The sequence below is a fragment of the Mycobacterium sp. Aquia_213 genome (assembly GCF_026625985.1).
Taxonomy (GTDB): Bacteria; Actinomycetota; Actinomycetes; order Mycobacteriales; family Mycobacteriaceae; genus Mycobacterium.
The window spans coordinates 3,197,083-3,312,425 of sequence record NZ_CP113116.1; the positions used below are offsets into that span (position 1 = coordinate 3,197,083).

The following is a 115,343-nucleotide window of genomic DNA, read 5'->3' on the forward strand; positions in this document are numbered from 1 at the left end:
GCCTCCGACGCTTCGCCGATGCCGTGTGTGAGCCGCGAACTCAACGCGACGCCGCTGTCGGTGTGCTCCTCGGGCTGATCGGCCATCAGGTCGATACCCGACGGCTTGTCACCACCGGCGGAGAGCCATTCGATCCACGCGGCGACGACGGGCCAACCGTGTTCTGCCGCTTTGGATCCGACGACCAGGCCGAAATGGCCAGTGCGGATGCGGGCCTCGTAGACCTCGGCGTTGGGCGCCGCCCGCCGGATGCCGCGCACCGACGCGGGCTGGCCGATGTCGTCGACCTCGCCGACGAACGCCAGCACCGGGCAGGTGATGTCGGTCAGCGTGACCATCTGCCCGTTGACGGCGAAACCGCCGGTCATCATCCGATTGTGGGCGATGAACTGCTTGAGCAGCTCGGAGATCGCCGGGCCGGACCAGGCGATCCACCCCTCGCGCTCGAGGAACCTGCGCTGCTGTTCGCGGGGCAGCAGCGCCTCGCGGTCGTGCAGCTGACGCACGAAGTCGACCCGTGCCTTGGCGGTCTTGAGCGGGTCGAGCATCTGGAAGCCGGCCCGCGCCATCCAGCCCGGGATGGCCAGCCGGCTGAAGACGTGGTCGGCCATGAAGTTGGCGACCGGCGGGGCAAAGTTTGCCGGGATGCCCATCGGCAAGGCGGCCAAGGTGTCCACCGGTGAACCGAAGGTGACGATGCTGGCCAGCGCTTTCGAACGCCGGTAGGCGGCGACCTGATAACACCACATTCCGCCCTGCGAATACCCGACCAGGTGCACGTCGGCGCCGGTGGCATCGCGGACCGTGTCGATGGCTTGGCTGAGCGCGACGATGTGGTCGGCCAGGTTGCGGCGCATGCCGCCCTCGACCTTGTCGGGTGAACCGAAGTCGATGACCCAGCAGTCCAGCCCGTGCGAGTGCAGGATGCCGACCGCGCCGTCGTCGCGGGTCACGTCCCACATATCCGCCGACATCATCATCGGATGCACCATCAGCACCGGCGGGCCGACGGGACGCTGGCCGGGGCGGCTGTCGGGCGGAAAGTAGCGCCGCAGCTTGTACATCGGCACGCTTTCGACAATCTGCGACGGCGACGCAACGGTGCCGGTCTCCAGGCCCCCCAGCCGTAAGACCTCCAGGCCGTTCTGGGCCGTCGCGACCAGTCGTTCCACCGGCCGCGTGATCATCGACAAGTTCAGATCCACCGCTGCTCCCCACTCTCGACAGCTGAGACATCATGGCACATCGGTACGCGCGGCGGTTCTGGTCAGGCTGTTTGCTCGCGCGGGGGTCAGCGAGAGCAGCATGGTTACGCCTGCACGCCCCCTAGACCAACGCCGGTGAAACAGGGCGGGCTGCGGCTCGGGTGACTGTTAGGCTGCCGACGGGTCGGCGTTGTGTCTGCGCGCTGTTGTGGGCCTGTTCGCGATCGTGGTGCATCAATGTAGTACTCCCGGGGGTATCGAATGCGCTCCTACGCACGGGATTTGGGCGATGCCTGAACCCTTGGTCGTTGATCCCTGGCAGCTCGAACTCGCCGGCTCCACCTTGCAAGACCAGGTCCTACCGGTGCCGCCGCCACCCATCGCCGCGACCGGACCGGATGCGGTGTCGACAGCGATCAACGTGACCATGCCGATGATCGAATCTCCGGTGACCGAGGGGTTGCCTGCCGCCCAGGCCGCCATCACGGCGACGGGAAACAAAATCGCCGCGGCGGCTCGCATGTACGCCGAGACCGACCAGAAACTGGGCGACCAACTGGCCCAGGCTCAATTCACCGGCAACAAAGAGAAGGCCGCAACGCCGGGGCTCAACGCCGCGCATTCGGCACCCCAGGCGCCGGCGCCGGGCGGCGGTCCGCAGCTCTCGTCGGCGCCACCCCCAACCCAGGAACAGCTACCGCACTCGACGGCGCCGGCTGCCGGCGGTCCCGGTACGCCGGACCCGAGCGTCGGCGGTGGCGGGCCGCCGGCGTCGCTGACTCCGAACGCATCAGAGGATGCCGTCAACCCCGCAGGGTGGTCAGGCCCGGCCGATCCGGAAGCGACGGCCGACCCCGGGGCTTCGGGGTGGAACGGCGATGCGGAGCCATCGGACGGCGCCGTGAAACCCGCGTCATATGACGGTGCGACGGATTCGGCGGACCCGTCGACGGATCAGGAAACGTCGGGCGACTCACCAGACCCCGCGGACCAGCAGAGCCCGGATGGTCCGGGAACGGCGGATGACCCCGGAACGACGGACGAGCCCCAAACAGCGGATGGTTCCCAACCAGGCACCCAGAACGGTCCGGGCCCGGCAACGCCGGATGGTTCGAAGGCGCCGGGCGATCCACGAAGCCCCACGGATCCGACGGCGCAAAAGGAGCGACCAGCGTCGGTTCCACCGCGAGGTACGGGAGCGGGCAGCCGAGGGCTGTTTTCGGCATCCCAACCTGGTGCGAGTGCAGGCGGGCGAGGAATCCCGCAGTCACTCGCGGGCTCGCCGAAGCCAACTGTCGCGCCCCACCGACCCGCGGCCGCGCACGCGGCGCCACCGTCGGGCCCCGGCCAGCCAGCTCGACCGATGCCGGTCGGGCCGGGCGGCGCGCACGCCCCACTGAGTCCGGCGGCGCCGGCAGCTCCGCTGAGTCCGTCGGCTCCGGCGCCCCCGCACGGTCCGATGGCGCCCGCGATGCCGCAGGCTCCGGCACCGTCCGCGGCTCCGGAAATCGGTGCGGGCGGGACAGGCCCGGCAGCCCCCGCTGCGCCGACGAGCATGCCGCTGCAGCCGGCGACGCCCGGCACCTCCCCGGTCGCTGCCGACCCGGCCGCGGACACCGGATCCAAGCCGGCGAGTGCGTCGCTCGCCCCGCCACCGCCGCCGCGCGGCCGCGACGCCGTGCTGGCATCGATCCCGGTGTCGGCGGCACGGGCCGAACGTGATGCCGTCGCCGAGGCCGCCACCGCGGACGCGTCGCGCCGCGACGGGGTCGATCCGCTGCTGCTGGCCCGGCGCATCGCCGCCGCGTTGAACGCGGGCGCCGGTGGTGACGACGACGAGGGGGACGATTTCGGGTTCTTCTGGGTGACCGCGGTGACGACCGAGGGCACGATCGTGGTGGCCAACAGTTATGGCATCGCGTACATCCCCGACGGGGTGCGATTGCCCGACGTCGTCTACCTGGCCAGCGCGGACGAGGAGATCCCGGCCGCTGACCGGGCGAGCTGGGCAACCTACCCGGTGATCGCCGTGCAGGGCTGGGCATCGCACCACGAGTACGAGCTGCGGGCGGTCATCGCCACCGAGGACCAGTTGGCCGATTCCGAACCCGGGGTGGAAAAGGTCGAGCTGCAGCCGGATGACATTCCGGATAGCGGGGAGATGATCGGGCGGACCCGTCTGGAAGTGGTCGACCCGCAGGCGGCCGAGTGGCTGGCGGCGGTCCCCGATGAGAGTTTGCGCGATCGGTTACCGCCCGCGCCCGCCGAAATCAGCCCGCCGGCCGAAGAAGAGGGCATGTTGTGGTTCGAGGTAATGGAGCCGATGTTCAGCACCGACACCGGCCGGGAGGACGCACACCTGCGCGCGTTCCTCAGTTATGCATCTCAGGCCGAACAGCTTGCCCTCAAGGCGGCACACCGTCGGGTCGACGCGGAAACCCGGCGCACGGCGATCGCCGACTGGCTGTACTGGAAACACCTTGCCGCGCTCTGCGACGCCGCACTGAGCGACCCGGCTTATCGCCGGCGAACGGCCGGCCTTTATGACGAATCCGCGACGGGTTCCTGATTAACTTCGTCTACACCGGTTGTTCATCCAATTAACAAGTGTGACTCCGGGTTTGACCGGCTCACCGAAAGTGCGGTGATCACGCGCCGAAAAGCCGAATGTCGTTTAGGCTCCCAGACGTCGGGTTTGTCTCGGGCAGACAAGCTGTGCCAACTCTCCCCACGCAATACCAGTGACGCAATCTCCGAACCATTAGCGACGATGGTTGCCGCCCTCCGTCGTGGGGCCTTTGTGGCAGCCGGACAGGCAAGGCCGCAGACGATGAATAACTTGAATGTGGAGCCACGGGAGCTCCTCATGCGAGCTCAAGAGCTGGGCGGTGCGATGCCGCGGTGGCCAATCCTGCAGCCGACAGCGCCGGGCCAGCTGGCAATGACCAGGAACGCGGTCACGGTTCTTCAACGGTCCGCCGACAACATGCGGGTGGCGCTGAAGGCCGGCGAAGAACGATGGGTGCGCCTGGCGCAATTGCTGGTCCAAGCGGCCAAGGCCTACAAAGACGTCGACCAGAGTGCGGCGAGCAGCCTGACATTCGGCGCGTCCTCGTCACCACTCGGCCGGAAACCCACGACGTACCAGCTGGTGCCCGACTCCAGCCCCGCCTATGTACCGCCTTCGCTACCGTCTGCGGGAGTCTACGAAGCAACCAGAGCATCAATTACGGCGCTGGACACCAAGTTTCTCAGCGTGCGGGAAGCGGCTAAACAAATTCACGCGGGTGACCCGAACGCCAGATCGTTGCTTGATTTTGCGGACGCGTGGACGGGATACGAGGGAGCGTTGCACGACGCCGCCCTCCGGTTCCGGCCCTTCGACTCCTGGCGCGGCAAGGCAGTGACTCAGGTCGAGGCCCAGTTCCAGCGGCACCGGGATTGGCTGACCCAGATGGCGAGCAGTTCGAGAACGCTTGGTCAACAGGCCCGCGACCTTGCCTTCGCGCATTACGCAGCCGCCAGCCAGCACCCTCGATCCGCGCAAGTGGACCCGCTCTACGCGAAGTTGACCGCCAAAAGAATCAGCAGCAGGGACTACGCGGCCTACCTGAAGATGCAGAAACTGTCGGAAGACGTGCGAACCGAATACCGGAAGAAGGCAGGTTTGCCGCTGTCGCCGCTGAACCTGTTGATGCCTCCCGAACGGGCCGACTCGGACCTGCTGACGACACCCGAAGAAAAGGCGCAGGAACTGGGGCGAAAATCCCAGGAAGAAAGACTCAAATCACAGCAAGAGGCGTACAAGCCGATGCAAGAGCTGCTGAAGCAGCAGCAAGAGCAAGCCCGCATCGCACAAGAAGAGATGCGAAAGGCACGGCAAGAGGCGCTCGAAGACGGGCGCAAGGCGCGAGAGGAAGCGCGGATCGCGCAACAAGAGGCGCAGGACGAAGCCGATGAACGGGCGCAGGAGGCGCAGAAGGCGATGAAGGAGAATCTCGCCAAGTCGCTGAACGCCCAACAAGCCCTTGCCAAGTCGATGGGCAAGTCCGGCATGCCGAAGCTGCCATCCCCGTCGAAGCTGATGGGCGCGGCGGGCCAGCTCGCGAATATGGCAAAAGGCATGGGCCCCAAGCCGACTCCGGCAGCCCATGTACCGGGTGCACCGTTGATACCGCCCCTTCCCCTCGGTGGGCACCCACCGCACGTTGCCCCGGCCGCCTCGGCAGGAGCCGGAGTGTCGTTGGGCGGCAGCGGGATCGGCGCGCCACCACGGTTGCAACCCCCGTTGCAACCGCCAACCCCCGCCCAGCCGACGCCAACCCCGTTGCAGACGCCAAGGGCGCAGATCCCGATGGATCCCGAGTCAGTGGCGCGGTCGGCGGCCGGCCCGGGGCCGCACGGTGCGGGCGGCGCGGGCGCGGCGCCATCCGGTGGCGGAATGGGAGGCGGGGCTGCGATGGGCGGGCCCGGAGCCGGTCAGGGCAAAGGCGGTGGCACCGCCAAGCGCGTGCAGCCGGACGACCCGGCCGTCTACACCGAGGAGCGGCCGTGGACCGAGGGGGTCATCGGTCGTCGCCCGCGCAAGGTCGATCCCGCTCCCCCTCCGGCCGACGGCGCGAAGTAACGGATCAGTCGGTGTTGGCGTAGCGGCTGGCGAACACCTCGGCCTGTGCCGCCTCGGCCTGTTGCGGCGTCGGCAGGTCCGTGGAGTTGGCGATGAGTTCTTGGGCGGCACCGCCGTCGTCAATCTCAACTCCCCGCACGAAATCGGCGACGAATGCCTGCTGTTTGGCCAGCCCCTTTTGCCGGGCCAGGTCGGCAATCACAAGTATCTCGTCAGCGAGCGCTGCTTCCGACATGCTGGTCACCGTCGGGCGCAGATCGATCTGCAGGACACTGCCATCTGGAAGCGCCGTGACCGCAACGGTTCCGGCCAGGTTGGTCACCTTGGCCTGATACTCGGACCCGTCGTCTTCTTGCGCGTCATCGGCGGCAACGTCGGTCGTCGAACGAAGGGCTTCGACATCGGTTGTGGTGTCTGGGGATTGATCCGACGCCCGCGCTCCCAGCGCATCGACCAATGTCTGCGAACCGCCGTCGTCGCCGGACTTATTGGTGTCGAAGAAGAGCAGGGCGGACACATCGTCCTGGCCATCGTCGTGTTGTGGCATCGCATTCTCTTTCTGCAATTCGTTGCGGCAACCCGACGCGATCAGTTGCCGGGTTTCAGCTGTTTGTCGAGGGCATCGTGGTGCGCCTGATCAGTCGCCCGATACGCCTTGCCGGCGTTCTCGAGCGCTTCATCGCATGCTTTCAGGCACTTGATCAATTGCTCATTAACCTGATTGCGGTTCGCTTGTATTGCCGCAATCATGTCGGTGGATCCCCCGCGGGATGTCAACCCGTGGGTCCGTAAGAGCTTGTCGTGGAAGTCCTCATTGTTGGACTTGGCGAAGCCGGATTTCAGGTATGCGCCGGCCTCCTTGAGGTAGCCCCTTAATGCGGCCAGGTACGTTGCGTCGGCGATTAAATCCGGCATGGGGTGGTCTCCCTAGGGTGTACGTCTATTGCGATGGGTCTTGGCCGGCTACGGCGTCGACCGCGTCGATGGCTGTTCCGGCCGCACCGCCGCGGCCTCGATCGGTGCACGCTCGGCCCCTTCGGCGCCCACGGCCGCCGCGGCACCGACGGCATCATCCCCGGGCGCGGACTCCTCGGTGGTGGCCTTCTTTTGGACCCCTCGACCGGCGCCTTGACTCCCTTGACCGGCGGGTTGCGCCATGGCCGACGCTGCGGGCGTCGCGGCTGGCGTGAATGGTGTGGCCGGTTGAGACGGTGTGGCTGGTGTATTCGGTTCGGGCCGCGGATCCGGTGTGGCCGGCGCGTGCACAGGCTCGTTGGTCGGGCCCGCCACGTAACTCCCCGTACGGCCAGCGACGGGGTACGGCTTGGAGCCGGCGACGGGGTACGGCCTCGAGGAGGTGGCCGGGAAATTTCCGCCGGCGCCTGACGGCGAGCCGAAGCTGCGAACGGTTGTCCCGGTCGATGTCGGAGCCGCTTGCAGGGGCGGGGCGGTCTCCGGGATAAACAACCTGCTGCGAGCGGCGTCATACTTGCCCGCCACCGCGTCGAATTGCGACATCGAACTCACGGTGATCATGTGGTCGCTCGCAAAGCCGATAAGAGTCCCGAGGGCTCCGACGCTAACCCCATATTGAAAGACCCGAGTGGCGGTTAGCGCACCGTTCAGAGCCATGGCAGCGGTAAACGGATTGGACGCCAATGAACTAAACGTATAGAGGTAGATGCCCCAGGCAACGGGAAGGCAAGCGACTAGTCCAGTTTTTGTATAGGAGAATGCGCGCCGCGTATACAAAACCTGCTCGGACTGCGCTTGCATCCAGACTTGAAGCTGCGCATCCGCCGCAATCACCTCTTGCACGCACGCTTGTATCTCTTTGTTTACGTGCCCGTAGCCCAGCGCCGCCTTTCCGGACCAGTGCTGTGGGTCCGGCATGGCCGTCTTCAATTTCTCAAGGGCCAACTGGAAATTCAGTTTTGAGGCGTCGTTCAGCACCGATCCCTTCTCGGGAACCGACCATCCGTTGACCAATTCCACCAGACCAGTCATGGCTATGGCGTTCTCCAGCACAAGCGTCGGTTTCACCTTGAGCATCGATTTGGCGGTCTCTGTTCCCCACGCCTTCACCAATTCCTGGAGGACATTCTGTGCTGCCGCGGTAAAGCTCGCGGCCGCGCCGACCCGATCGCCATCCCCCAAATTTTTGACACCGGTGGTGGCGTTGGCGATAGCCTTCGCCACCGCCAACATGGTTTCCGCATCCATTCCGACGTAGCCTTCCCGCACTCGCTGGATCTGCTTGTCGCGCAAGTTCTTTGCTTGGTGTACACGTGGTGTTAATCCCGTGAAAAACTATGTGCGCCATGCAGCGTAACAGCGGTCGCGCCAAGCCGGCGCGCCAAATTTTCTGGCTCACACGGCATCACGAGCCCTGTACATTAATGAGCGGCCACCGGCTGAGAACGCTATCGGCGTGCACCGGCAGCAGGCTTTTCCCGGCAGTGAGGACTTCAGATGAGTACCGAGAACGACCCGCAGGCGGTTGTGGCGCTGCAGCAAACGCAGCAGTTCATCTCGGTCCTGGAGGACCAGATGCATCGGGCGAAGACCGAAACCTTCACGGCCACAGACGAAACCGGAACCGTGACGGTGGTCGTCAACGGCGATCGCTGGCTCACCGGCCTGCAGATCGAACACGGCCTGCTGCGGTTGGGCGCCGAAACGGTTCGAGAGCGCATCAACGAGGCCCTGCGCAAGGCGCAGGCCGCCGCGCTCGCAGCCGCCGACGCCGAGGAAGGGCAGCTCGAGGACGCGCTCACAGCCATCGTCGGTGCGCTCCAACAGCAGCTCGGGGACCTTCGGACGCGCGTATAGCGCCGGCCCCTGCTAGGCCTGTCACCCGATCCGGCGATCGGGCCGGGGATGAACTCTTGCTAGCGTCGGCCCGGTGGCGCACCTACTGGGGGCCGAGGCCGTTCACCTGGAATACCCGACTCAAGTGGTATTCGACTCGATCTCACTCGGGGTCAACGACGGCGCACGCATCGGCATCGTCGGGCGCAACGGGGACGGCAAGTCCAGCCTGCTGCGCCTGCTGAGCGGTCAGCTGCGGCCCAACTCCGGCCGGGTCACCCAGCGCAGCGGATTGCGCGTCAGCGCGCTGAGCCAGGCCGACACCCTGGACCCGGCCCACACCGTCGGCTGGGCACTCGTTGGTGACCAGCCCGAGCATCAATGGGCCGGCGACCCGCGCATCCGCGACGTGGTCGGCGGGCTGGTATCCGATATCGCTTGGGATGCAACGATTTCCACCCTCAGTGGTGGCCAACGACGACGCGTGCAGCTGGCCGAACTGCTGATCGGCGAGTGGGACGTCATCGCCCTCGACGAGCCGACCAACCACTTGGACATCGAGGGCATCACCTGGCTGGCCGGCCACCTGCAACAGCGCTGGGCGCGCAACACCGGCGGGCTGCTGGTGGTGACGCACGATCGCTGGTTTCTCGACGAAGTCGCCGCCACGACGTGGGAGGTGCACGACGGGATCGTCGAACCGTTCGAGGGCGGCTACGCGGCCTATGTCCTGCAGCGCGTGGAGCGGGACCGCCAGTCCGCCGCGGTGGAGGCCAAGCGGCAGAACCTGATGCGCAAGGAGCTGGCCTGGCTGCGCCGCGGCCCGCCGGCGCGGACCTCCAAGCCGAAGTTCCGGATCGACGCCGCCAACCAGTTGATCGCCGATGTGCCGCCGCTGCGCAACACCGTCGAGCTGGCCAAGCTGGCGACCGCCCGGCTCGGCAAGGACGTGATCGATCTGCTCGACGTGTCGGTCTCGTTTGACGGTCGCCCGGTGCTGCGCGATGTCGAATGGCGGATCGGCCCGGGCGAACGGACCGGCATCGTGGGAGCCAATGGCGCGGGCAAGTCGACGCTGCTGGGATTGATCGCCGGCACCGTCGCGCCGGACACCGGCCGCGTCAAGCGCGGCAAGACCGTTCAGCTGGCGGTGCTCGATCAGCAGGGCGATCGGTTGGCCGACATTGCCGACGACCGGATCGCCGACGTGCTGGGCCGGCTGCGCGGTGGGTATGAGGTCGAAGGCCGCGAGGTCACCCCAGCCCAGCTGCTGGAGCGACTCGGCTTCACCGAGCTCTCCGCGCGCGTCGGCGAGCTGTCCGGCGGGCAGCGGCGTCGGTTGCAGCTGATGCTCACCTTGCTGTCCGAGCCGAACGTCCTGCTTCTCGACGAGCCCACCAACGACGTCGACACCGACATGCTGACGGCCACCGAGGATTTACTCGACTCCTGGCCGGGCACCCTGATCGTCGTCTCGCACGACCGCTATCTGCTGGAACGCATCACCGATCAGCAGTACGCGATTCTCGACGGCCGACTGCGCCACCTGCCCGGCGGCGTCGACGAGTACCTGCAGCTGGCCGCCCGGTCGACGGGTGCCGTGGAACCGCAACGGGCAACACCCGAGCCCGCGGCGATGTCCGGTGCGCAACGCCGGGCCGCCGAGAAGGAACTGGCCTCGGTCGACCGCCAGCTCGCCCGGCTGGCCGACCGGATTGCGGCCAAACACGTCGAACTCGCCGACCACGACCAGTCCGACCACGTCGGCATCACCCGGTTGACGGGCGAGTTGCGCGCCCTGGAAGACGACGTCGCAACGCTGGAAAGCCGTTGGCTGGAGCTCTCGGAAGTGGTCGAGTAGTCACCATGCGGAAGGAACCGGTTCGCTACCTGCCCGGCGAAGGGTTACTCGCCCTGTACCGGCTGCGGGGCCCGGTGATCAATTCCGGCGTCGGCCGGCACGGCTACACCTATCTGCTCGGACCCGAGGCGAACAAATTCGTCTTTGCCAATGCCGATGCGTTCAGCTGGGCGCAGACGTTCGAGAGCCTGGCCATCGTCGACGGGCCCACCGCGTTGATCGTCAGCGACGGGGACGACCACCGGCGCCGCCGCAGTGTGGTGGCCCCCGGGCTGCGCCACCGCCAGATCCAGGACTACGTGCAGACCATGGTGTCCAATATCGACGCGGTCATCGACGCCTGGCGGCCCGGGCAACGGCTGGACCTCTATCGGGAGTGCCGGTCCGCGGTCCGGCGCAGCACCGCGGAGAGCCTGTTCGGCTCGCGCCTGGCCGCGCACTCCGACTTTCTCGGCGAGCAGCTGCAGCCGCTGCTGGACCTGACCCACCAACTGCCCCAGCTGGCGGCGCTGCAGCAGCGCCTCAACTCTCCCGGATGGCGACGGGCGATGGCCGCCCGACAGCGCCTCAACGACTTCGTCGACGCGCTGATCGCCGATGCCCGCGCCGCGCCCAGGCCCGACGACCACCTGATGACCATGTTGATAAACGGTCGCGGTGACGAGGGATATGCGTTGAGCAACAACGAGATTCGTGACTCGATCATTTCGCTTATCACCGCCGGCTACGAGACCACGAGCGGCGCGCTGGCCTGGGCGCTCTATACCCTGCTGACGTTGCCCGGGGCGTGGGACAACGCCGCCGACGAAGTTCGCCGGGTACTGGGCGACGAGCCGCCCGCCGCGGCCGACCTGGATGCGCTGACCTACCTCAACGGCGTCGTGCACGAGACGCTGCGGCTGTACTCCCCCGGCGTGATCTCGGCCCGACGGGTGATGCGCGACCTCGAGTTCGACGGGCGCCGCATCCGAGCCGGCCGATTGTTGATCTTCAGCGCCTACGTCACTCACCGGCTGCCCGAGGTGTGGCCGGACCCGCGCGAGTTCCGGCCGCAGCGGTGGGATCCGGGCTCGGCGGACTACCGCAAGCCCGCTCCGCATCAGTTCATTCCGTTCAGCGGCGGATTGCACCGGTGCATCGGGGCGGCGATGGCCACGACCGAGATGACGGTCATGCTTGCCCGGCTGGTCGCCCGCACCAAGCTACGGCTGCCCGCTCAGCGAATCCGCGCCGCCAACCTCGCGGCGCTGACCCCCACGCCGGGCCTGGTCGTCGAAATCGCGGACTCAGTGCCAGCGCAGTAGTACGAGCTCGGACGAGAATCCGGGACCCATCGCGACGATCAGCCCTGGGCTGCCGCTGGCCGGCGGCTTGGCGATGGTGTCGCGCAGCACGTGCAACACCGAGGCCGACGAGAGGTTGGCGATCTCACCCAGCGAGCGCCAGGTCAACTCGAGCGCTTCCGGGGGCAGCTCGAGGCTCTTGCCAATCGCGTCGATCACCTTCGGACCGCCCGGATGGGCCACCCATGCTTCGATATCGCCCCTGGTCAACCCGTGTCCGCTGAGGAATCGGTCGACGTCGTCGGCCAGGTGCCCTTCGATGAGCGTGGCGAGCTCCGGGGAGAAAACGGGCTGCAGGCCGGCGGGGCCGACGTTCCACGCCATGACGTGCAGCGATTCGGGGTAGAGGCGGCTGCGCGAAGCGACGATATCGGGGCCGCTGGGCCGGAGCTGGGGGTCTTGTTCGGCGCGCCGATCGCCGACGGCGACCACCGCGGCCGCCCCATCGCCGAACATCGCGGTCGAGACCAGCCCCGATACGGTCGGCTTGACGGTGGGGAAGGTCAGCGAGCACAGCTCGACGGACACCAGCACCGCGACGCCGTCGGGCGCACCACGCAGATAGTTGTGCAGGGTAGCGACGCCCGCCGCGCCGGCCGCGCAGCCCAGTCCGAACAGCGGTACCCGGCGCACGTCGGGGCGCAGGCCGACTCGCCCGGCGATGCGGGCATCCAGCGACGGCACCGCAACGCCGGTGACGGTCGTGGTGGCGATCATGTCGACATCCTGGGGCTGCAGCCCCGCCTCCTCGAGAGCGCCCAGTAGCGCCTCGCAGCCGAGGTCGACGGCGTTTTCGATGAAAATTTCGTTCGTCTCGGTGAAGTCGGTCAGCGACAGGTATCGCTCGAGGGGCAGGACGAGGTGGCGGCTGTTGACCTTCGCGCCGCCGTGCAGACGCCGGACGATCGCTTCGTGTTCCTTCAAGACCGGGAACTCGACGAATTGGTCGGTAATCTCGCCCTGGCTGTACCGGTGCGGTGGCAATGCACCGAACACACCTGCGATGACGCTCATACCAGCCTCTACTCGGAGCCTCTACGTAAAACGATTCCCCCCATTGCACGAAAGTTTATGCGGTCTGGTTCAGGGCCGCAAAGCTACGGCTATTCAACATGTGTCGGATATCACTCAGAGTGAGGGGCGTGGAATCAGGCCTGCCAGCGCGGATTTCGTCACTCGACATCATCCGCTCTGTCGGATTCCAACGCCATAGCGATTAACGCATCGGGGCTCAACGAATCGATGACGTCGTCGTCGACCTCGGGTTCGGACCGTCGGATTTCGGACTCGCCGGCCAGCAGCAAGAGCTTGTCGAGCAGGCCGGTTCGCCGAAGTTCGCGCAGCGGAATTTTTTTCAGTGCCTGCCACGTCTTCTCGTCATCGGAATCTTCGCGGTCGTCGTGCAGCAGTTGATGACGCAGTTGTTCGGCCAGCGCCGACGGGGTGGGAAAGTCAAAGATCAGCGTGCGCGACAAGGCCAACCCGGTAGCGGCCTTGAGCCGGTTGCGAAGTTCGACGCCGGTCAGTGATTCAAAGCCGATGTCGGAAAAGGCGCGCTCGACATCGATGTCACGACTGTTCGAGTGCCCCAACACGGTTGCCGCATGCGCGCACACCAGTTCCACCAGCTGGCGGCGCTGGTCCTCGGGAGCCAGTGCTCGCAGCTGCCCGGCCAGATCCGCCGCCCGGTCGATCAACGGAGCCGGTGCGTCTGCCCGCGAATCCAGCCAAAACCGTTGCCGGGCAAAGCCGTACGTCGGCAACTCGACTCGGCGGCCACCCAGGCCGTTAAGTACCGACCGCCAATCGACCGCCACGCCGCTGACGAATAGTTGCCCGGCCGCGGTCAGTAGCGATTCGATTTCGGGCCGCTCGTCGACCAGCGTCGCCACCGCGGCGGCGTGCTCGGCGTTCAGCGACTGCTCCACCGCGGCGCTCAGGCCGGCCGCCGGGCCCACTTCGACAAAAACGGTGGCGCCCAGCGATTCCGCCAACCGCACCCCATCGACAAAGCGCACCGGGCAGCGCACATGCTCGGCCCAATACTGCGCCGATCCATAGTCAGCACCGGCCAACTGGCCAGTCACGTTGGATACCAAGCCAATCCGCGGCTCGTCGGATTTGATGTCTGCGATCAGCCGGGCAAATTCGTCGATCATGGGCTCGACCAACACCGAATGAAACGCGTGCGACACCGCCAGCCGATGCGCCCGCACCCCCCGCTGCGCCAACCGGTCGGCCACGGCACCCACCGGGACCTCGGCACCCGAAAGCACCACGGAGGAAGGCGCATTGACTGCCGCGATCGCCACACCGTCGGTGAGCAACGGCATCACGTCGTCCTCGCCGGCGGCGACCGCGATCATCACACCGCCGCCCGGCAAGCCCGCCATCAAGCGGCCCCGAGCCGCCACCAGCCGTGCGGCATCGTCAAGGGTGAGTACGCCCGCGACATGCGCTGCGGTGATCTCCCCCACCGAATGGCCCATCACCAGATCGGGTTCGGCTCCCCAGCTTTGCAACAGCGTCGCCAAGGCCACCTCGACGGCAAACAATGCCGGCTGCGCGAACTCGGTATTCGCCAACAGCTCGGGGTCCTGACCCCACATCACGTCGCGCAAACCCGAACGCAGCTGGGCGTCCAACGCGTCGACGGCCTCGTCGAAAGCCCGGGCGAATACCGGAAACCGGTCGTAGAGCTGCCGGCCCATCCCCAGCCATTGCGAGCCTTGGCCGGGAAACACGAACACCGTCTTGCCGGTTCCCCGGGCCCGGCCGGCGACCGCCCCCGACTCCCCGGCGGCCAACCGCGTCAAACCCGCGGTGAGGGCTTCACGATCGCTGCCCACCAGCACCGCCCGGTGTTCGAAAGCCGAACGCGTGGTGGCCAGCGACCACGCCACATCCGTGGTCGTCAATTCTCCGTCGGAGGCGACGTAGGCGGCCAACCGCGCGGCCTGGTTGATCAAGGCTCGCCCCGAACGTGCCGAGAGCATCCACGGCACCGGTGTGACCTGTTGCGCCTCGGCCACAACACTTTCCGGCTGCGCGGGCGCCTCCTCGAGGATCACATGCGCGTTCGTGCCGCCCATTCCGAACGACGACACCCCGGCCCGTCGCAGCCGGCCTTGGTTCGGCCAGGCTGCCAGTGCGGTATTAACCTGCAACCCATGGCTTTTCAGGTCGTTGCCCGGGGCGGTGCCGTCGTAGTGGAGACTTGGCGGGATCTCGGCGTTTTCGACGGCCAGTACCGCTTTGAGCAGGCCCGCGATTCCGGCGGCGCTGCCGGTGTGGCCGATATTGGTTTTCACCGATCCCACCCGAACCGGGCGCTGTTGGCGTGCGGCGAAGATCTCACCGAGTGCCCGCGCTTCGACCGGGTCGCCGACTTCGGTTCCGGTGCCGTGCGCCTCGACGTAATCGATATCGGCGGCGCCCAGCCCGGCGCGGGCGAGCGCCCGGCGGATCACGTCGGCTTGCCCCGGGACCGAGGGCACGGTCTGGCCGGCGGAGCTGTGTCCGGCGTTGCCGACCGCACTGCCCCGGATGACGGCGCGGATTCTGTTTCCGTCCCTGATGGCGGCGGTCAACGGCTTCAACAAGACCATGCCGGCACCCTGCGCCCGCACGTAGCCGTCCGCGCGTCCGTCGAAGGCGTAGGTATGCCCGGACGTCGACATTGCACCGAATTCCGTTTCGAGCATTGCGGTTTCGTCGGCCAGGTTGAGGTGGATCCCGCCGGCGATCGCCAGCGACGACTCGCCCGCGTGCAGGCTCTCGCAGGCGAGATGCACCGCGACCAGGGAAGACGACTGACCGGTATCGACGATCATGCTGGAGCCCTGCAAGCCGAGGGCGTAGGAGATCCGGTTGGCGATCATTGCGCGGCTGACGCCGCCGAACGAGTGATGATCGAGGTTGTCCGCGCCGTCGCGCAGGGTCAGGACCGCGTAGTCGTCGGTCATCGCGCCGAGGAAGATCGAAACCTGTTCGCCCCGCAGGGTTTCCGGCACCAGAAATGCGTCTTCGAAGAGTTCCCACGCCAACTCGAGTGCCATCCGCTGACGTGGGTCCATCGCCCGGGCCTCGCGGGGCGACAGGTTGAAGAAGTCGGCGTCGAACTCGGCGGTATCACCGGGTAGCCGGGTCTCCTCCAGCCCGTCGCGAACCAGATGCCAGAAGTCACGCGGGGTCGCGGCACCGGGCAACCTGCAGGCCAAGCCGATGATCGCGACGTCTGTCGGCGACATCAGGGGCCAAGATCGTCATCGAGGATCGCGAAGAGTTCGCGTTCGGTGGCGGTGGTGATGTCGTCGTCGATAGCGTGCGATTCGCTGGATGTCAGCGGCGGTGGGGTTTCCAGTTCGCTCGCGATGGCCTGGATGCGGGCGGCCAACCGGGTTCTGTCGTCCGGGCTCCAATTGGGTTGGTTGACCAGTGTTTGCAACTCGCGGGCGATGTCGTTGAAACGCGCCAGCTGGTCCGGTCCGCCCGCGGGTGCACTCGGTGTCACGGAGCTGAGCTGTTCGTCGATGTGTTCGGCCAGCGCCGCCGGCGTCGGGAAGTCGAAGATCAGGCTGGGTGAAAGGGTAAGCCCGGTAGCCATTTTGATGCGGTTACGCAGTTCCACCGCGGTCAACGAGTCGAACCCGAGGTCTTGGAACGGCAGCGCAGCCTCGATGTCGGCATTGGACCTGCCGAGAACGGTTGCGGCGTTGGTGCACACCAATTCCACCAACTGGTGGTGTCGCTGCTCGGGACTGAGTCCTTGCAGCCTGCTGGCCAAGCTCGACGTGGACACCGCCGCGTCGGCATCACTGATCAGTCGCCGCCCCGGCCGGGCGACCAGGTCACGCAGCACCGGCGGCACGGCGCCGCCCGCGCCCAGACCCGCCGAGTCGATGCGGGCCGCCACCAGCAGCGGGCGATCGGCAAGCATGGCCTCGTCGAACAGCTGTAGCGCATGCGGGGTGGACAGCGGCGCCAATCCGCCCCGGCTCATCCGGGCTTTGTCGCGATCGCTGAGGTGCTGAGTCAGGCTGCTGGCCTGTTCCCAGAGTCCCCATGCCACCGACAATCCCGCCAGACCGTGGGCTCGCCGGTAGGCGGCCAGGCCGTCGAGGAAACTGTTCGCCGCGGCATAGTTGCCCTGCCCCGGGGAACCCACGATCCCGGCCATCGACGAGAACAGCACGAACGCCGACAGGTCCGCATCCCGCGTGAGCTCGTGCAGGTTCCAGGCGCCGTCCGCCTTGCTCCGCAACACCGCGTCCACTCGATCCGGCGTCAACGACGCGATCAACCCGTCGTCGATCACTCCGGCGGCGTGGAACACGCCCTTGAGCGGGTACTGCGCGGGCAGCTGAGTAAGCACCCCCGCCAACGCATCTCGATCGGCAACATCGCAGGCCACCACCGACACCTCGGCCCCGGCCGCTTTGAGCTGATCCACCAACTCCGCGACGCCCTCGCCATTGGCGCCGCTGCGGCTGACCAACACCACATGGGCCACCCCATAGCGGGCCACCAGATGTGCGGCCACCGCGGAGCCGGCCATCCCGGTGCCCCCGGTGATCAGCACGCTGCCACCGGCCAGGCCGCCGCCCGAACTCGCCAGCACCGGATCGTCGGGGCCATCCGGCAGCGTCAGCACCACCTTGCCGATTTGACGGGCCTGACTGACGAACCGATACGCGGCCGACGCGCATCGCACGTCAAACGTTTTGACCGGCAACGGCTTCAACACGCCGGCGCCGAACAGTTCGAGCAGGTCGGCGAGCATCGATGCGATGTGGTCGGGGCCAGCCTCCATCAGGTCGAAGGCCCGGTACATCACGCCCGGAGCCATCGAGGCGGGGTCGCGAAGGTCGGTCTTGCCCATCTCGATGAACCGTCCGCCGCCGACCAGCAACCGCAGCGACGCGTCGAGAAAGTCTCCGGCCAGCGAGTTGAGCACCACGTCGACGCCGGCGCCGCCGGTGGCGGCGAGAAACTTCTCCTCGAAATCCAGCGTTCGGGTATCGCCGATGTGGTCGTCGTCAAACCCCATCGCGCGCAACGTGTCCCACTTGCCGCGGCTCGCGGTGGCGAACACCTCCGCGCCCCAGTGCCGGGCCAGCTGCACCGCGGCCATGCCCACCCCGCCGGTGGCGGCGTGCACCAGCACCCGCTCGCCGGCCTTCAGCCCGGCCAGCGCCGACAATCCGTACAAGGCGGTCAGGAACACCACCGGCACGCTCGCGGCTTGGGGCAGCGACCATCCCGCGGGCACCGTGGTCACCAGCCGCGCATCCACCACCGCCTCGGAACCAACAACCCCCACCAAGCCCAGCACCGCATCGCCGACGGCGAGGCCTTCAACGCCGGGGCCGACCTCGAGCACCACCCCCGCGCCCTCGGCGCCGAGTTCGCCGCCACCGGGATACATCCCCAACGCCACCAACACATCCCGGAAATTCACCCCGACCGCGGCCATCGCCACCCGCACCTGCCCGACCGCCAGCTCCGTCGGCCCGGCCGGAGCAACCACGACGTCTTCCAAGGTGCCGCCGCCACCCGCGGCCAATCGCCAGCCGCCGGCCGGCAACTCCAGCACCGCGCCGGCCCCGACGGCACCCAGCCGCGCCGCATGCGCGACGCCGGAACGCACCACCAATTGCGGTTCGCCACAGGCAATGACCTCGGCGACGTCCAACGACCCGTCCGAATCGACCAGCACCACCCGGCCCGGCTGCTCGGCCTGCGCCGAACGCACCAACCCCCATACCGCCGCACCCGCCAAATCCGTGACATCCTCACCGGACAGCCCGACCGCACCATGAGTCAGCACAACGAACGGCCCCGCATCGCTGCCGGCCAGCCACGACTGCAGCACACCCAACGCCTCATGAGTGGCCGCATAGACCGACCCGATCGCGTCACCGGAGCTCGGCTCCCACACCGTCAGACCCTCGGCGGCAACAGCGTTGGGCTCCAACGACACCGGGGACCAGGTGACTTCGTACAGTCCGCCACCGCCACCGGCTGCGGCCGCCAAGGCGGCCGATAGCGCGCCGATCGAGATCGGCCGAACCACCAACTCCCGCACCGACAACACCGGCAGGCCTGTCGCATCCGCCAAATCCACCGACACCGCCCCGGTACCCGCCGGCGCGATCCGCACCCGAACCCGGGATGCCCCGGCGGCATGCAAACACACTCCCTGCCAGGAGAACGGCAGCATCGTCGAATCGCCACCCTCGGCGATCCCCCAGGCATGCAACGCGGCGTCCAGCACGACGGGATGAATCCCGAAGCCGCTCATGGTCACACCGTCGCCGGCACTTACTTCGGCAAAGACCTCTTGCCCGCGCCGCCACAGGGTTCGAAGACCGCGGAATGCCGGCCCGTAGTCGTAGCCCCGCGCCGCCAACACGTCGTACACGTCGCCGGCCTCGACCACGGAAGCCCCGACCGGCGGCCACACCGACAAGTCCGCCGCGGGTTCGGGCGGCACGGCACTCAACGCGCCCTGCGCGTGCAGCACCCAGACCGAATCCATCGCCGCTCCACGCGAATACACCCACACGGCCCGAGACCCGGACTCCCCTGCGGCATCCACGACGACCTGCACGCGAGCCGCGCCGCCCGGCGGTAATACCAACGGCGCCAACAACGTCAGCTCATCCACCACCGAACAGCCGACCTCGTCGCCGGCCCGCAAAGCCAGCTCGACGAACCCGGCGCCGGGGAACAACACCACGCCGTCGACGACGTGATCGGCCAGCCATGGCGATCCGCTCACCGACAGCGAGCCCGTCAGCACCACGCCGCCGGAGTCGGGCCGCTCCACCACCGCGCCCAGCAACGGATGCGCGGCGCGGGTCAAACCGACGCTGCCCACATTGCCCGATCCCACCGAACCAAGGGGAAGCCAGAATCGTTGCCGGACAAACCCATACGTGGGTAGGTCGACCCGGCGCCCGTCGCCGACCGCGGCGGGCCAATCGGCTGTCACGCCGATCGTGAACAAATGCCCGAGCGCACAGAGCGCCGACTCCGCTTCTGAGCGGTCTTTGGCCAGCGTGACGACCGATGTCGCCTGCTCGGTGGTCAACGACTGCTCCACGGCAGCGGTGAGACCGCGACCGGGACCGACTTCCACGAAGACCCGGGCGCCCAACGACTCCGCGGCCCGCACCCCGTCAGCGAAACGGACCGGCTGGCGCACGTGTTCGACCCAGTATTGGGGCGATCCGTAGCCGGGCCCGGCCAGTTGTCCAGTCAGGTTGGACACCAAGCCTATTCGCGGCGGCGAGGCCGACACCCCGGCGACCAGTTGCGCGAATTCCTCGAGCATCGGCTCCATCAGCGCGGAATGAAACGCGTGCGATACCGCCAGCCGGTGCACCCGCCGGCCCTGCTGTGCGAGCCCGTCGGCCACTGCGGTGACCGCCGCATCGGGGCCCGAAATCACCACGCCGTTGGGCGCATTCACCGCCGCCAGATTCACGTCGGCGGTCAGCAGCGGCGCTACTTCGGCTTCGCTCGCGGCGACCGCGACCATCGCGCCTCCGGGCGGCAACGCCGCCATCAACCGACCGCGCCCCGCAACCACTTTGGCCGCATCGGCAAGCGACAACACGCCCGCCACGTGTGCCGCGGTGATCTCGCCCACGGAATGGCCGGTGACCACGTCAGGGAGCACGCCCCAATGCCGCAGCAACGCGGCCAACGCCACCTCGACGGCGAACAGCGCCGACTGTGCGAACTCCGTGCTCTGCAGCAGTTCGGCGTCCTCGCCCCAGATCACCTGCCGCAGCGGTAACCGCAGATGCGGATCCAGCGCGGCGAGCGCTTCGTCAAACGCCCGCGCATACACCGGGAAGCGGTCGTAGAGCTGCTGGCCCATCCCCAGCCACTGCGACCCTTGGCCGGGAAACACGAACACGGTCTTGCCCGCCGAGCGGACCCGGCCTACCGCCACACCCGCGCCCGGTTCACCCGCGGCCAGCTCGCTCAATCCGGCGATCAGACGGTCCCGGTCCGCGCCGACCACCACTGCCCGATGGTCAAACACCGCCCGCGTCGTCACCAGGGACCAGGCCACGTCCACCGGGTTGAGTTTCGCGTCACCGGACAGGCGCGCCAGCAACCGCTTGGCCTGATTGGCCAAGGCCTGATCGGAGCGAGCCGACAGCACCCACGCCGTCTGGATCGAATCCGGTTCGGCAGCAATGTCTTCGGCCTCCGGAGCGGGCGGCTGTTCGATGATCACATGGGCGTTGGTCCCGCTTATCCCGAACGACGACACCCCGGCGCGGCGCGGCCCGTCCCCGCTCGGCCACGGCCGCGACTCCGTCAGCAACGACACCGCACCCGCGGACCAATCCACGTGCGGGGACGGCACATCCACGTGCAGACTCTGCGGCAGCACCCCGTGTTGGATCGCCTCGATCATCTTGATGACCCCGGCCACGCCCGCGGCGGCCGAGGTGTGGCCGATGTTCGATTTGATCGACCCCAACCACAGCGGACGGTCCGCCGGCCGATCCTGGCCATAGGTCGCCAACAACGCTTGCGCCTCAATCGGATCACCCAGCACGGTTCCCGTGCCGTGGCCCTCCACCACGTCGACGTCCGCCGCGGTCAGTCCCCCGCTGGCCAGCGCCGTGCGGATCACGCGTTGCTGCGAGGGCCCGTTCGGAGCGGTCAGCCCGTTCGAGGCGCCATCCTGATTGACGGCGGTACCGCGCACGATCGCCAACACCGGGTGGCCGGCTCGGCGCGCGTCGGCCAGCCGCTCCACCACCAGGACGCCGGCGCCTTCCGACCAGGCGGTGCCGTCGGCGGCCCCGGCGTACACCTTGCAGCGGCCATCGGGGGCCAGCGCGCGCTGCCGGCTGAATTCGACGAAGGCGGCCGGCGTGGCCATCACCGTGACGCCGCCGACCAGGGCCAGGTCGCATTCACCCGATCGCAACGACTGCGCGGCCAGATGCAGCGCCACCAACGACGACGAACACGCCGTATCCACCGACACCGCCGGGCCTTCCAGACCCAGCACATACGACACCCGGCCCGAGGTCACACTCAACGTCGAGCCGGTGAGCCCGTAGCCCTCCAGCTCGCCTTCCACCTGCCCGCCGTAGCCGGCATGGATCACACCGGCGAACACACCCGTCGCCGAACCCCGCAATCCCAGCGGGTCAACTCCCGCGCGCTCCAAGGCTTCCCAGGACAACTCCAGCATCAACCGTTGCTGTGGGTCCATCGCCAGCGCTTCGCTGGGGCCGACGCCGAAGAACCCGGCATCGAAATCGCCCGCGTCGGCCAGAAATGACCCCTGCCGCACATACATCTTGCCCGGGGCATCGGGGTCGGCGTCGAACAGCCCCGCTACGTCCCAACCCCGATCCGGGGGAAAGTCCGACACCGCATCGCGGCCCTCAACCACCATGTCCCACAATGCTTCCGGCGAATCCACTCCGCCCGGATACCGGCATGCCATGCCGACCACCGCCACCGGCTCGGACAGCTTGCCTTCCAGCTCCGCCACCCGCCGCCGCGTGCGCCGCAGATCCGCGGTGAGCCGCTTCAGGTAATCAAGGTGTTTGTCGGTGTCCGACACGGGCGCTCCTTGGCGTCTTACGAGCCGAGTTCTTCGTCGAGGATGGCGAACAGTTCGCTCTCGCTGGCACTGTGGATGTCCTCGTCATCGGCTTCCTGCTGGTCGTATGGATCCAGTTGGGCGCTGAGCGTGGTCAGCAGCGTCTGGATGCGGGTGGTCAGGTGCGTCTTGTCCACGGGCTGCCACTCGGGTTGGTTCAGCAGCGTTTGCAGCTCCCGGGTGATGTCGTTGAAGCGGGCCATCAGGTTGGGCTGCTCGGCGGGAGTGGTCGCAACCACCAGCCGGGTGTCGAGGTGTTCGGCCAGCACGATCGGTGTCGGATAGTCGAAGATCAGCGTCGGCGAAAGGGTAAGCCCGCTAGCGGTTTTGAGCCGGTTGCGCAGTTCGACGGCGGTCAGTGAGTCGAACCCGAGGTCTTGGAAGACGCTTGCCGCGTTGATGTCCGCGGCGTTGGGACGGCCCAGCACGGTGGCGGCGTTGCGGCAGACCAGGTCCACCAGTTCGCTGTGTCGCTGTTCGGCCGACAGACTCTGCAGGCGGGCGACGAGGCTGGTCATCGACGCCGACGTGGTGTCGGACTCGTCGATGACGCGCCGGATGGGGCGGGCGACGAGCTGACTCAGCAGCGGAGGCAGCGTGGCGCCGTTGTCCGCCAGCGCGCCGGGGTCGATGCGCGCGGCGACCACCGCGGGACGGTCGGCCAGCATCGCGGTATCGAAAAGTCGCAGGGCCTGCTCGGTTGCCATGGGCGCGAGCCCGATTCGACTCATCCGCGCCTTGTCGCGTTCGTCGAGGTGTTGGGTCATGCCGCTGGCCTGTTCCCAGAGCCCCCAGGCCACCGACAACCCCGCCAGGCCCCGGGCACGCCGAGAGGCGGCCAACTCGTCGAGGAAGCTGTTTGCCGCCGCGTAGTTGCCCTGGCCCGGGGAACCCACGATCCCGGCCATCGAAGAGAACATCACGAACGCCGACAGATCCATGTCGCGGGTCAGCTCGTGCAGGTTCCAGGCGCCGTCGACCTTCGCCCGCAGCACCGTGTCCATTCGCTGCGGCGTCAAGGAGGCGATCAACCCGTCGTCGAGCACCCCAGCGGCGTGGAACACGCCCTTGAGCGGATACTGCGCGGGCAACTCAGCGATCAACGCCGCCAAGGCATCCCGATCGGCCACATCGCAGGCCGCCACCGACACCTGGGCACCGGCGTCGGTGAGCCGCTTCGTCAGCTCCGCAACCCCGGCTCCGTGGCCGCCGCTGCGGCTAGCCAACACCACATGGGCCACCCCATAGCGGGCCACCAGATGTGCGGCCACCGCGGAGCCGGCCATCCCGGTGCCCCCGGTGATCAGCACGCTGCCACCGGCCAGGCCGCCGCCCGAACCCGTGAGCACCGCGTCGCCGGGACCGTCGGGAATGGTCAGCACCACCTTGCCGGTGTGGCGGGCCTGGCTGACGAACCGATATGCCGACGAGGCATTTCGCACATCAAATGCCTTGACTGGCAATGGTTTCAACACGCCGGTGTCAAACAACGCCATCAGGTCGGAGAGCATGGTCGAGGTGAGATCTGGGCCGGCCTCGATCAGGTCGAAGGCCCGGTACATCACGCCCGGAGCCATCGAGGCGGGGTCGCGAAGGTCGGTCTTGCCCATCTCGATGAAACGTCCGTCGCCGACCAGCAACCGCAACGAGGCGTCGAGAAACTCCCCGGCCAGCGAATTGAGCACCACATCGACCCCGGCGCCGCCGGTGCTGGCCAGAAACTTCTCCTCGAAATCCACGCTCCGGGTATCGCCGATGTGGTCGTCGTCAAACCCCATCGCGCGCAACGTGTCCCACTTGCCGCGGCTCGCGGTGGCGAACACCTCGGCACCCCAGTGCCGGGCCAACTGCACGGCCGCCATCCCTACCCCGCCGGTGGCGGCGTGCACCAGTACCTTGTCCCCGGCCTTGACGCCGGCCAGCACCGACAATCCGTAGAGGGCGGTCAAGAACACCACCGGCACGCTCGCGGCTTGGGGCAGCGACCATCCCGCGGGCACCGTGGTCACCAGTCGCGCGTCCACGATTGCCTCGGAACCGACGACCCCCAACAAGCCCATCACGGCGTCGCCGACGCAAAGTCCTTGGACGCCGGGACCGACCTCGACGATCACGCCGGAGCCCTCGACGCCGAGCTCGCCGCCGCCGGGATACATCCTCAACGCCACCAACACATCCCGGAAATTCACCCCGACCGCGGCGACCGCCACCCGCACCTGCCCGGCCGCCACCTCCGCACGAGGGAGCGGACGTACCACCAGATCCTCCAGGGTGCCGCCGCCGCCGACGCTCATTCGCCACTGTCCGGCCGGCAGCGTCGCCACCGACCGCGACGGGGTCAGTCGCGCGCCGTGCGCGACGCCGGAGCGCACCACCAATTGCGGTTCGCCACAACCGGCGACGTCGGCGATGTCCAACGATCCGTCGGAATCGACCAGCACCACCCGGCCGGGCTGCTCGGCCTGCGCCGAACGCACCAACCCCCACACCGCGGCGCCCGCCAAATCCGCGACGTCTTCACCGGCCAGCCCTACCGCATCATGAGTCAGCACGACCAGCACCCGCGCGTCGTCCCCCGCCAGCCACGACTGCAGCACGCCCAACGCCTCATGCGTGGCCGTGTACACCGATTCGACCGTGTCACCGGAGCTCGGCGACCACACCGTCAGGTCGTCGCCGCCAATACCATTGGGCGGCAAGGAGACCGGCGACCAGGTCACCTCCAGCAGCCCACCGCCGGCCCGGGGCGCGGAGGCCACCGCCGTCAGCTGGGCCGCCGAGACGGGCCGAACCACCAACTCGCGCACCGACAGAATCGGCAGGCCGGCTCCGTCGGCCAGGTCGACCGACACCGCGCTCACGCCCACCGGTGCTATCCGCACCCGCGCCCGGGACGCCCCGGCGGCATGCAAACACACTCCCTGCCAGGAGAACGGCAGCATGGTCTCGGCCTGGTCGCCGACGACTCCCATCGCGTGCAGCGCGGCATCGACGAGAACCGGATGGATTCCGAAACCGTCGACCTTCACTCCGGCGACCTCGGGCACGGCGACTTCGGCGAAGACCTCGTTGCCCAGCCGCCACATGGCCTGCAGGCCTTGAAACGCCGGACCGTACTGGTAGCCCCGCCCGGTCAGTTGCTGGTACGCGTCGGCGACGTCCACCGCGACCGCGCCGACCGGGGGCCATACCGACAAGTCCGCAGCCCGATTGTCCGCGGCCGTGCTCAACGCGCCCTCGGCATGTAATGCCCATTCCGAATCAGGTTGCATGCCACGTGAATACACCGACACCGATCGGCGGCCCGAACTACCCGCGGCACCCACCACGACCTGCACCTGAACCCCGTCGGACGCCGGCAACAGCAGCGGCGCCGACAGCGTCAACTCGTCGACGACGGAACAGCCAACCTCGTCGCCGGCCCGCAACGCCAGTTCCACGAACCCGGCGCCGGGGAACAACACCACGCCGGCCACCGCGTGATCGGTCAGCCACGGCTGTGCCGCCAGCGACAGCCGGCCGGTCAGCACCACCGCACCGGAATCGGGCCGCTGCACCACCGCGCCCAGCAAGCCGTGTTCGGCCCCGGCCAAACCCAATCCGCCCAGGTCGCTGCCACCAATGCCCAACGGCGGCAACCAGAATCGACGGCCCTGGAATGCATACGTCGGCAACGCGACTTGGCGGGCGCCAGAAAACACCGAACGCCAATCCACCGCCACACCCGCGGCGTGGGCCTGACCCGCGGACAACCAGAACCTGTCCAGCCCGCCATCGTCACGGCCCAGCGACGGAATCACGATGGCATCGGCGAGATTCCGATCGGTGACGGTGTCTTCGATGCCGGCGACCAGCACCGGATGCGGGCTGGACTCGATGAACACCCGATAACCGGCATCGCTCGCGGTCCGCACGGCCTGCTCGAATTGCACGGTCTGCCGGATGCTGCGGAACCAGTAGTCGGCGTTCAGTCCCGCGGTGTCGACGGGTTCGCCGGTGACGGTGGAGAAGAAAGTGACGGACGACGATCTCGGCTCGATGCCGCTCAAGGCCTTCGCGAGCGGCTCGCGAATCGCGTCGATCTGCGCCGAGTGCGAGGCATAGTCCACGTCGATCCGGCGGGCACGCACGTCCGCACTCTCGCACCGGCGCATCAACTCCTCGAGGGCATCCACCTCACCGGAGACGACGATTGCCGAAACACCATTGACCGCAGCGATATTCAGGCGATCACCGGCGGGTGCCAACAGATCACGCGCCTGCGTCAGGCCGCACGCCAGCGAGACCATGCCCCCGGCCCCGGACAGCTGCACCAGCAGCCGGCTGCGCAGCGCCACCACCCGCGCGGCATCTTCCAACGACAGCGCACCGGCGACGTATGCCGCCGCGATCTCGCCCTGTGAGTGGCCGATGACCGCATCGGGATGCACACCCACCGAGCGCCACAGTTCGGCCAGCGACACCATCATCGCCCAGAGCACCGGCTGCACCACGTCAACCCGATCGAGTCCCGGGGCACCCGCCGCGCCTCGGATCACATCGATCAGCGACCACTCCACGTACTCACCGAGCGCCTTCTCGCACCGGTTCAGCTGCTCGGCGAATACCGGTGAGCTGTCCAGTAATTGAGCTCCCATGCCGATCCATTGCGAGCCCTGTCCGGGAAACACGAACACCGTCTTGCCGACGGCCTGCGCGCGACCCACCGCGACGTTGGCACCCGGCTCGCCGGCGGCCAGCCCGGCCAGCCCCGCGATCAGCTCGTCGCGGGCGCCGACGACCACCGCCCGATGCTCGAACACCGAGCGGGTCGACACCAGCGACCACCCGACGTCGGCCACACCGAGCTGCGGATCGGCCTGCACGTGCGCCAGCAGCCGCTGCGCTTGGCCCGCCAGTGCCTCGGCGGACCGGGCAGACAACACCCACGGAGCTATTGGCATGTCGCTATCGGGCGGCGCGCCAACGTTTTCCGCCGGCAAATCCTGCATGGGGGCTTGTTCCACGATCACATGCGCGTTGGTCCCGCTGATCCCGAACGACGACACCCCGGCCCGGCGGGGCCGATCCACCGGCGGCCACGACCGCTGATCGGTCAGCAGCGACACCGCTCCCGCCGACCAATCCACGTGCGGCGTAGGCACATCCACGTGCAGCGTCTTTGGCATCACGCCGTGTTGCATCGCCTGCACCATCTTGATCACACCGGCGACGCCCGCCGCCGCCGACGTGTGGCCCATGTTCGACTTGATCGAGCCCAGCCACAGCGGCTGCTCGGCCGGGCGGTCCTGCCCGTAGGTCGCCAAGATCGCCTGGGCTTCGATCGGGTCGCCCAGCGTGGTGCCGGTCCCGTGCCCCTCGACCAGATCCACGTCCGCCGTACCCAGCCGCGCACTCTCCAGTGCGGCCCGGATCACCCGCTGCTGCGCCGGCCCGTTGGGCGTCGCCAACCCGTTGGAGGCGCCGTCCTGATTGACCGCGGAACCCCGCACCACCGCCAAGACCCGATGCCCCAACCGCCGCGCATCGGCCAGCCGCTCCACCACCAGCGCGCCGACGCCCTCGGAGAAACCGGTTCCGTCGGCGGCACCGGCATACGCCTTGCATCGACCATCGGTGGACAGCGCCCGCTGCCGGCTGAACTCGACGAACATCGCCGGGGTGGCCATCACGGTCACGCCGCCGACCAGGGCGACATCGCACTCGCCGGAACGCAGCGACCGCGCGGCCAGGTGCAAGGCCACCAGCGACGACGAGCACGCCGTGTCCACGGACACCGCCGGGCCCTCCAGCCCCAGTGAGTACGCGACCCGCCCCGACGCGACACTCAGCGTCGAACCGCGCAGCCCGTACCGCTCCAGGTCACCGGGGACGCGGCCCTGGCCCCCATACGAGCCGTGGAAGATGCCGACAAACACACCCGTGGGCGAACCTCGCAGCGTGACCGGGTCGATCCCGGCCCGCTCCAACGCCTCCCACGACACTTCCAGCAACAGGCGCTGCTGTGGGTCCATCGCCAGCGCCTCGCTGGGGGCGATTCCGAAGAACGCGGCATCGAAATCGGCGACATCCGAGAGGAATCCGCCGCAGCGGTTGTACGACTTGCCGGTCGCGTCGGGATCGGGATCGAACAGGTCGGCCAGATCCCACCCGCGGTCGGCCGGAAAGTCGGTCACGACGTCGCGGCCCTCAACGACCATCTCCCACAAGGCCTCCGGGGAGTCCACTCCGCCCGGATACCGGCAGGCCATTCCCACCACGGCCACCGGCTCGGTCGCTTCCTTGGTTAGCAAAGCCAGGTACTCGCGGTTCTCTCGCTTCAGCCGCTCGTTTTCCTTGAGCGACGCGCGGAGGGCCTTGACCAGCTCTTCAGGAGTGCTATTCATGCAACCTGGCCTTCCGTGCTGCCCGACCGAACGGGCAAAGCTGCGTAATCGCGCTTATCTGCAAGATATCGGCATCCCGGAAACGCGAACTCAACGGTTCGGCTGACCGCCTTCATTCGCTCCGCCGATCATCAATGCCAGCGCAGCAATACGAGCTCCGAGCAGAAGCCGGGCCCCATCGCGAGCATCAGGCCCGGGCTTCCGCTGGGCGGCTTCTTGGCGATGGTGTCGCGCAGGACATGCAGCACCGACGCCGACGAGAGGTTGCCGATCTCGCCGAGCGATCGCCACGTCAGTTCCAGGGCGTCCGGGGGCAGGCTCAGTGCCGCGGTGATCGCCTCGATCACCTTGGGACCGCCGGGGTGGCTGACAAAGGCGCCGATGTCCGTCGCGGTCAGGCCGTGCGCCCCGAGAAACTCGGTGACGTCGTCTTCGATGTATTGCTCGACGACCGCCGCGACGTCCTTCGACAGCACCAGCTCGAAGCCCTCGGTGCCGACGTCGTAGCCCATCGTGCGCAACGAATCCGGGTACAGATGGCTGCGCGAATCCAGCACGTCGGGGCCGCCGGCGCCGATCTGCGCGGCGCGATTCTCGCCGACGGCAACAACCGACGCGGCGCCGTCAGCAAACAGCGCGCTGCCGACCAGACCGGCCAGCGAGGGCTTGTATCCCGGGTAGGTCAGCGAGCAGAGCTCGACGGAGATCAGCGCGGCCACGCCATCCGGGTCGCCGCGCAGATAGTCGTTCAGCCGGGCCACACCGGCCGCCCCGGCCACGCAACCCAGGCCGAACAGCGGCACCCGCCGCACATCGTCGCGCAGCCCGAGCCGCCCGGCGATCCGGGCGTCGATGGACGGGACCGCCAACCCGGTGACCGTCGTCGTGATCAGCACGTCGAGGTCGCTCGGTTTGAGGCCCGCGTCGTCCAGCGCGCCGGACAGCGCCTCGCAGCCCAGCTCAACGGCGTTGTCGATGTAGATCTGGTTGGCCATACCGAAGTCGGTCAGCCGGGGATAGCGCTCCAGCGGGATGACCAGATGGCGGCTGTTGACCTTGGCGCTGGTGTGCAGCTGCCGGACGATGTCCTCGTAGTCCTCAAACCCCGGAATGCTGAGGAAAAAGTCGGTGAGTTCGCGCTGGGAATAGCGATACGGCGGCAACGCGCCGGATACGCCTGCGATGACGCTCATTGGTCCCACCCCTTGGTGACGAACATGCAGGTCGACGGGTTCAACCCAGTGGCTACGAGCTGCTAGTTTATTCCTCCTTCGCCAGCGGCGCCGCAATAAGCCGCTGACCTGAGAGAATGGCCACAGCAAAGTGTGGTTCCGCGGCGCGAGTCAGCCTTCGAACTGTTCGGCCAGCCGCAACCGCAGCTGAGCAGAGCTGTCCAGGACGCCGCGCAATTGGACGGCGACCTGCCCGGGCGAGGTGCCGCCGCGGGCGTCGCGGGACGACACCGACCCCTCGACGGTCAGCACCTCACGGACCTGGGGCGTCAGCTCGGGGCTGATGGCCGCCAGCTCGTCGTCGGTCAGCTCCTCAAGCCCGACACTGCGGCCCTCGGCGGCGCGCACGGCGGCACCCGCGGCCTCGTGGGCCGACCGAAATGGCACTCCCTGGCGGACCAGCCACTCGGCGATGTCGGTGGCCAGCGTGTAGCCGGCCGGCGCCAGCTCCGCCATGCGCTCGACGTGGAACGTCAGGCTGCCCACCAGCCCGGCCATCGCCGGCAACAACAGCTCCAGCTGGGCCACCGAATCGAACACCGGCTCCTTGTCTTCCTGCAGGTCACGGTTGTAGGCCAGCGGCAGCGCCTTCAGCGTCGCCAGCAGGCCGGCCAGGTTCCCGATCAGCCGCCCCGACTTACCGCGGGCCAGTTCGGCGATGTCCGGGTTCTTCTTCTGCGGCATGATCGAGCTGCCGGTCGACCAGGAATCGTGCAGCGTGACGTAGCCGAACTCCGTCGAGCTCCAGATGATGATGTCCTCGGCCAGCCGGGACAGGTCCACGCCGATCATGGCCAACACGAACGCCGCCTCGGCAGCAAAGTCCCGGGCGGCGGTGGCGTCGACGGAATTGGCGGCGGCGGCCGTGAAACCCAGGTCCGCGGCGATCGCGTCGGGATCCAGGCCCAGCGACGACCCGGCCAGCGCTCCGGAGCCGTAGGGCGAGATCGCCGCGCGCTTGTCGAAGTCGGCGATGCGGTCCACGTCGCGCAGCAACGGGTGGGCGTGCGCGAGCAGGTGATGGGCCAGCAGGATCGGCTGGGCGGACTGCATGTGCGTCTTGCCGGGCATGACCGCCGTCGGATGGGCTTCGGCCTGGGCGGCCAGCGCAGCCACGACGTCCAGCGCCCCGGCGGCGACCCGGCGCACCGCGTCGCGCAGCCACATCCGGAACAGCGTGGCCACCTGGTCGTTGCGGGACCGGCCGGCCCGCAGCCGGCCACCCAAGTCGGGCCCGACCCGGTCGATCAGCCCCCGCTCCAGCGCGCCGTGCACGTCCTCGTCGGTCACCAGCGGGCCGAAACTGCCGTCGGCGATGTCCTCGGCGAGGCTGTCCAGCCCGACCAGCAGGCCGTCGCGCTGTTCCTCGGTGAGCAGGCCGGCCCGGAACAGCACGATGGTGTGCGCGCGCGACGCGATGATGTCGTAGGGCGCCAGCACCCAGTCGAAGTGGGTGGACTTGCTCAGCGCGGCCAGCGCGTCAGACGGACCGTCGGCGAACCGCCCGCCCCACAGCGAACCCTCGCGAGTGCTCACTGTTCTTCGGCGGCTTTTTCACCGGAAACCAAGTCCCGGCGGGCGGCGAGCTTGGAGGACAGGCCGTGCACGTAGACGAAACCCTTCGCCTTCGACTGGTCGAAGGTGTCGCCCTCGTCGTAGGTGGCCAGGTTGAAGTCGTACAGCGATTCCGCGCTGCGCCGACCATTGACCGCAATGTGCCCGCCGTGCAACACCAATCGGATTTCGCCGGACACGTGTTCCTGCGTCTTGGCGACGAACGACTCCAGCGCGATCTTCAGCGGCGAGTACCACAGTCCGTCGTACACCAGCTCGCCCCAACGCTGGTCGGTCTGCCGTTTGAACCGGGCCAGCTCGCGCTCCAGCGTGACGTGTTCGAGTTCGGTGTGGGCGGTGATCAGCACCATCGCGCCGGGCGCCTCGTAGATTTCGCGGCTCTTGATGCCCACCAGCCGGTCCTCGACGACGTCGAGGCGCCCGACGCCCTGGGCGCCGGCGCGCGCGTTGAGTTCCTCGATGGCTCCCAGCACCGTCACCGGCTTGCCGTCGATCGAGACCGGCACACCGCGCTCGAATCCGATGATCACCTCGTCGGGCGTGCTCCAGTTGAGCGTGGGGTCTTCGGTGTAGGAGTAGACGTCCTTGGTGGGCGCGTTCCAAAGGTGTTCCAGGAAGCCGGTTTCCACCGCGCGGCCCCACACGTTCTGGTCGATCGAGAACGGCGAACGCTTGCTGACGTTGATCGGGATGTCGTTCTCTTCGGCGAACGCGATCGCCTTCTCCCGTGTCCACGCGTAGTCGCGGACCGGCGCCAGCACCTCCAAATCCGGTGCCAGCGAAGCGAATCCGACCTCGAACCGGACCTGGTCGTTGCCCTTGCCGGTACAGCCGTGCGCCACGATGCCGCCACCGTGCTCGCGGGCGGCGGCGACCAGGTGCTTGACGATCAGTGGCCGGCTGATCGCCGACACCAGCGGGTAGCGATCCATGTAGAGCGCGTTGTTCAGGATGGTGGGCAGGCAGTACCCGTCCGCGAACTCGTCGCGGGCATCGACGACGACCGCCTCGACCGCGCCGCAGTCCAGCGCGCGCTGCCGAATGACGTCCATGTCCTCGCCGCCCTGGCCGAGGTCGATCGCGACCGCCACGACCTCACGGCCGGTCTCCTTGCCTATCCAGCTGATCGCCACCGAGGTGTCCAGACCGCCGGAATACGCCAGGATGACGCGCTCTGACATGAATCAATCTCCAAACTATTTGAGGTTTTCCAGAGTTCGGGCCAGCTCGGCGCCGGTCATCGGCTCCCGAGCGGCCACGAAGAGAGTGTCATCACCGGCGATGGTGCCGACGACGTACGGTAGCGCCGCACGATCGATTGCGCTGGCTAAATAGTCAGCTGCGCCCGGCGGAGTTCGCAGCACGGCCAGGTTCGCGCTGGCATCCGTGGACACCAGCAGCTCGCTCAGCAGCCGCGACAGCCGCGCGGTGCCCCCGGACACGCCGCGCACCGGGCTGCCGTCCTCCGGGACAATGTAGACCCCGACGCCGCCGTCGGCGCCGCGCAGCTTCACCGCGCCGAGCTCTTCGAGATCGCGCGACAGGGTGGCCTGGGTGACGTCGATGCCCTCGTCGGCCAGCCGTACCGCCAGCTCGCTCTGGCTGCTGATCGACGACGACGACAGGATCGCCACGATGCGGGCCTGCCGCCCTGCCCGGGTGGTCTCGGCGGTGGCCTTGCTCCGCGTCATTGCGCCGCTCCTCCGCATCGCTGCGTCCCCCGCAAGCGGGAGGTGCCCCCACTGCATCGTCGACGGCGCGGCGTCATCGGGACCGCTCCAGCAGCCACACCAGCAGCGCCTTCTGGGCGTGCAGCCGGTTTTCGGCCTCGTCCCACACCGCGCTGGCCAGCCCGTCCATCACCTCGTCGGTGATCTCGTCGCCGCGGTGCGCCGGAAGGCAGTGCAGCACAATGGCTTCCGCGTTCGCCAGGCCCAGCAACCGGGTGTTGACCTGGAACGGCCGAAACGGTTCGACCCGGTCCAGCCCGTCGGCTTCTTGTCCCATCGACGTCCAGGTGTCGGTCACCAACACGTCGGCACCCGCGGCGGCGCCGTCGGCGTCGGCGGTCACGGTGACCGAGGCGCCGGTGTCCGCGGCGCGCCGCTCGGCGGCGGCCACCACGGCCTGGTCCGGCGTGAAACCGTCCGGGGCCGCGATAGTGACGTGCATCCCGGCGGTGACCGCGCCGAGCATCAACGAATGCGCCATGTTGTTGGCGCCGTCGCCGAAGTAGGACAGCGCTAGGCCCGGCAGCGATCCCTTGTGCTCGGCGATGGTCTGCAGATCGGCCAGCACCTGGCAGGGGTGGAACTCGTTGGACAGCGCGTTGACCACCGGCACCGTCGCGGTCGAGGCCATGGCCTCTAACCGGTCCTGCCCGAAGGTCCGCCACACGATCGCGTCGACGTAGCGGGACAGCACCTGCGCGGTGTCCTGCAACGTCTCGTCGCGGCCCAGCTGGGTGCTGCTGCTGTCGACGACGACGGGGTGGCCACCCAGCTGCGCGATGCCCACCTCGAAGGAGAACCGGGTGCGGGTGGAGTTCTTGTCGAACAGCACCGCGACGCCGCGCGGCCCGTCGAGCGGACGCCGGCTGAACGGGTTCTTCTTCAGCTCCGCGGCCAGCTCGAGGACCTCGGCCTGTTCGGCCGGCGACAGGTCGTCGTCGCGCAGGAAGTGTCTAGGCACCTGCGCCCACCGCCTCGAGAATGCCCGGCAGCGCGGTGAGGAAGCTGTCGATCTGGGCTTCGGTGATCACCAGCGGCGGCGCCAACCGGATCACGTCGGGTCCGGTGGCGTTGACCAGGAAGCCGGCGTCGCGCGCGGCGGCCTCGACGGCCTTGGCGCGCGGGGCGGTCAGCACCACGCCGCACAACAGGCCACGGCCGCGGGTGTGGTCGATCAGCGGGTGGCCCAGGGATTCGATCCCCTGGCGCAGCGACTTGCCCAACACCTCGGCACGCCGGATCAGGTCGTCGTCGACCAGCACCCGCAGCACCGCACGGGCGGCGGCCGTGCACACCGGGTTGCCGCCGAAGGTGCTGCCGTGCAGGCCGGGTGTCAACAGTTCGGCCGCGGGCCCGACGGCCAGCACCGCTCCGATCGGCAGTCCGCCGCCGAGCCCCTTGGCCAGGGTCACCACATCGGGGGTGATGCCGTCGTGCTGATGTGCGAAAAAGGCTCCGGTGCGCCCGATTCCGGTCTGCACCTCGTCGAGCACCAGCAGGGCGCCGTGCCGGGCGGTGATCTCGCGCGCCGCCGCCAGGTAGCCCTCGGGCGGGACGACGACACCGCTCTCCCCCATGATCGGCTCCAGGAATACCGCCGCGGTGTCGTCGCCGACGGCGGCCGCCAGCGCGTCGGCGTCGCCGTAGGGCACATGCGTGATGTCGCCGGGCAACGGCTCGAACGGCGCCTGCTTGGCCGGCTGGCCGGTCAGCGCGAGCGAGCCCATCGTGCGACCGTGGAAACCCTCTTGCGCGGCAACCAATTTCGTGCGACCGGTGAGCCGGGACAACTTGAACGCCATCTCGTTGGCTTCGGTGCCCGAATTGCAGAAGAACACCCGGGTCGGGGTGTCGGTGCCGAGCGCGGCCACCAATTCCTCGGCCAGCGCGACACCGGGTTCGGTGGCGTACAGGTTCGAGGTGTGCCCCAGCGTCGAGAGCTGCTGCGTGACGGCCTCGACCAGGGCCGGGTGACCATGGCCGAGCACGTTGACCGCGATGCCGGCAAGCAGGTCGAGGTAGCTCTTGCCGTCCACATCGGTGACCACGGCGCCCGCGCCACTGGCCAATGCCACCGGCGGGGTGCCGTAGTTGTTCATCATCACGGCTTCCCACCGCTGCCGCATGGTGTCGGTGTTCGTCTTAGTCAATGGTGCCGCTCCTCAGCATCGCTGCGCTCTGCATCGTCGTCGTCACGCGGGCACCACCTTGGTGCCGGTGCCTTCCGGGGTGAAGAGTTCCACCAGCACGCAGTGCTGGACCCGGCCGTCGATGACGTGGGCGCTGGGCACACCCCCCGCGACGGCACGAAGGCAGGCCTCGACTTTCGGGATCATGCCGGACTCGAAGGTGGGCAGCAGTTGGGTCAAGCTCGCCGTATCGATCTCGCTGACCAACGAGTCGCGATCCGGCCAGTCGGTGTATATGCCCTCTACATCGGTGAGCATCAACAGTTTTTCGGCTCCCAGCGCTTCGGCCAGCGCCGCCGCGGCGGTGTCGGCGTTGATATTGTGCACCACACCCTCGGCATCCGGCGCGAGCGTCGATACCACCGGAATACGCCGTGCCGCAATCAGATCCAGCACTGCGGCGGTGTTGACCCGATCGACGTCGCCGACCAGGCCGATGTCGGTGACCACGCCGTCGAGGGTGACGCTGCGCCGCACCGCGGTGAACAGCTGAGCGTCCTCGCCGGTGATGCCCACGGCGTACGGCCCGTGAGCGTTGATCAAGTTGACCAGTTCGCGTCCCACCTGTCCGAACAGCACCATCCGCGCGACATCGAGGACTTCCGGTGTGGTGACCCGGAATCCGCCCTTGAAGTCACCCTTGTCGATGCCGAGCCGGCGCAGCATGGCGGTGATCTGCGGCCCACCGCCGTGCACGACCACGGGGTGGATTCCGCAGTTGCGCAGGAACGCCATGTCGGCGGCGAACGCCTGGCGCAGCGACTCGTCGATCATCGCGTTGCCGCCGTACTTGACCACGACGATTTTGCCGTGCAACTGCTTGAGCCAGGGCAACGCCTCGGCCAGTACCTGCGCCTTGGCCTGGGTGGGTAAGTCGTCGACGTTCGTCGTCATGTGCTGTAGGCCGAATTCTCTTCGACGTAGGCGTGCGACAGATCGGTGGTGCGGATCGCGGCGTAGCCGTCGCCGAGGCCGAGGTCGACGATGACGTCGATGTCGGTCCCGGACAGGTCCACGTCGCGCGAACCCGGAGCGCCGGTACCATTGACGCAGACGGTAAACCCGTTGAACGACACGGTGATTCGATCAGGGTCAATGGTGACTCCGGGCGCCAGGCCGACGGCCGCCACCACCCGGCCCCAGTTGGGATCCGACCCGAACATCGCGGTCTTGACCAGGCTGTCGCGGGCGACCGCGCGCGCGGCCAAGAAGGCGTCGTCCTCCGAGCGGGCGCCGATCACCGTCACGATGACGCGCTTGGTCACGCCCTCGGCGTCGGCTTGCAGCTGCGCGCACAGGTCATCGCAGACCTGCCGCACCGCCTCGTCGAGCTCGGCCTGCGACGGCGCGACCCCGCTGGCGCCGGAGGCCAGCAGCAGCACGGTGTCGTTGGTCGAACAGCAGCCGTCGATGTCGAGCCGATCGAAGGTGCGCAGGCTCGCCCGGCGCAGCGCCTGGTCAAGCGCCGTGGCGTCGGCGACGGCGTCGGTGGTCAGCACGCACAGCATCGTGGCCAGCGATGGCGCCATCATGCCCGCACCCTTGGCCATGCCGCCGACCGTCCAGTTGTTTTGATGATGCAGCGCAACCTTTTTGGGCACCGTGTCGGTGGTCATGATGGCCTGCGCAGCCTCGTCGCCGCCGCTGAGCCCACCATGCATTTCGTGCACGATGTGTGTGACGCCCTCGAGCACCTTATCCATCGGCAACCGGTCGCCGATGATCCCGGTGGAGCACACGGCGACCTCGACCGCGCCGGTCTCGGTGCCCCAGTCCGACAATGCGGTCGCGACCGCTTCGGCGGTCGCGTGGCTGTCCTGGAAGCCGCCCGGCCCGGTGCAGGCGTTGGCGCCCCCGGAGTTGAGGATCACCGCGCGCAGCGCTCCGGTGGTGAGCACCTGCTGGGTCCAGAGCACCGGCGCGGCCTTGACCTGGTTGCGGGTGAACACCCCGGCGGCCGCATAGTCGGGTCCTTCGTTGAAGACCAGTGCCAGGTCGGGTGCCCCGGAAGCCTTGATTCCGGCCGCGATTCCGGCCGCGCGAAAGCCGGCGGCCGCGGTGACACCTTGGGTGCGCACCAGCCGCGTCGCGCCCTCGTCGGTCACGGCGCCACTCCGACGACCGAAAGTCCTTCTGCCTCTGGCCAACCCAGCGCCAGGTTCATCGACTGCACTGCCGCGCCGCCGGTGCCCTTGACCAGATTGTCGATCGCGGCGATCGCGACGAACGTCTCGGCGTCCTCGTCGACCGCGACGGCGACGTGCGCGGCGTTGCTGCCGATCACCGAGCCGGTGCGGGGCAGCTGGCCTTCGGGCATCAGGTAGATGAAATGCTCTGCATCGTAAGCCTTTTCGTATGCAGCACGCAGCTGCGAGAGCGGCGCCCGAGTGCGCGCGGTGCAGGTGGCCAGGATGCCGCGGGAGGTCGGGATGAGCACCGGGGTGAACGACACCGTGACGTCGCGATTGGTGACCGCCCGCAGCCCCTGCGCGATCTCGGGTGTGTGCCGGTGGGCTCCCGCGATGTTGTAAGCCCGCGCCGATCCGATGACCTCGGAGCCGAGCAGGTCGGCCTTGGCGGCGCGACCGGCCCCCGAGGTGCCACTGACGGCGACCACGGTGACGGCGGGTTCGACCAGATCCTCGGCGACCGCGGGCAGCAATGCCAGCAGCGCCGCGGTCGGATAGCAGCCCGGCACCGCGATGCGGCGGGCGCCGCGCAGCCGCTCCCGGGCCCCGGGCAATTCCGGCAGGCCGTAGGGCCAGCTGCCGGCATGCGGGGATCCGTAGAACCGTTCCCACGCCGCGGGATCGGTGAGCCGGAAGTCCGCGCCGCAGTCGATGACCAGGGTTTCGGGGCCGAGCTGCTCGGCCAGCGCCGCCGAATGTCCGTGCGGCAAGCCCAGAAAGACCACGTCGTGGCCGCGCAGCACGTCTAGTTCGGTGGGCTCGACCACGCGCTGGGCCAGCGGCGTGAGATGTGGGTGATGCTCGCCGAGCGTGCTGCCGGCACTGGCGGCGGCGGTCACCGAACCGATCGTGAGCCGGCCGTCGGCGTAGGCCGGGTGCCCGAGCAGCAGGCGCAGGATCTCCCCGCCCGCGTAGCCGCTGGCACCGGCAACCGCGACCCTTATTACGTCGGCCATTTAGCCGATTCTGCATGGTTATGCGATTGATTGCAAATTCATGCCGCGGCGTCCTCGTGGGCGAACTCAACCCTGCGTTTTCGCTTGTCGTGAACGTCCGCGTTACTCGGTGAGGGTATGTGGGATGGGTGCACCTTCATGCCCCCGAGTCGGTGTCGCGGAACATCAAGCTGCAACGGCTCGTGGTGGGGCGCCTGCTGGCGACCGTTGCGGAATGGATGTGGTACACGGTCACAATGGTTTACGCGTTCACCCTTGCCGGGGTGGGCGCGGTCGGAGCCATCAGCGTCGCCGCGGTGTTGCCGGCGGCGCTGCTGTCGCCCGCGCTGGGCTACATCATCGACAGGTACGCCCGCGAACGCATCCTCACCGCGGTGTTTGCCATCCGCTTCGTGGCGATTGTGGTCACGGCGGTCTCGGCGGTGTTCATCCCGACGGTATCCATCCTGGTCGCGGTCATAGCCGTCGAGGGCATCTCCGCGATGTTCGTCCGACCGACGACCGCCGCGCTGCTCCCCTCGATCACCCAGCGACCCCAGGACTTGGTCAGGGGCCACGCAGCGCTGGGCACCGCGGACAAGGTTGGCATCCTGATCGGACCGGTCGCGGGTGGCCTGATGCTGGCCTGCACCACCCCCGCGATCGCGGTCACCGTCGCCGCGGTGCTCGCCCTGGGTTCGATAGGCGCAGTCATGACGGTCCGGGTGGACGTCGCGGATCGCCTCGATGGCGCCACCGGCGACCGTCCGCGGCACGCGCTGGGCGAAGCCGCCAGAGGGGTCCGGACCGTCGCCGGACCCCATTTGCGCTCGATCGTTGTCGTGACCGCGCTGGCCTTCCTGATGCTGGCGGCAAGCGAAGTTTTCGTCGTGCCGTTGGCGATCGACCTGCTGCACTGGGGACAGGCCGGACCCGGCGTGCTCACCGCGCTGATCGCCGGCGGCGGATTGCTCGGCGGGTTGGCGCTCGGCGCGATCGGCAATCGCCGGCTTGGGCCCTGGTTCGTCGTGGCCGGGGGCGTCATGGCGATAGCGCTCACGCTGATGGCGGCCGCGCCGCATTACGTCGTCGTGCTCGCCGCCACCGTCGCGTTCGGTGCCGGCAGCGCTCTGGTGATGATGGCCGGTCAGGTGCAAATCCAAAGTCTGATTCCGTTGTCGGCGGGTGGCCGGGTGCTCGGGGCGGTCGAGGGCCTCAGCCAGTTCGCGATGGCCGCGGGCGCGTGGGCCACCACGCGCGTCACCCAAGGGTGGTCGCTGCGCACCAGCCTGCTGGCGCTGGCCGTGCTCACGGTGCTCGCCACGCTCGGTGTTGCGCGCTCGTTGCTGCGAACCGACGCCAGGGTCGCGGCGACGCGTCAGCGGGTCGGCGCTCTCGACGACATCGCGCTGTTTGCGCCGCTGACCAACGTGCTGCGGGAACGGATCGCCACCCAGATCTACAGCCAAGACGTCGGTGCCGGCGAGGTCGTGACCTACCAAGGCGAGTACGGCGACTCCTTCTACATCGTGGAGTCCGGCAAACTCGACGTGTGCGTCGACGGGCGCCACGTTCGCTCGCTTGGTGCGGGCGACTTCTTCGGCGAACTCGCCCTGCTGCGCGACACCCCCCGCACCGCTACCGTGCGGGCCACCGCCGACTGCCGGCTCTGGGTCCTCCCGCGGCGGGCCTTCCTGACGGTGCTGACCGGATTCGACCCGACGGGTCAAACCATCAACACGGCAACCACCGAGCGGGAAGCGAACATGCCCGCAACCGCCGACGACCGCGATGCCGCGCTGGCGGGTGCACCCTTGTTGGCCGCCCTGCCCGCCGACACCATCCGCGACCTGGCCGCCGCGGCGACCACCGAGGGATATGACGCCCCCACCGTCGTGTTCGGCGAGAACGACCCCGCCCACGACGCGTACTTCATCGTCGACGGCCGCGTCGACTTCGACCGGGCCGGTGAACGCATTCGCGCGCTGGGCCCGGGCAGGATTTTCGGCGAAGTCGCCGTGTTGCGGCCGGGCGCGACCCGCGCCGCGACGGCCACCGCCACCGCGGGCACCGTGCTGTGGCGACTGCCCGGCGAACGACTGCGCGCTGCCGTCGCCCAAACCTGAAGCCTAGGCGCGTATTTCGGCGCCCACCGCCTCGGCGGCGCGGCGCACCGCGGCATCCCGGGCCGCACTGGCGTCGTCTTCGGTCAGTGTGCGATCCGGCGCGCGGAACCGCAGCGCGAAGGTCAGCGACTTGCGGTCCTCGCCGATCTGCGGGCCGGTGAACACGTCGAACAGCTGCATGTCTTCGAGCAGCTCGCCGGCCCCCTCACGCACCGCGTCGGCCACCGCCTGGGCCGGCACGTCCGCGGGCACCACCAGGCTGAGGTCCTGAAAGACCGCGGGGAACGGCGACACTTTGGGCGCCGGCAACAGCTCGGTGATCGGAAGCGCGTCGAGGGTGAGCTCGACGGCGCAGGTCCCCTTCGGCAGGCCCGAACGCTCGACGACGGCCGGATGCAGTTGACCGGCATGGCCGATCACGGTGTCCGCGACGAGGACCTCGGCGCACCGGCCGGGATGCCACGGCAGATACTGGGCCGCCCGCAGCGTGACGTCAATTCCACTGGCGCGAGCGATGATTCGCACCGCCTCGAAAGCATCGGCGGCATCGACCGCGCGCCCGGGGCCCCACGGCCCGCGCGGTTCGCGCAGCCCGGCCAACACCGCGGCGACGTGCTGGGGCTGGCGGGGCAGCGACGCGTCGAGCGTCGCGATCTCGTCGTCGGTCGGCCGTCGGTCGACGGGGATCAGCTCGACACCGCGGGTCTGCTCGGTCGGCTGCACCACCTGGGCGACGGCATACAGCGCGGCGTCAACCAGTCCTCGGGATACGTTGCGCGCCAACGCCTCCAGCAATCCGGGCAGCAGCGTGGTGGCCAGCTCCGGGCGATCCGCGTCCAGCGCGTTGAGCACCCGGGTCGCCGTGCGGCGCGGGTCGTCGGCCGGCAGGCCCCAGAGGTCGAACACCCCGGCCGGCAGGAACGGGGTCGGCAGGATCTCGACGTATCCGGACTGGGCGAGTGACTTGCCGATCGCGCGCCGGCGTTTCTGCACCGGTGTCAGTCCGCGGCCCGCCGGCGCCGGCGGCAGCACCGACGGAATGACCTCCAGGCCCTCCAGCCGCAGCACCTCCTCGACGAGGTCGGCGGGCTGCAACAAGTCGGGCCGCCAGCTCGGTGGTGTCGCGGTCAGCGTGTCACCGTTTTCGGTTACCGCAGCGCCGATTTGGGTGAGGCGCCGAACGGTGGTGCCCGCGGCGTACGCCACGCCCGCGAAACGGTCCGGCAAATCGGCGGCGATGGAGATCGGCGGTAACGACCAGTCGTCCCGCGGCGGGTCCCCTCGCCAATCGGTCAGGGTCGGCGACACCGCTCCCCCGGCGATATCGGCCAGCAGTGCGGCGCAGCGGTCCAGCGCGGCCACCGAAATGGCCGGGTCGACGGCCCGCTCGTAGCGACGGGCGGCCTCACTGGGCAGATGCAGGCGGCGTTGGGTGCGTGAAATGGCGGCCGGATCCCACACCGCGGCCTCCAGCAGCACGTCGGTGGAATCGGCGCGCACCTCGGTGCTTGCCGCACCCATCACGCCACCGATCGCGGTCGTCGCGACGTCGTCGACGATCAGCACGTCCGCCGGATCGAGTTTGCGCGCCACGTCATCCAGCGTGACGACCGTCTCGCCGGGCTCCGCGAACCGCACCTTGAAGCCGCCGGTGATGCGGTTGCGGTCGTGCGCGTGCATCGGGTGACCCAGTTCCAGCATCACGTAGTTGGTCACGTCCACGGCCGGGGACGTGGCGCGGATGCCTGAAAGCAGCAGCCGGCGCTGCAGCCACCACGGCGACACCGCGGCGGGATCGATCCCCGTGACCGGCCGCAGCGCGAACCGGCGCACGCCGGTTTCGGGCTGCACGGTCAGCGGCCACGCCTGACCGTCGGCCGGCAGCGGCTTGACCACGACATCAGAGGCCGGGTCGACGAAGTTCAGGTCGTAGGCGCAGGCGATCTCGCGGGCCAGGCCGCGCACCGACATGCAGTAGCCGCGGTCGGGGGTGATGGCGAGGTTGAAGACCACGTCGTCCAGTCCGAGCACTTCGGCGCCGCCGGCGCCCGGTTCGGCGGTCCCCGGGGGCAGCACCAGAATCCCGGAATGATCAGTGCCCAAGCCGAGTTCGGATGCCGAGCAGATCATTCCGTCGGAGTTGCGGCCGTAGGTCTTGCGGGCGGTGATCGCGAAGCCGCCGGGCAGCGTGGTGCCGGGTAGCGCCACCACCACCAGATCGCCGACTGCGAAGTTCGTTGCACCGCAGACGATTCCATGCTCTACACCGTCGCCGACGTCGACCAGGCAGGCGCGGATCGGCTTCTTGAATTCGGTGAGCTCCTCGATAGCGGACACCCGGCCCACGGTCAGCGGGCCGTCGACCGGACCCAGGGTGATGACTTCTTCGACTTCATGGCCGATGCGCACCAGCGTCTGCTCGAGATCGCCGGCGCTGACATCCCAACCCGGTGCTCCGGCGGCGACAACCTCGCGCAGCCAACCGTACGGAATTCGCATCAGAGCCCCACCCCGAACGGCAACGAGAACCGGATGTCACCTTCGACCATGTCACGCATGTCGGGGATACCGTTGCGGAACTGCAGGGTGCGTTCCAGGCCCATCCCGAATGCGAAGCCCGAGTAGACCTCGGGATCAATTCCCGCCGCGCGCAACACGTTTGGATGAACCATCCCGCAGCCGCCCCATTCCACCCAGCCGGCACCGCCCTTTTTGCCGACGAACCACACGTCGACCTCGGCGGACGGCTCGGTGAACGGGAAGAAGTGCGGCCGGATCCGGGTGCGCGCCTCGGGGCCGAACTCCGCGCGGGCGAATGCGTCCAGCGTCCCGCGCAGGTGCGCCATCGACAGACCCCGGTCTACGGCCAGGCCCTCGACTTGGTGGAACACCGGCGTGTGGGTGGAGTCGAGTTCGTCGGTGCGAAATGTGCGGCCGATCGAGACGATGTAGACCGGCAGCTCGCGCTCCAGCAGAGTCCGGACCTGAACCGGCGAGGTGTGGGTGCGCAGCAGCTGGCGGGAATCCTCCGGCGCGACGTAGAAGGTGTCCTGCTCGCTGCGCGCGGGGTGATCGGGCGGGAAGTTGAGGGCGTCGAAGTTGAATTGTTCGGTTTCGACCTCGGGGCCTTCGGCCAGCTCCCACCCCATCGCGATGAAGGTGTCGGCGACGTGTTCGGCCAGGATCGTGATCGGATGCCGGGCACCGGGCGGCTGGCGCGTCGACGGCAGTGTGACGTCGATGCTTTCGGCGACCAGCACGGCCGCGTCGCGCTCGGCGCGCAGCACTGCCAGCCGTTCGTCGTAGGCAGCCTGCACCTCGCCGCGCGCGGTGTTGACGCGCTTGCCGGCATCGGAGCGCTCCTCTTTGGGCAGCGTGCCCAGCGCTTGGCGCGCCAGCGCGACCGGCGAGCGGTCGCCGAGGTGCTCGGTCTTGATCACTGCCAGCGCGTCCAGGGTTTCGGCGAGCCCGATGGCCTGCCGCGCTGCACCGACTGCCTCGGCCAACGCTTTCGGCGACAGGTCGACGGGTTGATCACCCACGCGGCGGCACTCTCCTTGCTGACGAGGCTGTTCCGGACCGGATCGTCGCCGAACGGGGCGGGCTTGAGCGCGGCACGGGTCGAGTGCCGATCATATGTGACCGAGTTCGGTGAACTGAACGCGCTTCGGTGACGACCGAAGGGTTAGCCGACCAGCGCGGGCTGCCGGCCGCTAAGCGCTTCGTCGTCGTCTGCGGCGGAAGCCGGCAGTCTGGTGCGCACGGCCCTGAGCTGGCCGATCTTGTAGGCCACGAACGCTCCGAGGGTCCCGACGACCGGAGCCGCGGCCATCGTGCCCCAGTGGTGAGCCAGCACCAGGAAACCGAAGCCCGACGACGCCACCAGCATCGCCATCAGCACCGGAGTCCAGCGGATCGGTTGACGGAACCGGGCGGATACCAGCACGCCCAGGATCACGGCGACGGTGTGCCCGGCGGAGGTGAAGTCGGCGCCGACGATCGCCGAGACCAGGCCCGCCGAGATCCACCAGCCGACCCACGCCGGACGCCACTGCTGCGGTATCGCCGCCGTCATCGCGCCGAGCACGGCGAGCGCGCCATAGCTCATCCCGACGTCACTGGCCCGTGCGATGGATATCGGCAGCCAGCCGAACTCGACCGCGGAGGCAAGAGCGGCGGCCACCACCAGCGTCGCGCCGATGTGGCCGACCACGAAGGCAATCACCAGGCGAATGGTCTGCAGATGTAGCTCCGCCAGGGCCAGCAGGCAGGTCAGGAAGGGCAGCCAGAAGTAGAGCGGACCGGCGTCGACGACCAGCGCACTGCCCAGCAGCGTGCCGATGTGTCCGTGCGCCAGGTTGTGCAGGTTGGTGCTGGCGCGCTGGACGATGACGTCATGCGCGTGCTGGCCGAGCACCAAGATGGCGCAGCTGACCGCAAGCAGAACCGCGACGTACCCCACGGTGAAACGGACCCGGCCAAGCCCGGAAAAGAATCCCCCCAACATTGAATCCATTATGACGGCTAAATTGTTTCGTCCCTGTGATGGGACGCTGTCAACTTGCTAAGAGTATTCGAGACGATATATCGCTAAGTCCGGCGGGATGCCCGGGGTCTTAGGTGTAAACATGGATTTACGTGCGCGTTTAGCGACGACGCCCAACGCGTCCAGCTCGCTCTGCGGGATCAGATCCAGCGCCGAACTCGAAATCATGATCCCGCCTTTGGTGGCGCGATCCATCACCCGAGCCGCGATATTGACGTCGACGCCGAGCCAGTCGGCGGCCAACCGCTGCGGCCGGCCGGTGTGGATTCCGACCCGCATCCGCGGCCGGTAGCCCGCCACCTCGACTTCTCGCATCGCCTCGTCGGCGGCCACCACGGCGCGCACCGCCACGTCCGGGCGCCGGAACACCGCCATGATGCCGTCACCCATCCGTTTGACGATGTGCCCGCCGGCATCGAGCAACGGCGGCTCCACGGCGCGGGCCACCTGGCGCAGCAGGGTCAGCGCCGCATCGTCACCGGCCTGCAGCGACCACGTCGAGAAGCCGACCAGGTCGGTGAAGACCAGCGTCACCTCCGGATTCGCCGGCCGTCGCGACACCGCCTCGGTGAGCGCCTGCCATACCTGCAGCACGCTCAAACTGACCTCGCGCGAGGCCGCGTCGCGATCCCCCAGCAGCCGGTCGGCGGCGCGGGCCGCCGCTCGCGGGCCGCCGTCGCCCGCCGTCGAGAGCGGGTCACCGAATTCGGGGTCCCCGGGCAGCATCCGCCGCGCCCGCCGGATGAACGCCACCACGCCCGGGCTGCGATTGGCGTTCTGCCACCACTGGGCCGCGGCGTGTTTCGACACCGCAGGTTGTCGTCCCGAAAAAGAGGTCGAGCCGGGAGGCGTCGCCGTCGTCACCGATTCGGAGTCCTGTTCTAACGACTCGCCCGGATCCGGATCGCGCGGCGCGAGTTCCACCTGGCAAGGGTAAGTAGTTTCACCGAAGCCGGGCAATGACGCCTGTCCGGTTTGTGTCGGACGTCGCATCAAAGCGACTGATCACGACGTCGCCACACCCCTGTGGAATCTCGGTAACAGCTTCGCGTGGCGCGCGCCGAAATCGTAGACAACGTCTGTTGTCAAAGTTATCGTGAGGTCAGTCAGGAAGTAGGAGGTCGTGATGACTACCGCATCGACTACATCCGCTGATCCGCTTGGACCAGATTCCCTCACCTGGAAGTACTTTGGCGATCTGCGCACCGGCATGATGGGCGTCTGGATCGGGGCGATCCAGAACATGTACCCACAGCTCGGTGCGGGCGTCGAGGAGCATTCGATCCTGCTGCGCGAGCCCCTGCAGCGGGTAGCCCGGTCGGTGTACCCGATCATGGGCGTGGTCTACGACGGCGAGCGCGCGCCGCTGACCGGTGCGCAGATCAAGCACTACCACGACACCATCAAGGGAATTGATGCCGAAGGCCGTCGCTACCACGCGCTGAACCCCGAGACCTTCTACTGGGCGCACGCCACGTTCTTCATGCTCATCGTCAAGGTCGCCGAATACTTCTGCGGTGGCCTGACCGAGGCCGAGAAACGCCAGCTGTTCGACGAGCACGTGCAGTGGTACCGGATGTACGGCATGAGCATGCGGCCGGTGCCGCAATCCTGGGAGGAGTTCCAGGAGTACTGGGACCGGGTCTGCCGCGACGAGCTGGAGATCAACCAGGCGACGCTGGACATCTTCCGGATACGCATTCCGAAGCCGAGGTTCGTGCTGATGCCCACGCCGATCTGGGACCAGATCTTCAAGCCGCTGGTGGCCGGACAGCGCTGGATCGCGGCCGGGCTATTCGAGCCCGCGGTGCGCGAGAAGGCGGGCATGCGCTGGACGCCGGGCGACGAAATCTTGCTGCGCGTGTTCGGCAAGCTGATCGCACTGGCATTCCTGGCGGTGCCCGACGAAATCCGGCTGCACCCGCGGGCGCTGGCCGCCTACCGCCGCGCGGAGGGCCGGTCGCCGATGGACGCGCCGCTGGTCGAGGCGCCCGAGTTCATGGCGCCGCCGCGCGATCGCCGCGGGCTGCCGATGCATTACTTCCCGCCGCGCAAGTCGTTGATCGAGCGGGCCGGCTCGCTGGTGCACACCACCCTGTCGCTGGCCGGGCTGCGACCCGCCGGAAGCCGCCGCAGGGCCGCCTAAAAGCCCTGCAGCACACCCAGCGCCTGTGCGCTCTGGTACAGACAGATCGCCGCGGCGGCAGCCACGTTCAGGCTCTCCGCGCCACCCGACATCGGGATACGCACGCGATGGTCCGCCTGGTCGGTGATCTCTTCGGGCAAGCCGTGCGATTCGGGGCCGAACAGCCACGCCGTGGGCGTGGCCAGTAGCTCGTCGGCCTCGTCCAGACGCGTCCCGCCATCGACCGTGGTGGCCAGCGCCTGCAGCCCGGCGGCGCGCACGGCGCCCAGGACCGCGTCGACGTCGGGTTCGGCGATGACCGGAAGCGAGAATATGCTGCCGGCCGACGCGCGCAGGCATTTGCCGTTGTAGGGGTCGACGCTGTGGCCGGCCAGAATCACCGCCGCGGCGCCCATGGCGTCGGCGAGGCGGATCAGCGTGCCCGCGTTGCCCGGCTCGCCGATCTCGACGGCCACCGCGACCAAGCGCGGCGAGCCGGCCAGCGCCTGGTGCAGTCCGGTCGCCGGCATATCGCACACCGCCACCAGCCCCGCCGGAGTTACGGTGTCGGACAACGCTTTTGCCGCGCGGTCGGTGACGACATGCACCGGAGAGTGCTGGGTGGCCAACAATGTGGCGTGCCGCTGCGCGGCCAGTTCGGTGACGAACACCTCGCGGACCAATCCGCGCGCCGACGCCGCCTCAACCAGGTTTTGGCCTTCGGCCAGGAACTGGTTCGCCCGTCGTCGCACGACATGGCGATGCAATTTGACCGCCGCGGCCACCCGGGCCGAGCGTTCGGTGAGCACCGGGGTTAAGCAGCTTCTCCGGAGGGCGCGTTGACGTCCTTGGGCAGTGCCGCCCGGGCGACATCGACCAGCGCGGTGAACGCTGCCGGATCGGTGATCGCAATGTCGGCAAGGTTTTTGCGGTCCACTTCCACGCCGGCGGCCTTGAGACCCTGGATCAGCCGGTTGTAGGTGATGTCGTTGGCGCGCGCCGCCGCATTGATCCGCGAGATCCACAATTTGCGGAACTCGCCCTTGCGTGCGCGCCGGTCGCGATACGCGTACTGCAACGAATGCAGCTGCTGCTCTTTGGCTTTGCGGTAGAGCCGAGACCGCTGGCCGCGATAGCCCTTCGAGGCCGTCAGGACGCTGCGCCTCTTCTTGTGGGCGTTGACTGCCCGCTTCACGCGTGCCATGGATGTTCCTACTCTCGTTCAGACGTAAATGGTCGGGGTGCCGGTGCCAGGTCGGTGTATGCCCTGGCCGGCGCTCGGCTTGTCGAAGGTCAGCCGTTCAGCATCGCGTTGACGCGCTTGGTGTCGTTGGCCGCAACTTCGGTACGGCCGTCGAGCCGCCGGGTGCGCTTGCTCGGCTTGTGCTCGAGCAGGTGTCGACGATTGACTTTCTGGCGGACGATCTTTCCGGTCCCGGTACGCCGGAATCGCTTGGTCGCGCCGCTGTGGGACTTGGCCTTGGGCATGTTTCCTCTAGTTCTGGCTAGTGCTCGCTGTTGCGCTGTTGCGCAGTCAGGTCAGTTCGGTGAAGCTGCGGTGTCGCCGGTCTCCTCGGCGTCGGGTGCCGGCTCGCCACCCTGTCCTTCGGGATGCCGCGCCCTGGCACGTGTCTTCGCGCCGCGGTGCGGTGCCAGCACCATCGTCATGTTGCGACCGTCCTGCTTGGCGGACGTTTCGACGAATCCGTAGTCGGCGACGTCCGCCCCCAGACGCTGCAGCAATCGGTAGCCCAGCTCGGGCCGCGACTGCTCACGTCCGCGGAACATGATGGTGACCTTTACCTTTGACCCCGCCTCGAGGAAGCGGATTACGTGGCCCTTCTTGGTCTCGTAATCGTGATCGTCGATCTTGGGTCGCAGCTTTTGTTCTTTGACCACGGTCTGCTGCTGGTTCCGGCGGGATTCGCGCGCCTTTTGCGCCGCCTCATACTTGAACTTGCCGTAGTCCATGATCTTGCAGACCGGTGGTCTGGCGTTCGGAGCAACTTCGACGAGGTCGAGATCGGCGTCCGCGGCGACGCGCAATGCGTCTTCGATGCGCACGATGCCTACCTGCTCCCCCCCTGGGCCGATCAGTCGGACTTCAGGTACGCGAATGCGCTCGTTGACGCGGGTCTCAGTGCTGATGGGGCCTCCCTTGTTGGGCTTCTGTGGTCGTCTCGCTACGACCGATGACTCGGGCCCGTCGGGATTCAGCGGTGGAATCGCCACACCATCAGCAAAAAAGCCCTGCAGAAGCAGGGCCCATGCCGACCGATCACGGCCTGAAACGCATTCAAGCCGTCCGCGCAATGCGCGAAACAGGCACCTCGCGGTGCCGTGACCGGACCGCTGCGCCTTGAAATATCTCGCGGCTAGCGGTGGGAGTGGGACTCCACTTAACTGTCCCAGGCCTGAGCCGGGATGGTCGTGGAGGAAAGTCTAGCAGTCATCAGGCGTCTTCCCGCATTTCACCTGTCTGAGATCGCCGAGGGCAGGCGTCTGGCCCGCGGTCGCGCTTCGCCCGGAACGGATAACTAGTCTCGACGACTATTGGCGCTTCGCCAGGCATTTCACGGGTTAAAGGCTTATCCTCGCGGTCTGTGACTCTCGCTTCTGCTGCTTCGGGGCCTCGTTCAGGCAGCCGGTCGGGTTCCCGGTACAGGTGGGTGCCGGCGGCCGCCGGCTGGACCGTTGGCGTCATCGCCACCCTGTCCTTGGTTGGCAGCGTGTCGCCGCTGATCCGGTGGCTGATCAAGGGCCCGCGGGAGTTCATCAACGACTACCTGTTCAACTTCCCCGACACCAGCATCGCCTGGTCTTTCGTGCTGGCCCTGCTGGCGGCGGCGCTGACCGCCCGCAAACGCATCGCCTGGTGGGTGCTGCTCGGCCAGATGGTCCTGGCCGCATTCTGGAACGCCGCCGACATCGCCGCCGGTGACAACACCGCGGCCGAGACGTTCGGCGAGAACCTCGGGTTCGCGATGCATATCGTCGTGATCGTCCTGCTGGTGTTGAGCTACCGGGAGTTCTGGGCCAAGGTCCGCCGGGCCGCGTTGTTCAAAGCGGCCGCCGTCCTTGTCCTCGGGGACGTGATCGGAATCCTGTTGTCCTGGGGCCTGGTCGAGCTCTTCCCGGGCTCGCTGGCCCGACAGGATCGACTGGGATACGTGGCCAACCGGGTGGTCGGGTTCGCCCTCGCCGACCCCGACCTGTTCACCGGCAAGCCGCACGTACTGCTCAATGCGATTTTCGGGTTGTTCGGCGCGCTCGCCCTGATCGCGGCCGCGATCGTGCTGTTCCAATCCCAGCGCGCCGACAACGCCCTGACCGGTGAGGACGAGTCGGCGATCCGCGGGCTGCTCGAGCTGTACGGCAAGAACGACTCCCTGGGCTACTTCGCCACCCGTCGCGACAAGTCGGTGGTGTTCGCCCACACCGGCCGGGCCGCGATCACCTACCGGGTCGAGGTCGGCGTCTGCCTGGCCAGCGGCGACCCGGTGGGCGACCCGCGGGCCTGGCCGCAGGCCGTCGAGGCGTGGCTGGCGTTGTGCAAGACCTACGGCTGGGCACCCGGCGTCATGGGCGCGAGTTCCCAAGGGGCCCAGGCTTATCGTGAGCGCGGTCTGAACGCCCTCGAGCTCGGCGACGAGGCCATCCTGCGCACCTCCGATTTCAAGCTGTCCGGCCCGGACATGCGCGGGGTGCGCCAGGCCGTGACGCGCGCACGCCGGGCCGGGCTGACGGTACGCATTCGGCGGCACCGGGACATCGAGGCCGACGAGATGGCCGAGACGATCACTCGCGCCAATGCCTGGCGCGATACCCAGTCCGAACGTGGGTTTTCCATGGCGCTGGGGCGCCTGGGTGATCCGGCCGACGGAGAGTGCCTGCTGGTCGAGGCACTGGATCGCGACTTGCAGGTAGTCGCGATGCTGTCGTTGGTCCCATGGGGAAGCACCGGGGTCTCGCTGGATTTGATGCGCCGCTCCCCCCAATCTCCCAACGGCACCAATGAATTCATGGTCAGCGAACTCGCCCTGAACGCGGAAGGGATTGGCATCAACCGTGTTTCGCTGAACTTTGCCATGTTCCGGTCGGCATTCGAGCAGGGCGCCCAACTCGGCGCCGGGCCCATCGCACGGCTGTGGCGCGGGCTGCTGTTGTTCTTCTCGCGCTGGTGGCAGCTGGAGACGCTGTACCGCTCCAACATGAAATACCAACCCGAATGGGTGCCGCGCTACGCCTGCTACGAGGACGCCCGGTTGATCCCGCGGGTGGGCGTCGCGTCGGCCATGGCCGAAGGCTTCCTGGTGTTGCCGTTCAGCCGGCGCGACAAGGTACACACCGGGCACCACTCCGCCGTGCCGGCCAGGCTGGCGGAATCCGGGTTGCTGCACGAAGACGGATCCACCCCGGACGTCAGCGGCCTCAAACGCGGCGACGAAGTCGATTCCGAGGAGTACCGGCGCCGCCTGCCCGAACAGGTGCGGGTGCGCTTGACCAAGCTGAGAGCGCTGCAGCGCAACGGAATTGACGCCTACCCGGTGGGGTCTCCGCCCAGTCATACCATCGTGCAAGCCCTGGGCACCGACGACCAGGACATCGTTTCGGTGGCAGGCCGGATTCTGCGGATACGCGACTTCGGCGGTGTGCTGTTCGCCGAGTTGCGTGACTGGTCGGGTGAAATGCAAGTGCTGCTGGATAATTCACGCCTGGAGTCCGGCCGGACCGCCGATTTCACCGCGGCCATCGATCTCGGTGACCTGGTCGAGATGACCGGGCACATGGGGTTCAGCAAACGCGGAACCCGCTCGTTGATCGTGAGCGACTGGCGGATGGTCGGAAAGTGCTTGCGGCCGTTGCCCAACAAATGGAATGGGCTGACCGACCCGGAAGCGCGAGTGCGCAGCCGCTATGTCGACCTGGCCGTCAATGCCGAGTCACGCAATCTGGTGACGGCCCGCAGCTGCGTGCTGCGCTCGGTCCGGGAAACGTTGTTCGCCAAGGATTTCATCGAGGTGGAAACCCCGATCCTGCAGCAGATCCACGGCGGAGCCGCCGCCCGCCCATTCGTCACCCACATCAACACCTACGACATGGACCTCTTCTTGCGCATCGCGCCCGAGCTCTACTTGAAGCGGTTGTGCGTCGGTGGCGTGGAGCGGGTGTTCGAACTGGGCCGCGCCTTCCGCAACGAAGGTGTCGACTTCAGCCACAACCCGGAGTTCACGCTGCTGGAGGCCTACCAGGCGCACGCCGACTACCGGGTGTGGATCGACGGCTGCCGCGAGCTCATCCAAAACGCCGCCGAAGCCGCCAACGGCACGCAGACCGTGCTACGGCCCCACCCGGACCACGGCTCGGATAGTCAAGCCCGCCTCGAACCGGTCGACATCTCCGGGGTGTGGCCGGTGAAGACCGTGCATGACGCGGTCTCCGAAGCGCTCGGCGAACGCATCAACCCGAACACGTCGTTGACCGCGCTGCGCAAGCTGTCCGACCGCGCCCACATTCCCTATCGCGATCACTGGGACGCCGGCGCGGTGGTGCTGGAGCTCTATGAGCACCTGGTCGAGGACCGCACCGAGGCGCCGACGTTCTACATCGACTTTCCGACGTCCGTCTCACCGCTGACCCGTCCGCACCGCAGTCAACCCGGCATCGCCGAGCGGTGGGACCTGGTGGCGTGGGGCGTCGAACTGGGCACCGCCTACAGCGAGCTCACCGACCCGGTGGAACAGCGGCGCCGGCTGCTCGCGCAGTCGCTGCTGGCCGCCGGCGGCGACCCGGAGGCCATGGAGCTCGACGAAGACTTCCTGCAGGCCATGGAGTACGCGATGCCGCCGACCGGCGGGCTCGGGATGGGAATCGATCGGCTCGTGATGCTCATAACTGGTCGCAGCATCCGCGAGACACTGCCGTTTCCGCTGGCCAAACCGCATTAGCCGCGGGGCCGGGGCCTCAGCGAGTCCACCGGGAACATCGCGCAAATATGTTCCGGGACGGTTAACAATCGATCACAATGGTTCGCGTGACACCGCCGGCGCCCGAGGCCACCGCGCAGTTGTTGGCAAGCAGCCATACCTCGCTGATGAACGGCTGGGTACCGATTACGGTCCAGGTCGTCACCGCGATCGCGCTGGCGCTGGCCGTCGGCTGGCGATCACGCCGCTGGCTGATGATGTGCCTGCCGCTCGCGGTCGTGATCGGTGGGGCCGCGGCGTACGCCACGCATTGGTACGTCGTCGATCAGGGCCTGTCCGAGGAACCCGCGCCGGCGGCGCTGTGGCTGTGGACCGCGCTGACGGCCACGGCCGCGGCGGTGTTGTTTCTGGGCTGGCGCGGCGCGCGCGGCTGGCAGCGCAGTGCAGCGTGCGCGTCGGTACCGCTGTGCCTGTTGTGTGCCACGCTGATGGTCAATCTGTGGGTCGGCTACTTCCCCACCGTGCAGTCCGCGTGGGGCCAGCTCACCTCCGGCCCGCTGCCCGACCAGACCGATCGGGCCACCGTTACCGCGATGGCGGCCAAGGGAAGTCGGCCGGCGCACGGCAGCGTGGTCCCGGTGGTCATCCCCTCGTCGGCTTCGCACTTCAAGCACCGCGGCGAGCTGGTGTACCTGCCGCCCGAATGGTTCGCGTCCAGCCCGCCGCCGGCCCTGCCGACGGTCATGATGATCGGCGGGCAGTTCAATACCCCCGCGGACTGGACCCGTGCGGGCAATGCGATCAACACGATCGACGACTTCGCCTCCACCCACAACGGCGAGGCCCCGGTGCTGGTGTTCGTCGACTCCGGCGGGGCCTTTAACAACGACACCGAATGCGTCAACGGCGTGCGCGGCAATGCCGCCGATCACCTGACCAAAGATGTTGTCCCCTATATGGTTTCGAGTTTCGGCGTCAGCCCGGACCGCGCGAACTGGGGCGTGACGGGGTGGTCCATGGGCGGGACCTGCGCGGTGGACTTGACCGTCATGCACCCGGACCTGTTCAGCGCGTTCGTCGACGTCGCCGGCGACTTCTTCCCGAACGCCGGCAACAAAGCACAGACCATCAGCCGGCTGTTCGGCGGAAACGCCGACGCCTGGGCGACATTCGACCCGAGCACCGTCATCAACCGGCACGGCCAGTACCGCGACGTATCCGGTTGGTTCGCGATCTCGTCGGACGACCCGCCCACGTCGCGTCTCGCGGACACCGCCGCCATGCGGCTGGCCGCGCGCGACGCCGCCGCCAACCCGAGCAACCAGACCGCGGCCGCCTACTCGCTGTGTGCGCTCGGCCGCGCCAACGGCATCGACTGCGCGGTGCTGCCCCAGCCGGGTAAGCACGACTGGCCCTTCGCCGACCGGGTGTTCGCGGCCGCGCTGCCGTGGTTGGCCGGCCAGCTGGGCACGCCCGGGGTGCCGAGGGCCCCGCTGCCCGGCACCCCGCTGCCCGGCGCCTCGCCCGCCGACGCGTCTTCGGTCGCGACGGTGGTGGTTCCGGCCCAGCATTCCAACACCACGCCGAGGTAACCGTGTCCATCGCGCGGCTCCGGCGTGCGCTATTCGCCCGGCACTGCAATCCGTGGAGCGCGTGGACGCGCTGGGCCAGCACGCCGTTGATCCTGGTGCCGGCCTGGACGCGGCGGCGCAGCCACGCGGTCTGGCTCGCGGTGTGGCTGGCGGCCAACCCGTTCGTCTTTGGCAAGCCCGGGCAACTGCGCGCCTGGTCGACTCGCGCGATGCTGGGCGAGGAACTGTGGATCACCCGCCGCCCTCGCGACAGGGCCACCGTGGTCAGCGGGCTGACCTCCGCGACGGCGCTGGCGGCTATCGTGGCCGCGCGCCGCCATTTCTTGCTGCCCGCGGCGATCGCCACCGCGCTGCAAATGTCGCTCACCCTGGTCTATTGGGAGCAAATGGTGCGCTATCTCGAGCGTGAGCGGCAGGACGCAGCCCCGCGGCAGTAGCGTGGCAACCATGCCCGACGAACCAGCAAACCCCGGCACCGCCCCACCCGATCCCGGGTACGACAGCGCGGGTGTACCGACCTTCGATTCGGTGCGTGAGAAAATCGAAACCCGTTACGCGACGTCTTTGGGCGACGCGGAACTCGACGCCGAATCCCCGGAGGGCCGCTCCGTCGACGAGCAATACGACGAGCGCCAGCGCGCCGCGGCCGAACGGTTGGCGCAGATCCGAGAGTCGATGCGCGGGGACGAGGGTTAGGGCGATTGGCTTAACGCCGGGGGGATATCGATGAGTGAAACGCGGCCCGGTTCCCGGGCCGGTAGCCGGTTTGGGCACTACCAGCTGCGCCGGCTGCTGGGCCGCGGCGGGATGGGCGAGGTCTACGAGGCCTACGACTCCGTGAAAGACCGCGTGGTGGCGCTCAAGCTCGTGTCCGAGCAAGTCAGCACCGACGAGGTCTTTCGCCGGCGTATGCAACGGGAAGCACAGACCGCCGGCCGGCTGCAGGAACCGCACATCGTGCCCATCCACGATTACGGCGAAATCGACGGCCAACTGTTCATCGACATGCGCTTCGTCGAGGGCAACGACGTCGGCTCCGTGCTCAACCGCACCGGGCCGCTTCCCCCACCGCGCGCGGTCGCCATCGTCGAACAGATCGCGTCCGCACTGGATGCGGCGCACCGTGCCGGTGTCATCCATCGCGACATCAAACCCGAGAACATCTTGCTCACCGAGGGCGACTTCGCCTACCTGGTCGACTTCGGCATCGCCGCCGCGGCCAGCGACCAGCGGGTGACCAAAACCGGTGCCGCTGTGGGCAGTTGGAACTACATGGCACCGGAACGATTCGGCACGGACGACGCCACCTACCGCGTCGACATCTACGCTCTCGCCTGCCTCCTGTACGAATGCCTCACGGGCGCAACACCTTTCCAGACCGATAGCCTCAGCAGCCTGATGGCCGCACACCTGATGGAGGCGATACCGCGGCCCAGCCGGCGAAATCCCGCCATCCCGGCAGCATTCGACGAGGTCGTTGCCCGCGGTATGGCCAAAGACCCCTACGACCGCTACGTCACCGCGGGCGATCTCGCGCAGGCCGCGCTGCACGCGCTCAGCACCCCCGACCAAGACCGGGCGACCGACCTGATCCAGCACAGCCAGCGCTTCGCCCCGCCCCCGGCGCCCTGGACCCCACCAGCACCCGTCGCAGCGGCCTGGGTCACCAATCCGCCGCCGTGGACGCCGCCCGCAGCGCCCAAGCGCAGACTGGGGCTGATCATCGGCGCCCTGCTGGTGGTCGTCGCCGCCGTCGCCGGCACCGGGATCTGGGCGGCCGTGCGCAAATCCGGCGCGTCACATCCCGCCGCTCAGGTCGCTAGCACCACCACCGCCGCGGCCCCCACGACAACGAGCACCGCGCGTAGCACAGCACCGACAGTGACTCCCGCCCAACTGAATTCGCTGCTGGCGCCGGTCGATCTGGTCAACGTCCTGCTCAGCACAACCGGAATCGTCGTCGACCACTCCGCCACAGAGATGACGGATCCCGGCCCCGACAACACCTTGTCGGACGACAAGTGCCTCGGAGCACTCATCGGCTTCCAGACCCGGACCTACAAGAGCAGCGGGTACACGGCGATGCTTGCCGAGCTGATGGAAAAGCCGCAGAGCAAACCTGGCTATGTCGTGGTGCAGGGCGCGGTGATCTTCGCGTCCGCGGCCCAGGCTCAGGCGTTTGTGACGTCCCAGGCGGAGCAATGGCGGACCTGCGCCGGAAGAACCGTGACTCAGGTCAACAAGGGAACCACATCCGAGTGGACATTCCGTGAGATCAGCGGTAATCCGCCCAATATCGCCCTGCAGCACACGTTGGCCAACAGCCCCGTGGTGTGCCAGCACGTGCTGTCCGCGGTGTCCAATGTGGTCATCGACGTCAATGCCTGTGCACCCGGACTCATCAACCAGGCCCGGCAGATCGCCAACGAGATCGCAACCAAGATCCCTACCTAAACCGTTGCAGCGCAAGCCAACAGCGCGCAGGCAGTCGTGACAGGACCGTCGCGCGGTTGGCGTATCCAGGGCCATTGGCGCAGTATGGCGTTATGAGACGAGAAGTGGGCGTGGAGCTCGAAGTCGAAATCACCGCGGCCACGACGTTGGAATTTCAGATCGCTGTTGCACCGCATCCACGCACCGAGGTCTTCGAGTCACTGCAGTTCGTCTTGAACGGACAGCAGGTCCAGCCCTTGGAAATCAGCGGCGTGCACGGAAACCGTATCCACAAGTTCGACGCCGGGGTCGGCACCCTGAGGGTCGACTACGCGGCCACCGTAGTGGGCCAGACCGATCCCGCCCCGGTGACCGAATACGACCAGTCGATGTACCTGCGGCCCAGCCGCTACGCCGAGGCCGACAAGTTCTATGGTTTTGCCGCAACCGAATTCGGTAACGACCACGATTCGGCGACCCTGCTGGAGCACGTCAGCTCGTGGGTGGGGACAAGGCTGAACTATGTGCCCGGCTCCAGTGATCCGATCGACGGGGCGGTGGAAACCCTGCTCGCCGGCGAAGGTGTGTGCCGCGACTTCGCGCACCTGGTCGTGGCGCTACTTCGAGCGGTGAAGGTCCCCGCCCGCCTGGTGTCGGTGTATGCGCCCGGCCTGGCCCCCATGGACTTTCACGCGGTGGCCGAGGCATTTGTCCAGGGGCAGTGGCGGGTGGTCGATGCGACGCTGTTGGCGCCGCGGCAAACCCTGGTCCGCATCGCCACGGGCCGCGACGCCTCCGACACCGCGTTCCTCGATAATCACAAGGGCGCGATCACGCTCAGCCAGCTGCTGGTGACCGCGGTAAGCGATGGCGATTTGCCCGCGGATTCCATCGATCAATTGGTTTCCATCCGCTGAACGCGCCCCACCGGCTGGTCCCGGTAACCAGCTCGGCGTCGGTCCTTGCCACCCCGCGTAGTGTGGAGATGTCAGCGATATCTCGCATGTGGCTATTCAAAGCCGTGTCATCGCGGACTCGAATGATTTGACTGGTGTCGCGGTCAAGACGGGAGCGTCGCGATGACGCAAAAAACAGACCACACCGATCCTGGGCACCGGCATACTCCTCCGATGCATACGCCGCGCTTGAAGCTCAAGCCCAAGGCGCCGCAGCAGGGGTACGTCGATGGGGCGTGGTGGCCACACGGTCCGGACTTGACCGCAGAGTTGCCAGATCTGCTCTCGGTGCTGTCGGTTCGACTCGGGCCGATTGTTCGCGTTCTCTACAACATGAACGAATGGGCAACGCCGCCTGCAAAATTCACGACCGGAGGACGAACGGTACGACTGGATGGATACCACCGCCACCCGATCAATACCATCCAGGTCATTGGCCTCAACGGCAATCGAATCGTCCTCTTGGTGGTCTCACCGCAGGCTGACCCAGACCAGGCGCACGCCATCATGATGAGCGCCGCCGGCCCAGGCAACGTCTCGACCGCCGAAAGTCTCCTGATGATCAAGCAAGAAACGGAAGAGACGCACCCGCAAAAAGTGAGCTCATAGCGTCGCCGTTAGGCAAAGCCCCCTGGGAATCAACGTGATCCGGTCTTGACATCAGCACGCCGGGTGCGACGGACTTCAAACATTCTCTCGCCACGGGCGGCGCGGAGAATGCTGTCGGCGGTCAGGAACGCGCGGGAATCACGATGCGCCGCACGGACGGACAGGCCCGCAGCCCGGCGCAACAGCATCACCGCAAGGGCCGTGCCGGTTCGGTACGGAACGATCAGAATCTTTGCCCGCGCATCGTGACCGCAAACCGTCATCACATGCGGGTGGATACCCTGCCACCAGGCCCAATTCAGATCCGGCTGGCGTTGTATCGATGACCAGTTGACATTGATATCGATGACCTGGCCTAACCGAACCTCCAAAATAGAGACCAATTCCGGGAGCTCCCGCGAGATCAGCCCGGTACGGGGCCACCACGCTCCATCGATCTTGTCCCCCAGCCCGGTTGCCAGAGTGAGCCGCACGGGGCTGGCCGGGCGGCGCGCCTCTACCGTATCGACGGTACCCGGAGAAACAGCATCCACGCTCACATCGGCTGTTGGATTCTGTTGAGGCGCAATTACATCGACCAATGCATCTGCGCGATTCATGGGACGGCCCCTCGAGGTTCGAAGCGATCGACCGCGAGTCGGGCCGACGGAGGAATCGCATTGCCCGTAAACTCGTTCGCGAAGTACCGATCGAGGCAGCGCCGACAACGAAACAGCTCATTGTCGACGGTACGCCATTATCTGGTCATGCGTAAGCCTGCGGTCCTGCTACGTGGTGCGGGGCCGGCGCGGAGGCTACACCCTTATTCCGCAAGGAGATTGAGGGCACGGCGACCGGCACAGCGCATTGAGCATCGCCTTTCGGCGATTCGCGCGTTGTCGACGCACTCGTGGGAGTTATGCTCTTGTCGTCGTGGGTTTGTCGAGTACCGCTTCCTCCGGTAGCCGTCTGCGATGGCAGAAATTGGTAGACGGGAGCGTCATTGTGGCGCACGTTTCGTCGTCCCCCGCGTGCCCGGCCAGATTGACGCTGTGCGAACGCGACCTCACCCAGGCCGCCGTGGACGGCGTGTGGTGGCCGAAAAGCTTGGACCTGGGCGTAGAGCTACCCGACCTCGTCACGGTGTTCAACTTATGGCTGGGCCGGGTGCGCCGAGTCGTTTACGACCCATCCGCATGGTTGCCCGCACCGTCGCGCGTTATCCGCCGAAACGAGATGGTCTCACTTGACCCCTACCGGATGGTTTTCAGCGACACCATTTACCTGAAGGGCGCCAGGTCTCGCGACGCCGTGCTGTTTGTGTTGTCGCCGTCCAGTGCCGACCACGAAGCCAAGCACCTTCTCGGCGAGGTCGCCGCGTCAGAAAAACCGATGAACGCCAGCGTGTTACGGCAAATGGTCCGCCGAAGTGCACCGGGTTCCGATCGTGAACTGGAAGCGGCGCCCGCGATCGGATCCGCCGTGCATTGGACGCCGGGGCGCTAGGGCGCGGCTCGACGCGGCGCGAAAGCCTTAACATCAACGCCGCAACGCGGGTACACTCGAAAAACCGGGACCAGACAGGCCCCCATCGAAGGGCCGTGATGACCGACAAGTCTCCCCGCCAAGGCATGACGAAGAAATCGAGTAAATCCCTGAAAGAGAAGCGCGCCGATAGGCGTGCAAAGGTCGCCCAGACTTCGGCGGCTGACGTGTTCGCGCCGACGAAGAAACGCTGAGTCGATAGCCCGTCGAAATCCAGGCTAATCGTGCAGGCCCGGAACAATCATCCGACCGAACGCCGTTGACGTGCGGCGTCGCCGCTTTGTGCACACGCGGTCGGGATCAGAATCTTAGGTGCATCCGAATTGCATCTAGTTGAAAAAGAAAGAGAAGTAGAATGACACAGGGAACTGTGAAGTGGTTCAATAACGACAAGGGCTTTGGCTTTATCGCCCCCGATGGCGGCGCAAAGGATGTGTTCGTCCACCACTCCGAGATCCAAGGTAGCGGTTTTCGCTCCCTTGAAGAGAATCAACGAGTCCAGTTCGAGATCACCCAGGGGCCCAAAGGTCCCCAGGCGGTGCAAGTAACTCTCGTCTAGCGTTTCAGCGCGAAAACCCCTGGGGCGGATCGGATGTCGTCGCAGTGTGGCGATGGGCAACCGTCGCTGTCTGCCCCGGGGGTTTGACCGACACACCACCTCGACGCCATCGCCGAACCGCTGCGATCGCCGTCTTGAGGCCACGGTGACGGCCTGTTGCCGGATCGGTCCCGGCGAAACCGGGCGCCAGTTCAGCGAACATCCGCTCGCTGCGGGTCTCGGCCGCGTCGTCAGCGGTATCGCGCAAGTAGCGGTCTGGCAGTGACAGTTTGGCGATGGTGCGCCACGTCTTGCCGGACTGCATCAGGAATGATCCTGTGGTGTAAGGCAAGTCGTACTTATCGCACAACGCGCGCACTCGCACCGAGATCTCGTGCAACCGGTTGCTGGGCAGATCGGGATACAGGTGGTGCTCGATCTGATAACACAAGTTGCCGCTCATGAACCGCAACGCCGGTCCGGCGTTGAAGTTGGCACTGCCCAGCATCTGGCGCAGATACCACTCCCCCTGCGATTCGCCGATCATGTCGGTCTTGGTGAATTTCTCTGCGCCATCAGGGAAATGCCCACAGAAGATCACCGCGTCGGCCCAAATGTTGCGGATCACGTTGGCCACGAGGTTGGCCTTGAACGTCGATGTGTAGGTCGCCGCGGGCGAAAGCGCGGTGAACGCCGGGAATGCGACGTAGTCCTTGACCACCTGTCTTCCCGCCTTGACCGCGAACTCGCGTATCTGCACCAGGGTGATCTCGCGGTCCGGGCCACGCTTGAGGACCTTGCCGAGTTCGATGGGCTGGAAGCCGATTCCCCACTCAAATCCCAACGCCAGGATGGTGTTGAACAGTAGGTTGGCGACGTTGTACGGCTTCCAGGGCTGGTCACGGGTGACCCGGAGGATCGCGTAGCCGACATCGTCGTCCATGCCGAGGATGTTCGTGTATTTGTGGTGTTGATAGTTGTGGGTCGACCGCCAGTGTTTTGATGCTCCACTCATGTCCCACTCCCACGTCGTGGAGTGAATCTCGGGATCGTTCATCCAGTTCCACTGACCGTGCATCACGTTGTGGCCGATCTCCATGTTCTCGACGATCTTGGCTAGGCCAAGCGTCACCGTTCCCGCCCACCACGCCGAGCGTTTCGAACTGCCGGCCAGCATGAGCCGGCCGCCCACCTCGAGGGCACGTTGTGCGGCGATGGTGCGGCGGATGTAGCGCGCGTCGCGCTCGCCACGGGATTCCTCGATGTCCAGCCGGATCGCGTCCAGCTCAACACCCAGGGTCTCGATGTCCGCGTCGGTCAGATGGGCGAAGGCGGGAATGTTACTGATCGCCATGAGTTGTCCTTTCTTGGGACTTGATCTGTCGACCGCAGCCACTAGCGCGAAGCCACCGACGGACGCCTTATCGGCAACCGGGGGCGCTACCTCGACGGCTTCAATGCGATAGCTGGCTGGGCGACGGTCCGCACCCAATTGATTTGCACAACAGTGCAATTCGTAGTCTTAGTGAAAGAGAGCTTGGTCAGGAGGTCCCCCGACGAAGCGAGGTTGTTGCAACCGGAGCTGCGGCTGGCCGAGCCGGGCAGTCGCGCCGAGTAACTCTGGCTCCTTAGTAGTAGTGGCGGCGGTCGCCGACCGCGTGTCCCATCCGTTGCATCAACGCCAGTAGCAGGCCGACGACGAGGAGAATCGGCCGGAAAGCCAAAACAACATGGGCTTGGCTGAAAGTCTGAACTACTACAACGGTACACCCACAACACCCTGGGGCGGCGTTGGCGGGGCGATTGTCACCGCTGTCGCCGTGTGGTGGCTTGATGGGTACGGTTCCGAGGCGCACGATGACCGGATGGCTGCTCTCGATGAAAGTCGTTCTGGCCGGACCAGTGACGGATCGGCCGCCCATCATCAGGGACTCCAGGGGGTGAACGCACGATGACCGATTCCGCCACCACCCGGGTCGCGGTCTACCTCGACTTCGACAACATCGTGATCTCCCGTTACGACCAGGTGCACGGGCGCAACTCCTTCCAGAAGGACAAGGCCAAGGGGCTCGACGCGGACCGGCTGCAGTCGGCGACGGTCGACGTCGGCGCCATCATCGACTTCGCGTCGTCGTTCGGCACGCTCGTGCTCACCCGCGCGTACGCCGACTGGTCCGCGGATGTCAACGCCGCCTACCACGGCCAGCTCGTGGGCCGGGCGGTCGATCTCGTTCAACTCTTCCCGGCCGCTGCTTACGGGAAGAACGGCGCCGACATCCGGCTGGCCGTCGACGCGGTCGAGGATATGTTCCGGTTGCCCGATCTGACCCACGTGGTGATCGTCGGCGGCGATTCCGATTACATCGCGTTGGCGCAGCGGTGCAAGCGGCTAGGTAGATACGTCGTGGGCATCGGTGTGGCCGGCGCCAGCAGCCGGTCTCTGGCCGCGGCCTGCGACGAGTTCGTTACCTACGATGCATTGCCCGGGATACCCACTGCTGCAACGGAATCCGCACAACCGAAGAAACGCGACCGACGTCCGAGCACCGCCGCTGAGGCCGACGACGCACCGGCGGATGCGCAGGGCGCGGCCACCGGGTTGCTCGAACGCGCGCTGCGCATCGGCCTGGACAAGGACGACACCGAGTGGCTGCATAATTCCGAGGTCAAAGCCCAGATGAAGCGAATGGACCCGTCGTTCAGCGAAAAAGCCTTGGGCTTCAAATCATTCAGTGACTTCCTGCGGTCTCGCTCCGAGCTGGTCGAGCTCGACGAGACCAGCACCACGCGTTTAGTGCGGTTGCGCGCCGATACGGTTACGTAGCCCGAAGGGCAAGTATCGCGGTCGCCAGTCCACGACGCCCCGCGCCCGGGGCGTGTGATCGTTGCGGTGTGTTCCGAAACCTGTGCTCGGAGGCGGTCTCTGGCGCGTCGTCGGAGGTAGCGGTCAAAAACCGGTCCGGCAGCGACAATTTGCAAATGGTGCGCACGGTGAGCAGGAACTGGCGATGCAGGGGGCCGGTTGTGTACGGCAGGTCGTAGGCGACGCACAATGCGCGCACCCGCTCGGCGATTTCTGGGTATCGATTGCTCGGCAGATCCGGGAACATGTGATGTTCGATTTGGTAGCAGAGGTTTCCGCACAGGAACCCCATTACCGTCCCGGCCTGGAAGTTCGCGGTACCCAACATTTGCCGCAGATACCACTCCGGCTTCGTCTCGTCCACCAGTACTGACGGGTCGAATTTCTCCGCTCCGTCGGTGAAGTGACCGCAGACAATGACGATGTACGCCCACACATTGCGTAGACCGTTGGCAACCACGTTGGCCCCCAGGGTGCGCCACCACCGCCGTCGACTCAGGACAGGAAACACGACGTAGTCCTTGCCGATCTGCCGCGCGATCTTGCGGAGCAGCACGTTGCGGTGTGCGGTTCTACCCGCGTCTGTCGTCTCGCGCTCCTGCATCGATAACAGGCAGTGCATTGCGACGCCCCATTCGAACAACAGCGCCAGCAACAGAGCGCGCCCCGCCTGTGTCCAGGCGTGTGGCTGCCACTTCTCGTCGCGGGTCACCCGCAGGACACGGAAACCAAGGTCGTCGTCGACGCCGACGACGTTCGAAAACACGTGATGCTTGTAGTTGTGCGAATTCTGCCAGTGCGATGCGACGCCGGCCATGTCCCATTCCCAGGTATTGGAATGGATTTCCGGGTCGTTCATCCAATCCCATTGACCGTGGCTGATGTTATGGCCGAGTTCCATGTTCTCGATGCACTTCGAAGCGGCCAAGGCGGCGGTTCCGACGGCCCAACTCAACCTGCCTCTTCCGAGGCCGATCACTAGCCTCGCGGTGACCTCCAGGGTCCGATGAAAGGCAATGCTGCGCTTGATATATGCCCGATCGTCGGCACCGCGCGAAGACTCGATATCGCAACGGATTGAGTCCAACGCGGCCCCGAACTCCTCGAGGTCCTTGCCGCTCAGATGGGCATATTCAGGAACGTCAGTGATGGCCATTGACACTCAACGCAATTCGCGCGCAATGGCGCAAGGCGTTCGCGCGGCGATGCACAGTCGGAGAAGATCTGCCAAGCGCAGCATGATTGGTAACGTCCGATCTATTTCGGTGGTGGTTCGTTGCGCGCGAGACGAAGATGGAGCGCGAGGTCAGCTAAGCGAGAATGTCTCAATCGGCACAGCAGAACCGCGGCGCCGAGCCACCTGAGTTGGGCGGCAGGGCGGTGCACAGCGCACAGCCCTCCCCGGAACGTAATGGTCCGGGGTGCGGCTGACCCGTCTTATTGAGCACCTGCCTTACCCCCTGGGCGTCGGTCGACCTCTGAGGCTACATGAGGTGCACGGTATGCGGGTATGCGAATGATTTCCGGTGCCTGGTTGTGATTTTCCCGCAATGCGAGGTGACCGGCCTACGCTGACCACAGAAGCGAGCGCGAGGGGACCCCAATGCGGCAACTGAGTTGGACCGACGACATGATGTTGCGCGCAGAGACGCCGGCGACGCCGCTCCAGATTCAGCTGCTGCTGATCTATGACCCGTCGACCGCACCGAGCGGCAAGGTGACCTTCAAGGGAATCCTGGAGGAACTCGACGCCCGGCTGCACCTCGCGGATGTCTTTCGGCGCCGGCTGACCGAATTGCCCGGCGGTTTGCATCGGCCCTACTGGGTGGACGACCCGAGCTTCGATCTGGAATATCACGTCCGTCATATCGGGCTGCCCCAGCCCGGTGACTGGCGACAACTGTGTATCCAGATTGCTCGGCTGCACGCCCGCCAGGTCGACCTGCGGCGTCCACCCTGGGAGATCACCGTGATCGAGGGCCTGAATTCGGTGTCGGGGGTACCGAAGGGCTCGTTCGCAATGGCGTTGAAATTGCACCACTGCGCGGTCGACGGCATGGCCAGCGTCCAGATGATCGCGGCGCTGCACGACCTCGCCGCGGACAGTCCCCGCCCCGCTGGGCCCGACAAACCCTGGCGGCCCGACCCGCTTCCCTCGACCTCGGCTTTGCTCTCGCGCGCATCGCTCAACGCTGCGCTGTACCCCTGGCGCGCGGGTGCGGTCTTCGCCTCCAACGCCCCCAAGGCAGTCCGCGGCCTGGCCGGTCTGCCGGGCAAGCTGATCGGAGGTGCCGCGCGGGGCACGGTGCCGTCATTTCCGCCGAAGACCCGTTTCAACCAGACGGTCTCGCCGCACCGTGTCTTCGAGGCCCGGTTTCACGATCTCGCCGATTTCAAAAGGATCAAGGCCAGCGTCCCCGGCGCGACGATCAACGACGTGGCACTCGCCTACGTCGGCGGCGCGCTTCGCACCTATCTGGACGGCCACGGCGAGCTTCCCGACGAACCGCTCGTCGCAGCCTGCCCGATGTCGGTACGCAAAGCGGGCGATACGACCAGCAACGGAAACGACTTGTTCGGCCGGCTGCAAACGCTCGGAACCGACGTCGCCGATCCGATCAAACGGCTCGCAGCGATCGCGGAATCGACCGCGGGAAGCCGCGCCGACGCGGAATCGACCAGCACCACCCAACTCCTGGAATTGATTGGCACAGTGCCAACTTCATTGCTCGGAATGACGGCGAAGGCCGCGTACGCGCTTCCGTTCTCCGGCCCGACGATCGCCAACACGACCGTCACTAATGTTCCGGGCCCCACCGAACCGCTGTTCTTCAGCGGTGCCCGACTCGTCCGCGCCGCCGGTCTCGGACCGCTGGTGGGCGGCGTTAACCTCATCCACGTCGTCGCCAGTTACAACGGGACACTGTCGATCAGCGCGACCGCAGATCGCGGGGCCCTGCCGGACCCGGCGCGGTACGCCGCATGCATGGACGAGTCGTTTGGCGAGTTGCTCGCGGGCGCCGACTAACCGGAGCGGCCGTCAGGCGCTGACCTTGCGCCGCCGGCTGGGCCGCGATTTGGCCGCGGGCACGGCGCTGCGTCCGACGACCTCGGCGAGAAACTTTCCGGTGTAGCTTTCGGGCACCGCGGCGACGTCCTCCGGAGTGCCTTCGGCGACAACGGTTCCGCCTTCGGCTCCCCCCTCCGGGCCCATGTCGACGATCCAGTCCGCCGTCTTGATCACGTCCAGGTTGTGCTCGATCACGATGACCGTATTGCCTTTATCCACAAGGCCATTGATCACGCCGAGCAGCTTGCGGATGTCGTCGAAATGTAACCCGGTGGTCGGCTCGTCGAGGATGTAGATCGTGCGGCCGGTCGAACGCTTCTGCAATTCGGAGGCCAGCTTGACCCGTTGCGCCTCACCCCCGGACAGGGTCGGCGCGGGCTGCCCCAGCCGGACGTAGCCGAGGCCGACGTCGACCAGCGTGCGCAGGTAGCGGTGAATGCCGCTGATCGGTTCGAAGAACTCGCATGCTTCCTCGATCGACATGTCCAGCACTTCGGAGATGGTCTTGCCCTTGTAATGCACCTCAAGGGTTTCCCGGTTGTACCGGGCGCCGTGGCACACCTCGCACGGCACATACACGTCGGGCAGGAAGTTCATCTCGATCTTGATGGTTCCGTCGCCGGTGCATGCCTCGCAGCGGCCGCCCTTGACGTTGAACGAGAACCGGCCGGGTTGGTAGCCACGGACTTTCGCTTCGGTGGTGGCGGCGAACAAGGTGCGGATCTTGTCGAACACCCCCGTGTAAGTGGCCGGGTTGGAGCGCGGCGTGCGCCCGATCGGCGACTGGTCCACCCGCACCAGCTTGTCCAACTGGTCCACCCCGTTGACCCGGGTGTGCCGGCCCGGGACCTGGCGGGCGCCATTGAGCCGGTTGGCCAGCACCGCGGCCAGGATGTCGTTGACCAACGTCGACTTGCCGGAGCCCGACACACCGGTCACCGAGGTCAGCACGCCCAACGGAAACGACACGTCGATGTCGCGCAGGTTGTGCTCGCGGGCCCCGACCACGGTGAGCTGGCGCTTGCGGTCGACGGCACGCCGATGCTTTGGCGTGGCAATGCTTTCCCGGCCCGACAGGTAGGCGCCGGTGATCGAGTCCTGGTTGGCCAGCAGCTCCTGATAGGTCCCGCTGTGCACGATTTGGCCGCCGTGCTCGCCGGCGCCCGGCCCGATGTCGACAATCCAGTCGGCGTGCGCGATGGTGTCCTCGTCATGCTCGACGACGATCAGCGTATTTCCCAAAGCCCTTAGGCGCGTGAGGGTTTCGATGAGGCGGCGGTTATCGCGCTGGTGCAGCCCGATGGATGGTTCGTCGAGCACGTAGAGCACGCCGACCAGGCCGGAGCCGATCTGGGTGGCCAGCCGAATGCGTTGGGCCTCACCGCCGGACAGCGTGGCGGCCGCCCGGGACAGCGACAGGTATTCCAGCCCGACGTCGAGCAAAAAGCCCAGCCGCGACTGGATTTCCTTGAGCACCTGTCCCGCGATCGCCTGCTCGCGCGCGCCGAGGGTAAGCGCGTTGAGGAAGTCGGCACAGTCGGAAATGGACAGTTCGCAGACCTCGGCGATGGACTTCGCGCCACGGTCCCCCGCCGCCAGTGACACCGCCAGGATCTCCGGCTTGAGCCGCGTCCCCTCGCACACCGGGCAGGGCACGTCACGCATGAAGCCCTCGTAGCGTTCCTTCATCTGCTCGGACTCGGTCTGCTCCATCTTGCGTTGCAAGAACGCCAGCACGCCTTCGAAATCGGCGTAGTACGAACGGGTTCGGCCGTACCGGTTGCGGTACCGGACATGCACCTGATGGTCGGAGCCCTCGAGAATCGCCTTGCGGGCCTTGGCCGGAAGCTTGCGCCATGGCGTGTCGACGTCGAATCCCAGCTCCTCGCCGAGCCCGGCCATCATCCGGGTGAAGTACTCCGCGGTGTGCCCCGACGACCACGGCGCCACCGCGCCGTCGGCCAGGGTGCGCTCCGGGTCGGGCACCACCAGATCCGGGTCAACCTCTTTGCGGATTCCCAGGCCCACGCATTCCGGGCAGGCGCCGTAGGGCGAGTTGAACGAGAACGAGCGCGGCTCGAGGTCGTCGACGGCCAGCGGGTGCCCGTTGGGGCAGGCCAGCTTCTCGGAGAAGCGCTGCTCGCGCGGGTGGTCGTGCTCGTCGTGATCGTCCGGGAACTCCAGCACCACAATGCCGTCGGCCAGGTTCAGCGCGGTTTCCACCGAGTCGGTGAGCCGCTGCTTGGCGGCGGTCTTGACGGTGAGGCGATCCACCACCACCTCGATGTCGTGCTTCTCCTGCTTTTTCAGCTTCGGCGGATCGGCCAGCGGGTGCACCACACCGTCGACCCGCACCCGGCTGTAGCCCTGCGCGTTGAGCTTGTCGAACAGGTCGGCGAACTCGCCCTTGCGGGTACGGACCACGGGAGCCAGCACCAGGAACCGGGTGCCCTCCGGCATCGCCAGCACCTGGTCGACGATTTGCTGCGGGGTCTGACGGGCGATCCGCTCGCCACAGGTCGGGCAGTGTGGTGTGCCCGCGCGCGCGTACAGCAACCGCAGGTAGTCGTACACCTCGGTGATCGTGCCGACGGTCGATCTGGGGTTACGGTTCGTCGACTTCTGGTCGATGGACACCGCCGGCGACAGACCCTCGATGAAGTCGACGTCCGGCTTGTCCATCTGCCCCAGGAATTGGCGTGCGTAGGCCGACAGCGACTCCACGTAGCGGCGCTGGCCCTCGGCGAAGATGGTGTCGAATGCCAGCGATGACTTGCCCGATCCGGACAGCCCGGTGAAGACGATCAACGAGTCACGCGGCAGGTCGAGGTCGACGCCGCGCAGGTTGTGCTCACGGGCACCCTTGACGATAAGGCGGTCAGCCAAAGCAGCCCCTCTCCGGAACTATCTGGAAACTTTTGCTCGCCTAACGGCGGTTAGTGCGCACGGCGCATTCCATGCTATGTGCCGCCACCGACAAGACGCCCATCCCTGCCCGGCGAGCAGTAACGTGGCGCGCATGACCATCGTGGACGACAACTACACCGGACACGTCGACCCTGGCAACGCCGCCCGTCGCACCCTGCCCGGGGTCACGATCGTCAAGGCGTCGGTGGGCCCCATGGATAACAACGCGTACTTGGTGACATGTTCCGCGACCGGGGAAACGCTGCTGATCGACGCCGCCAACGACGCTGACGTGCTGATCGATCTGGTCCGGCAGTACGCCCCGAAGGTGTCGCTGATCGTGACCAGCCATCAGCACTTCGATCACTGGCAGGCGCTGGAGGCCGTGGCCGCCGCCACCGGCGCGCCGACCGCGTCCCACGAGATCGACGCCGAACCGCTGCCCGTCAAACCGGATCGCTTGCTGGCCAACGGTGACTCCGTGCACATCGGCGAGCTGACGTTCGACGTCATCCACTTGCGTGGGCACACGCCGGGATCGATCGCGCTGGCCCTCGGCGGGCCGGCGACGGGCGGCGTCACGCAGCTGTTCACCGGCGACTGCCTGTTCCCCGGCGGGGTGGGCAAGACGTGGCAGCCCGGTGACTTCACCCAGCTGCTCGACGACGTCAGCACCAGGGTCTTCGAGGTGTATGACGATTCCACCGTGATCTATCCCGGCCACGGCGACGACACGGTGCTGGGCACCGAACGCCCCCATCTGAGCGAATGGCGCGAGCGAGGCTGGTAGCCAATCAGCTGGGTTACCTTGCTGCAGAGCATGATTCGGAGCCGACGGCGCCAACTTTGACGGCGTGCCTGGGATCAGCCGCGGCGACCGGCCGCATCCCGTCCGCCGACCCCGGAGAACACGACGCGGCCGGATCGCAAAATCCCGATTGAGCTGCGCCGAAACACCCTCGACGGCAGACCGTGCTCGGTAGCATGCGAGCCGATCACCACTCGTTTTCCAGATGTCCACTTCACGCCAGCCGCGCAGGCAGTCGTGCCCAATTAACTGATTGGCGAACGGAAATGGATTATGCAGCGTTACCGCCGGAGGTCAACTCCGGCCGGATGTACGCGGGGGCGGGGTCCGTGCCGATGTGGGCGGCCGCGGCCGCCTGGGACGGGCTGGGCTCCGAACTGACCTCGGCGGCGGGCGCGTACCGATCGGTGGTGTCCGCGCTGACGCGCGAAGCGTGGATGGGTCCGGCGTCGATGTCGATGCGGGCCGCGGCCATCCTGTTCGCGTCGTGGTTGAGCACGACCGCCGAGCAGGTCAAGCTGGCCGCCAGGCAAGCCAGGGCGGCGGCCGCGGCGTACGAGACGGCCTTTGCCGCGACGGTGCCGCCGGCCCTGATCGCCGAGAATCGTGCGGTGTTGCTGTCGTTGGTCGCGACGAACCTGCTCGGCCAGAACACCCCGGCGATCTCGGCCACCGAGACGCAGTACAGCGAGATGTGGGCGCAGGATGCGACGACCATGTACACCTATGCGAGCGGGTCGGCGGCCGCGTCGAGGTTGACGCCGTTCAGCGATCCGCCGCAGACCACCGACCCGTCCGGGGTTGGCGCCCAGGACGCCGCGGTGAGCAAGGCCAGCACCTCGGCCGCCGCGAGCCCCAAAGCCCTGACGCAAGTGCTGCAGACGGTGCCCGCCGTGCTGGACACGCTCGCCGGGGAGCCGAGCTCCCCGGCGCTGTCGGAAATCCTGAATGTCACCGCAAGCACCACCTACATCGCCAGTGGAGTGTTGTTCATCCTCGGCCCGTTGTTCACCGGCCCGGTCAATGCGGCGCTGCCACCCACGATCCTGGGTGCCGCGGCCCCGGCGTTGGGTGCCGCGGGCGCGGCGGCGGGCCTGCTGAGCGACACCACACCCGTCGCGTCGAGTCTGGGCAGCACGGGCGTGCTGGCGAGTCTGGGGCGGTCACTCCCGGTGGGTGGGCTGTCGGTACCGCCGGCCTGGGCCGGAGCCGCACCCGTACTCGCCAGCGCGGTGCGGGCCTTGCCGGAAGCCGCCCTGGCCGGGCTGCCGGAGGCCGCGCTAGACGGGTTCGGCCCCGGTGCCGGCGCGTTCCTGCCGGGCAGCCTGATGGCCGCGGCGGCGGGCGGCGGCGGCGCGGCGGGCGGCGGCTTTGCGGCCACGCGTGCCGGCGCGGCGTCCCAACGCGGGGCGACCCCGCCACCCGATCGCGGGACGCCGGCCCGATACGGCTCCTCTCCCGCGGTGATTCCGCAGGTGGCGCGCGCGGCGGGCCCCTACGACGGGCACAGCCAGGCGATGTTGACCGATCAGCGTGTTGCGGCGAGCGAGGGCATGGGGGGCGAGACGCTTCGCGACGAGATCAACGACCTGCGCAAGCAGATTTCCGACTTGGCGATGGAGCGCGATGTGCTGATGCGGTCCCTGGCCTTGTGGGCCAGGGGCTCCGCGGAGTAGCGAAAACCCGTCCGTTAGGACGTGGTGTGCACGATCAACACGTCGACCTTGGCCCGACGTGACACGTTGGCCGGCACCGAGCCCAGCAAGCGGCCCGCGATCGTGCTCAGGCCGACGTTTCCGACGACCAGCAGGTCGGCCTTCACGTCTTCGGCCAGGCTGACCAGGGCGTCAACGGGCGCACCGACGATCGGGCGCTCCTCGACGTTCTTCGCACCGGCCTTGTGTGCCCGCTCCTTTGCGTCCTGCAAGATCGCGTAAATCGGGGCGGTGCCCGAAACTTTGTAGCTTTCTTCCTTCAGGACGTCGGCGGCCCGGCCGTCCTGATGCTGGGGCAGATATGCCGACGCGACGATCAGCTTGGCGTCCGGCCCGGCGATGGCGGCCGCCCGCTCGACGGCACGAAACGATGAGTCCGAGCCGTCAGTGCCGACCACCACAGTCCGATAAGCGGACATTTACCCTCCCAGTGTCGTTTGCCAGGCCAACCCCAAGACAGTAGCGCGTTGTCCGATCTAGATGGGTAGATTACCCACACCAAAGCGGTGTGGCGCAAGCCTCCATTTACTTCGCCACGCTGCAGCAACGGCGTCAATTCCCGATAATGAGGCCATGAGGTGCCCCCGCCCAGGCCGGAAGGCCTTGCGTGGCGGGATTTTCCGGGAACTACGGACGCAGCAAGCGAGGCGGTCGAGCCGTGTCTGGCCGCCTCCGACCGGCCGGCCGGACCGCTGGTGACCAGGTCGATCGGGTGCGCCTTACAGTGACAGGCATCATGGCTACGTCCGCCGTCGAGCAGCGCTCCCCGGATGTCATTGCCGAGTCCGGGCCCGGGCCCGCGCGTGGCAGGTTGCTCGACCCGTGGGCGATCGCCATTCTGGCTGCCGTCATCAGCGGCGCCTGGGCCTGCCGGCCTTCGCTGTGGTTCGACGAGGGAGCCACGATCTCGGCCGCGGCGAGCCGGACTTTGCCCGAACTGTGGCGGCTGCTGGGCCATATCGATGCCGTGCACGGCCTGTACTACCTGGTGATGCACGGATGGTTCGCTATCTTTCCGCCGACCGAGTTCTGGTCACGGGTTCCCAGCGCCCTCGCGATCGGGGCCGCTGCCGCCGGCGTCGTCGTGTTCACCAGACAATTCACCCCGGGACGCGGCACCGCGGTGTGCGCGGGCGTCATCTTCGCGATCCTGCCGCGCACCACGTGGGCGGGTATCGAGGCTCGCCCGTATGCCCTGTCAGTGGCCGCGGCGATCTGGCTGACCGTTCTGCTGGTCACCGCGGTGCGGCGCAATCGGCCCCGGCTGTGGGTGGGCTACGCCGTGGCGCTGATGGTGTCAATCCTGCTGAGCCTCAACCTGGTTCTGCTGGTCTTGGTCTACGCGGTGCTGCTGCCCCTGCTGGCCCCGACGGGATCGCGGAAGTCCCCCGTCATCTGGTGGGCGGCCAGCACGGCCGTCGCGCTGGGTGTCATGACGCCGTTCATTGTGTTCGCACATGGTCAGGCATTTCAGGTCAACTGGCTTTTCCCGGTCAGCTGGCACTACGCCTTCGATATCGCCCAACGACAGTATTTCGATCACAGCGTGCCGTTCGCGGTGCTCAGCGCGGTGATCATGGTGGCCGCGATTGTCGCCCGGCGGCTCGGCGCGCCTGCCCCGGCGGGCGATATGCGCCGCCTGCTGACCGTCTGCATCGGGTGGATCGTGCTGCCCACCACCGTCGTGGTGGTCTATTCGGCGATCGGCGAGCCGATGTACTTTCCGCGCTATCTGATCCTGACCACGCCCGCGATGGCCATCCTGTTGGCCGTCTGCATCATCACGGTGGCGCGCAGGCGGTGGGCGATTGTCGGCGTCGTGCTGCTGTTCGTGGTCGCCGCGGTGCCGGATTACCTGTTCGTCCAGCGCTGGCCGTACGCCAAGGAAGGCTGGGACTACAGCCAGGTGGCCGACGTGATCAGCTCGCACGCCGCGCCCGGGGACTGCCTGCTGGCGGACAACACTGTGCCGTGGCGGCCCGGCCCGATCCGCGCGCTACTGGCCACCCGCCCGGCCGCGTTTCGATCGCTGATCGACGTCGAGCGCGGTGTGTACGGGCCCAAGGTCGGATCGCTGTGGGACGGCCACGTCGCGGTGTGGCTGACGACGGCCAAGATCAACAAGTGCACCACGCTGTGGACCATCACCAACTACGACAAGTCGTTCCCCGATCATCAGACCGGAAAGTCGTTGCCGCCGGGAGCATTCGGCCGTACACCGGCGTATCGGTTCCCCGGCTACCTCGGCTTCCACATCGTCGAGCGGTGGCAATTCCACTACTCGCAGGTCGTCAAATCCACCCGCTAATCCGACTGCAGCCGGACCGCGCGGTACGACGCCACGACTCCGCTCGCCGCCAGCACCGCGAACACGAGATACAGCGAGCGGGCCGCCGTCGCATCGTCGGCCTCGGCCAGGTTGACCACCACACCCGCCAGCCCGGCCCCGAATGCCGCCGAGACCAGCTGCACGGTGTTGATCGAGGCCGCCACCGCGCTGCTTTGGACCGCGTCGTCGCCGCAATCCATCGCACGCACCGTCAGGTGTGGCCACGCAATCCCGATACCAGCGCCGGTGATCAATAGGGCCAGCGCCCACAGCGCGACAAATCCGAGCGGGGCGTACGCGCGCTGGGTGACGGCGGCCAGCGCCAAACCCATTGCCATTACTAACGGCGCGGCGGCGATCAGGCGCCGGATCACCCGGCGATTGGTCAACGACGCGCTGACAATTTCGCTGCCGGTCCACCCGATCGCCAGCGCCGCGCTGAGAAACCCGGACTCCACGGGACTCAGATCGGCCAATTTCTGGCCGAACAACGGCACATAGACGTTGGCCATGGCGGCGACCATCTGGACCGCCATGGTCAGGTAGATCCACTTCAACGGCCCCGGGCCAAATACGCTGCGCGGCAACACCGCCACCTGTGCTCGCCCGTCGACGACGAGGAAGGCGACGATCAGCAGCACAGCGGCAAGCAGCAAGCTCACGCTCTTCGCCGAGTGGTGCGGCAACGAAGCGACGCTGACGATCAGAGCGGCCGAACCCATCAGCAGCAGCGACCAGATGGGCACCCTGCGCAGCGGTGTTACCGGTTTAGCACCGAACGAGCCGACCCGGTCGGGCTTCAGCACGGCCAGCACCAGCAACGCGATCAGCCCGGCCCAGATAGCAATCGCGATATACGCCCACCGCCACAGGCCGAGCTGCGCGAAGATTCCGCCCGTCACCGGCCCGATCAGGGTCGACACTCCCCACATCGCGGACACCAGCGCCGAGCCGCGGGTCCACAGCGAACGCGGCAGTGCGGTATTGATCAGCGCGTAGCCCAGGCCGGCCAGCAGACCGCCGGCCACACCTCGCAACCCGCGTCCGGCGACCAGAACCCCCATGTTGGGCGCCAAGAAACTCACCACGCTGGCGAGCGCGAACACCGTGAGCCCGACCAGATACGACCATCGCGCCCCGATGCGCTGCAGCATCGGGTGGACGACGGTGGCCGCCACCACCGAACCGACCAGGTACAGAGTTGTTGCCCAGGAATACAGCCGACCTCCGCCGATGTCGGCGATGATGGTCGGCAGCATGCTGACGGTGAGAAATTCGTTGGTGGAGTAGAGCAGAACGCCGCCGGCCAAGACCGTGGACATGCCGAGATGCTGGCCGAGCAGCTCGCGCCAACTACCGGTCGCATCCGCCGTAACGGTCATTCGTACACGGTATGGGGAGGATCAGGTGTTTCGTCAGCAAAGCCTCAGCGCGGCGCGTGGCGGTCGCGCCGGCTGGCCTTTGTGGACGCGATGACGGCCGTTGCCGCCAGCGCAGCAATGACGCCGTACACCCAGCGAGCCGCCGCCAAGTCGCCGCCCGCAGCGTTGTTGACCACCACGCCGGCCAACCCGGCCCCGAACGCCGCCGAGACCAATTGGACGGTATTGATCGCCGCGGCCGCCGCCCCGCCCTCGGACGGGTCGTCGACGGTGTCCATCGCACGCATCGACAGATGCGGCCACGTCATGCCCATCCCGATTCCGGCGATCAGCAATCCCAGCGCCCAGACCAGCACGACCGCGAGCGGCGCGTCACTGCGCTGGGTTGCCGCGGCCAGCGCCAGCCCCGACGCCATCACCAGCGGCGCTATCGCGATCACCCGGCCGACAACGCGAGGGCTGCTGAGCGAGGCGCTGGACAGCTCGGCGATCGTCCAACCCATCGCCAACACCGCACCCAAAAACCCCGCCGCGACCGGCGTCAAATGCGCCAACCGCTGACCGAACAACGGCACGTAGGTGTCGACCATCACGGCAGCCATCTGCACCGCCATCGTCAGGTAGATCCATTTCAACGGCCCGCTTCCAAACGTGCTGGGCGGTAACACTTTTGCGCGCATCCGCCAGTCGACGTAGACGAATAGTCCGATCAGCACCGCACCAGCGACCAGCAGCCCCACCGTCGCGAAGACATTGCGCGGCAACTCCGCAACGCTGACCGCCAGGGCGGCGGCACCCATCAGCAGCAGCGACAACACCGGCACCTTGGTGATCGCCGTCGCGTCGCCGGGACCGCCGTCGGCGTTGCTGAGTGCCCGCGGCACCAAGATCGCCATCAGAGCGGAGAGAATTGTCATCGCACCAAATGCCCACCGCCACAACCCAAACTGCGCAAAGAGACCGCCCACCGCGGGCCCGACAAGGGTCGCGACGCCCCACATCGCCGACACCAGCGCCGAGCCACGGGTCCACAGCGAACGCGGCAGGGCGGTATTGATCAGCGAATAACCCAGGCCGGCCAGCAGACCGCCGGCCACCCCCTGCAGGGCACGCCCGGCTATCAGCACCACCATGTTCGGCGCCACCGCGCACACGACGCTCGCGATACCGAAGACGGCCAGACCCCAGAGGAACGAGGAACGCGCACCGATGCGCAATCGCAAGGTGTTGACCGTGGCCGCCGCGACGACGGACCCGACCAGATACAGGGTGATCACCCACGCATACAGCCGGCTGCCACCGATTTCGGCGACCGTGCTCGGGAGCAGGCTGGTGGTCAGAAACTCGGTGGTGGCGTAGAGCAGCACGCCACCGGCCAGCACGGTGGACGTGCCCAGGTAGCCGCCCAGCAGCTCGCGCCAACTGCCGGTATCGCTGGCCGTGTTCGTCACCCCTACACCGTATGAGGCGTCGCGCGTCACTTCAGGCCGGCGGCATCCATTCCGCGCAGTTCCTTTTTGAGGTCGGCGATCTCGTCGCGGAACCGTGCGGCCAGTTCGAACTGCAAGTCACGGGCGGCGGCCATCATCTGCGCGGTGAGATCTTTGATCAGGTCGGCCAATTCGGCGCGCGGCATACTGCCGGTGTCGCGGCCCTCGATGATGCCGGCGCTGACCGCGCGACCGGGCTCCCCTTGCGCGCGCCGGCCGCGCGAGGCGTTACGCCCCGACCCGCCGATCTGAACGTTTTCGGAGTCGTCTGCCTCGCGATAGACCTGATCGAGGATGTCGGCGATCTTCTTGCGCAACGGCTGCGGGTCGATGCCGTTGGCCTCGTTGTAGGCGACCTGCTTGGCGCGCCGCCGTTCGGTCTCGTCGATGGCCTCCGTCATCGAGTCGGTCATCTTGTCGGCGTACATGTGGACTTCGCCGGAGACGTTGCGGGCCGCACGGCCGATGGTCTGGATCAGGCTGCGCGCCGACCGCAGGAAGCCTTCCTTGTCGGCGTCGAGGATCGACACCAGCGACACCTCGGGCAGGTCCAGCCCCTCGCGCAGCAGGTTGATGCCGACCAGCACGTCGTAATCGCCGAGCCGCAGCTGGCGCAGCAGCTCCACCCGTCGCAGCGTGTCGACCTCGGAGTGCAGGTAGCGCACCCGGATGCCCATCTCCAGCAGGTAGTCGGTGAGATCTTCGGCCATCTTCTTGGTCAGCGTCGTCACCAGGACCCGCTCGTCGGCCTCGGCCCGCTTGCGGATCTCCCCGATCAGGTCGTCGATCTGTCCCTTGGTCGGCTTGACCACGACCTTCGGGTCCACCAGGCCGGTTGGGCGAATCACCTGCTCGACGAACTCGCCGGCGGCCTGGCTCAGCTCGTAGGGACCCGGCGTGGCCGACAGGTACACCGTCTGCCCGATCCGGTCGGCGAACTCCTCCCAGGTCAGCGGGCGGTTGTCGCAGGCCGACGGCAACCGGAATCCGTAGTCGACCAGGTTGCGCTTGCGCGACATGTCGCCCTCGTACATGCCGCCGATCTGCGGCACGGTCACGTGCGACTCGTCGATGACCAGCAGAAAGTCCTCCGGGAAGTAATCCAGCAGCGTCGCCGGTGGGGTTCCCGCCCCGCGGCCGTCGATGTGGCGCGAGTAGTTCTCGATGCCCGAGCAGAAGCCGACCTGCCGCATCATCTCGATGTCGTAGTTGGTGCGCATCCGCAGCCGCTGGGCCTCGAGCAGCTTGCCCTGGCCCTCGAATTCGGCGAGGCGCTCGGCGAGTTCTTCCTCGATCGTCGAGATCGCCTGCGCCATCCGCTCGGGACCGGCCACATAGTGGGTGGCCGGAAAGATCCGCAGCGAGTCGACCTGCCGGACCACGTCGCCGGTCAACGGGTGCAGGTAATACAGCGCCTCGATCTCGTCGCCGAAGAACTCGATGCGCACCGCGAGCTCTTCGTACGACGGAATGATCTCCACGGTGTCGCCGCGCACCCGGAACGAGCCACGGGTGAAGGACAGGTCGTTGCGGGTGTACTGCACGTCGACCAGCAATCGCAGCAACCCGTCGCGCGGCACCTCGGTACCGACCCGCAGCTCGACCGAGCGGTCCAGGTAGGACTGCGGCGTACCCAGGCCGTAGATGCACGACACCGAGGCCACCACCACCACGTCGCGCCGGGACAGCAGGGACGACGTCGCGGAGTGCCGCAGCCGCTCCACGTCGTCGTTGATCGAGCTGTCCTTTTCGATGTAGGTGTCGGTCTGCGCGATATACGCTTCCGGCTGGTAATAGTCGTAGTACGACACGAAGTATTCAACTGCGTTGTGCGGCAACATCTCTCGCAGTTCATTGGCGAGCTGAGCGGCCAGCGTCTTGTTGGGCGCCATCACCAGGGTGGGCCGCTGCAACCGCTCGATCAACCACGCGGTGGTCGCCGACTTGCCGGTGCCGGTGGCGCCAAGCAGCACGACGTCGCGCTCCCCCGCTTGGATCCGACGCTCCAGCTCGTTGATGGCGCCCGGCTGGTCACCGGCGGGATCATGCGGGCTGACCACCTCGAACTGGCCACCGGCGCGCACGACCTGGTCGACCGCGCGGTACTCCGAATGCGCGACGACAGGATGTTCAGTGGCGAAAGCCATGTCCCCAGGGTAGAGGCGTGCGCCGACAAGTGTCGCGTAGCGGTCTTAGGATCAATTTGATGACGGATTCTTCCGAGTTGGTGGCAGTCGATCTCACCGAGCGAGAACGCGAGTTCATCCAGCAGGCGCTGGAGCAATGGGCGTTGTCGGCCGCCGACGCACCATTTCCGTTTCAGGTGCTCGGGTTGTCGACGTGGGATGAGTTCGGCGACCTCACTGTCCGTCTTAAGCGCGCCGTCACTGATGTCGAATCACTCACGGACCTGGACTGGGCGCGAGTCCTATTCCTTACCGAAATCACGTGGGCCAGCGAGCTGGTCGGCGCCGGCTTGGACTTCGCAACCGTTACCGGGTTCTCGGATACCGAAGCGGTGAGTTTGTTGCGTAGCCTGCAGCGCCGCCGCAAGATCGGCGGCCGCGCCCGCGCGAAGTTGTTGTTTCCGAACGGTGGTAGGACCCGCACCGCCGCGGAAATTGAGGATGAGAATCGTTACTGGGATAAGGTGCGCAGCGATCAGCAGGGGCGGCAATACCCGCCGGGCCTATAGATAACAACGGACCGTTGAGCGATTAGGCCACCGAAAGCATCTTCCCGATTTCCGAAATCAAACGCGGGGCGGGGGACGGAACTTCAACTGCTCGGTCCTGCTCATTCGCCGTGATCCCACGGGTCAGGGTCCAGGTCACCGAGCACTGGCGGGTGGTGATGACCGGCGTGGGGCGGCTCGACCAACTTCGGTCCGAAGGGTGTCGCCGGTCCGCCGCCAAAGCCTTCGCCGCCCTTTACCGGTGGCGCCGGCTTCGGCGCCTGAGGCGCCTCGATTGGTGCGGGTGATGCGGGCCGCGGAACGGGTGCGCCAGGTGACCCGGGCGTAGGAGGCGACATCTCCCCGGCGGCGACGGGCGGCAACCGTCCGGGCGTTGGAGGGGGTAGCGGCTCGAGCGCTCGAGTGTTCCGGTCAAAATATTCTGACGGGGTCCGCCACGAATCGCCGGGAAGTGGCTTGGGAACGAACGCAGTTCCGTAGTCTCCGTCCCGCGGATTAATGAAGATCACATGACCATCCCGCAGCAGCGCCAATCCGCCGGACTTGGTGCTCGTACCAACACGGGTAGTCGGATCATTCATCGCGTCGTATATCCACCTGGCCAGGTCCTGTGGTGTCTTTCCTGGGAAATGCTCCAACGCGTGACCGTGGGCAATTTCCGCTGCCACCTGAGCCTTTTGCTCGTCGGTCCAGCCCGCAAATGGATTGCCCGGCGGCCCGGGAGGCGGCGGATCTTCTTTGAAGGTGTGATTGTCGACCGCTTCGACGTGTCCGTTCTCTGGAGCCCTGTCGGGCCCCGGGTTTGGCGGGAAAGTATCGCGGACCCCAGCTATGGCCGCGGTGACTCTGCCAGCAACCTGTTGATCGAGCGCGACGAGCTCCGCAGCGCGTTGGCGGATATCGGCGGCCAAGGCTTGCGCCTCTGCTTGCCGGGCGGCTCGTTGCGCAGCCGACCCACCAGTCGAACGGTCGGTGACTGAAAGATCTTCTCCCACAATGAAACCCGCCGCGCGAGCGTCCTCGACCACGTAGCGCATCCGCGAGCGCCCCGCATACAGTTCGGAGGCGCCGCTGCGGGCCACTTTGGCCGCCGCTTGCAGCTGGTCGACTGCCGCGCTGGTGGTCAACAAATCGGCGTGGGTTGCGGCGCGCATTGCGTCGGCGCCTTCGCCCTGCCAATCGATCGAAAGCGCGTCCCGCCAGGTCTGTTGAGCCAACCCATAGCTGTGCTCGCCGACAGCCTCCCAATGCGCGGCCCCGTCCGTGAGATGTTGGGTCGGCCAAGTCAGCAACTGCGAGAGGCCGGGAAAGCCGGCGACCGCACACATCTACACGCCTATCACCGGAGGGGCGACGGCCTCGATCTCGTCGGCCGAGTGCGCTTCGTTGGCGATGTAGCGAGTATCGGCTGCGGAGATGCCAGTTGCGCGGGTACCAACCCGTGCAGCCAGCGCGGATGCGAAAGCGCCGACGTCGGCGTGAGCGGCGCTGACCGCCACGGCGCTGGCCTGACACGACAGCCCGAGCCCCGCCGGAGCTGTCATCTCGCCTAATCGGGCCGCCGAAGCGCCCCACCGACTGGCCATCGCTTGTAGAGCCGCGGTGTCCACACGCAACTGCTCCATGAGCGAAAAGTTTAGGCCGACTGTCACGCAGCGATAGTCACTCAGAGCGCACAACCACATCCGTCACACCGGCACCGCACCGGGAACCACCGTTTGATCCGCAAACGCGATATCGCCGTTGATATCGCGTTTGAAAGTCGCCTATCGATCTCAGCAGCCAAACGCTCAGTGCCGGGTCCATATCCGGGTGACCGGATCGCATTGCAGCAGATACCCGTCGTTCGAGGTGGACATCGCGAACACCGGGACGTCGGGCAGATCGCACGAACTGCCCGCGGCGTGCACGCCCGTCGCGATGGGCGCCTTGTCCCAGCTGTTGCCTTCGCATACGACCTGCTGGTTGCTGGTCGGGTCGTAGGCGAGTTTGTCGACGTCGGTGCATAACCCGCCGAGGACGGCCGGCGCCGGGTGCGCGGGTGCGGTCGAAGTGCTGATCACCTGGTTGGGATCGGCCAACGCCACCCCCGCCGGCGCGTCACCGACCCGGGTCGCCACGACGGGGACCCGCACCACGGCCCCCTGCGCGCCGCATTCGTTGCTCAGCACGGTTTCGGTTTCGGTGCCCCGCAGGGTGCCGTCCGGTTGCGGGGCCAGCGACCAGGCGACCGTCTCCTGCTGGGTCGCAAGGACCTGCCCGTTCGGCTGGTGGCAGCCGATCCGCTCCTGCTGCGGCGCCCCCTGCCAATATCCGCCGACGTACCGCAAGGTGTCGGTCTCCCCGCCGTCGGTGGTGCTGGCCACTTGGTGGTTGGTGTCGTCCAGCTTGGTGCCGCTGGCCGCGCATCCGTTCGTCGTGCACGCGGAACGGAACGCCCACCAGTTCGTGTCGGAGCCGTCGTGGCGGATCGCCACGCCATTGGTGGTCCGCTTGGTCCGGTCATAGGTCAATTGGTAGGTGCCGTTGAGGACCGGTCCCCCGGGTCTGGGCGCGGCGCTGGCCGCGGGCGCGGACGGTCGCGACGCCAGCGCGGGGTTGGGTTGCGGACTTTCGGGCTGGAACGAGTACAGCGTCGACCAGGTCGCCGCGACGGCGACGAGCACCGCGCACACCAGCGCCGCCGACCACCGGACCCGCGACGAGAACCTGCTTTTGAGGGCCGCCACCACACCGCGGGCTCCGCGGCGCGAGTGCGGCAAGACGGCCGCGTCACCGCCCTCCGCGACGGCGTCGACCTGCTCGCCGACGGCGGCGGCGAATGCGCGACATCGCTCGAAGCGCTCCGCGGGTTGCTTCCCAAGGGCTTTGAAGAACACGTCGTCCAAGTAGGCCAACTCGGGGCGGTAATCGCTGAGGCGCGGCGGATGCTCGTGCAGGTGCTGGCTGATCACCGCGATCGGGTTGGAATGCTGAAACGGCGGGGCGCCGGTGAGTAGATGAAATGCCGTGGCGGCCAACGCATATTGGTCCGCGCGGCGGTCAATGTTGGCTCCGGTCAGCTGCTCGGGCGCCGCATACGCGACCGTTCCGACCGCGACGTTGGTCTCGGTGATCCCGCTGATGTTGCCCAGATGTCGCGCTACACCGAAGTCCGCCAACAGGATTCGTTGGTCGTCATCTCCGGGATGGGTGAGCAGAATATTGGCGGGTTTGACGTCGCGGTGCAGCAACCCGCGATCGTGCGCGTAATCGAGTGCGCCCGCGACGGCATGCAGAATCGCGCATACCTCACCGATCGGCATCCCGTCCTGGTGGCGCTCTTTCACCAGCCGGGCCGCATCGGTGCCCTCGACGTAGTCCATCGAGATCCAGAGCTGACCGTCGAATTCACCGCGATCGTGGACGCCGACAATGTGCGGGTGCCACAGCGTCGCAGCGAGATCGGCTTCCCGGTTGAACCTTTCGCGGAACTCACTGTCCGCGGTGACGGCCTCGGCGAGGACTTTGATCACGTCGCGACGCGGCAACCTCGGATGCAGTGCCAGATAAACCTCGGCCATCCCGCCGGCGCCCAGCGGCCGCAGGATGGTGTAGCCCGCGAAGGAGGCACCGTTGGCCATCGCCAGACGCGATCCGCTGATCTGCTCGTCGGCCGGGGCCTGCGGGGGTTCCGGATTCGGAGTCGAGTTGACCGGGGGGACACGGCGAAACAGGTGTGCAACGGTCGCCGAATGAAACCCAGCGCGCAGCGCCTCGCCGGCCAGTCGCGGGTTAGTCAGCAGCCGCCGGCCGCTGCCGAGGCGCCGGGTTGGGCGCTTCAGCTCGTCCATGTGTGATTACCCCCTCGTGTTTGGGTATTCGTGCGCACGCCAAAACCACACCGTTTTGGCAGCCCGGACAGATCCCCCGCTGAACCCACTGGTTCGAATCATGCCGGACGCGGATAGGCGAAAGGCCGCTGGACGCTATGAACCAGCTGTGAGGCCGCCGAAGTGAAACAAAGCTAAGTCACAGGCGAGTCCAATGGGGGGCACTAACTCGGCGGACCGATACTTGAGTAGTGAGTCGACCCGCCCCTCCTGTCCTGACAATTCGGCACGACGGGTCTCAAAGAACCTTCGCCGCAGGTCATGAAGTGATCGTCGGCCGCGATCAGCATGCCGATCTGCGCATCGCCGACCCGCGGATATCCCGTGCGCACCTGATCCTGCGCTTCGACCAAGGCCGCTGGCTGGCCATCGACAACGGCTCGCTGAACGGCACGTACGTCAACGGTTATCGGATGCCGGTCGTCGATATCCACGACGGCCAAAGCATTCACGTGGGGAATCCCCAGGGGCCGCGGCTGACCTTCGCCATCGGACCGCAGCAGGGTCAGATCACCGGGCCACCCCAAACCCGGTCGACGCCCAATTCCGGGCCACCCACGATCGCCTGGTCCGCGATGCCGGACCCGCCGACGACTACGTCGCAGCCGCTCCCCCCTCCGCCACGCGTGCCACCCAGACGGCAGCCGCCTCAAATGCCCGGCCCGCCAAGACATCCCGGTACGCAGCCACGTAAGGCGCCACCACGGATGCCACCACCGCCGCGCGCGACACCACCCGAGGAACTGACCGTCGTCAACACCGGGGCGCTGGCGCCGCCCGACAACGGTGCGCCGTCCCGGCCGGACGGGACACCACCCGCCGAGAGCACCGTGATCGACGCCAAGACCGCCGACGTGTCGAACCTCGCCACCCGTTTTGTGAAGTTGCTCTCACCGCGCGCCTCGTCGGCGGCGGGCACGGCCGGCGCGATGACGATCGGGCGCGCCCCGGAGAACGACATCGTCGTCTCCGACGTGCTGGCCTCGCGGCAACACGCGACGTTGATTCCCACACCGCTGGGTTTGGAGATCCGGGACAACAGCATCAACGGAACGTTCGTCAACGGCACCCGGGTCGGGTCGGCGATCCTGAGCGAGGACGACGTGGTCACCATCGGCAACGTCGACCTGGTCGTGCGCGACGGCACCCTGGTCAAACTCAGCGAGGCCGCCACCCGCGCCGGTGGCCTCGAGGTGCGCGACGTCAAGTACGTCGTCGACAACGGAAAACAGTTGCTGGACAACATCTCCCTGACCGCGCGGCCGGGGACATTGACCGCCGTGATCGGCGGATCGGGCGCCGGCAAGAGCACCCTGGCCCGGCTGATCGCCGGTTACACCACTCCCAGCTCCGGCTCAGTCACCTTCGAGGGCCACAACATTCACGCCGACTATGCGTCGCTGCGCAGCCGGATCGGCATGGTCCCACAGGACGACGTCGTGCACCGCCAGCTGACCGTGAACCAGGCGCTGGGTTATGCGGCCGAACTGCGGCTGCCCCCCGACACCAGCAAGGCCGACCGGGCCAAGGTCGTCGCGCAGGTGCTCGAGGAACTCGACCTGACCAAGCATGCCGAGACCCGGGTCGACAAGCTCTCCGGCGGCCAGCGCAAACGCGCCTCGGTGGCCCTCGAACTGCTCACCGGGCCGTCGCTGCTGATCCTCGACGAGCCGACGTCCGGCCTGGATCCGGCGCTGGACCTGCAGGTGATGACGATGCTGCGGCAACTCTCCGACGCCGGCCGCGTCGTGCTCGTCGTCACGCACTCGCTGTCCTACCTCGAACTCTGCGACCAGGTGCTGCTGATGGCGCCCGGCGGCAAGACCGCGTACTGCGGCCAGCCGGACCAGATCGGTACGGCGATGGGCACCACCAACTGGGCCAAGATCTTCACCAGGGTGGGTGCCGACCCCGACGAAGCCAACCGCCGCTTCCTGGAACGCAGCGAGGCGCAGCGCCGTCCTCAGAAACTGTTGGCGGCCAAGGACGATGAGCCCGGCGAGCTGGGTAAGCCGGTGCATACCAGCGTGCGGCGCCAGATCTCGACGATCGCCCGCCGGCAGATCCGCCTGGTCGTGGCCGACCGCGCCTACTTCATCTTCCTGGCGCTGTTGCCGTTCATCCTGGGGTCGCTGTCGCTGACGGTTCCGGGCTCGAACGGATTCCATCTGCCCGCCCCGAACGCGGGGACACCGGACGAATCCGCCCAGATACTTGCGCTGTTGATGCCCGCCGCGGCGTTCATGGGCACCGCGCTGACGATCCGTGACCTGGTTGGCGAACGCGCCATCTTCCAGCGCGAGCAAGCGGTCGGGCTGTCCACGACCGCCTACCTGCTGGCCAAAACGGCGGTCTTCTGCGGGTTCGCGATCGTGCAGTCGGCGATCATCACCGCGATCGTGGTGATCGGCAAGAGCGCACCGACGCGAGGCGGCCTGCTGCTGGGCCATGGCACGGTCGCGGCCACCGTAGAGCTGTTCGCGACCGTCGCGGCGACTTGTGTCGCGTCGGCCCTTCTCGGCCTGGCCATTTCGTCGCTGGTCCGCTCCAGCGAGCAGATCATGCCGCTGTTCGTGGTGGCGGTCATGGCACAGCTGGTGTTGTGCGGCGGCATGGTCCCGGTGACCGGCCGGCTCGGGCTCGATCAGCTGTCGTTCGTGATGCCGGCGCGCTGGGGTTACGCCGCAGCGGCGTCGACGGTCGACCTGCGCCACCTGGTACCGGATTCGCTGCTCTCCCAGGACCGGTTCTGGCAGCACACCCTGAAGACCTGGCTGTTCGACATGGGCATGCTGGGCGGCCTGTCGTTGCTCTATCTCGGCTTCGTCCGGTGGAAGATCCGGCTACGCCGCTGACCGTCGCGATCCCGGTAAGGTGACGCCATCCATCCACCGAAGCACGAAACGTTCGACCTGCGCGCCCGCACCAACACCGATCCCAAAGGCATTGTGCGGGCGGTCGATGAGTACGCGGTGCACCCGTGGGGGCTCTACGTCGCCCGGCCGACTCCGGGCCGGGCCCAGTTCCACTACCTGGAATCGTGGCTGTTGCCGTCGCTTGGGCTGCGCGCCACCGTGTTCCACTACAACCCGGGCCATGAACGTGACCACGACTACTACCTCGATGTGGGCGAATACACGCCCGGCTCGGAGGTCTGGCGCTCAGAGGACCACTACCTCGATATCGAGGTGCGCACCGGCTCGGGCGCACAGCTAGCAGATGTGGACGAGCTGCTGGATGCGGTCCACCAGGGCCTGCTGACGTCCGAGGTTGCCGACCGGGCGGTGCGGCGTGCCGTGCACGCCGTGGAAGGTCTGGCCCGAAACGGCTATGACCTGCACCGCTGGCTGGCCGGCAACGGCATCGAGCTCACCTGGCGTCGGCGGTAGCCGTATCCGGCCGGTTTTCGCGGCGGGCGCGGGGGTAACTCTGCGGTATGCCCTTGAGTGAATACCGGCGCAGGCGCCGGTTCCATCGGAGCCCCGAACCGCGCGGGCGGCTGGGACGTCGGCGCCGCGCCGGTAAGCGCGAGCCGTCCTTCGTGATCCAGCACCACGCGGCCCGCAGCGACCACTACGACTTGCGCCTGGAGATCCAGGGCGTGCTCGTCTCGTGGCTGATCGCCAGCGGCCCGTCGACCAACCCGAGGGACCGGCGGATGGCGCGCCGTACCGAGGACCACCCGCTGGACTACGCGGATTTCGAGGGCGTAATCCCCGACGGCGAGTACGGCGCCGGCCCGGTGATCGTCTGGGACCGCGGCAGCTACGCCAACGCGACCGATCGCGAGATGGCCGAATGCCTGGATCGCGGCCATCTTTCGTTCCGTCTCCAAGGCGAGAAGCTGTGCGGCGGGTTCACCCTCACCAGGATTCGTACGGGCCGGGACGAGACCTGGCTGCTGATCAAACGCAATGACGAACACGCCGACCCGCGGCGCAAACCCGTTACGAGCCAACCTGAATCGGTGGTGTCCGGCCGCACGCTGGACGATCTGGCCGAACCGTCCTAACCGATCGGTCCGTGTGGTTCCCGGATCGCGCTGGGCGTAATCTCAGCAGCTATGACCCCTCGTAAGCGCTGGTGGCTACCCGTGGTCGCAGTGACCGCGATCGGCTCGCAGCTGGTTCCCGCGACAGCACATGCGGACCTGCACAACATCACCTACCGGGCCAGGATCGACGCCCTGACGACCGGCAGTCAGGCCACCTTCATCATCAACGGCGGCCAGACGAACACGACGAACCTTCCGTCGATGCCGGGCAACGCGTTCGAGGCCAACACCGTGTTGCCCGATCCGGCACAAGCCGGCCTGCGGATCGTGCTGCATTTCCCGTACGCGGCGAACGTGCACTGCGAGATCGACGTCGACGACAACGTTTTCACGCAGGCCGATCAGATGGTGCGGCCGACGCCCGGCAATGCGGATCCCAATAGCGGTGCGCTGCTGTGCGGCGCGCCACTACCCACGTAGCACGCCCGGCTAAGGCCGCCAGCCGGTGAAATCCGCCCACTCCCAGGCCCGGCGGTACGCCTCGGCGAACCATGGCTCCTTGGCCTCGACGTAGATCGCCGTGTCGCCGTCCGCGGGCTTTTCGGCCTCGTGTTTGACGGCCAGGTAGTTCACCCGCTCCCCGGGGTTGGCGGCCAGCCAGTCGACGAACAGCAGGGCGAACTGCTGATTGGGCCACCCGGCCACCCTGATGTGCACGTTGGTGGGGCGCCCCGGATCGGCCGACGCATGAATTCGCTTCTGCCACAGTGCCGGATCGTCTTTATGGTCGTAGTCCCCGACCGTGCTGCGTGCATCGGCCTTGGCCTCGTCCTGCTGGATGTGCTCGATGCGCGGGTAGCCGGCCGACAGCAACACCTCGGCGAGTTCGTCTGCCACCGCCAGTGATTCGACGGTGATCTGGATGTCGATGACGTCCTTGGCGTCGAACTCGGGTACCGCGGTCGATCCGATGTGGTCGACGCGCAACGCCTGGTGGCCGCACGACGTCGCCAGCCGGTTAACGATGCGCCGCGCCTGATCCGGCCAGGTCGGATCGGCCGGCACCACTCGTGCCGGGGCACGCACGAACCGTCGTTCGGCCAGGTTGTGCGCGAACGGCACGATCCGGTCGTTCCACACCTCGTGGGCCCGTTTGACCAAATCCTCTTGGCTGCCCGAGTTATCCAGCCAGATATCGGCGACGGCACGACGCTGCTCGTCGTCGGCCTGGGCCGCGATCCTGGCGCGGGCGTCGTCCTCGGGCATGCCGCGCAGCTCGATCAGCCGCCGCACCCGCAGTTCCACATCGGCGTACACGATGATCACCAACGGGAACAGCGGCGCCATGCCGGATTCCACCAGTAGCGGAATGTCTTCGACCACAACCGAATCGGCGGGCACCGACGCGAGGATCTCCGCGCGCCGCTGCCCCACCAGTGGGTGAACGATCGAGTTCAGCTTCTGGCGCGCCTCGTCGTCGGCAAAAGCCTTGGCCGCCAAGGCCGGACGATCCAGCGATCCATCCGACTGCAGGATGTCCGCACCGAACGCCTCGACGAGCGACGCCAACCCTTCGGTGCCTGGCTGGACGACCTCCCGGGAGATGACGTCGCCGTCGACGATGATCCCACCGCATTCCGCGAACGTGGCGGACAGCGCCGATTTCCCGGCGCCGATGCCACCGGTCAACCCGATGCGCAGCATCCGTGGCGAGGGTTAGGCGTTACCCGCGAGCTTTTCGCGCAGCGCGGCGAGTTGTGCATCGCTGGCCAGCGAGCCGCCCGCCTCCTTCGGCGAGGACGCGCCGTTGCCCGGCGCGTGGTCGCCGCTGGTGTGCGCCTCGGCTTCGGCAGCGGCGAACTTCTCCATCTGCGCGGTGTGCATCTTGTGCCGGCGCTCGGCCTCGGCGTACCGGGCCTCCCACTCGTTGCGCTGAGTGTCGAAACCTTCCATCCACTCGTTGGTTTCGGCGTCGAAACCCTCGGGGAAGATGTAGTTGCCCTGCTCGTCGTAGCTGTCGGCCATGCCGTACTTCGCGGGGTCGAACTCGTCGGTGTAGTCCTCGTTGGCCTGCTTGAGCGACAACGAGATTCGGCGCCGCTCCAGGTCGATGTCGATGACCTTGACCATCGCGTCGTCGCCGACGGCGACCACCTGGTCGGGCACCTCGACGTGACGCTCGGCCAGCTCGGAGATGTGCACCAGACCTTCGATGCCCTCCTCGACACGAACGAACGCGCCGAACGGCACCAGCTTGGTGACCTTTCCGGGCACGATCTGGCCGATGGCGTGGGTCCGGGCGAAGTGGCGCCACGGGTCTTCCTGAGTCGCCTTGAGCGACAACGAAACCCGCTCGCGATCCATGTCGACGTCGAGCACCTCGACGGTGACCTCGTCGCCAACCTGGACGACCTCGGACGGGTGATCGATGTGCTTCCAAGACAACTCGGAAACGTGCACCAGACCGTCGACACCGCCGAGATCGACGAACGCGCCGAAGTTGACGATCGACGAGACCACACCCTTGCGGATGGTGCCCTTCTGCAACTGGTTGAGGAACTCGCTGCGCACCTCGGACTGGGTCTGCTCCAGCCAGGCGCGGCGGCTCAGCACCACGTTGTTGCGGTTCTTGTCCAGCTCGATGATCTTGGCTTCGATCTCCTTGCCGATGTACGGCTGCAGATCGCGCACCCGACGCATCTCGACCAGCGAAGCGGGCAGGAAGCCACGCAAGCCGATGTCGAGGATCAGGCCACCCTTGACGACCTCGATGACGGTGCCCTTGACGGCCTCGTCCTTCTCCTTGAGCGCTTCGATGGTGCCCCAGGCGCGCTCGTACTGTGCGCGCTTCTTGGACAGGATCAGACGGCCTTCTTTGTCCTCTTTGGTGAGAACAAGGGCCTCGACCTCATCACCGACGGTAACGACCTCGTTGGGGTCGACATCGTGCTTGATGGAGAGTTCGCGGGCGGGGATGACCCCTTCGGTCTTGTAGCCGATATCGAGGAGCACCTCGTCCCGGTCCACTTTGACGATCGTGCCTTCGACGATGTCGCCATCGTTGAAGTACTTGATCGTTTTGTCTATTGCGGCGAGAAAGTCCTCGCTCGAGCCAATGTCGTTGACGGCTACTTGCGGCGAGGTGACGGCGGGACTCGGCATATTGTTGGGGTGCTCCGGACAGGTTGGGTCGTAGGGACAAAACAGGGATTTAATAAACAAGGCTACTAGACAGGGCGCACGCTGGACAAACTCGCCCGGCGTGCCACGTCCGCCACGCCCAATATTCGACCCACCGCGACCTTCGCGCAACCCCGAATTCAGGGGAGATTCTTGCCGTCCTGCCCGCCCGGAAAACGGCCGGGCCTGCAGTGGGTGCGGCCAGTGCGCGGCGTCGTCCCCAGCGCCGCGCTAATGCGCGGCGGCGTCCCACGAGCGGCCGTAGCCGACGGAGACCTCGAGCGGGACGTCCAACGGGTAGGCGGCGCCCATCTTCTCGCGCGCCAGCGCGTCGACCTGTTCGCGTTCGCCAGGTGCGATTTCGAACAGCAATTCGTCGTGTACCTGCAGCAACATGCGTGACTTGAGCCCGGCGTCTTTGATTGCCGTGTCGACGTTGACCATCGCGACCTTGATGATGTCGGCCGCGCTGCCCTGGATCGGTGCGTTGAGCGCCGCCCGTTCGGCGGCCTCGCGGACATTGCGGTTACTGCTGTCGAGTTCGGGCAGGTAGCGCCGGCGCCCGAAGACCGTCGACGTGTAGCCGTCCTTACGGGCCTGGTCCACGACGTTCATCAGGTAATCGCGAACCCCGCCGAACCGGGCGAAGTATTGGTCCATTTGGACTTTCGCTTCCTCGGTGGAGATCTTGAGCTGGGCGGCCAAGCCGTAGGCGCTCAACCCGTACGCCAGGCCGTACGACATCGCCTTGACCCGGCGGCGCAGCTCGGGGGTGACCTCGTCGATCGGCACCCCGAACGCCCGCGAGGCGACGAACGAGTGCAGGTCTTCGCCGGTGTTGAACGCCTCGATCAGCCCTTCGTCGCCGGACAGGTGCGCCATGATCCGCATCTCGATCTGGCTGTAGTCGGCGGTCATCAGCTCGGCATAGCCGTCGCCGACCACAAACGCGTCGCGGATGCGCCGGCCGGCTTCGGTGCGGATCGGAATGTTCTGCAGATTCGGCTCGGTCGACGACAATCGGCCCGTCGCGGCGATGGTCTGGTTGAACGTGGTGTGGATACGTCCGTCGGAGGCCACCGAATTCAGCAGCCCGTCGACGGTGACTTTGAGCCGGGTGGCATCGCGGTGGGTGAGCAGATGCTGCAGGAACGGGTGGCCGGTCTTGTCGAACAGCGACTGCAGGGCATCCGCGTCGGTCGTGTAGCCGGTCTTGGTGCGCTTGGTCTTCGGCATGCCCAGCTCGTCGAAGAGCACCGCCTGCAACTGTTTTGGCGAGCCCAGGTTGATCTGCTTGCCGATCACCTCGTAGGCTGCCTCGGCCGCGTCGCGGATCTGGTGCGCGAAATCGCTTTGCAGCTCCGATAATTGCGGCAGATCGACCGCGATGCCGACATGCTCGAGCCCCGCCAGCACTCGCTGCACCGGCAGCTCCATACCGCCCAGCAGCGACGTGGAGTTGATCCGGGCCAACTCCTCGTCCAGCGCATCGGCCAGGTCCAGCACCGCCACGGCCCGCAGGATCAGCGTCTGCACCGCCTGGTCGTCGACTCCCTCGGAATCGTCGAGAAGCGAAAGCTGTTGCTGCTCAGCCGTTTCGGCGCGCAGCTCGCGCCTAAGGTAGCGCAGCGAAAGGTCGTCGAGGGAAAAGCTGCGCTGCCCGGGCCGCACCAGATAGGCCGCCAGCGCGGTGTCGGAGGTGACACCGGCCAGCTTCCAGCCCCGCCCGGCGAGGTCGTGCATCGCCAGCTTGGCTTCGTGCAGCGCCTTGGGCGGGCCGGGGTCGGCGAGCCAGGACGCCAGCGCCGCCTCGTCGTCGGGATCCAGCGCCGACGTGTCGATGTAGCGCCCGTCGCCGTCGGAGGACACGATGGCCAGCGCGGTGGCGTCGGCGTCGTAGGCCAGGTGGGTGCCGACGACGGCCAGGCCGAACCGCTTTCCGGAGCTGTGTTCGGCCAGCCACACGGCCAGCTGACCGGCCTCCAGCGCGCCGCCGCGCACGTCGAATCCCTCGTCCACTTCGGGCTCGACGGCGGCCAGCGTGTCGAACAGCCGGTCGCGCAGCACCCGGAACTCGAGGTCGTCGAAGAGCCGGTGGATCTGGTCGCGATCCCACGGCAGCAGCCGCAGCGTGTCCGGGGTTTGGGCCAGGGGCACGTCTTTGACGAGGTCGGTGAGCTCGCGGTTGCGGATGACGTTGGCCAGATGGGCCCGCAACGCGTCGCCCACCTTGCCGCGCACCGAGTCGACGTTGTCGACCAGACCCTGCAACGACCCGTACTCGACGATCCACTTGGATGCGGTCTTCTCGCCCACGCCGGGAATCCCGGGCAGGTTGTCGCTGGGATCGCCACGCAGCGCGGCGAAGTCGGGGTATTGGGCGGGAGTCAGCCCGTATTTCTCGACGACGGCGTCCGGGGTGAAGCGGGTGAGTTCGCTGACGCCCTTGATTGGATACAGCACCGTCACGTCGTCGCTGACCAGCTGCAGCGCGTCGCGGTCGCCGGTGACCACCAGCACCCGGTAACCCTCGTTCTCGGCCTGGGTGGCCAACGTCGCGATCAGGTCGTCGGCTTCGAATCCGGGCTCCGCGAGCACCGTGATGCCCAGCGCGTTGAGCACTTCCTTGGTGATGTCGATCTGCCCGCGAAACTCGTCCGGGGTCTCCGACCGGCCGGCCTTGTACTCCGGATAGCGCTCCAGCCGGAACGTCTGGCGCGACACGTCGAACGCCGCGGCGACGTGCGAAGGAGCCTCGTCGCGCAGCAGGTTGATCAGCATGGCGGTGAAGCCGTAGACCGCGTTGGTGGTCAGGCCGCCGCGGGTCTTGAAGTTCTCCGCGGGCAGCGCGTAGAACGCCCGAAAGGCCAGCGAATTGCCGTCCAGCAACATCAGTGTCGGCTTGGTCTGTTCCTCTATGGCGGCAGGCACGGCTCTCACTCTAGGCATCCGCTACGACGGAACATCCGCCCCGGCGGAACTGCAACACGTTTCAGTTTTGTGTTTGACCTGGGTAGTCTGGCCGAGTGCCAGAGGTCACCAGTACACAAGCCGCGATCGACGGGTGGTTCGCCACCGACGACGCCGGAAATCCCCATCTGATCGGCAGCAAGTGCCCGCAGTGCGGCACCTACGTCTTCCCGCCGCGGGAGAACAACTGCCCCAACCCGGGCTGCGCCAGCGACACCCTGGAGTCCGTCGCGTTGTCGACCCGGGGAAAGCTGTGGAGCTACACCGAAAACCGGTATCCCCCGCCCGCGCCCTACCCGGCGGCCGACCCGTTCGAGCCGTTCGCGATCGCCGCGGTGGAACTGGCGCACGAGGGAATCATCGTGCTGGGCAAGGTGGTCGAGGGCACGCTGGCCGCCGACCTGAAGGTCGGCATGGAAATGGAACTGACCACGATGCCGCTGTTCACCGACGACGACGGCGTCGAGCGCATCGTGCACGCCTGGAGGCGCGCCGGCGACGATGCAGAGCGCAGCGATGAGGAGGAGCGGCGCAAATGACGAGCATCATGAGCACACCCGAACCGCTCTACATCCTCGGCGCCGGGATGCACCCCTGGGGCAAATGGGGCCGCGACTTCACCGAATACGGCGTCGTCGCAGCGCGCGCCGCGCTGGCCGAAGCCGGGCTGAGCTGGCAACAGATCCAACTGGTGGCCGGTGCCGACACGATCCGCAACGGCTACCCCGGCTTCATCGCGGGGTCGACGTTCGCGCAGAAACTCGGCTGGAACGGCGTGCCGGTCAGCTCCAGCTACGCCGCCTGCGCCAGCGGTTCGCAGGCGCTGCAGAGCGCACGCGCGCACATTCTGGCCGGCTTCTGCGACGTCGCGCTGGTGATCGGCGCCGACACCACGCCGAAGGGCGCGTTCGCCCCGGTGGGCGGGGAACGCAAGAACGACCCCGATTGGCAGCGTTTCCACCTGATCGGTGCGATGAACCCGGTGTACTTCGCGCTGCTCGCGCGCCGGCGGATGGACCTGTACGGGGCGACGTCGGAGGACTTCGCCCAGGTGAAGGTCAAGAACTCCCAGCACGGCCTACAAAACCCGAATGCCCGCTACCGCAAGGAATCTTCGGTCGAGGACGTGCTGGCCAGCCCGGTGGTCTCCGACCCGCTGCGCCAGCTCGACATCTGCGCCACCTCCGACGGCGCCGCGGCGCTGATCGTGGCCAGTGCCGAGTTCGCCCGCAAGCACCTCGGCTCCCTCGACGGCGTGCCGTCGGTGCGTGCGGTCAGCACGGTCACCCCCCGCTACCCGCAGCATCTGCCCGAATTGCCGGACATCGCAACGGATTCCACCGCGGTGGTCCCCGGGCCGGAGCGGGTGTTCAAGGATCAGATTCTCGACGCGGCCTACGCCGAAGCCGGCATCGGCCCCGAGGACGTCAGCCTGGCCGAGGTCTACGACCTGTCCACCGCGCTGGAACTCGACTGGTACGAGCACCTGGGGCTGTGCCCGAAGGGCGAGGCCGAACAACTGCTGCGCAGCGGTGCGACGGCGATCGGGGGCAAGGTTCCGGTCAACGCGTCCGGCGGGCTGGCGTGCTTCGGTGAGGCCATCCCCGCCCAGGCGATCGCGCAGGTCTGCGAGCTGACCTGGCAGCTGCGTGGCCAGGCCACGGGCCGGCAGGTGGAGAACGCGAAGGTCGGTGTCACCGCGAATCAGGGCCTATTCGGCCATGGTTCGTCGGTGATCGTGGCCCGCTAGGGCTCACGCCCGTCGAGTGTGCACTCAGGCCGCCCTGGCTGCACACTCCCCGCCGCCACTGCACGCTCGACGCGGTGGCGGGGCGTGACGGCTAGCCGGACTCCTCGTCGGACTCGCCGCCGAGAGTCTCCAGCACGACTTCGGCCACCCGCTTCATCGTGGTCCGCCGATCCATCGCGGCACGCTGAATCCACTTGAACGCCTCGGGCTCGCTCATGCCCTGCTTGGACTGCAGCAGGCCCTTGGCACGTTCGACGACCTTGCGGGTCTCCAGACGGTCGGACAGCGTCGCGACTTCGTGTTCCAGCGCGGTGATCTCGCCGAACCGGCTGACGGCCAGTTCAATGGCCGGAATCAGGTCGCTGATCGTGAACGGCTTCACCAGGTACGCCATCGCCCCGGCATCGCGCGCCCGTTCGACGAGGTCGCGCTGACTGAACGCGGTCAGCACCACGATCGGAGCGAGGCGTTTGCTGGCTATCTCGGACGCCGCGTCGATGCCGTCCCGGCGCGGCATTTTCACATCCATGATCACGAGGTCGGGTTTGTGCAGCTCGGCCAGCTCGACTGCTTCCTGGCCGTCCCCTGCCTCGCCGACGATCTCGTACCCCTCCTCTCGGAGCATCTCGGCCAAGTCCATACGGATCAGCGCTTCGTCTTCCGCGATCAGGACCCGGCGCGGCACAGCGGCGTCGGTGTCGGTCGTGGGGCCTGTCATAACGGACATTGTCTCGTGGATCCCGGCGACCAGCGACATCGGGGGCGGTGACAGCAGATCACCGCAGCGATCCTCTATGGTGGGAGGCCGCTTAAGGTAAACACCGAGTAGAGCCCTCGTATCCCAACTGGCAGAGGAAACGGATTCAAAACCCGTGCAGTGTGAGTTCGAATCTCACCGAGGGCACCAGCTAACCACAGGTCAGACCCCATCCTGGCCCGACACCACGGCCCGCAATGACTGGCCAGTCCGCAGTTGGTCCGCAGCAGCGTCAAAAGCGTCCGCAATAGCCCCCAGATCGTCGGGCAGCAGGTGCCCGTATCGGTCCAAGGTCAGCGTGGCGGTCTTGTGGCCCAACAACGTCTGCAGCACTTTGATGTTGGCCCAGGCGCTGATGGCCAACGATGCGCACGTGTGGCGCAAATCATGCGGCGTGATTTCTGGGAACTCTTCTGTCTTCACTTCGCCGCCCTCGTCGATCTCCTGCTGGCGCTTCGCTTCCGTAGTCGCCTTGACGGCTTCGACAGCTCGGTTAAATTCCTACCTGAATCCGCCGGGTGTCAGGTACCCGCCGCGACGGGATGGGAACACCAGATCCCGGCTGTCGCGGCCCTTCAGCTCGGTGGCCAACAGAGGCACGAGGATGAATCCTGTTGCAACACAGTGCCACCTGCTGCAACGATCTGGTCGGCTTTCCGGTCCCGTCGTTCGGCCGGGCTCGACAACCGATGGTCCGCATGTGTTGAGACAAGGTGTGATGCTGCCGTGCGCATCGAGCACTTCGCGAGCATGCGATCAGGTCCGGATTCGTCCCTCGAATCCGAGGCCTGCGGCCATGAAAAGCCGCAGGGGGCAGTCTTTCCCGAGCAATTTCTCAACAGCTGCTGGGACCCCAGTGCGGAAGTCTTCGCAGATGCGTTCCGCCATGGGTAGCATCCGAAAGTACAGCTGCCCGACTTCGATGGGTTCCTTGCCAACATCGTGATTGGCGATCTGCTGGCGGATGTGCTCGCTGAAGAGACCGAACAGCAGTCGGCCACTGGCGTCTTGATCAAGTGGCCCGTGGCCAAATAACTCGGTGAACCGTATGTAGCAGTAGTCGTCGAACAAAGTCGCCAGTGGGTCGATCGTGGGCACGGCGCGCGGACGTGGAAACCCCGCTTCCCTACAGGCTGAGCGCCAGAACTCGTCTTGATATCTGGCTAGAACAAAGGCGAGGTAGGACTGCAACGGATTGCGGGCAATGTCTTCATTTTTGGTGCCAATGGTGTCGGCGAAGATTCCGTGTGGCCCGTTGAGCGGTACTCGAGCGAGCATGCCTTCGATTCCGAGGTTAAGAGCATCAGGGATGGCGCGATGTAGCCACGGTTCGTTGCGAACTGTGGGGTTGGGGTCGACTGCCGCGGTTCTGCCTTCGGCCCAACGCATCTGGGGCAGCGCAGCCTCGATAGGAATGTGGTTGACCGCCAAGTCGAGCGCCGGGTCGCAGGGGCCGGCGAAGGCGAAAGCTGCCAGCTTCTTCTGGCTGAGCAGATTCGCCATGTCATTGAGGTCGCCCAAATCCTCGTACTCTCTCCGGACGAGACGCCAGTCGAACCACAGTCGCACCGCTTCCGGCCAGCGCTCCTCAATGGATACCCAATGCTGACCCCACAACAGGTATCGCCAAAGACAGAGGCGCTCCCAGACAGCGGCATTTCGTTCGAACACATCGGACGCACCAATGGATCTCACTGAGGCCGTCAACCCGAATGAAGTCAGGTAGGGAACCGAAACGATGGCGGAATCATCGGGCCTGTCGGTTGTGAACGTCCACGTTGTGTGTAGGTCGAATCGCTTTCGCAAAATTGTGAGGACATTGTTGCCGTCGTCTGCCAATTCGCGGAGCGTCAAGCCTTCGGGCGCACCGCCCCAGACGTGAGCACGAAACCGAATGAGTTGCTCAAGCTCGTCGACCACGCCCTCTGGGTGGCTCCCTCGCATCAGGGGCGATTCAAGCTGTTTTCGGCAGTGGGTGACAAGCGGAACCCCGTCGGGTGGGATCCCGAATTGCGTTGCAAGCCACGTGGCATCAATCGTGATGATCAAGTCGATGCGCCACATGAATAGCCCGAAAGGCTTCATTTGGAAGTCCACGCGGTGCATGTGCTCGTGAACATACGAGATGAATACCTTGAGATGATCCTTGGTAGGCTGGCTCAGGTCCCCGGTGTGACCGAGCCAATTCATAAAGTCGATGTAATCCTTATATGAGCCGGATACCTCGATGAGGTCCGAACTCGCGCGGTACACGCCGTACCGCTCAGCGTGCCCACTCACATGCTTACCGTCAGGTTCCTACCTTTTTCCACTAGCACGCCCCTCTTGATGAGCTTCTGCACATCAATGTTGAAGGGAACCAGGTCGTCTCGCGTGGTCGGGGCACCGCAACGCATGTTGACGATTACAAGTTCGACGGCTGCCATCTCCTCGGGTGACATCCACGTCACCGAGTTGATGAGGGTTTTGAGAAATCCGATGGCGGGGCCAAGGCCGAAGTCGCCGAGCAGAAAGAAGGTGACACCGCCGGCAGCGGCATTCTGGACGAAGCTTACCGCTGAACGGCGGAGCTGGAAGTGGATTCGACCCGCTCTGAGGTGGGCGTCAGCGGCAGCATCGGTCAACTTCTCGTCTCTAATCTCCCCTCCGGCTGCGCGTACGAGGTTGAAGATGGCCACCTCAAGGTCGCCGACGCCAGACGTGCCCCTATATTCCGATACGTCTGGGGGGTCTCTGTCTACGCGCTGAGCGAGCACTTCTCCCGCGGTGACGTCACCCGACGGGTCCTCCCATACTTCGGTTACTTCGCCTTCGTCAGTCACACGCAACCTCCTGCCCCCGTGGCCGGATCTGCCGACGCAAAGTCTAGCGGTCGAGTTGCACCAGGAGATCAGGTTGCAAATGTCCTTTCCTGACTTCATCGACCAGAACATGACACTTGGACACTCCATGCCTGAGGGCCGACACCACGTTCGGAGAACAGCACAGCATCAGTCCGGGTCGCGACCTGTTGGAAGGCGGAGATCCGAGGCTCCCGATGCCACGCACACGCGGTTGGTAAGAGACGAAGCAGCCGATGAGAAAGCGTGGGAATTGCGCCTCATCTGCCGCCATGTTTCATCGCTGAGTAACGGGAAACATTGCGCGCCAACGCATCCCGATATGTGACCATAGACGTATGCCCACCACATGGCCTTACCGATCATCGACAAGATCGACAACATCGATGATTTCAGGCATGGAGGGCCTCGCCTACCCTCCGTATCAGCCGACGCCCGGCCGGTTCAGCCAGGGTGTCCTCGAGCGCCTCGACTACCCCTTGTCGTGGGCGGACTGGGTTTCCAGCGGGCACGCGATCATAACTTCGACGTGGACGGCGATCCCGTTCAAACCGAACCAGGTCGCGCTCGTGGTGGGGGACGGCGGCTTCACCGGGACCAGGACCACTGTCTGGGTGTCTGAGTGCAACGAAGCGCTCATTTCTGGGTCATGAACGTCGTCACCACCAGCGGCGGCCGCGTCGGACAACGCATGCTGGGAGTCGACATCAAAGGCCACCCCCACCACCGGCATGCCTGCCTGACGGAAGGCGGTGGGCTCAGCGCCGTCGCCGCCCAGCCGTAGATCCACAGGGTGAATTGCGCGGCGCCCGCCGGGGTGCGAACCTAGGCCCTCTCCTTCGTCGCCCCGCCGCACCTGTCGCCGCGCGGCGGGGGCGAGGCCTACGAGACGGTCAGGACGACAGCACGTCCGGCCCCAGGTACCGGATCACCGGGGTCGCGCCGTCGAGTTCCCACAAGATCAGGTAGTCCTCGTCGGCGCGCGCGACAGTGACGGCGTACACCCTGCCGGGCCGGATCAGCCGGCGCCGCACGGTCTCGTCGTTCGGGTTGGCCTCGATGCGGTCAAGCCATTGATCGATGTGTTCCGCGAACATTGGGTCGCGGTTGCGGAGGTCGACTAGTTCGTCGTACGGCTCCGGGTCCAGCTCAAGCACCAGTCCACCCTACCCCTGTAGTGCCCCATTGCCCAAATGCCCCAATTCCCAAACATGGAAAGAGGGCTTATCATCTTCTATAGTTCTCCATATGGAACCCGTGGTCATTGAAGTAGACAGCCGACGCCGGATCAGCATCGGCAAGCTCGGACGCCACGACACCTATTTAGCAACCGAACAACCGGACGGAACAATCGTGTTGGAACCAGCCGTCGTCTTAACCGCAGCAGAGCATGCATACCTGAAGAACACGAAACTGCGACACCAGATCGAAGAAAACCGTGCTCACCCTGAGCGCCGCCGCCCCCGGCCTCCGCGCCCCGCACGGCGCGAAGCCGTGGAAATCGCGCAAACCGACGCAAACTAGACCCTCTCAGAGGGTATGAATCATGGCTCCCCCAGTCGGCTCCCTCGCACTCTCCACCAGCAACCAATACATGGCGCTCCACCCAGAGCGCTTCCCACAAGGCCACACCCTCAATCCCGGTGAAGTCTTAGTAGGTCATCAACCCCTGCGGATACGGACGCCACGGACATCTCACGTGGACGTCCCGGCCATGCGATGCCACCGTCTACGGGCCACCCTTCGATCTCCACTGCCGCGTACTGAACGGCGCCGGATACGAGACCTAGGCTGACTACCTTCAGGTCATTTCCGCGGATACGCGAATCCGAGCCAGTCCGCGGTGGGCTCCTGCAGCCGGTCGAGCACTACCCCTTCGTCCACGGACGTGTATTCCGCGAGGGCACGCAGATAGGTGCGCGTCGCCCACGCCGCGTACAAGGTCGCCTGCGCGGTGACCTCTAGCGTGACGTACTTGGCGGCGGTTACTACACCTCCGACTGAGGGGCCAGCGGGCGCGTATCCGGTAAGCCCGGCTTGGCGAAAGCGTCCGTGCGTAGCGGCGGACAGCAGCTTGTACGGCATCCGCGCCAGCGCGTCCTCCCCCACCCCCGCCGCCCGGTAGAAATCCTTCATCAGCTGCGTCTCCGGTGGCGGGGCTTCGGACTTTCTTTGACCTGTGCGGGCGAGGAATGGGACGTCCCATGGCCGGCGGTTCTTGGGGTAGACCGGATTGAGTCCTGCCGTCTCGCCGACCGCTAAAAAGTCGGCGGCGCGATCGTCGCGGAAGGTGATCGCTTCTTCCTCGTCCGGCAGCGGCAAGTCGTACAACGCCGCCAGTTCTTCGTTCAGGTAGCGCCGCAGCCGCTCCTCCCGAGAGTCCGCGGTCAGGACGTACCACGCCTTCGCTGCAATGGCGGCCGATGTGCGCGCCAACGGGAACGGCGCCAACGTGACTGCGTCGGCGCGCAACACGGCCGCGACGCCGAGGAGAAGGTCGGCCTGGTCGAAGCCGACGGCGACCTGCTGCGTCGCGAGAGTCAGGAGGGTTTGCTTGGACTGCGTGCCCTCGTGATCCGAGCGCGCAGCAGTGTCCCGGAGTGCCTCGCTTCTGACCTTGAACGGGTGCCCCAACTTCTCTTTGAGGAGACCGTCCGTGGCTTCCACGAACTGCGTCACCACATCGGCGAATCTGTCGAACTCAGGCGGTGTCGAACGGAGGTTGAGCGGCGGCGGGATCGTCACTGAACCATCGTGCATCTATCCGGCCAACTGGGGGTCCAACCTGCTGCTCCGGGGACCGTGTTTCCTGTAGTCCGCTACTAGTAGCGCACCCCCTCCCAGTCCGCAGTCAGTCCGCAGTTGGTTTCGATGGTTGCGATGGTTGTGATGGCAGATAGTGCTTTGAAATGGTCCTTTCCTGAACAGGCTTCGTTCATCTGCGACGTAAACGTCGAGAGTGACGGATTCAAAACCCGTCCAGTGTGAGTTCGAATCTCACCGAGGGCACCAGGCCTGAAGCGGCGCAATCCGGGTACCGGATCGCGTTTCGGCAACGCCGCAATAACGCTGCAATCCCGAATGCAACACGGTTGGTTCGCGACACGTTTTTGGCTTGTTCAACAGACGTACAGTAAGCACGCTTTGCCCCGTTCACTCAGAATGGAGTTTGTCGTGTCGCGTTTTAGCAAACTGTTTGTTGCCATCGTTATTGTGCTGACCCCGCTCACCACTTCGGGATGCGGAAGCTTCTGCCTTCCCGGCGGGTCCTGCGTCACTATCTAAGTGGCTCCGTGCTATCCACCCCTCCGTGGAGGGGTGGATAGCTATTTCCCCGCCCGCAGCCGACAACTGAGATCGCGTGCACACCAACGTATTCGATCAATCCGATGGTTGCGCACGCCGACCTCAGTAGTATTCGGGCAGGCCGTGCGAAACGGCGCCTTGTCGTGCGGGAGGTTGTGGCGTGAACCTGCGACGCGATCGACAGGAACCGTTGGCGGACATCGTCATTGAACTGGACGAACCCGCCGACCTGTTCGCCGTCGACCAGCGGTCCCTACTATCCGGCGCGAGCCGAATCGACAGCGGCATCGACGAACTCGTCGAATTGTTGTTGGCCCAGAAGCGGCATTCCAATATTCAGCGCATCGTTTTGGATATCGCCGGCGAATGCTCCGAAGAACTGGCGGCCAACCTGGAGGCGTCGGTCCGCCGCTACTGCGCGTTGGCTGTGCGCCGGGCAGACCGGCAGCATGACCTGATTTGGCGCCAGGGCATGCGGTCGCTGATCAGCGGCTCGCTGTTGTTCGTTGCCGGCATCGCACTGTCGTACATCTTCACTCGCCCAATGGTGGGTGAGCTCGCGGGCGAACTGCTCGGCAACGGCGTGTTCCTGGTGGTGGCGTGGGTCGGCCTTTGGTACCCCCTGGATGTGCTGTTCATCGCGAGAGAGCAGGCAAAGCGCGAGTCGCGGGTGTTCGCCATGATGCTGGCCATGCCGGTCGTGGTCCGGACACATGCCGGCGCGGTGCCCATCGAGCACCTGCCCGGGTTCACCCCATACGGCGGTCGGCGGTCCACTCGCCTCCGTGACACGCACATCCACTTGCGCGGTGCGCCGCCGACCGGGAGTCCCGGCCCAAGTTAGCCAACCGCAGCGCTGGGGAATCATCTGACAAACGGTTACGCTTTGAAAGTGGTGCCTAGGAAATGCGGGGCCCCGCCAAGTCGGCCGGATGGCTCGGCGCGCCCGGACTGCAAAGCAGCGGTGCGGGCCAAGAATCGCGCCCGCAACGATCACTACGCCGATAGCCACGACCGCCGTGCCCGGGTGCTCAATATCAACGCCATGATGGCGGTGGTCATCAGCCTGCTCTTCGGGATCCTGGGCATCTGGGCCGGGTCCTTCGCGCAGCGAACCCAGGTGATCACCCTTGTCGCCGCGATGATCTTCCTGACCGTCCCGTGGCTGCACCGATTCGGGGAATTGGTTGCGCCGCTGACCTACGTCGCCTCGGCGTATCTAGTCATCTTCTTCATCTGCTGGGAGGTCGGCACCGGCACCGGCGTGCAGTACTACTTCATCGCCAACGCGAGCCTGGTGGTGTTGCAGCTCGGCATCGAGCGCATCGGCCTGGCCGCGCTGCTGGCAGCCATCGGCGCCGGACTGGTGATCACCCTGCAGTTCCTGGTGCCCCGCTCGACCGGGCTCGAACAGCCCTGGGCCGAGCGGATGAGCTTTGTCATCACGACGATCTCGGCCTGCACCATGGCGGTGGTGACGGTGTGGTTCGCGCTTCGCGACACCAAGCGCGCCGAAGCCGTCATGGAGTCGGAGTACGAGCGCTCGGAAGCCTTATTGGCCAACATGTTGCCGGCCAGCGTCGCCGACCGGCTCAAAGAACCCGAGCGCGACGTCATCGCCGACCGATACGACGAGGCCTCGGTGCTGTTCGCCGACATGGTCGGCTTCACCGAGCGCGCAAGCTCAACCGCACCATGCGACCTCGTCAAGTTCCTCGACCGCCTGTACAGCGCATTCGACGAACTGGTGGATAAGCACGGGCTGGAGAAAATCAAAGTCAGCGGGGACTCCTACATGGTTGTCAGCGGAGTCCCGCGCCCCAGGCCCGATCACGTCCATGCACTGGCCGACTTTGCCCTCGACATGGTCGCCGCCGCCGCGGAAATCGAAGACGCACAAGGTAACTCGATACCCATACGCGTCGGCTTTGCGACAGGCACCGTGGTCGCGGGCGTCGTCGGGTCGCGGCGGTTCTTCTACGACGTGTGGGGCGACGCGGTCAATGTCGCGGCCCGGATGGAATCGACCGACTCGGTGGGACAGATTCAAGTGCCCGAGGACGTGTACGAGCGTCTGCGCGACGAGTTCGTGCTGCGGGAGCGCGGCCGGATCGAGGTCAAAGGCAAAGGCGTGATGCACACCTGGTACCTGATCGGCCGCAAGCCGGCCGCGGCCGAACCCGGCGATATGGCCGCCGAGGAGCCCCGAACGGCCCACGGCGCCACGGTCTAAAGCCCCTATTCTGGGCTGCGCGGTTATGCCACAGTGAGGCTATGCAGCCCAACCCTGTTCCAAGCATGTTGCCGCATCTGTGGAAATCCACGCTGGTATCGGGAGTCTTGACGCTGATCGTCGGCATTCTGGTGCTCGCATGGCCGGGTATATCCGTCCTGGCCGCCGCGATCGCGTTCGGTGTCTATCTGCTGATCACCGGTGTCGCACAAGTCATATTCGCGTTCAGCCTGCATGTTTCGGCGGGCAGCCGCATTCTGCTGTTCGTCAGTGGCGCCGCGTCATTGATCCTGGCCGTGCTGGCATTCCGTCATTTCGGCCAGGGATACGCGGTGCTGTTGCTGGCCATCTGGATTGCCATCGGATTCGTCTTTCGTGGTGTGGCCACAACGGTTTCCGCGATCAGCGATCCCACGCTGCCGGGACGCGGCTGGTCGATTTTCCTCGGCGTGATCACCCTGATCGCCGGCATTGTCGTACTCGCGTCGCCGTTCGCATCGATCATCACCCTGGCGATCGTCGTCGGCATTTGGCTGGCCGTCATCGGCGTCTTCGAGGTCATCGCGTCGTTCGGGATCCGCAAGGCCTCCAAGGAACTCAGGAATAGCGTCGAGGCCGCTTAGCTACTACACTCTGTCGTAGAACACTGCAGTCACGGGAGATGACAGATGAATGTCGTCGACATATCGCGGTGGCAGTTCGGTATTACCACCGTCTACCACTTCATCTTTGTGCCGCTCACAATCGGCCTGGCTCCCCTTATCGCGGTCATGCAGACGGCGTGGGTGGCCACCGGCAATACCGCCTGGTATCGCCTGACCAAGTTCTTCGGCAAGTTGTTCCTGATCAACTTCGCGATCGGGGTGGCCACCGGGATCGTGCAGGAATTCCAGTTCGGGATGAACTGGAGCGAATACTCGCGGTTCGTCGGCGACATCTTCGGCGCCCCGCTCGCGATGGAAGGCCTGGCCGCCTTCTTCTTCGAATCCACTTTCCTCGGGTTGTGGATTTTCGGTTGGAGTCGACTGCCGAAGCTGGTGCACCTGGCCTGCATTTGGGTCGTCGCGATCTCGGTCAACGTGTCCGCCTTCTTCATCATCTCGGCGAATTCGTTCATGCAGCACCCGGTCGGCGCGCATTACAACCCCGCGACACGGCGCGCCGAGCTGGACAGCATCGCGGCATTGCTCAGCAATAACACTGCGCGAGCGGCATTTTCACACGCCGTCAATGGTTCGCTGCTGACCGCGGCCACCTTCGTCGCCGCCGTGAGCGCCTGGTGGCTGGTCCGCGCGAAAAAGAACGCCGACGTAGACCTCGGTGCGGTGTTTCGCCCGGCGGCGATCCTGGGGTGTTGGGTGGCACTGTTCGCCACCGTCGGGCTGTTCTTCACCGGCGACGAACAGGGCAAGCTGATGTTCCAGCAGCAACCGATGAAAATGGCGTCGGCCGAATCACTGTGCAACACCGAGACCGATCCGGACTTCTCCATCCTGACCGTCGGCGCGCACAACAACTGCGACAGCATCACCCGTGTCATCGAGGTGCCTTACGTGCTGCCGTTCCTCGCCGAGAGCAAGTTCACCGGTGTGACATTGCAGGGTGTGCGCGACATCCAGCAAGACTCTGAACACAAGTTCGGGCCAAATGACTACCGGCCCAACTTGTTCGTCACCTATTGGTCATTCCGCATGATGATCGGCCTGATGGCGATCCCGGTGCTATTCGCGCTGGCCACCCTGTGGCTCACGCGGGGCGGGCGCACCCCCACCCAATCCTGGTTCCCCTGGTTCGCGCTGCTGACCATCCCTACTCCGTTCCTGGCCAACAGCGCCGGATGGGTGTTCACCGAAATGGGCCGTCAGCCTTGGCTTGTGGTGCCGAATCCGACCGGCGATCAGCAGGTGCGGCTGACGGTCAGCCAGGGTGTGTCGGATCACGCGTCGGGCATGGTGATTACCTCACTGGTGACTTTCACGCTGGTCTACGCGGTGCTCGCGGTCATCTGGTTCTGGCTGCTGAAGCGCTACATCGCCGAAGGACCGTTGGAACACGACGCGGAGCCCGCACCGCCGAAAGCACCCGGCGATGACGAAGTGGCCCCGCTGTCGTTCGCCTACTGACCGGGAAGGAGTTAACCAATGGCGCTGCAAGAGTTATGGTTCGGCATCATCGCCGTGCTATTCCTGGGCTTCTTCATCCTGGAGGGCTTCGACTTCGGCGTGGGCATGCTGATGGAGCCGTTCGGCCGTGTCGGCAGCGGCGATCCGGAGAACCACCGGCGCGCCGCGCTGAACACCATCGGCCCGGTGTGGGACGGCAACGAAGTCTGGCTGATCACCGCCGGCGCCGGGATGTTCGCCGCGTTTCCCGGCTGGTATGCGACGGTGTTCTCGACGCTCTACCTACCGCTGTTCGCGATCCTGTTCGGCATGATCGTGCGCGTGGTGGCCATCGAATGGCGCGGCAAGATCGACGACAAAAGATGGCGCGCCCTAGCCGATTTCGCCATTGCGGCCGGGTCCTGGCTGCCCGCGGTGCTGTGGGGCGTGGCGTTCGCCATCCTGGTACGCGGTCTGCCCGTGGACGCCAACGGTCACATTCATCTCTCCATTGGCGACGTGCTCAACGCCTATACGCTGCTGGGCGGCTTGGCCACGGCCGGGCTGTTTCTGTTCTACGGCGCGGTGTTCGTTGCGTTGAAGACGTCGGACGCCATCCGCGACGACGCGCACCGATTCGCCAAGCAATTGTCGCTGCCGGTCACGGGACTGGTCGCCGCCTTTGGGCTTTGGACACAGCTGGCGCATGGCAAGACCTGGACCTGGCTGGTGCTCGCGGTGGCGGTCGTCGCGCAGCTAGCCGCGGTGGCGTTGGTGTGGCGCCGCGTCTCCGACGGTTGGGCGTTCGCGAGCACGGCGCTGGTCGTCGCGGCGGTGGTGATTCTGTTGTTCGGTGTGCTGTATCCCGATTTGGTGCCCTCGACGCTGAACAAGCAGTGGAGCCTGACGATCTACAACGCGTCGTCGACGCCCTACACGCTCAAGATCATGACGTGGGTGACCGCCTTCTTCGCCCCGCTGACGGTCGTGTACCAGGCGTGGACGTATTGGGTGTTCCGGCAACGGATCTCGGCTGATCGGATACCGCCGTCGATCGGCCTGGCAAGGCGTCCGTCCTGAGCACACGCAACTCCCGGGCGCCCCTGGACCCGCGACTGTGGCGGGCATCGACCGCTTTGCGTCGCTATCTGGCCGCCACGGTGAGCTGCGGAGTGGTGATCTCCGCATGCGCGATCGGCTCGGCCATCATGCTGGCAAGTATGGTCGCGAGGATCATCACCGATCCCTCGGCCCGCAGTCTGCGGGGTTGGCTGGGCCCGCTGTCAATCCTGTTGTTGCTGTGGATAGTTCGCACGGCGACGCACTGGCTGCAGGCGCGCCAGGGCCAGCGCGGCGCCAGCGCGGTGATCGCCGATCTCAACGGCCAGGTGCTGGCCGCGGTGACCGCCCGGCAACCCAACGAACTTGCCGCGCAGCGGGACGCGGCCGCGATCGTGGTAACCCGCGGCCTCGACGGCCTACGTCCTTATTTCACCGGCTATGTGCCCACCCTGCTGCTCGCCGCGATCCTGACGCCGGCGACCGTGGGCGTGATCGCGCTGTATGACCTGAAATCGACGGCGATCGTGGTGATCACGCTGCCGCTGATACCGATTTTCATGGTGTTGATCGGGCTCGCGACGGCCGAGCGATCGGCGGCCGCGCTGGCCGCCATGACGACGCTGCAAGGCCGGCTGCTGGACCTGATCGCCGGTATCCCCACACTGCGGGCGCTGGGCCGCGCCTCGGGCCCCGAACATCGCATTGCCGAACTCGCTGCCGCTCATCGGCGTTCGGCGATGGCGACGCTGCGCATCGCTTTCCTGTCGGCACTGGTGCTCGAATTGCTGGCCACCCTGGGTGTCGCGTTGATCGCGGTCGGCATCGGTCTGCGCCTGGTGTTCGGCGAGATGAGCCTGACCACCGGATTGACGGTGCTACTGCTGGCACCCGACGTGTACTGGCCGCTGCGCCGTATCGGCGTGGAATTCCATGCCGCTCAAGACGGTCGAACCGCGGCCGACGAGGCATTCGCACTGATCGGCGAGCCCACGGTGGCGTCGGCGCGCAACCGAACGGTAGCCGCGCGCGGCGCGGAAATCCGCCTGGAAAACCTCAGTGTCGCCGGGCGAGACGGCAATTCGCCGTGCGAGCTGACCGCGGTGATCCCGCCGGGTCGCATCACGGTGCTGACGGGCCGAAACGGCGCCGGCAAGAGCACCACACTGCAGGCAATCGCCGGGCTCGCGGTGCCGTCCTCCGGTCGGGTCCTCGTCGACGGGGTCGACGTCACCGAGTTGGAGCAGGGGGCGTGGTGGCGCCAATTGTCCTGGCTGCCGCAACGCCCGGTGCTCGTGCCCGGCACGATCCGAGACAACCTGTCCCTGCTCGGCGAGTTGGACGATGTGGAACGGGCCTGTGCTGCAGCCGGATTCGATGCGGTGCTGGCCGAGCTGCCGGATGGCCTGGACACCGAGCTAGGGCGCGACGGCGTCGGGCTGTCACTGGGACAGCGACAGCGGCTGGGCCTGGCCCGGGCGTTCGGGTCACCGGCTGCGGTGCTGCTGCTCGATGAACCCACCGCCCACCTGGACGTGCACACCGAACAGCTGGTGCTGCGGGCCATTGTCGAGCGGGCGCGCGCGGGGGCGACCGTCGTGGTCGTCGGCCATCGGCAGCCGGTCGTGGCAATCGGGGACCACGTTGTCGACGTGGTCTCGGACAGCGAGGTGCGTTGTGCGCGCGTCTGATCCGCTCCTGGCCGCGTCGAGCCTGTTGCGCCCCCGACTGCCCCGCATCCTGGCGGCCATCGCGTTGGGAGTGGCGTCGTTGGGCAGCGCGCTGGCCCTGGCCGGAGTGTCGGCGTGGCTGATCACCCGGGCCTGGCAGATGCCACCCATCCTCGACCTGTCCGTCGCGGTCGTCGCGGTGCGCCTGTTCGCGATCGCACGGGGCGTGCTGCACTACTGCGAGCGACTGGCCACTCACGACACCGCGCTGCGCGCGGCCGGCGTTGCGCGCGCGCAGATCTATCAGCGGCTGGCCGACGGGCCGGCCGCGGTGGCCGTCCGGCTGCACAGCGGTGAGCTGGTGGCGCGCGTCGGCGCCGATGTTGACGAACTGGCCGACGTACTGGTGCGCGCCCTGATCCCGATCGGCGTGGCGGCGGTGTTGGCGGTGGCGGCAACCGTCACGGTCGCGGTCATTTCGCCGGCGGCCGGCACGGTACTGGCGATCTGCCTGCTCATCACCGGTGTAGTGGCGCCCCTGCTTGCCGGCCGAGCCGCGGCCACACAGGAAGAGGTTGCCCGCCAACATCATTCCGAGCGCGATACGGCCGCGATGATCGCCCTCGAACACGCGCCCGAACTTCGGGTCGCCGGCGCGCTTCCCCGCGTCATCGCCGAGTCACGCCGTCGCCAAATCCGGTGGAGCGATGCGCTGGATGCCGCCGCCCGACCGGCCGCCCTCGCCGAGGCCATGCCGACCGCCGCGATCGGCGCCAGTGTGCTCGGCGCGGTCGTGGCCGGGATCGGGCTGGCGCCCGCGGTCGCCCCCACCACGCTGGCGGTCCTAATGTTGTTGCCGCTGTCGGCATTCGAGGCGATGACTCCCCTACCGGCGGCCGCTATTCAGTTGACGCGCTCGCGCATCGCCGCACGACGGCTACTCGATCTGGCTCCCCAAGCCCACCCGGCCGAATCCCCCACGCCGACACCGATACCGAGTGGGACTGCCCGGCTATCGGCCGACGTGCGCTCCGGCCACACACAGGCGTTCTCACACCGGTTGACGGTCGACCTCGAGCCCGGCGCGCGGCTGGCGGTCACCGGCCCCAGCGGTTCCGGAAAGACGACGTTGCTGATGACACTTGCCGGACTGATCCCGCCGTTGCGCGGCCAGGTGATGCTGAACGAAACCGACCTGAACCGATTCGACGAACATGAATTGCCTTGTGCCGTCAGTTTTTTTGCCGAGGACGCGCACATCTTTGCCACCACTGTCCGAGACAACCTCCTGGTCGCCCGCGGCGACTGCGCGGACGACGAACTGGCGGCAGCACTGGACGCGGTCGGGCTGGGTGAATGGCTCGCAGGCTTGCCCGACGGGCTGTCGACGGTGCTGACCGGCGGCGCGCACGCAGTCTCGGCGGGACAGCGCAGGCGGCTGCTGCTGGCCCGGGCGATGCTCTCCCCGGCCCGGATCGTGTTGCTCGACGAGCCCATCGAGCACCTCGACGCGGTGGACGCCGAACGGATTCTGACGGATCTGCTCGCCCCGGCGGCCGGGCTGATCAGCGCCGAGCGCACGGTTGTGGTGGCCACTCACCACATGCCCACCGCCGTTCGCTGTCCCGAACTGCAGATCGGCTAGCCGCGCAGCTCAGAGGTGGCGGCGGCGTGGCATGAATTCCAGTGTCAGCAACACGAATACCAGTGGCGCGAGCTGCGTCAGCGATATCAGCGCGTAGCGGCGGGCGTCCAGCGCATGAAACTTGTGCACGTAGCGGTACAACGACTCGAGAGCGATCAACGGGTCGAGCAGATGGATCAACCGGTAGCACACCCGCTGCAGCCGGCCGGGATTCTTGTCGTCAAAAATCTCCGGGAACGCCGCGAAGGACAGCGAAACACGTTGCGCACCAGTATCTTTACCGGCCATGATCATATCGACACTGAGCCGTTCGTCAATTCCGTTGGGCGCACCGCGACGACGCCACGGCACATCGAGGGTGATGTCGCTGCCACCGCCGGCCGTCGCGTACCGATGAAAGCCCTGAACCCGCCCGTCGGCGTCCCTGGCGATAATCAGCCGTATGCCGGGGAATCGGCCCTCCAACACGCCATCGAGGTTCATGTAGAAGCCCCGGTCGGTGTGCGCCCCGCTGGGCGACGCGCGCACCACCTCCGTCAGCTCGGCTAACAACCTGTGGTCGAGTTCCTGCTCGGCAACGATTTCCGTGGTGATGCCGGCATTGTGGGTGCGCTGCACCGCCTGCCGCAAGTTGCGAAACTTGCGGCCCACCATGTCGAAACCGGACACGTCGATGACGACATCGCGACCGATCGGCACCGCTCGCAGCGATTGTCTGATTACCGCTCGGTCGTTCCACAACGCGAGCCGGCGTTCGCTGCACCCCACGACCGCGATGCGCCAGCCGTGGGTGTGACACATCGCGGCGAAATCGGCTATCAATTCCGGGAATTGCGCCTCGTCACCGATCGGGTCCCCGCCGACGACCGCGAACCCCATCCGCGTCCGGTAGGCCAGCGCCGCGGTACCCGAGGCGCTGAAGTGGTAGCTCTTACCCGTTTGCATCGCAAACGGGGCCAGCGGGTCATCGGTGGTGGCGTTGATCAAAGCCCATGCGCAGGAAAGCTTTTCGGGTTGCGGATGCGACGACGTCGGCCACATCAGCACCAATCCCGAACCAGCGATCAGCACGTCACCAAAAGGGTCGAATCCCAACGCATGCGAGCCCAGACCAGCCAATACGAAAAGCGCGGCCATCCCCGCATGCATGGTCGTCACGGGGCGGCCCAGGAAAATGCCGCGGGCCATCAACGCCACCGCGGCCAGCACCGCCAAGGACCAGCCCAGCCGATCGGCATAATGCCATTGCGGCTGATGGCGGTGGTGGGCGAGTATCGCGACCAGCCAGCACGCGGCGCACAGCAATGCCAAGGCGCCAATGCAGCGCGCGGCAAGCGAATCGACGTGCACCACAACGCGTTCGCGCGCGCGGAGTTTGGGAAGGAGGTCTGCCGACGGGCTTTTCATGCGTCACCTCCCGATGGGCGTCGCGCTGTCCCACCGAATACCCGGCTCTTTCGACGCTACGCTCAATTGCGGCCCCGCAGAAGCGAAATCGGTCGGGCGCCGGGTAACTATTCGATAACCGTTATCGACCCGAGGGCGGAAAGTATTTCAGCACACCTTCTTGCACTACGGTGGCGACGATTTGCCCGGCGCCATCGAAGAAATGGCCGGTCCCCAGCCCGCGGGAATCCGCGGCCACCGGCGACGATGTCGAATACAGCACCCAGTCGTTGAAATCGACCTGCCGGTGAAACCACACCGAATGATTGGCCGACGCGGCAAAAATGCGATCGAAACCCCACGACAGCCCGTGGGTGGTGATGACCGAATCGAGCACCGTGGTGTCCGAGGAGTACACCATCGTCGCGGTGTGCAGCACCGGGTCGTCGGGCACCGCGCCCAACGCCTTGAGCCATACCCGGTTGTGCGGCAGCCGCTCACCCTTGTCCCGCATCACCCACGCCGGATCGTTGGTGTAGCGCCATTCGATCGGCTGCAGGGCGTTGACGAAGTGCGGGACGGTCTCCTCGTAGCCACGCAACAGCTCACTGAGCGGCGGCTGCGCGAGGGCCTCGCCCACCTGTGGCGGTTCGACGGCGTGCTCCAGGCCGCGGCCGCCGGACATGTAGGCAATCATCGCCGAGGACAACAGTTTGCCGTCCTGCACGGCGTCGATGCGGCGGTTGGCGAAGCGCCGCTCGTCGCGCAGCCGGGAGACGTGGAATTCGATGTTCTTGGTCGTGTCGCCGCCGTTGATGAAATGCACCGAGAGTGCGCTGGGCGGCAGATCCTCCCGGAGCAGGCTGCGGCTGCTCGCGACGAACGATTGCGCCATGAGCTGCCCGCCGAACGTCCGCATCGGGTTCTTGCTGGGATGCGACCCGAGGAACAGGTCGTCGCCCACGCGATTGAGGTCCAGTGCCGCCATCAATTCTTCGAAGTCTGTATTCGGCTCTCCGTCAGACTCCACGCCGGGCGGCACGGGCTCTCCTTACGCGTTAGAGGTCGTCCTCCCCGATTCGGTGGACGTGGATCAAGTTGGTCGACCCTACTGTGCCAGGTGGCGCGCCGGCGACGATCACCACCAGGTCGCCCCGCTTGTAACGGCCCAGCTCGAGCAGCGATTTGTCGGCCTGACGGATCATCTCGTCGGTGGAGTCCATGATCGGGACGATGAACGTCTCGGTGCCCCACGTCAGCGCCAGCTGGCTGCGCACCTCGGGCCAGGCGGTGAACGCGAGCAGCGGCAACGGGGTGTGCAGGCGAGCCAATCGCTTCACGGTGTCGCCGGACTGGGTGAAGGCGACCAGCGCCTTGGCGTCGAGCCGCTCGCCGATGTCGCGGGCGGCATACGAGATCACTCCGCGCTTGGTGCGCGGCACGTGGGTCAATGGCGGGGCGGCGGTGGAGTTGTCCTCGACCGCGGTCACGATGCGCGCCATCGTCCGGACCGCGGCCAGCGGGTACTTCCCCACCGACGTTTCACCGGACAACATCACCGCGTCGGCGCCGTCGAGCACGGCGTTGGCGACGTCGGAGGCCTCGGCCCGGGTCGGTCGCGAGCTTTCGATCATCGACTCGAGCATCTGGGTGGCGACGATGACGGGCTTGGCGTTCTCCCGGGCCATCTGAATGGCCCGCTTCTGCACCAAGGGGACCTCTTCCAGGGGCAGCTCGACGCCCAGGTCGCCGCGGGCCACCATGATGGCGTCGAAGGCCAGCACGACGGCTTCGAGATTGTCGATCGCTTCGGGCTTTTCCAGTTTGGCGATCACCGGCACCCGGCGTCCGACGCGATCCATCACCTCGTGAACCAGCTCGACATCCGACGGCGAGCGCACGAAGGACAGCGCGACCAGGTCGACGCCCAGGTCCAGGGCAAAGATGAGATCGTCGATGTCCTTTTCCGACAAGGGCGGTGCGGACACGTTCATCCCGGGCAACGACATGCCCTTGTTGTTGCTGACCGGGCCACCCTCGGTGACAATGCAGATCACGTCGTCGCCTTCGATGGCCTCGACGACCAGCCCGACCTTGCCGTCGTCGACCAGAACCCGGTCACCGACCACGGCGTCCTTGGACAACCTCTTGTAGGTGGTCGACACCCGGTCGTGGGTGCCTTCGCAGGCCTCGACGGTGATCCGGATCGTCTC

General features: G+C 66.7%; 84 protein-coding genes, 1 tRNA gene and 4 pseudogenes (2 of these 89 only partly in view). 39 read left to right on the top strand and 50 right to left on the bottom strand.

All coding sequences use genetic code 11. The annotated features are described in order from the left end of the window. Window positions 1-1,187: the beginning of an acyl-CoA synthetase gene (locus LMQ14_RS15035; RefSeq protein ID WP_267735524.1), read on the bottom strand. It extends 1,780 nt beyond the left edge of the window; 1,187 of the gene's 2,967 nt are visible here — the first part of the coding sequence; the start codon lies at window positions 1,185-1,187; its stop codon lies off the left edge, out of view. 307 nt (window positions 1,188-1,494) lie between these two features. On the opposite strand from LMQ14_RS15035, the gene LMQ14_RS15040 reads away from it, so the two are divergent. Together LMQ14_RS15040 and LMQ14_RS28170 are read left to right on the top strand one after the other, a co-directional pair. Continuing rightward, window positions 1,495-3,774, top strand: coding sequence for a hypothetical protein (locus tag LMQ14_RS15040; protein ID WP_267730381.1), 2,280 nt, complete (start codon window positions 1,495-1,497; stop codon window positions 3,772-3,774). A 297-nt stretch (window positions 3,775-4,071) separates the two neighbouring features. Beyond that, window positions 4,072-5,832, top strand: coding sequence for a PPE domain-containing protein (locus tag LMQ14_RS28170; protein WP_324291059.1), 1,761 nt, complete (start codon window positions 4,072-4,074; stop codon window positions 5,830-5,832). Window positions 5,833-5,836: 4 nt separating this feature from the next. Here the strand turns inward: LMQ14_RS28170 and LMQ14_RS15050 are convergent, their stop codons facing one another. The 3 genes from LMQ14_RS15050 to LMQ14_RS15060 are packed head-to-tail and all read right to left on the bottom strand — an operon-like array spanning window position 5,837 to window position 8,100. After that, window positions 5,837-6,379 carry a YbaB/EbfC family DNA-binding protein gene (locus LMQ14_RS15050; RefSeq protein WP_267730382.1) on the bottom strand — a complete coding sequence of 181 codons (543 nt, stop codon included), beginning with the start codon at window positions 6,377-6,379 and terminating at the stop codon, window positions 5,837-5,839. A 41-nt stretch (window positions 6,380-6,420) separates the two neighbouring features. After that, a complete protein-coding gene (locus tag LMQ14_RS15055) occupies window positions 6,421-6,747 on the bottom strand; it encodes a type VII secretion target (RefSeq protein WP_267730383.1) in 327 nt (108 codons plus the stop codon). 48 nt (window positions 6,748-6,795) lie between these two features. Continuing rightward, a complete protein-coding gene (locus LMQ14_RS15060) occupies window positions 6,796-8,100 on the bottom strand; it encodes an EspA/EspE family type VII secretion system effector (protein WP_267730384.1) in 1,305 nt (434 codons plus the stop codon). 204 nt (window positions 8,101-8,304) lie between these two features. Here LMQ14_RS15060 and LMQ14_RS15065 point away from each other — a divergent pair, with 204 nt between their 5' ends. The 3 genes from LMQ14_RS15065 to LMQ14_RS15075 all read left to right on the top strand — a co-directional run bounded on the left by LMQ14_RS15065 (window position 8,305) and on the right by LMQ14_RS15075 (window position 11,808). Then, window positions 8,305-8,664, top strand: coding sequence for a YbaB/EbfC family nucleoid-associated protein (locus tag LMQ14_RS15065; RefSeq protein ID WP_267730385.1), 360 nt, complete (start codon window positions 8,305-8,307; stop codon window positions 8,662-8,664). A gap of 73 nt (window positions 8,665-8,737) precedes the next feature. Further along, entirely contained in the window at window positions 8,738-10,504 is a 1,767-nt protein-coding gene (locus LMQ14_RS15070) for an ABC-F family ATP-binding cassette domain-containing protein (RefSeq protein WP_267730386.1), read from the top strand. Window positions 10,505-10,509: 5 nt separating this feature from the next. Continuing rightward, on the top strand, window positions 10,510-11,808 hold the full coding sequence (locus LMQ14_RS15075) for a cytochrome P450 (protein WP_267730387.1): 1,299 nt from the start codon (window positions 10,510-10,512) through the stop codon (window positions 11,806-11,808). Here LMQ14_RS15075 and LMQ14_RS15080 read toward each other — a convergent pair. The 14 genes and pseudogenes from LMQ14_RS15080 to argC form a co-directional block, all read right to left on the bottom strand. Continuing rightward, window positions 11,791-12,861, bottom strand: a complete 1,071-nt coding sequence (locus LMQ14_RS15080; RefSeq protein WP_267730388.1) for a type III polyketide synthase — start codon at window positions 12,859-12,861, stop codon at window positions 11,791-11,793. The two genes, LMQ14_RS15075 and LMQ14_RS15080, sit on opposite strands and share 18 nt — an antisense overlap. 158 nt (window positions 12,862-13,019) lie before the next feature. Continuing rightward, entirely contained in the window at window positions 13,020-16,097 is a 3,078-nt protein-coding gene (locus LMQ14_RS15085) for a type I polyketide synthase (RefSeq protein WP_267730389.1), read from the bottom strand. Next, window positions 16,097-22,456 (bottom strand): type I polyketide synthase, encoded by a 6,360-nt coding sequence (locus LMQ14_RS15090; protein ID WP_267730390.1) that lies wholly within the window; start codon window positions 22,454-22,456, stop codon window positions 16,097-16,099. Before LMQ14_RS15090 ends, LMQ14_RS15085 begins: the two co-directional genes overlap by 1 nt. Before the next feature lie 17 nt (window positions 22,457-22,473). Then, window positions 22,474-28,881: a type I polyketide synthase gene (locus LMQ14_RS15095; protein ID WP_267730391.1), complete on the bottom strand. Its 6,408-nt coding sequence runs from the start codon at window positions 28,879-28,881 to the stop codon at window positions 22,474-22,476. Window positions 28,882-29,012: 131 nt separating this feature from the next. After that, window positions 29,013-30,074, bottom strand: a complete 1,062-nt coding sequence (locus LMQ14_RS15100) for a type III polyketide synthase (RefSeq protein WP_267730392.1) — start codon at window positions 30,072-30,074, stop codon at window positions 29,013-29,015. A 150-nt stretch (window positions 30,075-30,224) separates the two neighbouring features. Beyond that, window positions 30,225-31,649, bottom strand: coding sequence for an argininosuccinate lyase (gene argH / locus LMQ14_RS15105; RefSeq protein ID WP_267730393.1), 1,425 nt, complete (start codon window positions 31,647-31,649; stop codon window positions 30,225-30,227). Continuing rightward, window positions 31,646-32,869, bottom strand: coding sequence for an argininosuccinate synthase (locus LMQ14_RS15110; protein ID WP_267730394.1), 1,224 nt, complete (start codon window positions 32,867-32,869; stop codon window positions 31,646-31,648). Before LMQ14_RS15110 ends, argH begins: the two co-directional genes overlap by 4 nt. A gap of 15 nt (window positions 32,870-32,884) precedes the next feature. Next, the gene (locus LMQ14_RS15115) at window positions 32,885-33,379 is read right to left on the bottom strand and encodes an arginine repressor (protein ID WP_267730395.1); all 495 of its coding nucleotides are present in this window, start codon (window positions 33,377-33,379) and stop codon (window positions 32,885-32,887) included. A 1-nt stretch (window position 33,380) separates the two neighbouring features. Then, window positions 33,381-33,449 (bottom strand): annotated as a pseudogene (locus LMQ14_RS28280) (16S rRNA (guanine(966)-N(2))-methyltransferase RsmD); the annotation flags it as partial. A gap of 3 nt (window positions 33,450-33,452) precedes the next feature. Continuing rightward, on the bottom strand, window positions 33,453-34,379 hold the full coding sequence (argF, locus tag LMQ14_RS15120) for an ornithine carbamoyltransferase (protein ID WP_267730396.1): 927 nt from the start codon (window positions 34,377-34,379) through the stop codon (window positions 33,453-33,455). Then, window positions 34,372-35,568: an acetylornithine transaminase gene (locus LMQ14_RS15125; RefSeq protein WP_267730397.1), complete on the bottom strand. Its 1,197-nt coding sequence runs from the start codon at window positions 35,566-35,568 to the stop codon at window positions 34,372-34,374. The genes argF and LMQ14_RS15125 overlap by 8 nt, the downstream gene beginning before the upstream one ends. Before the next feature lie 42 nt (window positions 35,569-35,610). Next, a complete protein-coding gene (gene argB / locus LMQ14_RS15130; RefSeq protein WP_267730398.1) occupies window positions 35,611-36,501 on the bottom strand; it encodes an acetylglutamate kinase in 891 nt (296 codons plus the stop codon). Then, a complete protein-coding gene (argJ, locus tag LMQ14_RS15135) occupies window positions 36,498-37,712 on the bottom strand; it encodes a bifunctional glutamate N-acetyltransferase/amino-acid acetyltransferase ArgJ (RefSeq protein WP_267730399.1) in 1,215 nt (404 codons plus the stop codon). Before argJ ends, argB begins: the two co-directional genes overlap by 4 nt. Continuing rightward, a pseudogene (gene argC, locus LMQ14_RS15140) lies at window positions 37,709-38,768 on the bottom strand (N-acetyl-gamma-glutamyl-phosphate reductase). Before argC ends, argJ begins: the two are co-directional and overlap by 4 nt. 112 nt (window positions 38,769-38,880) lie before the next feature. On the opposite strand from argC, the gene LMQ14_RS15145 reads away from it, so the two are divergent. Beyond that, the gene (locus LMQ14_RS15145) at window positions 38,881-40,857 is read left to right on the top strand and encodes an MFS transporter (protein ID WP_267730401.1); all 1,977 of its coding nucleotides are present in this window, start codon (window positions 38,881-38,883) and stop codon (window positions 40,855-40,857) included. A 3-nt stretch (window positions 40,858-40,860) separates the two neighbouring features. Here LMQ14_RS15145 and pheT read toward each other — a convergent pair whose 3' ends face one another. From pheT to LMQ14_RS15165, 4 genes are all read right to left on the bottom strand, one after another. Next, window positions 40,861-43,356 carry a phenylalanine--tRNA ligase subunit beta gene (gene pheT / locus LMQ14_RS15150; protein WP_267730402.1) on the bottom strand — a complete coding sequence of 832 codons (2,496 nt, stop codon included), beginning with the start codon at window positions 43,354-43,356 and terminating at the stop codon, window positions 40,861-40,863. After that, window positions 43,356-44,399 (bottom strand): phenylalanine--tRNA ligase subunit alpha, encoded by a 1,044-nt coding sequence (gene pheS / locus LMQ14_RS15155; protein ID WP_267730403.1) that lies wholly within the window; start codon window positions 44,397-44,399, stop codon window positions 43,356-43,358. The genes pheT and pheS overlap by 1 nt, the downstream gene beginning before the upstream one ends. A 143-nt stretch (window positions 44,400-44,542) precedes the next feature. After that, entirely contained in the window at window positions 44,543-45,364 is an 822-nt protein-coding gene (locus LMQ14_RS15160) for a rhomboid-like protein (RefSeq protein ID WP_267730404.1), read from the bottom strand. A 57-nt stretch (window positions 45,365-45,421) separates the two neighbouring features. Further along, window positions 45,422-46,213 carry an adenylate/guanylate cyclase domain-containing protein gene (locus tag LMQ14_RS15165; RefSeq protein WP_324291137.1) on the bottom strand — a complete coding sequence of 264 codons (792 nt, stop codon included), beginning with the start codon at window positions 46,211-46,213 and terminating at the stop codon, window positions 45,422-45,424. Window positions 46,214-46,529: 316 nt separating this feature from the next. Here LMQ14_RS15165 and LMQ14_RS15170 point away from each other — a divergent pair, with 316 nt between their 5' ends. Next, window positions 46,530-47,549 carry an oxygenase MpaB family protein gene (locus LMQ14_RS15170; protein ID WP_267730405.1) on the top strand — a complete coding sequence of 340 codons (1,020 nt, stop codon included), beginning with the start codon at window positions 46,530-46,532 and terminating at the stop codon, window positions 47,547-47,549. Here LMQ14_RS15170 and LMQ14_RS15175 read toward each other — a convergent pair. The 4 genes from LMQ14_RS15175 to infC all read right to left on the bottom strand — a co-directional run bounded on the left by LMQ14_RS15175 (window position 47,546) and on the right by infC (window position 49,676). Then, entirely contained in the window at window positions 47,546-48,337 is a 792-nt protein-coding gene (locus LMQ14_RS15175; RefSeq protein WP_267730406.1) for a TrmH family RNA methyltransferase, read from the bottom strand. The genes LMQ14_RS15170 and LMQ14_RS15175 overlap by 4 nt on opposite strands. 5 nt (window positions 48,338-48,342) lie before the next feature. Beyond that, window positions 48,343-48,732, bottom strand: coding sequence for a 50S ribosomal protein L20 (gene rplT, locus LMQ14_RS15180; protein ID WP_036468879.1), 390 nt, complete (start codon window positions 48,730-48,732; stop codon window positions 48,343-48,345). A gap of 89 nt (window positions 48,733-48,821) precedes the next feature. Then, entirely contained in the window at window positions 48,822-49,016 is a 195-nt protein-coding gene (gene rpmI, locus LMQ14_RS15185) for a 50S ribosomal protein L35 (protein ID WP_267730407.1), read from the bottom strand. A gap of 51 nt (window positions 49,017-49,067) precedes the next feature. Then, window positions 49,068-49,676 carry a translation initiation factor IF-3 gene (gene infC, locus LMQ14_RS15190; protein WP_267735526.1) on the bottom strand — a complete coding sequence of 203 codons (609 nt, stop codon included), beginning with the start codon at window positions 49,674-49,676 and terminating at the stop codon, window positions 49,068-49,070. A gap of 521 nt (window positions 49,677-50,197) precedes the next feature. Here infC and lysX point away from each other — a divergent pair. The 7 genes from lysX (at window position 50,198) to LMQ14_RS15225 (ending at window position 59,045) form a co-directional block, all read left to right on the top strand. Beyond that, window positions 50,198-53,476 carry a bifunctional lysylphosphatidylglycerol synthetase/lysine--tRNA ligase LysX gene (gene lysX / locus LMQ14_RS15195; RefSeq protein ID WP_267730408.1) on the top strand — a complete coding sequence of 1,093 codons (3,279 nt, stop codon included), beginning with the start codon at window positions 50,198-50,200 and terminating at the stop codon, window positions 53,474-53,476. Window positions 53,477-53,553: 77 nt separating this feature from the next. Next, window positions 53,554-55,047, top strand: coding sequence for an alpha/beta hydrolase (locus LMQ14_RS15200; protein ID WP_324291060.1), 1,494 nt, complete (start codon window positions 53,554-53,556; stop codon window positions 55,045-55,047). Window positions 55,048-55,049: 2 nt separating this feature from the next. Beyond that, window positions 55,050-55,484, top strand: a complete 435-nt coding sequence (locus tag LMQ14_RS15205) for a DUF6653 family protein (RefSeq protein ID WP_267730409.1) — start codon at window positions 55,050-55,052, stop codon at window positions 55,482-55,484. A gap of 10 nt (window positions 55,485-55,494) precedes the next feature. Further along, window positions 55,495-55,743 carry a PspA/IM30 family protein gene (locus tag LMQ14_RS15210; protein ID WP_267730410.1) on the top strand — a complete coding sequence of 83 codons (249 nt, stop codon included), beginning with the start codon at window positions 55,495-55,497 and terminating at the stop codon, window positions 55,741-55,743. 30 nt (window positions 55,744-55,773) lie between these two features. Further along, window positions 55,774-57,501, top strand: a complete 1,728-nt coding sequence (locus LMQ14_RS15215) for a serine/threonine-protein kinase PknH/PknJ (protein WP_267730411.1) — start codon at window positions 55,774-55,776, stop codon at window positions 57,499-57,501. A 92-nt stretch (window positions 57,502-57,593) separates the two neighbouring features. Then, complete coding sequence (locus LMQ14_RS15220; RefSeq protein WP_267730412.1) at window positions 57,594-58,397, top strand: transglutaminase-like domain-containing protein; 804 nt, start codon at window positions 57,594-57,596, stop codon at window positions 58,395-58,397. Window positions 58,398-58,559: 162 nt separating this feature from the next. Next, on the top strand, window positions 58,560-59,045 hold the full coding sequence (locus LMQ14_RS15225) for a DUF5994 family protein (protein WP_267730413.1): 486 nt from the start codon (window positions 58,560-58,562) through the stop codon (window positions 59,043-59,045). A 29-nt stretch (window positions 59,046-59,074) separates the two neighbouring features. Here LMQ14_RS15225 and LMQ14_RS15230 read toward each other — a convergent pair whose 3' ends face one another. Next, on the bottom strand, window positions 59,075-59,644 hold the full coding sequence (locus tag LMQ14_RS15230) for a DUF5994 family protein (RefSeq protein WP_324291061.1): 570 nt from the start codon (window positions 59,642-59,644) through the stop codon (window positions 59,075-59,077). 385 nt (window positions 59,645-60,029) lie between these two features. Here LMQ14_RS15230 and LMQ14_RS15235 point away from each other — a divergent pair, with 385 nt between their 5' ends. Further along, window positions 60,030-60,530, top strand: coding sequence for a DUF5994 family protein (locus LMQ14_RS15235; RefSeq protein WP_267730414.1), 501 nt, complete (start codon window positions 60,030-60,032; stop codon window positions 60,528-60,530). 394 nt (window positions 60,531-60,924) lie between these two features. Next, window positions 60,925-61,128, top strand: a complete 204-nt coding sequence (locus LMQ14_RS15240) for a cold-shock protein (protein ID WP_267730415.1) — start codon at window positions 60,925-60,927, stop codon at window positions 61,126-61,128. A 4-nt stretch (window positions 61,129-61,132) separates the two neighbouring features. On the opposite strand, the gene LMQ14_RS15245 is transcribed toward LMQ14_RS15240, so the two are convergent. After that, entirely contained in the window at window positions 61,133-62,461 is a 1,329-nt protein-coding gene (locus LMQ14_RS15245; RefSeq protein ID WP_267730416.1) for a fatty acid desaturase family protein, read from the bottom strand. 274 nt (window positions 62,462-62,735) lie between these two features. Then, a pseudogene (locus tag LMQ14_RS15250) lies at window positions 62,736-62,816 on the bottom strand (DUF6131 family protein); the annotation flags it as partial. A gap of 242 nt (window positions 62,817-63,058) precedes the next feature. Here LMQ14_RS15250 and LMQ14_RS15255 point away from each other — a divergent pair. Continuing rightward, a complete protein-coding gene (locus tag LMQ14_RS15255; RefSeq protein WP_267730417.1) occupies window positions 63,059-63,931 on the top strand; it encodes an NYN domain-containing protein in 873 nt (290 codons plus the stop codon). Here LMQ14_RS15255 and LMQ14_RS15260 read toward each other — a convergent pair. Then, window positions 63,924-65,126: a fatty acid desaturase family protein gene (locus tag LMQ14_RS15260; RefSeq protein WP_267730418.1), complete on the bottom strand. Its 1,203-nt coding sequence runs from the start codon at window positions 65,124-65,126 to the stop codon at window positions 63,924-63,926. The two genes, LMQ14_RS15255 and LMQ14_RS15260, sit on opposite strands and share 8 nt — an antisense overlap. A 447-nt stretch (window positions 65,127-65,573) precedes the next feature. On the opposite strand from LMQ14_RS15260, the gene LMQ14_RS15265 reads away from it, so the two are divergent. After that, window positions 65,574-66,998, top strand: coding sequence for a WS/DGAT/MGAT family O-acyltransferase (locus LMQ14_RS15265; protein ID WP_267730419.1), 1,425 nt, complete (start codon window positions 65,574-65,576; stop codon window positions 66,996-66,998). 12 nt (window positions 66,999-67,010) lie between these two features. Here the strand turns inward: LMQ14_RS15265 and uvrA are convergent, their stop codons facing one another. After that, complete coding sequence (uvrA, locus tag LMQ14_RS15270) at window positions 67,011-69,926, bottom strand: excinuclease ABC subunit UvrA (protein WP_267730420.1); 2,916 nt, start codon at window positions 69,924-69,926, stop codon at window positions 67,011-67,013. A 133-nt stretch (window positions 69,927-70,059) separates the two neighbouring features. Between uvrA and LMQ14_RS15275 the strand changes: the two genes are divergently transcribed. Both LMQ14_RS15275 and LMQ14_RS15280 read left to right on the top strand, forming a co-directional pair. Further along, on the top strand, window positions 70,060-70,737 hold the full coding sequence (locus tag LMQ14_RS15275) for an MBL fold metallo-hydrolase (protein ID WP_267730421.1): 678 nt from the start codon (window positions 70,060-70,062) through the stop codon (window positions 70,735-70,737). A gap of 284 nt (window positions 70,738-71,021) precedes the next feature. Next, a complete protein-coding gene (locus tag LMQ14_RS15280; protein WP_267730422.1) occupies window positions 71,022-72,431 on the top strand; it encodes a PPE family protein in 1,410 nt (469 codons plus the stop codon). 14 nt (window positions 72,432-72,445) lie between these two features. Here the strand turns inward: LMQ14_RS15280 and LMQ14_RS15285 are convergent, their stop codons facing one another. Then, window positions 72,446-72,889 (bottom strand): universal stress protein, encoded by a 444-nt coding sequence (locus tag LMQ14_RS15285; RefSeq protein WP_267730423.1) that lies wholly within the window; start codon window positions 72,887-72,889, stop codon window positions 72,446-72,448. Window positions 72,890-73,206: 317 nt separating this feature from the next. Between LMQ14_RS15285 and LMQ14_RS15290 the strand changes: the two genes are divergently transcribed. Then, a complete protein-coding gene (locus LMQ14_RS15290) occupies window positions 73,207-74,778 on the top strand; it encodes a glycosyltransferase family 39 protein (RefSeq protein WP_267730424.1) in 1,572 nt (523 codons plus the stop codon). Here LMQ14_RS15290 and LMQ14_RS15295 read toward each other — a convergent pair. The 3 genes from LMQ14_RS15295 to uvrB are packed head-to-tail and all read right to left on the bottom strand — an operon-like array spanning window position 74,775 to window position 79,818. Beyond that, window positions 74,775-76,181: an MFS transporter gene (locus LMQ14_RS15295; protein WP_267730425.1), complete on the bottom strand. Its 1,407-nt coding sequence runs from the start codon at window positions 76,179-76,181 to the stop codon at window positions 74,775-74,777. The two genes, LMQ14_RS15290 and LMQ14_RS15295, sit on opposite strands and share 4 nt — an antisense overlap. A 44-nt stretch (window positions 76,182-76,225) precedes the next feature. Then, window positions 76,226-77,632, bottom strand: a complete 1,407-nt coding sequence (locus LMQ14_RS15300) for an MFS transporter (RefSeq protein ID WP_267730426.1) — start codon at window positions 77,630-77,632, stop codon at window positions 76,226-76,228. Between the two features lie 26 nt (window positions 77,633-77,658). Further along, window positions 77,659-79,818, bottom strand: a complete 2,160-nt coding sequence (uvrB, locus tag LMQ14_RS15305) for an excinuclease ABC subunit UvrB (RefSeq protein WP_267730427.1) — start codon at window positions 79,816-79,818, stop codon at window positions 77,659-77,661. 80 nt (window positions 79,819-79,898) lie between these two features. Between uvrB and LMQ14_RS15310 the strand changes: the two genes are divergently transcribed. Continuing rightward, the gene (locus LMQ14_RS15310) at window positions 79,899-80,366 is read left to right on the top strand and encodes a hypothetical protein (RefSeq protein ID WP_267730428.1); all 468 of its coding nucleotides are present in this window, start codon (window positions 79,899-79,901) and stop codon (window positions 80,364-80,366) included. Window positions 80,367-80,467: 101 nt separating this feature from the next. On the opposite strand, the gene LMQ14_RS15315 is transcribed toward LMQ14_RS15310, so the two are convergent. From LMQ14_RS15315 to LMQ14_RS15325, 3 genes are all read right to left on the bottom strand, one after another. Then, entirely contained in the window at window positions 80,468-81,694 is a 1,227-nt protein-coding gene (locus tag LMQ14_RS15315) for a hypothetical protein (protein ID WP_267730429.1), read from the bottom strand. Next, window positions 81,695-81,991 carry a hypothetical protein gene (locus tag LMQ14_RS15320; protein ID WP_267730430.1) on the bottom strand — a complete coding sequence of 99 codons (297 nt, stop codon included), beginning with the start codon at window positions 81,989-81,991 and terminating at the stop codon, window positions 81,695-81,697. Between the two features lie 165 nt (window positions 81,992-82,156). Further along, window positions 82,157-84,199 carry a serine/threonine-protein kinase gene (locus LMQ14_RS15325; RefSeq protein WP_267730431.1) on the bottom strand — a complete coding sequence of 681 codons (2,043 nt, stop codon included), beginning with the start codon at window positions 84,197-84,199 and terminating at the stop codon, window positions 82,157-82,159. A 230-nt stretch (window positions 84,200-84,429) separates the two neighbouring features. Here LMQ14_RS15325 and LMQ14_RS15330 point away from each other — a divergent pair, with 230 nt between their 5' ends. The 4 genes from LMQ14_RS15330 to LMQ14_RS15345 all read left to right on the top strand — a co-directional run bounded on the left by LMQ14_RS15330 (window position 84,430) and on the right by LMQ14_RS15345 (window position 88,712). After that, on the top strand, window positions 84,430-87,093 hold the full coding sequence (locus LMQ14_RS15330; RefSeq protein ID WP_267730432.1) for an FHA domain-containing protein: 2,664 nt from the start codon (window positions 84,430-84,432) through the stop codon (window positions 87,091-87,093). A gap of 93 nt (window positions 87,094-87,186) precedes the next feature. Beyond that, on the top strand, window positions 87,187-87,627 hold the full coding sequence (locus tag LMQ14_RS15335) for a DUF402 domain-containing protein (protein WP_267730433.1): 441 nt from the start codon (window positions 87,187-87,189) through the stop codon (window positions 87,625-87,627). Window positions 87,628-87,674: 47 nt separating this feature from the next. Then, window positions 87,675-88,250 carry a DNA polymerase ligase N-terminal domain-containing protein gene (locus LMQ14_RS15340; protein WP_267730434.1) on the top strand — a complete coding sequence of 192 codons (576 nt, stop codon included), beginning with the start codon at window positions 87,675-87,677 and terminating at the stop codon, window positions 88,248-88,250. Between the two features lie 51 nt (window positions 88,251-88,301). Beyond that, window positions 88,302-88,712: a hypothetical protein gene (locus tag LMQ14_RS15345; protein WP_267730435.1), complete on the top strand. Its 411-nt coding sequence runs from the start codon at window positions 88,302-88,304 to the stop codon at window positions 88,710-88,712. Window positions 88,713-88,721: 9 nt separating this feature from the next. On the opposite strand, the gene coaE is transcribed toward LMQ14_RS15345, so the two are convergent. The 3 genes from coaE to polA form a co-directional block, all read right to left on the bottom strand. After that, window positions 88,722-89,936 carry a dephospho-CoA kinase gene (gene coaE / locus LMQ14_RS15350; protein ID WP_267730436.1) on the bottom strand — a complete coding sequence of 405 codons (1,215 nt, stop codon included), beginning with the start codon at window positions 89,934-89,936 and terminating at the stop codon, window positions 88,722-88,724. A 12-nt stretch (window positions 89,937-89,948) separates the two neighbouring features. Continuing rightward, the gene (rpsA, locus tag LMQ14_RS15355) at window positions 89,949-91,394 is read right to left on the bottom strand and encodes a 30S ribosomal protein S1 (protein ID WP_267730437.1); all 1,446 of its coding nucleotides are present in this window, start codon (window positions 91,392-91,394) and stop codon (window positions 89,949-89,951) included. A 249-nt stretch (window positions 91,395-91,643) separates the two neighbouring features. Beyond that, a complete protein-coding gene (polA, locus tag LMQ14_RS15360) occupies window positions 91,644-94,361 on the bottom strand; it encodes a DNA polymerase I (protein WP_267730438.1) in 2,718 nt (905 codons plus the stop codon). A gap of 77 nt (window positions 94,362-94,438) precedes the next feature. On the opposite strand from polA, the gene LMQ14_RS15365 reads away from it, so the two are divergent. Beyond that, complete coding sequence (locus LMQ14_RS15365) at window positions 94,439-94,921, top strand: Zn-ribbon domain-containing OB-fold protein (protein WP_267730439.1); 483 nt, start codon at window positions 94,439-94,441, stop codon at window positions 94,919-94,921. Window positions 94,922-94,929: 8 nt separating this feature from the next. Next, complete coding sequence (locus tag LMQ14_RS15370) at window positions 94,930-96,132, top strand: lipid-transfer protein (protein WP_267735529.1); 1,203 nt, start codon at window positions 94,930-94,932, stop codon at window positions 96,130-96,132. A gap of 91 nt (window positions 96,133-96,223) precedes the next feature. Here the strand turns inward: LMQ14_RS15370 and LMQ14_RS15375 are convergent, their stop codons facing one another. Beyond that, a complete protein-coding gene (locus tag LMQ14_RS15375; protein ID WP_267730440.1) occupies window positions 96,224-96,850 on the bottom strand; it encodes an ANTAR domain-containing response regulator in 627 nt (208 codons plus the stop codon). 112 nt (window positions 96,851-96,962) lie between these two features. Here LMQ14_RS15375 and LMQ14_RS15380 point away from each other — a divergent pair. Beyond that, window positions 96,963-97,039 (top strand) — tRNA-Leu (locus tag LMQ14_RS15380). A 12-nt stretch (window positions 97,040-97,051) separates the two neighbouring features. Here LMQ14_RS15380 and LMQ14_RS15385 read toward each other — a convergent pair. The 3 genes from LMQ14_RS15385 to LMQ14_RS15395 all read right to left on the bottom strand — a co-directional run bounded on the left by LMQ14_RS15385 (window position 97,052) and on the right by LMQ14_RS15395 (window position 99,711). Beyond that, window positions 97,052-97,312 (bottom strand): tyrosine-type recombinase/integrase, encoded by a 261-nt coding sequence (locus LMQ14_RS15385; RefSeq protein ID WP_324291062.1) that lies wholly within the window; start codon window positions 97,310-97,312, stop codon window positions 97,052-97,054. A 333-nt stretch (window positions 97,313-97,645) separates the two neighbouring features. Continuing rightward, the gene (locus LMQ14_RS15390; protein WP_267730441.1) at window positions 97,646-99,169 is read right to left on the bottom strand and encodes a hypothetical protein; all 1,524 of its coding nucleotides are present in this window, start codon (window positions 99,167-99,169) and stop codon (window positions 97,646-97,648) included. After that, entirely contained in the window at window positions 99,166-99,711 is a 546-nt protein-coding gene (locus tag LMQ14_RS15395) for a hypothetical protein (protein ID WP_267730442.1), read from the bottom strand. Before LMQ14_RS15395 ends, LMQ14_RS15390 begins: the two co-directional genes overlap by 4 nt. 416 nt (window positions 99,712-100,127) lie before the next feature. Between LMQ14_RS15395 and LMQ14_RS28285 the strand changes: the two genes are divergently transcribed. Together LMQ14_RS28285 and LMQ14_RS28290 are read left to right on the top strand one after the other, a co-directional pair. Beyond that, window positions 100,128-100,382, top strand: coding sequence for a hypothetical protein (locus LMQ14_RS28285; protein WP_420714514.1), 255 nt, complete (start codon window positions 100,128-100,130; stop codon window positions 100,380-100,382). Then, window positions 100,379-100,513, top strand: a complete 135-nt coding sequence (locus LMQ14_RS28290; protein ID WP_420714515.1) for a hypothetical protein — start codon at window positions 100,379-100,381, stop codon at window positions 100,511-100,513. Before LMQ14_RS28285 ends, LMQ14_RS28290 begins: the two co-directional genes overlap by 4 nt. Window positions 100,514-100,622: 109 nt before the next feature. Here the strand turns inward: LMQ14_RS28290 and LMQ14_RS15405 are convergent, their stop codons facing one another. Then, the gene (locus tag LMQ14_RS15405) at window positions 100,623-100,886 is read right to left on the bottom strand and encodes a hypothetical protein (RefSeq protein ID WP_267730444.1); all 264 of its coding nucleotides are present in this window, start codon (window positions 100,884-100,886) and stop codon (window positions 100,623-100,625) included. A gap of 91 nt (window positions 100,887-100,977) precedes the next feature. On the opposite strand from LMQ14_RS15405, the gene LMQ14_RS15410 reads away from it, so the two are divergent. Beyond that, the gene (locus tag LMQ14_RS15410; protein WP_267730445.1) at window positions 100,978-101,253 is read left to right on the top strand and encodes a hypothetical protein; all 276 of its coding nucleotides are present in this window, start codon (window positions 100,978-100,980) and stop codon (window positions 101,251-101,253) included. 282 nt (window positions 101,254-101,535) lie between these two features. Here LMQ14_RS15410 and LMQ14_RS15415 read toward each other — a convergent pair whose 3' ends face one another. After that, window positions 101,536-102,474, bottom strand: a complete 939-nt coding sequence (locus LMQ14_RS15415) for a hypothetical protein (RefSeq protein WP_267730446.1) — start codon at window positions 102,472-102,474, stop codon at window positions 101,536-101,538. 721 nt (window positions 102,475-103,195) lie between these two features. Here LMQ14_RS15415 and LMQ14_RS15420 point away from each other — a divergent pair. The 7 genes and pseudogenes from LMQ14_RS15420 to cydC all read left to right on the top strand — a co-directional run bounded on the left by LMQ14_RS15420 (window position 103,196) and on the right by cydC (window position 111,841). Further along, entirely contained in the window at window positions 103,196-103,879 is a 684-nt protein-coding gene (locus tag LMQ14_RS15420) for a hypothetical protein (protein WP_267730447.1), read from the top strand. A 48-nt stretch (window positions 103,880-103,927) separates the two neighbouring features. Beyond that, entirely contained in the window at window positions 103,928-105,268 is a 1,341-nt protein-coding gene (locus LMQ14_RS15425; protein WP_267730448.1) for an adenylate/guanylate cyclase domain-containing protein, read from the top strand. A gap of 41 nt (window positions 105,269-105,309) precedes the next feature. Continuing rightward, window positions 105,310-105,891: an HdeD family acid-resistance protein gene (locus LMQ14_RS15430; protein WP_420714516.1), complete on the top strand. Its 582-nt coding sequence runs from the start codon at window positions 105,310-105,312 to the stop codon at window positions 105,889-105,891. Window positions 105,892-105,936: 45 nt separating this feature from the next. Next, window positions 105,937-107,391 (top strand): cytochrome ubiquinol oxidase subunit I, encoded by a 1,455-nt coding sequence (locus tag LMQ14_RS15435; protein ID WP_267730449.1) that lies wholly within the window; start codon window positions 105,937-105,939, stop codon window positions 107,389-107,391. Between the two features lie 18 nt (window positions 107,392-107,409). Beyond that, on the top strand, window positions 107,410-108,450 hold the full coding sequence (cydB, locus tag LMQ14_RS15440) for a cytochrome d ubiquinol oxidase subunit II (RefSeq protein WP_267730450.1): 1,041 nt from the start codon (window positions 107,410-107,412) through the stop codon (window positions 108,448-108,450). Window positions 108,451-108,563: 113 nt separating this feature from the next. Further along, on the top strand, window positions 108,564-110,120 hold the full coding sequence (gene cydD, locus LMQ14_RS15445; RefSeq protein WP_267735531.1) for a thiol reductant ABC exporter subunit CydD: 1,557 nt from the start codon (window positions 108,564-108,566) through the stop codon (window positions 110,118-110,120). Then, a pseudogene (gene cydC, locus LMQ14_RS15450) lies at window positions 110,107-111,841 on the top strand (thiol reductant ABC exporter subunit CydC). The gene cydD and the pseudogene cydC overlap by 14 nt, the downstream one beginning before the upstream one ends. On the opposite strand, the gene LMQ14_RS15455 reads toward cydC, so the two are convergent. The 3 genes from LMQ14_RS15455 to pyk form a co-directional block, all read right to left on the bottom strand. Beyond that, window positions 111,754-113,151 (bottom strand): bifunctional lysylphosphatidylglycerol flippase/synthetase MprF, encoded by a 1,398-nt coding sequence (locus tag LMQ14_RS15455; RefSeq protein WP_267730452.1) that lies wholly within the window; start codon window positions 113,149-113,151, stop codon window positions 111,754-111,756. The pseudogene cydC and the gene LMQ14_RS15455 sit on opposite strands and share 88 nt — an antisense overlap. 121 nt (window positions 113,152-113,272) lie before the next feature. Then, entirely contained in the window at window positions 113,273-114,118 is an 846-nt protein-coding gene (locus tag LMQ14_RS15460) for an acyl-CoA thioesterase II (RefSeq protein ID WP_267735532.1), read from the bottom strand. Window positions 114,119-114,188: 70 nt separating this feature from the next. Beyond that, window positions 114,189-115,343, bottom strand: the 3' portion of a protein-coding gene (gene pyk, locus LMQ14_RS15465) for a pyruvate kinase (protein WP_267730453.1). It continues 264 nt past the right edge of the window; the window shows 1,155 of its 1,419 coding nt (coding positions 265-1,419); its start codon lies beyond the right edge, outside the window; it ends in the stop codon at window positions 114,189-114,191.

Coding starts and splice junctions, on each gene's coding strand:
- LMQ14_RS15040 (WP_267730381.1), top strand. CDS start 1,495: ATGCCTGAACCCTTGGTCGTTGATCCCTGGCAGCTCGAACTCGCCGGC.
- LMQ14_RS28170 (WP_324291059.1), top strand. CDS start 4,072: ATGCGAGCTCAAGAGCTGGGCGGTGCGATGCCGCGGTGGCCAATCCTG.
- LMQ14_RS15050 (WP_267730382.1), bottom strand. CDS start 6,379: ATGCCACAACACGACGATGGCCAGGACGATGTGTCCGCCCTGCTCTTC.
- LMQ14_RS15055 (WP_267730383.1), bottom strand. CDS start 6,747: ATGCCGGATTTAATCGCCGACGCAACGTACCTGGCCGCATTAAGGGGC.
- LMQ14_RS15065 (WP_267730385.1), top strand. CDS start 8,305: ATGAGTACCGAGAACGACCCGCAGGCGGTTGTGGCGCTGCAGCAAACG.
- LMQ14_RS15075 (WP_267730387.1), top strand. CDS start 10,510: ATGCGGAAGGAACCGGTTCGCTACCTGCCCGGCGAAGGGTTACTCGCC.
- LMQ14_RS15080 (WP_267730388.1), bottom strand. CDS start 12,861: ATGAGCGTCATCGCAGGTGTGTTCGGTGCATTGCCACCGCACCGGTAC.
- LMQ14_RS15085 (WP_267730389.1), bottom strand. CDS start 16,097: ATGTCGCCGACAGACGTCGCGATCATCGGCTTGGCCTGCAGGTTGCCC.
- LMQ14_RS15095 (WP_267730391.1), bottom strand. CDS start 28,881: ATGAATAGCACTCCTGAAGAGCTGGTCAAGGCCCTCCGCGCGTCGCTC.
- LMQ14_RS15100 (WP_267730392.1), bottom strand. CDS start 30,074: ATGAGCGTCATCGCAGGCGTATCCGGCGCGTTGCCGCCGTATCGCTAT.
- LMQ14_RS15110 (WP_267730394.1), bottom strand. CDS start 32,869: ATGTCAGAGCGCGTCATCCTGGCGTATTCCGGCGGTCTGGACACCTCG.
- LMQ14_RS15115 (WP_267730395.1), bottom strand. CDS start 33,379: ATGACGCGGAGCAAGGCCACCGCCGAGACCACCCGGGCAGGGCGGCAG.
- argB (WP_267730398.1), bottom strand. CDS start 36,501: ATGACGACGAACGTCGACGACTTACCCACCCAGGCCAAGGCGCAGGTA.
- pheT (WP_267730402.1), bottom strand. CDS start 43,356: ATGCGAATTCCGTACGGTTGGCTGCGCGAGGTTGTCGCCGCCGGAGCA.
- LMQ14_RS15160 (WP_267730404.1), bottom strand. CDS start 45,364: ATGTTGGGGGGATTCTTTTCCGGGCTTGGCCGGGTCCGTTTCACCGTG.
- LMQ14_RS15170 (WP_267730405.1), top strand. CDS start 46,530: ATGACTACCGCATCGACTACATCCGCTGATCCGCTTGGACCAGATTCC.
- rplT (WP_036468879.1), bottom strand. CDS start 48,732: ATGGCACGCGTGAAGCGGGCAGTCAACGCCCACAAGAAGAGGCGCAGC.
- rpmI (WP_267730407.1), bottom strand. CDS start 49,016: ATGCCCAAGGCCAAGTCCCACAGCGGCGCGACCAAGCGATTCCGGCGT.
- LMQ14_RS15200 (WP_324291060.1), top strand. CDS start 53,554: ATGGTTCGCGTGACACCGCCGGCGCCCGAGGCCACCGCGCAGTTGTTG.
- LMQ14_RS15210 (WP_267730410.1), top strand. CDS start 55,495: ATGCCCGACGAACCAGCAAACCCCGGCACCGCCCCACCCGATCCCGGG.
- LMQ14_RS15215 (WP_267730411.1), top strand. CDS start 55,774: ATGAGTGAAACGCGGCCCGGTTCCCGGGCCGGTAGCCGGTTTGGGCAC.
- LMQ14_RS15220 (WP_267730412.1), top strand. CDS start 57,594: ATGAGACGAGAAGTGGGCGTGGAGCTCGAAGTCGAAATCACCGCGGCC.
- LMQ14_RS15225 (WP_267730413.1), top strand. CDS start 58,560: ATGACGCAAAAAACAGACCACACCGATCCTGGGCACCGGCATACTCCT.
- LMQ14_RS15230 (WP_324291061.1), bottom strand. CDS start 59,644: ATGAATCGCGCAGATGCATTGGTCGATGTAATTGCGCCTCAACAGAAT.
- LMQ14_RS15240 (WP_267730415.1), top strand. CDS start 60,925: ATGACACAGGGAACTGTGAAGTGGTTCAATAACGACAAGGGCTTTGGC.
- LMQ14_RS15245 (WP_267730416.1), bottom strand. CDS start 62,461: ATGGCGATCAGTAACATTCCCGCCTTCGCCCATCTGACCGACGCGGAC.
- LMQ14_RS15255 (WP_267730417.1), top strand. CDS start 63,059: ATGACCGATTCCGCCACCACCCGGGTCGCGGTCTACCTCGACTTCGAC.
- LMQ14_RS15260 (WP_267730418.1), bottom strand. CDS start 65,126: ATGGCCATCACTGACGTTCCTGAATATGCCCATCTGAGCGGCAAGGAC.
- LMQ14_RS15265 (WP_267730419.1), top strand. CDS start 65,574: ATGCGGCAACTGAGTTGGACCGACGACATGATGTTGCGCGCAGAGACG.
- LMQ14_RS15275 (WP_267730421.1), top strand. CDS start 70,060: ATGACCATCGTGGACGACAACTACACCGGACACGTCGACCCTGGCAAC.
- LMQ14_RS15280 (WP_267730422.1), top strand. CDS start 71,022: ATGGATTATGCAGCGTTACCGCCGGAGGTCAACTCCGGCCGGATGTAC.
- LMQ14_RS15285 (WP_267730423.1), bottom strand. CDS start 72,889: ATGTCCGCTTATCGGACTGTGGTGGTCGGCACTGACGGCTCGGACTCA.
- LMQ14_RS15290 (WP_267730424.1), top strand. CDS start 73,207: ATGGCTACGTCCGCCGTCGAGCAGCGCTCCCCGGATGTCATTGCCGAG.
- LMQ14_RS15295 (WP_267730425.1), bottom strand. CDS start 76,181: ATGACCGTTACGGCGGATGCGACCGGTAGTTGGCGCGAGCTGCTCGGC.
- uvrB (WP_267730427.1), bottom strand. CDS start 79,818: ATGGCTTTCGCCACTGAACATCCTGTCGTCGCGCATTCGGAGTACCGC.
- LMQ14_RS15315 (WP_267730429.1), bottom strand. CDS start 81,694: ATGTGTGCGGTCGCCGGCTTTCCCGGCCTCTCGCAGTTGCTGACTTGG.
- LMQ14_RS15320 (WP_267730430.1), bottom strand. CDS start 81,991: ATGGAGCAGTTGCGTGTGGACACCGCGGCTCTACAAGCGATGGCCAGT.
- LMQ14_RS15325 (WP_267730431.1), bottom strand. CDS start 84,199: ATGGACGAGCTGAAGCGCCCAACCCGGCGCCTCGGCAGCGGCCGGCGG.
- LMQ14_RS15340 (WP_267730434.1), top strand. CDS start 87,675: ATGCCCTTGAGTGAATACCGGCGCAGGCGCCGGTTCCATCGGAGCCCC.
- LMQ14_RS15345 (WP_267730435.1), top strand. CDS start 88,302: ATGACCCCTCGTAAGCGCTGGTGGCTACCCGTGGTCGCAGTGACCGCG.
- coaE (WP_267730436.1), bottom strand. CDS start 89,936: ATGCTGCGCATCGGGTTGACCGGTGGCATCGGCGCCGGGAAATCGGCG.
- rpsA (WP_267730437.1), bottom strand. CDS start 91,394: ATGCCGAGTCCCGCCGTCACCTCGCCGCAAGTAGCCGTCAACGACATT.
- polA (WP_267730438.1), bottom strand. CDS start 94,361: ATGCCTAGAGTGAGAGCCGTGCCTGCCGCCATAGAGGAACAGACCAAG.
- LMQ14_RS15370 (WP_267735529.1), top strand. CDS start 94,930: ATGAGCACACCCGAACCGCTCTACATCCTCGGCGCCGGGATGCACCCC.
- LMQ14_RS15375 (WP_267730440.1), bottom strand. CDS start 96,850: ATGACAGGCCCCACGACCGACACCGACGCCGCTGTGCCGCGCCGGGTC.
- LMQ14_RS28285 (WP_420714514.1), top strand. CDS start 100,128: ATGGAGGGCCTCGCCTACCCTCCGTATCAGCCGACGCCCGGCCGGTTC.
- LMQ14_RS28290 (WP_420714515.1), top strand. CDS start 100,379: ATGAACGTCGTCACCACCAGCGGCGGCCGCGTCGGACAACGCATGCTG.
- LMQ14_RS15410 (WP_267730445.1), top strand. CDS start 100,978: ATGGAACCCGTGGTCATTGAAGTAGACAGCCGACGCCGGATCAGCATC.
- LMQ14_RS15430 (WP_420714516.1), top strand. CDS start 105,310: ATGCAGCCCAACCCTGTTCCAAGCATGTTGCCGCATCTGTGGAAATCC.
- LMQ14_RS15435 (WP_267730449.1), top strand. CDS start 105,937: ATGAATGTCGTCGACATATCGCGGTGGCAGTTCGGTATTACCACCGTC.
- cydB (WP_267730450.1), top strand. CDS start 107,410: ATGGCGCTGCAAGAGTTATGGTTCGGCATCATCGCCGTGCTATTCCTG.
- LMQ14_RS15455 (WP_267730452.1), bottom strand. CDS start 113,151: ATGAAAAGCCCGTCGGCAGACCTCCTTCCCAAACTCCGCGCGCGCGAA.
- LMQ14_RS15460 (WP_267735532.1), bottom strand. CDS start 114,118: ATGGCGGCACTGGACCTCAATCGCGTGGGCGACGACCTGTTCCTCGGG.